This is a genomic window from Spiroplasma endosymbiont of Nephrotoma flavescens (assembly GCF_964030835.1).
Lineage (GTDB): Bacteria > Bacillota_I > Bacilli_A > Mycoplasmatales > Nriv7 > Nriv7.
In genome coordinates this window covers 865,071-980,413 of the sequence record NZ_OZ034982.1, presented here as the reverse complement: position 1 = coordinate 980,413, position 115,343 = coordinate 865,071, and the positions used below count along the sequence as shown (strand labels likewise).

The window sequence follows — 115,343 nt, the reverse complement described above, 5'->3', positions numbered from 1 at the left end:
CAGGAATTGCTCCGTGAATGGTTAATAATATATTAGCAATTAGTAAACCATATAATACTCGTGTTGGTAGTGGTGTATTAATTACGGAAATGAATGCTGAAATGGCCCATACAATTAGAGAAGTTGGTAAAGAATATGGTACGGTATCATTACGACCACGCCGGATTGGTTGATTAGATATTGTTGTTTTACAACATGCAAGTCGTGTTAATGGGTTTACATCATTAGCAATTATGCTTTTAGATGTTTTAAGCAATATTAAATTATTAAAATTATGTGTTGCTTATATTTATAAGGGTGAAAAAATTAATTATATTCCCGCTGATATTGAAGAGTATGAAAAATGTCAACCAGTTTATATGGAATTAGCTGGTTGAGAAGCGGATATTACAAAAGTAAAATCGTGAGCAGAGTTACCTGAAAATGCTAAAATTTATTTACAAACAATTAGTAAATTAGTTGATTTACCATTGGCATTATTTTCTGTTGGTCCAGATCGTGAACAAACAATTTTATTAACTGAAATATTTTAAGAAAAAAGAGGTTTTAATTAATGGCAACAGTAGCAATTTTTTTAGCAACTGGTTATGAAGAAATTGAAGCAATAACTGTTATTGATATTTTACGAAGAGCAAAAATTAATATTGATATTATTAGTAGTGAAAATAAAGATTTTATTGTGGGTGCTAATAATATTACTATTAAAAGTGATTATTATTTTAGTCAAATGCCTAATGATTATGCGATGCTAATTTTACCTGGTGGAGCGACGGGTGTTAATAATTTACAAAAAAATGAACATTTAATGAACTTATTAAAAACATTTAATGAACAAAATAAATTTATTGCTGCGATTTGTGCTGCCCCGCAAATTTTAGGATTGTTAGGCATTGCTAATAATAAGAATATTAGTGTTTATCCTGAGTGTTTCAATGGTTTAGAAACTGCTAAAATTATTAGCAATGAAGCGGTTGTTATTGATGGTCATATTATTACGGCATCATCACCTGGTGTTGCGATTAAGTTTGCTTTACAACTAGTCGCAATATTAACTAATGATAATATTAAAGAAATGATTACAAAGCAGTTAGTAATTTTATAAATCTATTTCCATAAAGGAGGAACAAAGATGATTAAGCGTTATCAAACAAAAGAAATGAAAGTGATTTGAAGTGAAGAAAAGAAATATGATACTTGATTAAAAGTAGAATTATTAGTGTGTGAGGCATGAGGCAATTTAGGATTAATTGATAAATCTGATTTAAAAAAATTGAAAAAAGTTAAAGTTGATTTAAAATTAATGAATAGTTTAGAAAAGCAAACACAACATGATATGGTTGCTTTTACAAGAATGTTATCACATAGTTTAGAAAATGAAAAACGCTGAATTCATTTAGGATTAACTTCAACTGATGTTGTTGATACCGTCCAAAATTATTTAATTAAGCAAGCAAACGATGTTATTGCTAAAGAACTGCAAAAATTATTAGATATTTTAAAACTAAAAGCTTTAAAATATCGGAATTTAATTTGTATTGGCAGAACACATGGCATATTTGCCGAACCGACTTCTTTTGGTTTAAAATTTGTTTTATGGTATGAAGAAATTAATCGGCAAGTGGAAAGATTTTTGTTAGCTCGTAAGCAAATTGAAGTTATTAAAATTTCTGGTGCGGTTGGTAATTATGCGAATGTTGAACCAGTTGTGGAGGATTTTGTCAGACAAGAGTTAGAATTAGGTGTTGATAATATTTCAACACAAGTAACCCAAAGAGATCGGCATGCCTTTCTTTTTAGTGTTTTTGCAAATATTGCTTCCACATTAGAAAAAATTGCTCTTGAAATTCGTCATAGTCAGCGAAGTGAAGTTGATGAAATTCGCGAAGGATTTTCATTAAATCAAAAAGGTTCTAGTGCGATGCCTCATAAACAAAATCCAATTGGGAGTGAAAATATTTGTGGGTTAGCGCGTCTGATTCGTGCTAATAGTGTTGTTGCTTATGAAAATAATTTGTTATGAAATGAAAGAGATATTTCGCATAGTTCTAATGAAAGAATAATTATTAGTGGAACATTTTCATTATTACATTTTATTTTAAAGCGGATGAATGCGATTCTTAATCTTTTAGAAGTTAATGAAAAAAATATTGCTTTAAATATTGAAAAAACATTTAATACTTTTTTTAGTCAAAGATTATTATTAGAAATTATTAAGAAAACCCAATTTTCTCGTGAAGAAATTTATGATTTTTTACAAGAGTGTACTTTTGCTAGTTTAAAAGAAAAACGAGATTTTAAGGAAGTTGTTAAAGAATATAAAATTTCTAAATATTTAGATGATGAGCAATTAGAAAAATGTTTTGATATTAATTATTTTGTTCGTAATGTTAATATTATTTATGAACGGGTTTTTCCTAAAAGAGAATAGGATAAGATAATAATGATTCAGAAAAGTTTTCGTAATGAGCAGCCATCGCTATATTTAGTAGCAACACCAATTGGCAATTTAAAAGAGTTAAATAGTCGGATTGCAGAAACTTTACAACTGGTTGTTGTAATTTTTTGTGAAGATACAAGAGTAAGTAAGAAAATATTACAACATTTTAATATTAAGAAAAAACTTATTTCGTTACATCAACATAATGAAAAAGAACGAATTGATTTAGTATTACAATTTTTAAATAATAATCAATCAGTTGCTTTGCTAAGTGATGCTGGCTATCCATTAATATCGGATCCCGGATATCAATTAGTCCAAGCAGTAATTGCTAAGGAATATAATGTTGTTAGTATTAGTGGGTCTAGTGCGTTATTAAATGCTTTAGTTTGTTCGGGATTACCACCATATCCGTTTTCTTTTTGAGGTTTTTTAGACCACAAAGTAGGAAAACTTAAACAACAAGTTGAACAATTAAAATATCGTTCTGAATCGTTAATTTTTTATGTTGGTGTGCATCATTTAGAAAAAACATTAAGGGTGATGAAAGAAATTTTAGGTAATCGTGATGTTTGTTTAGCAAGAGAGTTAACGAAGATGTATGAAACTATTTATCGAATGCCATTAAATGATATTATTAACCTTGATTTAACTTCATTAAAGGGTGAATTTGTGTTAATTGTTAAAGGATATGAAGTGGTGGTTGATTATCGTTCTTTAACTATTAAAGACCACATTATCTTAGTAGCTAAAAAGCAAAATATTACTATTAAAGAAGCAATTAAGGAAGTAGCAAATATGCGAAATCTTCCTAAAAGTCTTGTATATCAAGTCTATCATCAAGAGTAACCCTAGGAGGAGAAATGTTGACATTTTCCTATTTTTCTGTATAATTAACGAGTTAAGGTATAAAATAGGAAAAGAAAGTTTCAGTTTATACTGAACAAATTATTAAAAAAAGAGGGAAAAATATGAATATGAATGGAACAAAGCGTTTATTAATGGCTTTAACTAGTATTACATTAGGTTTAGGAACAGCGACAATCGGTTTAGTTGCTTGTTCAACAGGGACAGTTACTTTTGATAAAATCACAAGTCAAGAAGCAATTGAACAACTTAGAACAAGTTTTGCTAATACTGTTAATACTTTAAAGACAAGAATTAAAACTTTGGAAACTCAATATGATGTACAAAAACAAGCATTTATAGCAGTAAATGATAAGGTTAAAAACCTAATTAAGAGTGTAAAAACTATTGGAGAAAATAATGATGCATTATTACTAGAACTTAAAACACAATATGATGCTATTAAATCAAATGATACAGTTGTTGTAATTAAAGAGTTAACTGAATTTAATAGTGAAAAAACTACTGCTTTAAAGTATGTTAAGGCTCTTGAAGACTACCGATTTCAAAAAGAAAAAGCTTTAAATGAGAAATTAGCTGAGAAGGATACTCAAATTACTAAATTAAATGACCAAATTAAAATATATGCTGAATTATACTTGTAAGTGCAAGTAAATAAAATTGCAAAAGATTTCATATAAAAATTTCATGATGCTAAGTTTATTTTAGAAAAAGTAAATTTAAGGAGTTTTTATATGGGATACAAACATCTTGGCATAGATGAAAGAATTTATATTGAGAATCAATTGAAATTTAAAGTAAAAATTAGTGAAATAGCTAAAAATCTTAATCGAAGTATTAGTACTATTAATCGAGAAGTTAATAGAAATAAAGATAATAATCATTATTTTTCATTAATTGCACAAAATAAAGCAGAAAATAGAAAACAATTACATGTTTATTTTCATAAATTTAAAAATAGAGAATTAGTAAAATATGTACAACAAAAATTATTATTAGGTTGATCGCCTGAACAAATTTATGGCAGAATTAAAAATTTTCATCAAGAATGAATTATTAGTTTTAAAACAATTTACAATTGAATTTATTCTGGATTACTTGAAAAGGTTACTAGTAAAAATTTAAGAAGAAAAGGTAAGAAACGAAAATCTCAAGAAAATCGGGGTAAATTTAATGGTAAATCCATTAAAGAACGAAATGTTAATAATCGCATAACTCTTGGCCGTTGAGAAGGTGATACTGTAGTATCATCACGAGGTAAAAGTAAATCATGTTTAATAACTTTAGTTGAAAGAACATCAAGATTTACTTTAGCAATATTAGTTGAAAATAGAACTACTAAAGTTATTAACAAAAATATTAGTCATTATTTATCAATTCTTCCAAATAATCTTGTTAAGACTATAACATTTGATAGGGGTAAAGAATTTGCTAATTGACAACAACTTGAAAAAAATTTAAATGTGAAAATTTATTTTGCTGATGCATATTCACCTTGACAAAGAGGTACTAATGAAAATACTAATGGTTTAATTAGAGAAAAATTTCCTAAAAAATTTAATTTTTCAAACACTACTAAAAATGCAGTTCATAAATTTATATTGTCTTTAAACCAAAGACCAAGAAAAATACTAAATTATCTTTCGCCAATCGAATATTTGGTTAGAAAAATAATTTAGTTGCACTTAACTTTACAATTTGGCATATACAAAACAAGTTAACTTAATTACTGATTTAGTTGCTACTTTTGGTAAAGAAGGTAGTTTAAAAGAACTTAAAAAAGTAAAAGAAGAAGCGAAATTTGAAGACCAAGTTGATCATATTAAAGCTGAGTTTGAAAGAATAATTAAAGAAAAAACTAAGCTTAATACTGAAAATGAAGCAAATAAGCAAGAAATTAAGGATGCTAATGAGGCTTTAGATGCTTTACAAATAGCGATTGATACTGGTAAAACCGTTAAAACTGAATTAGAAACTGCTGTTGACAACTTAGAAAATTTAATTAACGACTTCAAACAATAAGAGGCAATATTATGATGTTTAAAAATCTTTTAAACCTTTTAATTGTAGCTAGTTTGACAGTTGGGGTAGGGGTTACTTTAACAGCTTGTGCTGATAAAGCACCAATTCCTACGGAACAAAACTTAATTGTTAAAGATAGTATTTTTGATGAAATTGTTAATAACACTTTATTTCGCGTTGAAAAACAAAGTTTAGTGAATAAAATTAATGATTTGACTAATCAAATAAAAAATCTTGATAAAAATATTGATTTAACTATTGCACAACTAGAAAATATTAAGGTCAAATTAGAAATTAAGATTAAAAAATACCAAGATGAATTAGCACTTTTAAATGCTGATTTACAAAAATTGGATGAGTTAGTTAATAGTTTTGGTAAAGATAAATTAAAGGATATTAAACCTTTTACGGGTTCTAAAACTGATTGAAAGGGTAAAATTGCTCATATTAAAGCTGAATTTTTACGAATAATTGGTGAACGAAAAGATTTAATTAAGGAAAATCATAGTTTAATAATACAACTTATTAAATTGTATTTTGAAACTGAGTTTGATTTTAATGTCCACAAATTAAATACTGGTAATACCAGATTAGATGCGTATAATAAGGCAAAAGAATTAATTAAAACTTTATTAGGTGATGATTATCAACTTTTAAAAATTTCATTTAAAGGTTCAGAAACTGATAATTTAACTGGTAATTCAGAATGATACGATATGGATATTACTTTTGGTAAAGAAACGGCAACGATTCGTTTTAAAGTAAAAAATGTTGGTTTTATTAGAAAATCAAATGAAGAAATTTTAACTTTAGTTAAAAATTTTTTAAAAATTCGCTATAACTGAGGTTTGAAAGAACTTACAAACTCAAGGAGCGAAGCTATTGCTCTGCCAAATTGTAAAGTTAAGTGCAACTAAATTATTTTTCTAACCAAATATTCGATTGGCGAAAGATAATTTAGTATTTTTCTTGGTCTTTGGTTTAAAGACAATATAAATTTATGAACTGCATTTTTATTAGTGTTTGAAAAATTAAATTTTTTAGGAAATTTTTCTCTAATTAAACCATTAGTATTTTCATTAGTACCTCTTTGTCAAGGTGAATATGCATCAGCAAAATAAATTTTCACATTTAAATTTTTTTCAAGTTGTTGTCAATTAGCAAATTCTTTACCCCTATCAAATGTTATAGTCTTAACAAGATTATTTGGAAGAATTGATAAATAATGACTAATATTTTTGTTAATAACTTTAGTAGTTCTATTTTCAACTAATATTGCTAAAGTAAATCTTGATGTTCTTTCAACTAAAGTTATTAAACATGATTTACTTTTACCTCTTGATGATACTACAGTATCACCTTCTCAATGGCCAAGAGTTATGCGATTATTAATATTTCGTTCTTTAATGGATTTACCATTAAATTTACCCCGATTTTCTTGAGATTTTCGTTTCTTACCTTTTCTTCTTAAATTTTTACTAGTAACCTTTTCAAGTAATCCAGAATAAATTCAATTGTAAATTGTTTTAAAACTAATAATTCATTCTTGATGAAAATTTTTAATTCTGCCATAAATTTGTTCAGGCGATCAACCTAATAATAATTTTTGTTGTACATATTTTACTAATTCTCTATTTTTAAATTTATGAAAATAAACATGTAATTGTTTTCTATTTTCTGCTTTATTTTGTGCAATTAATGAAAAATAATGATTATTATCTTTATTTCTATTAACTTCTCGATTAATAGTACTAATATTTCGATTAAGATTTTTAGCTATTTCACTAATTTTTACTTTAAATTTCAATTGATTCTCAATATAAATTCTTTCATCTATGCCAAGATGTTTGTATCCCATATAAAAACTCCTTAAATTTACTTTTTCTAAAATAAACTTAGCATCATGAAATTTTTATATGAAATCTTTTGCAATTTTATTTACTTGCACTTACAAGTATAATTCAGCTCTTTTAAAAGAACAATTACAAAAATATTTGGGAAAAATAAACTATGATCAAGTAAGTATTGAGGATGGAACACCAATTTCAAAAAATAATAAATTAACTTCTTTTTTTGGTGAAACAGATCTTGATTTAACTGTTAAAGTTGGTAGTTTAGATGAAGTTTCATTAAGTTTATATTTAAAAGGCCTTTCACATATATAAAACTTATATAAATTAATAATAAAATAAATAAAACACACTTTGTATAAAGTGTGTTTTTAACATATGTGATTATTTGTTTAAAAAGTCTCATAGTTTAGTGTAATTCGGTTCCACTGATGTTTCTTCGTTAATATCAATATAGATAACGATGTTGTTTTCATCTAATACTATTAAGGTTCTTGCTAGAAGTTCTAGTTTTTGGATTACTAAACCAGTTTTAATGCCGAAATCACGGTATTTGTAATCAGATATAAGGATGTGATTATTGTCTTTAAAACTTTCACAAGCTTTATTTTGGGCGAAGGGTAGGTCTCTTGAAATTGTAATTAGTTGCATATTTTCTAGTTTACTAATATTTTCGTTCATATGTTTAGTTTGGGTTAAACAAGTGCTAGTATCAACACTGGGGACAACTGAGATTACTTTCTTTTTATTGACGATATCAGTTATTTTAAAGTCTGACATATTAAGATTAGTGGCGATAAAATCAAGAGTTTCACCAATTTTAATTGGTTCTTTAATTAATTGTAAAGGTTTTCCTTTCATTTTTACTTCCATATTAGTCCTCCTTAGGGTATGTATAATTTAATTATATAAAGAAATGATGTAATATAATATATAATATAAATAATTTGATAAAGGATGAAGTTATGCAACCAAAATATTTTTATGTTTCAACGCCAATATATTATCCGAATAATGAATTGCACTTAGGACATGCGTATACAACAGTTTTAAGTGATGTTTTAGCGCGTTATAAGAAACAACAAGGTTATGAAGTATTTTTTACTACTGGTAGTGATGAACACGGACAAAAAATTGCTAAGGCGGCACAATTAGCAAATATTACCCCCCAAGAATTTGTTGATGGCATCGTTAATAAGTTTAAAGATTTATGAACAGCCTTACACATTGATTATTCTAAATTTATTAGAACTAGTAGTCAAGAACATACTATTGTTGTTGAAAAAATCTTTAATCAGTTATTAGCCCAAGAAGATATTTACTTAGATCAATATGAAGGTTGATATTGTATTGCTTGTGAAGAATTTGTTACTAAATCACAAATTTCTCGTGATAAGTTGCATTTATTATGTAATCAACAATTAAAGTTTTTACAAGAAGAAAGTTATTTTTTTAAAGTTTCAAAGTATCAAAAACAATTGTTAGCTTATTATCATCAACATCCTGACTTTATTTATCCCGAATCACGAATGAATGAAATGATTAATAATTTTTTAAGTCCGGGACTTCAAGATTTAAGTGTTACAAGAACAAGTTTTAATTGAGGGATTCCGGTTAAAGAAAATTCCAAACATATAATTTATGTTTGAATTGATGCTTTAAGTAATTATTTAAGTTCATTAGGTTATCTTTCATCAGATAATAGTGAATTTAATAAATATTGAGGCGAAAATAGTGAAATTGTGCAATTTTTAGGTAAAGAAATTACTAGATTTCATGCTATTTATTGACCAATCCTATTAATGGCATTAAATATTCGTTTACCTAATAAATTAATTAGTCATTCGTGAATCACAATGAATAATGATAAAATGTCAAAATCAAAAGATAATAGTATTAATCCATTACAATTAATTAATGAGTATGGTAGTGATGCTTTACGATTTTTTCTTGTTAATGATTTACATATTACCAGAGATAGTAATTATAGCTTACAATTATTAATTGATTCTTATAATAGTAATTTAGTTAATAATTTAGGTAATTTATTATCAAGAACAATGACAATGACCGAAAAATATTTTAATAATGTTATTCCGCAGTATGTTCCTAGTACTAATGATTTAGATAAGGCATTAGAACAACACATTCATTTAACAATTGAAAGTTATGAAGCAAAAATGGATCAATATTTAATTAATGATGCTGTTAAAGCAGTAATTGAATTATTACATTATGCTAATAAGCATATTGAAGAAAGAACTCCTTGAATATTATTTACTAATCATGATGTTAATTTAAATAAAGTTATTAATAATTTATTACAAGTTTTAAAAGTAAGTGCGTATTTATTACAACCTGTTTTAGTAACGAAAAGTATTGTTATTTTTCAACAATTAAATATTAATTACGAACAGTTAAATTTTACAAATTTAACTAATTTTCAAGACTTAGATAATGTTAAAATTAATTTGAAACAAATATTATTTCCGCGAATAAATAATAGTTAATTATTTTTAATTGCTGAATTATACTTGTAAGTGCAAGTAAATAAAATTGCAAAAGATTTCATATAAAAATTTCATGATGCTAAGTTTATTTTAGAAAAAGTAAATTTAAGGAGTTTTTATATGGGATACAAACATCTTGGCATAGATGAAAGAATTTATATTGAGAATCAATTGAAATTTAAAGTAAAAATTAGTGAAATAGCTAAAAATCTTAATCGAAGTATTAGTAGTATTAATCGAGAAGTTAATAGAAATAAAGATAATAATCATTATTTTTCATTAATTGTACAAAATAAAGCAGAAAATAGAAAACAATTACATGTTTATTTTCATAAATTTAAAAATAGAGAATTAGTAAAATATGTACAACAAAAATTATTATTAGGTTGATCGCCTGAACAAATTTATGACAGAATTAAAAATTTTCATCAAGAATGAATTATTAGTTTTAAAACAATTTACAATTGAATTTATTCTGGATTACTTGAAAAGGTTACTAGTAAAAATTTAAGAAGAAAAGGTAAGAAACGAAAATTTCAAGAAAATCGGGGTAAATTTAATGGTAAATCCATTAAAGAACGAAATGTTAATAATCGCATAACTCTTGGCCATTGAGAAGGTGATACTGTAGTATCATCACGAGGTAAAAGTAAATCATGTTTAATAACTTTAGTTGAAAGAACATCAAGATTTACTTTAGCAATATTAGTTGAAAATAGAACTACTAAAGTTATTAACAAAAATATTAGTCATTATTTATCAATTCTTCCAAATAATCTTGTTAAGACTATAACATTTGATAGGGGTAAAGAATTTGCTAATTGACAACAACTTGAAAAAAATTTAAATGTGAAAATTTATTTTGCTGATGCATATTCACCTTGACAAAGAGGTACTAATGAAAATACTAATGGTTTAATTAGAGAAAAATTTCCTAAAAAATTTAATTTTTCAAACACTACTAAAAATGCAGTTCATAAATTTATATTGTCTTTAAACCAAAGACCAAGAAAAATACTAAATTATCTTTCGCCAATCGAATATTTGGTTAGAAAAATAATTTAGTTGCACTTAACTTTACAATTTGGCAATTAAAGGAGGATATTTTATGAAAATTACTAAAGATTCTAATAAATGATGGTTCATTTATGAAATCGTAATTGCTGTCTTTACATTATCAGTTTTAATTTTTGGCTATGTTGAACATTTAATAACTAAAACTTGAATGCGAAGTATTGATGAGCCTTTTTCTTATACGGGTTTTCAAGGTCAATATTTTAGTTATTTTACAATTCAAAGTAATATTATTGTTTTTGTGTGATTTTTATTAGCAGCAATTTATCACTTTAAAAGTGATAAACCACTAGTTTTAAGACAAGGTGGTTTAATTGTCATCTCATTATATATTTCTATTACTTTTATAACATATATGACAATGATGCTCCCTTTTGCGGCGACAACAATGGCACCGATTACTTGATTTGAAAATATGAGTCAGCATTTAATTATTCCATTATTAGTAATTTGTTATATGTGTTTTCATATTGGTGAAAAACCAATTGTTATTAAAGAATATTTAAAGAAAAAATTATGAATTAATTTTCTTTATCCATTGTTTTACTTTTTATATATTATTCTTCGCTTGTATATGGGAGTATTAGATGATAAACCAACTTTATTGTATTTCCCTTATTTACCTAAATTAGATGTTGCGAATTGATTGTTAGTTGTTTTAGTTATTATCGCTAGTATCATTATTTTGATTTTATTTGTTGTTGTTAATATCTTTTATTGTTATATAAATAATAAAATATATGAACGAAAAGAAAAATAATCAAAAACCGCTAGAGTAGGGGGATATTTGACTTTTTAAGGTATTTTTTATATAATTAATAGGATAAGGTATAAATTAGAAATGAAGAGTTACTACTTTTTTTATGTAGTTTTGGTTTATATTGAGTAAAAATGAGGTATTAAAAGCTATGAATAAAATAGAAATAACAGGTCAAAAAATTACAAATTTAAACTATAAAAAAGTTTTAAATAAATGACAAATAGAAGTAGATTAAAATGGTTAAACGATGATTAAATATTTTAATTGTGACTGTTTTTTCGTTAGGAATTGGTACTAATTTAATTGCTTGTTCTTCGCAAACAAGGGCAAAAAATTTCATTAAGGAAGAAATTACGAATAATCAGTTATTAAATGAGGAAATAAACGCGTTAAAAAGAAAAATTGCGATTTTAACAAATGATTTTCAGGAGTTAATTAAGAAAAACAATGTTACTAAAAAAAGAATTGGACAATTAGAACAAAAATTGCGAGAAAAAATTACCCAACAAGAAAGTGAAATCGCGCAATTAATTGAATATACCAGTGAATTAACTAAGTTAATAAATAGTTTTGGTAGTGGTGAATTAGCAGATATTGCTAAGTTGCTTAAAGATAATGCCACTTTGGAAGATAAACTGCATCATATTAGAACGGAAATGGCAAGATTGTTAAATAAAGAGGAATTAATTGCTAAAAATGATGCTTTAAAAGTAAAAATTGTTTCTACATATTTAGAACGATTTAATGCCAATAATCGTTTTGATTTAAGTGGATTAAATATAAATCAGCAACGAAGTTATGCTTTGGATAAAGTAAAAATAAAATTACAGGAAAAATTTCCTAATATCTTTAAACATATTAGTAATCTTGAAATTTATAATGAAACTTGAACATTAGGAAAAAATGCTATTGAAGTTTTTAAAGATGGTAATACCGCACTGGAAATTAGGTTTAAAATTGGTGTTAAAACTTCGCAATGAATTCCAATGTATTTTAAAAATATTAAAAATAATGATGAACAGTTATTAATAAAGTGAAAACATATTTAGAGAATTTTGATTTTTCTCATCCTTTTGACTTAGAAGGAATGACTGCTGATAAAAAAATTAGTGATGTTTTAGAAAAACTTCGAAAAAATTTAAAAAATCAATTTAGTCAGGAATATAATCGGATTAAGATTGATATGTCGGGTTTATTAATAAGACAATAGAAGAAGATGGTTTATTACGACCTAAAAGTGGTGATTATGATAATAATTATAAGCAAGTTACTCTTACAGTGGGTTCATTTAATGATACAATAGAACTTTTCTTTAAAAATATTAAAAATAATGATGAACAGTTATTTAATAAAGTAAAAGAGTATTTAGCGAAATTTACTAAAAATAATCCTTTTGACTTAGAAGGAATGACTGCTACTGAACAAATTCGCGATATTTTATCAAAAATGAGAAAAGATTTAAAAAGTCAATTTGGTGATGAATCTAGTCGGATGGCAATTACTATGAAGAATGTTAATAACACCATAGAAGAAGATGGTCTTTTTGACCTTAATGAAAATTATAAGAGAGTTAGTTTGACAATTGGTTCATTTACAGGCGAAATAAATGTTTATTTTAATAATTTTAAAAGAACTGATGAACAGTTATTTAATAAAGTAAAAGAGTATTTAGCGAAATTTACTAAAGATAATCCTTTTGACTTAGAAGGAATGACTATTGATAAAAAGATTAGTGATGTTTTAGAAAAACTTCGAAAAAATTTAAAAAATTAATTTGGTAAAGAATCTAGTCGGATTACGATTAGTATGTATAATGTTAATAATACCATACAATCTGATGGTCTTTTAAAGCTTGATGAAAATTATAAAGCAGTTATTTTTAAAGTTGGAACATTTAGTAAAGAAATAAGAGTTTATTTTAATAATTTTCAAAATATTAGTGATTTGCTGAATTATACTTGTAAGTGCAAGTAAATAAAATTGCAAAAGATTTCATATAAAAATTTCATGATGCTAAGTTTATTTTAGAAAAAGTAAATTTAAGGAGTTTTTATATGGGATACAAACATCTTGGCATAGATGAAAGAATTTATATTGAGAATCAATTGAAATTTAAAGTAAAAATTAGTGAAATAGCTAAAAATCTTAATCGAAGTATTAGTACTATTAATCGAGAAGTTAATAGAAATAAAGATAATAATCATTATTTTTCATTAATTGCACAAAATAAAGCAGAAAATAGAAAACAATTACATGTTTATTTTCATAAATTTAAAAATAGAGAATTAGTAAAATATGTACAACAAAAATTATTATTAGGTTGATCGCCTGAACAAATTTATGGCAGAATTAAAAATTTTCATCAAGAATGAATTATTAGTTTTAAAACAATTTACAATTGAATTTATTCTGGATTACTTGAAAAGGTTACTAGTAAAAATTTAAGAAGAAAAGGTAAGAAACGAAAATCTCAAGAAAATTGGGGTAAATTTAATGGTAAATCCATTAAAGAACGAAATGTTAATAATCGCATAACTCTTGGCCATTGAGAAGGTGATACTGTAGTATCATCACGAGGTAAAAGTAAATCATGTTTAATAACTTTAGTTGAAAGAACATCAAGATTTACTTTAGCAATATTAGTTGAAAATAGAACTACTAAAGTTATTAACAAAAATATTAGTCATTATTTATCAATTCTTCCAAATAATCTTGTTAAGACTATAACATTTGATAGGGGTAAAGAATTTGCTAATTGACAACAACTTGAAAAAAATTTAAATGTGAAAATTTATTTTGCTGATGCATATTCACCTTGACAAAGAGGTACTAATGAAAATACTAATGGTTTAATTAGAGAAAAATTTCCTAAAAAATTTAATTTTTCAAACACTACTAAAAATGCAGTTCATAAATTTATATTGTCTTTAAACCAAAGACCAAGAAAAATACTAAATTATCTTTCGCCAATCGAATATTTGGTTAGAAAAATAATTTAGTTGCACTTAACTTTACAATTTGGCGATTTTTTAAATAAAATAATTGAAAAAGATGTTAATTTCTTTGATGAGATAGTAGATATTGACTATTCTAATAACAAAGAAGATGATTTAATTAATGCTAAAAAAATTGCTAATTTTTATAAAAACAAATTTGGTTGAAAAGTTAAAGTAGGTTTCACATATAGATTAAAAAATTTTGTTATTTCGTTAGATGATTATCATTTTAAATTTACTAAGTTTCTTGATGACACATTTGTTGTCCCTATTATATAAAAGTGTTATTGAAGATCAAGATTTTATTAAGGTTTTTGGTTAATAAAAATATAAATTTAAAACAAGACTTGTAAAAAAAGTCTTGTTTTTATTTGGGAGACAAATAAGATATAATTTAAGGGAAATAAATTAAAAGGTATTAAAGTAGGTGATTTAAATGGTATATGATGTAATTGTTATTGGCGGGGGACACGCTGGGGTGGAAGCAGCTTTAGCTTGTGCACGGTTGAAACATAAGACACTGATGGTCACTCTTGATCCAACAAAGATTGCGAGTATGCCTTGTAATCCATCAATTGGTGGTCCTGCTAAGGGAATTGTTGTTAGAGAAATTGATGCTTTGGGTGGTGAGATGGCTAAAGCTGCGGATAAAACAGCATTACAAATGAAGCTATTAAATAGTTCACGCGGACCAGCAGTGTGAGCAATAAGAACGCAATCCGATAAGATTGCATATAGTAAATATATGTATGATGTTATTAGGCAACAAGATAATTTAACGGTACTATCAGCAATGGTAAATGAGTTATTAATAGAAAATCATACTGTTAAGGGTATCATTTTAAATGACGGTACAATAATTAAAGCTAAAAAAGTTATTTTAACAACAGGTACTTATATGGAAGCTAAAGTTTTACAAGGGTCTAGTGTTAAACAGGAAGGTCCTGATGGACAAAAAGGTTCTTATGGAATATCAAAACAATTAGCACAATTAGAATTTAAAGTTATTCGCTTAAAAACTGGAACACCACCACGAGTTCATAAAGATAGTATTGATTACAGTAAAATGCAATTAGAATTAGGAACTGATTTACCATTAGCATTTTCTTTTTCTACAAAAGAGTTTGTGCCTTTAAAAAAACAAGTTCCTTGTTGACTTATTTATACTAATGAAAATACCCATCAAATTATTAATGAAAATTTAAAGGCATCAGCAATGTATCGTGCTATCCCCACTAGTGTTGGACCAAGATATTGTCCAAGTATTGAAGATAAGGTTGTTAGATTTGCTGATAAATCACGACATCAAATTTTTTTAGAACCAGAATCAGTTGCTTTAGAAACAATTTATGTTCAAGGATTTTCTACATCAATGCCGATTGATATTCAAGATCGGATGTTAAGAACTTTGCCGGGATTAGAAAATGTTCAAGTTCTTAAATGAGCATATGCCATTGAATATGATGCTATTGATCCTTTACAACTAAAACCAACCTTAGAAACCAAAATAATTAAAAATTTATTTAGTGCTGGACAAATTAATGGTACTAGTGGTTATGAAGAAGCTGCTTGTCAAGGATTAATGGCAGCGATTAATGTTCATTGTCAATTAGTGAATAAAGCACCATTTATTTTAAGAAGAGATGAAGCGTATATTGGCGTTTTAATTGATGACTTAGTTACTAAAGGAGTATCGGAACCTTATCGGTTATTAACTTCACGAGCTGAACATCGGATTTTTTTAAGAAATGATAATGCTGAAGATCGTTTAAAACAATATGCTTATGATATTGGTTTAGTAAGTAGGGTAGAGTGAGATGAATATCAAAAGCAATGTCAATTACAAAATATTGTTGAAAATGAATTAAGAGTAACACGATTTACACCTAATTCAACAATTCAAAAGGCATTACAAGAGAGTAATTTTTCATTGTTAACTGCTGGTATTAGTGCGTGAGATTTACTAAAACGACCAGAAATATCATTGAATTTTTTAGTACCTTATGTTACTAGTATTAATTTATTAAATCAAAATCAAAAAACTAATTATGAAATTAGAAATAAATTTAGTGGTTATTTAGATCGGCATCAAAAGCAAATTACGCGAAAAATTAAATTAGAAAAAAAACAAATTCCGCGAGATATTAACTATGATTTTGTTGCTAATATTGCTATTGAAGCCAAAGAAAAATTAAAGTTAGTTCAACCGCTAACAGTCGCTCAAGCTTCACGAATTTCGGGAGTTAATCCCGCCGATATTGTATCATTGTTATTTCATTTACAAAAAAAATATCCACAAACTAGTTAATAATTAGTTTGTTAAGGTGGGAATAAAGTGGATAAAATCTTTAAATTAATAAATAGTATTAATATTGCTAGTATCTTTGCTCTTCCCATTTTTGGTTGTAGTCTTTCTGTTACTGATCAAGCAGTTATTTTTGCTAATCATCCATTAAGTATTTATGATAATGCAACAACAAAAAACTTTTATAATTCATCAATTGATATTTTAGATAATTATTGAATTATTGATAATATTGCTGATAAGAGTACGCAATTGTTATTTTGACAAAATATGTTGAATACGCATACTAAAAATAAAACAAAATATTTTATTGCTTTAAATCATAATTTTGCTAATAATATTCCTAATTTAACAAAAGAGTTAGAAAAGTCGGTTGCTACGGGTAATAAAATTATTACCTTAGATTATGATTATGTTCATAATTCTGTTAGTAATAAAATTGTTAATTTAGTTGAAATTAAATTTGATGTTTTGACAATGGGTTATAATTTAGGATATCAATCAGGTATTTATATGTTAAAAAATCATCAAGATTTTACAATGATTGATAATAAAATTCAAGTTAGTGCTGTTGAATATTTAAATGATCAATTAGCACAACGATTAACTTTTGGGTTTCAACAAGGACTATATCAAGCGCAAATTGATAGTAAACAAGATGGTGGTTATGAGTTTAATTTTGTTGATTGACAAACATCAATTGATAATCGTGATCCTTTAATTATCTCTGATTGGAATCGTAATAATATGTATAATACTGCAAAAGCATTATTAGAAAATCATCAAGTTAGTTTGATTTTTGATCCGTTGTTATTATATAGTAATAATTTAGTAAAAGCTTTTATTGATAATAATGATAATTTAAAAAAACATTATTTTGTTAGTGTTGATATTATGAATAAAGAAAAATATCATATTAAACCCAAAAATTATTTACTTGCTAGTATTAATCGTAATTTTACGGGTATATTATCTAAAATTTATCATTCTGAGGAAATAAAACCACAGTTATTAACTGATTGAAATTTCGTTAGTGATATTATTGTTGATATCCAAGATATTAAATTTTCTCATCAACAATTTGATAATAATAAATTTGTGTGAAAGCCTTTGCAATGTAATGTTATTAATGCTCCATTATCACAACATTTTTGTAAAGAAGGAACTAGCTAATGTCATCACCTTTAATTGAATTTAATAATGTTTATAAACAATATCAAGATAATTTAGTTTTAAATAATATTACTTTAAAGGTAAATTCTGGTGAAATTCATGCCTTAGTTGGTGATAATGGGGCTGGTAAAACAACTTGTGTGCGCTTATTAGCTGGTTTGGAAAATCCCACCAATGGTGTGATTAAAGTTGCTAATAAACGCATCGGACAGTTTTTGACTCCTAACTATCAAATTAGTTATGCTGGACAAGATACTTACTTTATTCCTGATTTTAGTGTTCGACAAAATATAGTTTTGGGAAATGAACCACAATTTTTGAAAATATTTATTAATTGAGGAAAAACTGAAGCTAAAATTGAAAAATTAATACGGAAGTATAAAATTTATGTTGATTTAAATAAACAGTTTGGGATTCTTTCATTATCAGAACAAAGAAAGGTGGCATTACTAAGAGCCTTGTACCAAAAACCACGAATTTTAGTTTTAGATGAGCCAACAGTCGGTTTACCGTTGGAACAAGAAGAGGAGTTTTTACCAATTTTTAAATCTTTTATTAAAGATAAAATTACAGTAATTTTTTCAACACGAAGTAAAGAATTTGCTAAAGCAGTGTCAAATCATTATTCGTTATTAAATAAAGGTCGGATTGTGTGGACAAAGCATAATAAAAATGTTTTAAAAGTAAAGAAAATTCAACATAAATATTGAACAACAATGATTGACCATAAAAAAGAATCTTTTAAAAAAAGGGAATTAGTATTATATGCTGAAGATATTAGTTTTAATAAACGCAATTATCCAAAATTAGAAGGCATTGATTTAATTTTACAAGTTGGTGAAATTTTAGGAGTTTATGATCGCACAAATATTAGTAGTTCCTTAATTGGGGATATAATTTCAGGAAAAACTAAATCACCAACAGTAAGAATATTTTTTAAAAATGATAGTATTAATAAAAAGAATCAGGCGTATCGTTATAAATTAGGCATTGATTTAGTACCAGAAAATTTTTTACAAGATGCAACTATTGATAGTTATTCTTTAATTGATAATTTTATTTTATGACATCATAATAATCCTAAATATTTAAATGCTGGGGTTTTAAGGCGTGATGATATTTGATTTAAATTAAAAAAGATTTTACAAAATTATCAAATGCCTGATTTTATTAATGGTAATAGTATTGCCAATACTTTATCTAATGGTGAATTACAAAAATTTGTTTTAGCAAGGACATTAGAAACAAACCCGAAAGTTGTTATTTTAGTTAATCCGTTAATGCATTTAGATAATGATTCAGCAAAATTGATTATTAATCGTATTATTGCCTTGCAAAAAAAAGGCGTAGCATTTCTTTTAATTGATTGTGATTCGCATCTTTTAGAATTATTAGCTAATCGGGTGACAGTTATTCAAAATGGGAGAATGGTTGCTACCTTAGAAGGGGATGATGTTAAAAGTAATATTTTAAACAATCCACTGATTCTTTCTAAAAAACGCGAAGATTTGATTGATAAACATATTCAAATTACTAAAAGTGAATTAAAATATAAAAGTATTTCTCGAAAAGTTTTATTGTGGCAAAAAATTATTAATAAAATTACAATAGTTAAAGATAAAATTGTGCAAGTAATAGCGACAATTAAAATAAGGATTACTGGTGGTTAGAAATGAATATTATAAGAAATTTTTGAACTAACAAAAAATTAAAAGCAGCAACGGTGGTTTCATTAACAGTAGTTTTGCTTTTTGTCTTATCGGCAATAATCTTTACGCTTTTTAAAGTTAGTTCTTTGAAAGCATATGATACATTATTTTTAATGCCTTTTAATGATATTAATCATTTTCATAATTTTGTAAATTCATTTTCATATTTGCTATTAGCATCATTAGCTTCGTTAGTAGCATTTCGGTTTCGAATTTATAATCTTGGAGTTATTGGGCAAATGATTATTGGGGCAACAATCACATTTATTACTTCACGATTATTAAGTGCTGTTGGTATTACTACTAAATTTACAACAATGTTATTAATTTTAGTATCAATTATTGCAGGGGCATTGTATGCTCTCATTGCTGGTTTTTTTAAAACTTATTTTAAGATTAATGAAATGGCATCAACTTTGTTGCTTAATATTATTGCTTTTAATATTTATTATCATTTACCAGAATGAAGTCAATATAATGATGGTATTATTAATAATAATGCTTCTTTAATAATTAAATTAAGTATGACGGTTTATTTTTCTATTACAATTTTTATTGCTTTGTTTATTTATGGTTTTGTAACGATTTTATTAGATCGTCGCGTGTTTGGTTTTCGTTTAGAATTAACCGTTGCTAATGCTGAGGCGGCGCAATATGCAAGATTAAATCCTAATGCTAAGCAATTAATTATTATGACAATTTCAGGAGCAATTGCCGGAATCGCAGGCTATACTTATTTTGTTGCTAATCTAAATAAATTAGGAACATTAAGTTCAACAATGTTACAAGAATTTGATAATTTGTTGATTCCCTTATGAGCATTTAATTCGCGTATTGGGGTTTTGTTGCTTAGTATTTTAGTTGGTTTAATTCGTTCGCAAACTCAATTTCTTTCGTTGACATCATTTGATTATGAAATCATTGATATTATTTTTTCATTTTGTATTACCATTTCTGTTTTAGTAAGTTATATTATTTTATGAAAACAAGAACCAAAGTTTTTAATTAATTTTAGAATGCGGGAGGCGTTAGTAAACCAACGACCTGATGTTAATGATGCAACTAATATAATTAATAAGGGGCGACGATAATTATGAATATTGTTAATATTTTTATTAGTAGTTTATCATTATCAGCACCATTACTATTCGCAGCTATGGGATGTTTAATAATGCAAAAAGCGGGGATTTTAAATTTTGGTGTTGATGGCGTAATGATTTTAGGGGGGTTATCGTATGCAATTGTGATTAAACAATATTTATTTCTTGGTGATAATATTTGTTTTTTAGGTTTTTTTTTAGCATTTGTTATTGGTATGGGATTAGGTTTAATTCATGCGGTATTAACGGTTTCTTTAAAAACTAATCAGTTTCTTGTTTCATTTATTTGAAATTATTTGGCTTTAGGTTTGAGTTCGTTAATTTTAATATTTAATTATGGACAAAGAACATTAGATGCTAATGAAATTTTTATTGCTCCAATATTTATCGGATATCCGTTATCTTTAGTTTTTATTTTTAATGTTATTTTAATATTAGTTGTTTCTTCTTTTTTCTTTTTAACGCGAATGGGGTTATATTTTAAAGCAGCTGGAAAGAATGCTGTTGTTTTAACTTTAAGTCAAATAAATGTTGTTAAAATTCGTTATTTAGCAGTTATTGTTGGCTTTGGTTTAATAGCATTAGGTGGTGCATTTTTTACAAACCAAAAAGGCACTTTTGATGTTAGTGTTAATAATATCGGATTAATTGCTTTTGCGATTGTGGCATTAAGTCAATGAGCAGTATTTCGCAGCGTATTTTTTACTTATTTAGTAACAGTTTTACTTGAATTTAGTGGATTTTTACGACAAGATAGTAATAAGTGATGATGGACAATATTACCTTATGTTTTACCATTATTAATTGCGCCACTATTTGCATTATATGAAAAAAATGATCGGATGCCAAAAATGTTAAATACGCCGTATACGAAGGAAAAAAGTTAAGATGTTAGTTAGTTTATTAAAGAAAATAAATATTGTTTGTTCTAATGAACAAATAAAACAATTAGAAAAATATTTTGAATTATTGCAACAATGAAATGAGAAAATGAATCTTACAACAATAATTAGTAAAGAAGAGGTTTATCAAAAACATTTTTTTGATTCATTGTTATTAACAAAAAATGTTGTTTTAGAACAACAACTCATATGTGATGTTGGTACGGGAGCTGGATTTCCAGGAATCGTTATTAAGATTTTATTTCCGAAGGTTAAATTATTTCTTGTTGAAGCAATTACTAAAAAGTGTTTATTTTTACAAGCAGTAGTTGAAAACTTATTTTTAAAAGATGTAACGATTATTAATAATCGTGTTGAAAATATTGCGATTCAATATCGTGATTTTTTTGATATTGTTACTGTCAGAGCGGTTGCTCAGTTGAATATGTTATTAGAATTATGTATACCAATTGTAAAAGTTAAAGGAATGTTTATTGCTTTAAAATCAGAAACTAATCAAGAATTATTTAATAGTCAAAATGCTTTAAAAGTTTTAAATACAGAGTTAATATCTACTTATAGTAGTAATTGAAATTTTTTAGGTAAAAGAACAATTTTATATTTTATTAAGCAAAAAGCGATTGATAAATTATATCCGCGAGATTTTGCTAAAATAAAACGGTGACCATTATAATTTTTAATAAACTCTTGTTATAATGTTAATATAATTAGGTAAAATATTTGGGAATCTTAAAAAAGGAAGTTAAAATTTATGGCTAAAGTAATTGCAATTGCTAATCAAAAAGGTGGTGTTGGCAAAACGACAACATCAATAAATCTTGCTGCTGGTTTGGGCAGATATGGACAAAAAGTTTTGCTGATTGATTTAGATCCACAAGGAAATAGTACAACAGGAATTGGTGCTGATAAAAGTAAAATTGAAAGGTGTATGTTTGATGTTTTAGTTAATGATATTGCTCTTAGTGAAATTATTCAAAAAAATGTTTGTCAAAATGTTGATTTAGCAGCAGCAACATTATCATTAGCAAGTGCTGATTTACATTTATTAGAACAATCTAAGGATAAGCAAAATATTTTGTTGGATAAGTTAAAAGGTATTCTTAATAATTATCATTATATTATTATTGATTGTCCACCATCATTAGGATTATTAAATCGTAATGCGTTAAGTGCATCTAATACGGTAATTATTCCGATTCAAGCTGAATATTATGCTTTAGAAGGATTAACGCAATTGTTAACTTCAATTAGATTTGTTCAACAAAGAAGTAATAAAAATTTAACTATTGAAGGTATTTTATTAACAATGTTTGATGCTAGAACAAAGTTATCGTATGAAGTAATGCAAGAAGCACAAAAGTATTTTAAAGAGAAAGTATATAAAACTTATATTCCGCGAAATATTAAAATATCGGAAGCGCCATCAAATGGGGATGATATTTTTAGTTATGCCGAAAATTCATCGGGGGGGGGCAATTGCTTATATGGAACTAGTTAAGGAGGTATTGCTAAATAATGGCACAGAACAACAAATTAATAACTAAAAAAAGATTATCGGTTAAAGGATTAGATAAGATTTTTGGTGAAGAAATTAATGATTTAATTAGTGAAATTGAAGCCAATGATGAAATTAAGCAAAATGCGGTTAAAATTTCATTAGATGAAATTCGTAGTAATCCTTATCAACCACGAATTGTTTTTGCTGATGCTGAGATTACACAATTAGGACAATCAATTGTTAAGCATGGGGTTATTCAACCAATTATTGTTAAGAAATCAATTAATGGTTATGAAGTTGTTGCGGGAGAAAGAAGAATGTGGGCTTGTAAAAAGGTCGGATTAACTCATATTCCAGCAATTATTATTAATTTATCTGATAAACAAATGATGGAAATTGCTTTAATTGAGAATATTCAAAGAGTTGATTTAAATACCATTGAAGAGGCACAAGCATATCGTGATTTAATGAATAAATTAAACTTAACGCAAGGTGAAGTGGCAATGCAAGTCGGAAAGTCACGGTCACATATTGCTAATATTATGCAAATTTTAAATTTACCGCAAAAAATCCAAGATTATGTTTTAAATGGTCAATTAACGATGGGGCAGGTGAAGCCATTATTAGCTTTACAAGATGATATGGAATTAGTTTCTCGTTTAAGTGAACGCATTTTTAAAGAAAATTTAACATCTAGAAAGGTTGAAGATATTGTTCGGGCCTATCAATTACAAATTGGTAAGAAAGATAAAAATGAACAAAAAGTTGGTGTTTTGCCAAAGTGAGAATATGCACCTGTCGCTGAAAAAAATGATTAGAATTTTAGGAACTAAGGTTGTCATTGATGATAATCGTATTATCATTAAGTTTTCTAATGATAAAGATTTGAATCGCATTTTGGAAGTTCTTAAAATTATTTAAATTATTAAATAATTTTCTGTAAAATAAATCAGATTTTAAATTTTTAATGCCAAATTGTAAAGTTAAGTGCAACTAAATTATTTTTCTAACCAAATATTCGATTGGCGAAAGATAATTTAGTATTTTTCTTGGTCTTTGGTTTAAAGACAATATAAATTTATGAACTGCATTTTTAGTAGTGTTTGAAAAATTAAATTTTTTAGGAAATTTTTCTCTAATTAAACCATTAGTATTTTCATTAGTACCTCTTTGTCAAGGTGAATATGCATCAGCAAAATAAATTTTCACATTTAAATTTTTTTCAAGTTGTTGTCAATTAGCAAATTCTTTACCCCTATCAAATGTTATAGTCTTAACAAGATTATTTGGAAGAATTGATAAATAATGACTAATATTTTTGTTAATAACTTTAGTAGTTCTATTTTCAACTAATATTGCTAAAGTAAATCTTGATGTTCTTTCAACTAAAGTTATTAAACATGATTTACTTTTACCTCGTGATGATACTACAGTATCACCTTCTCAATGGCCAAGAGTTATGCGATTATTAACATTTCGTTCTTTAATGGATTTACCATTAAATTTACCCCGATTTTCTTGAGATTTTGGTTTCTTACCTTTTCTTCTTAAATTTTTACTAGTAACCTTTTCAAGTAATCCAGAATAAATTCAATTGTAAATTGTTTTAAAACTAATAATTCATTCTTGATGAAAATTTTTAATTCTGCCATAAATTTGTTCAGGCGATCAACCTAATAATAATTTTTGTTGTACATATTTTACTAATTCTCTATTTTTAAATTTATGAAAATAAACATGTAATTGTTTTCTATTTTCTGCTTTATTTTGTGCAATTAATGAAAAATAATGATTATTATCTTTATTTCTATTAACTTCTCGATTAATAGTACTAATACTTCGATTAAGATTTTTAGCTATTTCACTAATTTTTACTTTAAATTTCAATTGATTCTCAATATAAATTCTTTCATCTATGCCAAGATGTTTGTATCCCATATAAAAACTCCTTAAATTTACTTTTTCTAAAATAAACTTAGCATCATGAAATTTTTATATGAAATCTTTTGCAATTTTATTTACTTGCACTTACAAGTATAATTCAGCAAATAATAGAAAAATTGCGATTTTATTAAGATTATTGGTATAATTAATAGATAAATATTTGTTTTAGGAAATTAATATTTTATGCTATTAGCATTTTATTTATTTTTATTAATTAAATATTAAATATGAAAGAGGAATAAAGAAATTATGTCTTTAAAAGCAGGAATTGTTGGATTACCTAATGTTGGAAAATCAACATTATTTAATGCCATTACCAATTCTAAAGTTGAAGCTGCAAATTATCCTTTCACAACGATTAATCCTAATGTTGGTATTGTTAAAGTACCCGATAGTAGACTTAATAAGTTGGAAGAAATTTTTCAACCTGAGAAAGTTATTGCTAATAATTTTGAGTTTACAGATATTGCGGGACTTGTTAAAGGGGCATCATTAGGCCATGGTTTAGGTAATAAGTTTTTAGGTCATATTCGTGAAGTTGATGCGATTTGTGAAGTTGTGCGTTGTTTTGATGATAGTAATGTTAATCATGTTGAAACTACGATTGATCCGATTAGAGATATTGAAATTATTAATTTAGAATTAATTTTAGCAGATTATGATATCGTTATTAAAATATTACAAAAATTAGAAAAACTTGTTAAAAATGATAAAAATCCAGTTTTACTGAAAGAAATTAATTTATTAAAGAAAATTAAAGAAGCGTTATTTGATGGTAAACCGATTCGGCGTTTAGAATTAACAGTTGAAGAAGTTAATTTGATTAAACATTATAGTTTTTTAACTAGTAAACCAATTTTGTATATTGCAAATATTAGTGAAAAAGATTTAGTGGATAAAACTAATAAGTGAGTTGAAAAAGTTAAGGATTATGCTATTGCTGAGAAATCACAAATTATTGTTATTTGTGCAAAAACAGAATTAGAAATTTCATCGTTAGAAGATAATGATAAAGAAGAGTTTTTAAAATCATTAAATTTAGAAACATCAGGCTTAGATCAGATGATTTCAAAAACATATCGCACATTAGGTTTATCAACATTTTTTACAGCTGGTAAGAAAGAAGTTCGTGCTTGAACATTTAAAAGTGGTATGGAAGCTGTTGAATGTGCTAGTATTATTCATACTGATATTTCTCGTGGTTTTATTAAATTAGAAGTTTATAGTTATGATGATTTAGTTAAATATGGTAGTGAGAATGCCGTTAAATTGTCAGGAAAGTTACGATTTGAAGGGAAAAATTATTTAGTTTCTGATGGTGATATTTGTTATTTCCGTTTTAATGTTTAAAGTCTTTAAGTTATTGAGCATTGGGCGCATAAAGTTTTGTTAGGTGGGTAAAGATTTGAATAATTTTGAAAGAAAAGCAACTAAAAATTTATTACCTTTTTACTTGAAAAATAATTAATAAGCTGAATTATACTTGTAAGTGCAAGTAAATAAAATTGCAAAAGATTTCATATAAAAATTTCATGATGCTAAGTTTATTTTAGAAAAAGTAAATTTAAGGAGTTTTTATATGGGATACAAACATCTTGGCATAGATGAAAGAATTTATATTGAGAATCAATTGAAATTTAAAGTAAAAATTAGTGAAATAGCTAAAAATCTTAATCGAAATATTAGTACTATTAATCGAGAAGTTAATAGAAATAAAGATAATAATCATTATTTTTCATTAATTGCACAAAATAAAGCAGAAAATAGAAAACAATTACATGTTTATTTTCATAAATTTGCCAAATTGTAAAGTTAAGTGCAACTAAAAAAGTTACATTAATTTTGATTCATTATTTCATAAAGACTAATAGTTAAAGCATTAGCAACATTCAAAGATTCTACTCCATTTGATGTTGGAATATAAAAATTATCATCAATCAATGGTCATAAATGAGGATTTATTCCTTTACCCTCATTACCAAATAATAATGCTACTTGACTATTAAATTTTACATCTCGCAAACGATTATTAGCTTCTTTAAATACTGTACCATAAACTTTAAAACCTTTATCTTTTACACTAGCAATAATAAGTTCCAAATTAGTTTTAATAATATTTAAATGAAATATCGCCCCCATTGAAGTCCGAATTACTTTATCATTATAAATATCAACACTATCATTACTAATATATAATGTTTGAACATTAAAGGCAACACAACTACGAATGATGTTTCCTAAATTAGTCGGATCTTGAATCTTATCTAACATGACAACTAAATTTTTATCAACTTCATAGTTATCTAAAAAACTACAAACACCAATAATTGGTTGTGGGTTAACAGTTGTAGATATTTTTTTAATAATTTGCTCATTAACAACAATTATATTACTAAAATCTTCTATTTTATTAGCAATATCTTGTGTTGTTAAAATCATTAATAACTTATTTTGTTTCTTAGCCTCTTCAATTAAGTGAAACCCTTCAATAAGAAACTGTTCCTTTTCTTTACGATACTTGCTCTCTTTTAACTTGACTAAATCCTTAATTAATGAATTATCTATTGAATTAATTATTATCATAACAAAAATTCTTTCTAAAATTAATGGTGCCCAAGATCGGACTCGAACCGATACGGATTAACCGATGGTTTTTGAGACCATTGTGTCTACCATTCCACCACTTGGACCTTATTTTTTTAATTATATAGTATTTTACTAAAAAATCAATATTTTCCGCAAGAAAATCGCCTATTACTTAATAATAACAGGCAATCAATTAACTATTCTCAATTTTCAGTTTTATTATTTGTTAATACTTCAATTTCAAACGAAGCATAAGAATTTCTTACTTTAATAATTCGGAAAATATAGTTATTATATTGAAATTCTGGACTTTTCTTAGTAATTTTTGCTTCACCGCTAATTTCACGATATCATTCATTTAATGACTTAGCATTTGTTACCGGTACTGATTCATTTAAAGTTTGAAATAACTTTTTTAACTTAATTGTTCCTACTACTTGAAATTTATGATGTCCAATTTCATAAATTTTTCCTGTTGCATCATGCTCATCATAAATTTCGCCAACTAATTCTTCAATTAAATCCTCCATTGTAATAATACCAATAAAATCTTTTTTAGTTTTACTACTTGTTACAATTGCTAAATGCATCTTACTCTTTTGCATTTTTTCTAAGGCAACACTTAATTTGGTATTTTTAGACAAAAATAACGGTTTTTGCAAAAGCGCTGGTATCGTTAATGATTCATCATCAAGAGTATTAATAATAATATCTTTAACATTAAGAATTCCCTTAACAACTTTAGTATTAGAATTTATTACAGGTACTCTAGTAAACCTCTTTTGCCGATATAAAGTCTTAATATCACTAATAGAACTATTGTAATTAATTGTTATTACTTTATCTCTTGGCTGCATTGCCACTTTAACAGTTTTTTCATCAAACATAATTGCTGAAGTAATTAAATGACGCTCTTGTTTTTCCAAAACACCTTCATTTTCAATAGTTTTTACAAGCTCTAATAACTCTCTTTCTGTTGTTGAAGGATGCTCTGATTTTAATTTAATTTTTGAAAACATATAAGCTAATGGGTAAAAAATTAACCGCACCACAACAATCACTCATGAACAACTAATAGCTAACCTTTCAGGAATTCATCGCGCAATATTTTTAGGAATAATTTCTCCAAATAGCAATACAATCACTAAAGAAAACATTGTTGATATTATTAATGATCAATATGTTGGTAAACTCAATTGATTATCAAAAAAGAAAGTAACAAATGTCGCTAAAGCAATGTTAACTAAATTATTAGCGATTAACAGCGTTGTAATCGTAATACTATAATCTTTAACTAAAAGATATACTCTTTTAGCTTTTTTTGCCTGTCTTTTATTAGTTTTTGCTAAATTTTTAATCCTAATAATATTAATTGAGGTTAATGCTGTTTCCATTGCTGAAAAAAAAGCACTTAAAAATAATAAAATAAATATTGTTGGTGCTAACCAAGATAATGTAATTTGTCAACTCATATTAAAAACAAGCCAATCATCAATTTCCACTAATTATTAATTCCTCCTAAAAGATAGTTTCTTTAAATATTAAATATGGATTATAATTATAACATAAAAAATCCATTGATATTAACTAATTCTTAATATAAGTCGCGTTTAGTTTTCTTAGGTATTTTTTAAAAAAGAAAAAATAGTCATTGCCAAATTGTAAAGTTAAGTGCAACTAAATTATTTTTCGCCAATCGAATATTTGGTTAGAAAAATAATTTAGTTGCACTTAACTTTACAATTTGGCATTCATTAATTAATTCCTCTTTTTTCTAAAAGATTAGATCTTAAATATTTTTTATTCACTACTTTTACTCCTAGTTTTAATTTCTAAATCCGCAATAATATCATTTTTAGTAAAAGGATTTTGCGGGTCATATATTCAATTATTATCAAAAAATCTTGTTATTTGTTCATTTCCATTATTACCAATAGTTATTGAATGAAAACGATTATGATTATTATGAAGTTCTTGAATTTGATTAACTAGTTTTGATGATAAATCAATTGTTAAAAAATCACTAATAATTAATACATCAGCATTTTGATATTTTTTATGATTCATCACATTAATAGTTTGAACAATAGCAAGAGTTATATTCGTACTACTATGAAATGAATGTGATAAAAATTTAACTAAAGTTTTTAATGATGATTTAACTGTCGTTAAATCAAATACTTCTAACGAATCAGAAAAATTAATCATATAACAATCTCGCCTTTGTTTTAAAGCAAGTTTAACAATTGCTAAACTTAATGCCTTAGCAATATATTCCGGTTCACCACGCATTGAAGCTGAAGTATCAATACACAAAATAAATGGTCCATCAGTTTCTGGAAGTGGATGATTACTTTTTACTTTTGTTATTGTTTCAATAGTAACTACATCATTAGAAATAAATTCAAATGTTGATAATTTTTTTTCAACCAATTTTTTATAAAAAATTGGTTGTAAATTAGGAATATTTAAGTGAACTAGTTCCATTGGTAATAAATGTTCTAAATCAGCACTTTCGGTAACCCCAATAATTTCTTCTGGTCATTTACTAGCAGGACGAATTTCATATTCAATATTAATCTTTTCAGTAATTACCGCTTCTAATTTATCAGATTGCTCTTTTAATCGTCCTAATAATTTAGCAATTGTCATAATTGCCGGATCAGACTGCAAAAAATTTGCCAATTTTTGTAATTGTGTTAAATCTAACTTTTCAAGTTCTTTAACATTACCATCTCAAAAACGACCAAAAAAATTTCAAATAAATCCATATAAACGACGAAATTTTTTAACAACTTCAATGCGGTCATATACTTCGCGTAAATATTTTTTTCTTAATTCATTAATTGATGCTAATTTAAAATCAATAACTCGCTTTATTAATAATTGTTCTCAATTATTAATAAAATTTTGAAAAATAAGTTGTAAATCTTTTGTTTTATCATTCAAAAGATAATGATAGTAATTCATTTTCATTACAAATGGTGATAACACTTTTTCTAAAGTAAAATATACTTTTTTATAATTATCTTTTAAACCTTTAATGCCATTTTCACGAATTCAATAATATAAATAAATTTCTTGTTTAATGTTAACCGATAATGATTGAGAAATAATTTTTGATTCAATTTGACTCGCATAAAAATGATTAATCTCATCATCAAATGCTGTTGCCAATCATTTAAAATTAGTTTTAAAAGTTTGAAATGATGTTATATTTTTATCAACTTCTTTTAATCGTAAAATTTGCTTTTTTAATTCTAAATCAATAGCATTTTCTAAAAACTTTATCATTTGTAACAACTCTTTTTCTTATGAATCAATTTGTAAAATATCAAATTTTTCTTCATCAATAGTTTCTAAATCATTAAAAGCAACATCTAGAATCATTTTATACTGTTCATCAAAAAATATTGCTGATAAAGAACATAAACGGTCTTTTTCATTTTTAAAATCTTTTGTTAAATTTTTAATTTCTTTTTCCGTTTTATCAACCTCTTTTGTTATTTTTGTAACTTGATTTAAAATTGATTCTAAATCTTCAATTTCAATCGGATAAACATTTTTTTTGCTATCAATTAACTTATTATCGGTATGATAAGATAAATTAACTTTAATATGACGATTTAATTGATTTAAGGTTTTCCCAAAAGATAATTTAACAATTTCAAAACCATCAAAATTTTTTCTAATTTTTTGATAATCAGTTAATGAAAGAAAACAAATCGGCAAATCTTTATTTGTTACTAATAAGCGATGATAATTACCAACTAATTGACCTTTAAAAGGATTAGTATATACTGAAAACTTAATATTTTCTAATTGAACTTTATTTAATTGTTCATTTAATTTATCTAATCGATTTTCTAGTTGTTCTTGTTTTTCTTTTAACTCATATGTTAATGCATTAGTATAAACCTCATAAAATAAACTAGCATATTCTTTTTGTTGTTCTACTGTATCTCAAATACAATGAACAATAATAATTCAATCTGGTTTATCAGTTTCAAGACGAGCATTAAAAAAAGCTGATGCTTTCATCAAAAAAGCAATCTTATTTCAACGACGATCAGAAATATATACTTTACCTGCAGTTACTAAATATAATTTTTTCCGGAACCGAGAAATAAACTTTAATGATAAATCTGATAATTTTACTTTAGCAATTTCTTGTAACCAAGTATTATACTCACTATTAGTAATTTGTAATTGTTCATCAACAATAACATCTAATTTAGTTGCTGATTCAATCATAGCATTAAAATTTTCTTCATTAGCAATACCGTGAACCACATAACGAATAATAAAGCGATCAAATAATGCTTCTAATCCTTGATTAACTTCTGGCAATTCATTTGATGCTGATATTAATAATTTTAATGGTACCTTATAGTCCTTCCCCGCATTACGAAATATTTTTTCATTAATAATCGTTAACAATGTATTTTGAATTGAAGGGCCAGCTTTTCAAATTTCATCCAAAAATACAATATCCGCACTTGGCAAATAATTTGTTGTTAACCGCCGATAAATACCATTTTGTAAATCAGTTATTGAAATTGGTCCAAAAATTTCTTCTGGCGTTGAAAAACGATTCATTAAATTCTCAAAAACATTGGCTTGGCAAAATAAATATTTCATTCGTCGTGAAACTAACGACTTAGCTACGCCTGGTTTTCCCAAAAGAAAAATTGATTCACCAGTTAACATTGCCAATGTTGCCAATTTAAAAACATTTTCTTTCTCAAAAATACCAACTGATGCTTGTTGCATTAACTTTAAAATTCGTTGCCTAAGTTCTGTATTTGCCATTATTTTTCTTCTCCTTTTTATTCAACACTTATTTGTTGTTTAATATCATCAGCTTTGACAATTAACACCGCAGCACCAACAATTCATATTACTACTAAAATAAAAATCATTGTTAAATAAATTGCTAAATTAATCGCGACAAATTTAAAACTAGAAAAAACTACTAAAGCCATCACAATAAAAACCATCATTATTAAAAAATAAAAAACAGCAAAAATAATATATGCCACCGCTCAACCAAAAATAGTGCCCGCACGCCGACAAACGGCCATAGGAATAAAATATAATAATGAATATAATGCCGATAAAGTTAAAAAAATTATTCCAATTGTTTTATCAAATGATACTTCTAAATCTGTAATAAATTGAAAATTTAATTGATCAGCTAATAATAAAATTGATTGCCCAAGAATATCACGACCAAAAAAATACGAAATAACTACTAAACAAATTTGTGCGAAAATAATTAAAATCCGAGCACCTCTTTCCGATTTCGAATCTCAATACATTTTTCGTTGCGACAAACTATTTTGTAGCGGATTAACATATTGAAATCGTTGTTTATCTAATTCATTTAATTTCTCAGATGGCGCTGAAGCATTATATTCTTGTTCTAGTTTATCAAATTCTGGGAATTGTTCACTAAAACTAAATATTTTTTTTTCTTTTGACACCATTATTTAACTTCTCCTTTATTCATTTTTAAATTCGCAACATTGTCAGTCTCAGATTCAAAAATAATAATTTCTTGTGGTTGAAACTTCAATTTTACTTCTAATTGCTGATCATTAACAGTTAATAGGATTGTTCCTAAAAAACTTGGTGGTAAACTAGGGTTATTATCAATTTGTTTTCTTCCTTCATATTTAGGTAATTCCTTAATATTAAAATTAATATTTGTTTTTGATAAATTAATTTGTAAGTTTCTTAGTTTAATATACAATAAATTTTGTTTATTAAAGCTAAAATTATCTAACTGCTTTAAACTACTAATATATTGTGTATTATAGTATACCTTAAATTCAAGTTGATTTTGAAAATCTTGATAAATATAATTAACATCATAATTACAAATTTCAAGAAAATGATTATTTATAAAATTATTTAAATTAAAAAAACTAGGGAAATTTTTAACATATTTTTGGATTAATGTTTTTACATCAATATTATTTATCTCATAAGTAAATAAAGATCTTTTATTTAAAATTATCGGTTTTGGATGTTCATCAGTATATATAACTATTTGATATAAATAATTAATTTTTAAATTATACCAATAGTTATTATGACTAAGATTAACAACACCATAACTATTCATATTATGTCTAACTGGCAAAAATTTCAGATACTTAATTTCCTTTGCCTCATAAAAAAACTTTAAACCATCTTTTTTAATATTTAATTTATCTAAGAATTCCTTTCTTAAACTATAATTAAATGAAGATAAACTATTAACTAGTGATCGTTCATTAAATTCTTTAACAATTGAATTTGCTAAATCTTTTGTTAAAAAATTTTGTTCATTAGATTTTTCAGCAACAAAAAATTTATGTTCTTTACCAAATAAGAAAATATTGTCAATTTCTTTTGAAAAATTAATACAATCTTTATTATAGGGATTATATTCAAATACCCAATCATAAGCTTTAAAAATAGTAAAACCAATACTACTAATAATAATTAAAATTGAAAAAGAAATTGATAATTTTAAATAAAAATTATTACTAATCGTTATTTTTTTCTTTTGTGATTTTTTAACTTTTTTTGTCATTATTTTACTCCAATTTTATTTTATTATCATTTTTATATTCAAAAGATAACTTTAAAATTTTTTGATATTTTATTTCCTTAAATAAACAAATGGTACTAACTTCTAAAATAAGAAAATTTAAATTAAAAATAATAAAACTAGTTAATAATCATTGTGGTCAATAATTATTTAATAAACTAATCGTAAAAACTATTAAAAAATAAATTATTCATAAAACAGCAATTATGATGACTCATATTTTCAAAAAATTTTCTTCTTTAACTTTTAACATTACAATAAGCGTAATTAATGTTAAAACTGCTGTCAAACCACAACTACTTAGTCCTAAATAATATGAATTTTTAAAAAAATTTCTATCCGCTATTAAACCAATAATAAATTTATCAATTTGCAAATTTTGTCCTCAACCAAAACCAATGAAATAACTTAAGCATAAAAATAAAACAACATTAATAATTATTAATAACCGCAATGTTATTTCTCTTTTAGTATTTCATCAAACTTTTAATGTTGGTTTTTTTATTAATTTAAAACTCACTTATATCACCACTTTTCATCATCTTTTATAACATTTTAAATTTAATGTTCAAAATAATATTTAAAGAAAATAACTTTCAATAATTGCTTTTTCTAAATCACGCGACAGATTTTTCACTTTCCTTAATAACAATAGCGCTCCGCTTATTAATAAAATAAACCCCACAATACTTAAAATAATACTATTATTTAGTCCGATATTATAAATTCTTAAATAAATACTAAATGCAAAAATAAGACAAAAAATAATAATACCAGTTAAAATAAACACAATTGACCAACTTTTAATACTAGCAATAGTTTTGCACACTAATAATGGAATAATAAAAAATAATGACGATAATAACGCCATAATCGTTGAAAAAATAAATATTATGGAAATAATAATCATTCTAACTGTTATTGTGACTTCACTATTAAAATCTAAAAATCATTTCGCATAATTAATAGCATTTAAAAAAATAGTAACAATAAATAAAACCTGACTTAAAATTAATATTAATCGTGCCATTATTTCTAAAAATGAACCATAGTAAATTCTTGTGGCATTAATATCTTGCTTTAAAGTAATAATGCGATTATTACTTTGATCTAATCGTTTTTTACCTAATTCATAAATATCATTACTTTCATTTAAATCATTTCTATTTAACATTTTTAACCATTCTTTCATTATTTAATAACACAATATTTTTAGCAACAACACTAACAATAATTTCTCTAAGCAAAAAAACTAATTCCCATTAAAATAATTTCTTCATCATTAAACCCAATAATATTCACAGTATATTTGTAGGCATTAAAATTAATCTGCTTAATTTCAATAATGTTTAACTTCCTTTTTAAATTTAATAAATTAAGATAATGATTTTCCGATAATATTGGTAAACTAACATCATCAATAATATTAAATTTTTTATTAGTTACAAGATAATTATAAAGATAATTATAAATTCCTTTTTTTACTCTATCTTTTCAATTATCATTTAAAAATTCTCAATCTTGAATTTTCTCTAAAACAAGTTTTGGAAATGAAATAGCAAAAGCAATATATTCAGCAATAGTTTTGTTGCGCTTCTGTTTCAATCGATTCGTTGAACTAATTAATAATTTCTGACTAGCAACTTTATTAGTATAATGATTAGTTATAATAAAAGGCTGAATTGGCAATTGCTCATAGGATTCATATAACTTATCAAGTTTAATATTAGTACTAATAAAATAAATATAAATTACTAAATCAGAATAATAAATTTTATTTTCTTCAATAAGAACTTGTGATGCATCATATAACTTTTCTCTAAAAGTATCTCAATCATTAATACTAGCACACTCATTAAGACATTGTGTAGTAATTATTGGTTTAATCTTAATATCATTATCAAACTCAATTGGATTTGCAAAAATAAAATCTCTTAATGAATCATTTACTTCGCGATAAATTTCTTTTCCTAATACTTTATCAGTAAACAATACCCGTTCACTAGTTAAATAACCAGTAGTAGCATTAGTTATATTATTTTGAGAAATTTGCTCTCTAGACCCTTGAAATGAATAAAAGTCAAAATAATTTTTATAAAACACATTTGTATTAATAATTTTTAAATTAAACGATAGTGAAAAAATATTAGCATTAACAACTTCATAAATATCAGGCCGATTAATCTCATATCTTTCAATATCTTTAACTAACACTTTTTTTATTTTCACATCATCTTGAATAAAACTATTATCAATTTCTTTACTATTTTCAGCAGTAAGATATTTATAACGATAATCAAATTTTTTATAAGTTTTATTATTTGTCTGTAAAAATTTATTATTTTGAACATAATTTTTAAAATATTCTAATACTAAATTCTCTAATTCAATAAGCCGTAAACTTTTAAACTTATCATAGTTTTTAACATTAATTTTAGCACCATCTAAAAGTAACCTATCATTAACAATCCCCGGTGCTGAACCATCATCAGGAATTGGTTTAACAGTTAACCCTTCACCATCATCAGGATTAAGAATTTTAGGACTAATATCGGGAATTTTTTTATTATTAGTATCTTCTAAACTAATAGCATTGGTAAAAACACTAACCATATCTAATGTTAATAAATATACACCTGGAATAATTATCGCAATAACTGTAAAAGTTAAAATTAATCCTAATCATAATTTATTTTTACTAGCAATAGTTACTTTTTTAGTAATCTTATTAATATTTTTTCAATGGTTAGAATTTTTTTTAATCAATATCATTTTCTCCTTTCAAAAATTATTAATAGTTTTTAATTTTATTCAACATTTACTTTTTAATTTTATATTTTTTATCAATTTAATGCAAATAATAACAAAATAAAATTATCCATTTTTATTTATTTAATAAATAAGAAATTGGAAAGTAAAAACATTCTAAATAATTTTAATTATTTAAAATTACTAAATAATCTATTTAATTAATTAAAATATGCTCTTAATTTTATTATGACATAAAAAAATAATATTTTTTTAAAAGCCAAATTGTAAAGTTAAGTGCAACTAAATTATTTTTCTAACCAAATATTCGATTGGCGAAAGATAATTTAGTATTTTTCTTGGTCTTTGGTTTAAAGACAATATAAATTTATGAACTGCATTTTTAGTAGTGTTTGAAAAATTAAATTTTTTAGGAAATTTTTCTCTAATTAAACCATTAGTATTTTCATTAGTACCTCTTTGTCAAGGTGAATATGCATCAGCAAAATAAATTTTCACATTTAAATTTTTTTCAAGTTGTTGTCAATTAGCAAATTCTTTACCCCTATCAAATGTTATAGTCTTAACAAGATTATTTGGAAGAATTGATAAATAATGACTAATATTTTTGTTAATAACTTTAGTAGTTCTATTTTCAACTAATATTGCTAAAGTAAATCTTGATGTTCTTTCAACTAAAGTTATTAAACATGATTTACTTTTACCTCGTGATGATACTACAGTATCACCTTCTCAATGGCCAAGAGTTATACGATTATTAACATTTCGTTCTTTAATGGATTTACCATTAAATTTACCCCGATTTTCTTGAGATTTTCGTTTCTTACCTTTTCTTCTTAAATTTTTACTAGTAACTTTTTCAAGTAATCCAGAATAAATTCAATTGTAAATTGTTTTAAAACTAATAATTCATTCTTGATGAAAATTTTTAATTCTGCCATAAATTTGTTCAGGCGATCAACCTAATAATAATTTTTGTTGTACATATTTTACTAATTCTCTATTTTTAAATTTATGAAAATAAACATGTAATTGTTTTCTATTTTCTGCTTTATTTTGTGCAATTAATGAAAAATAATGATTATTATCTTTATTTCTATTAACTTCTCGATTAATAGTACTAATATTTCGATTAAGATTTTTAGCTATTTCACTAATTTTTACTTTAAATTTCAATTGATTCTCAATATAAATTCTTTCATCTATGCCAAGATGTTTGTATCCCATATAAAAACTCCTTAAATTTACTTTTTCTAAAATAAACTTAGCATCATGAAATTTTTATATGAAATCTTTTGCAATTTTATTTACTTGCACTTACAAGTATAATTCAGCAAAAATATTATTTTTCATTTTTATTATGTTGAAAAATTTCCTTTAAAATAGTTGCTGTTGAAGCAATAGTTGCTAATTCTGATGGTACCACAATTTTAACAGCATTACCATCAGCAACTTTTTCAAATGATTTAAAAGCTTCCAAAGCAATATATTCCTTTGCTGGTTGAGCATCATTAATTAACTTAATCGCTTCTGCTTTAGCATTAGCATCTAATTCTACAGCTCTTGCTTTACCTTCTGCTTTCATAATTTCTGATTGTTTAATTCCTTCAGCTTCTAAAATTTTTGATTGCCGAAAACCTTCTGCTTTTAAAATTGATTCGCGTTTTTCTCGTTCAGCTCGCATTTGCTTTTCCATTGCTTCAATAATACTATGTGGTGGAATAATATTTTTAACTTCAACACGAATAACTTTAACGCCCCATGCATCACTAGCTTCATCTAAAATAATTCTTAATTTATTATTAATTTTTTCTCGTGATGTTAAGGTTTCATCTAACTCTAATTCACCAATAACATTTCTTAAAGTCGTTGCCGATAAATTTTCAATCGCACGATAAGGGTCTTCAGCCCCATAAGCAAATAATTTAGCATCAGTTACTTGAAAGAAAATTACCGTATCAATTTTCATGATTACATTATCCTTAGTAATAGAATCTTGTGGTGGAAAATCCATAACTTGTTCTTTTAAATTAACATCGCGAACAACACGATCAATAAACGGAATTTTAAAATGTAAACCAGATGTTCATGTTTTAAAATATTTTCCTAACCTTTCAATAACATATTGATGAGATTGCGGAACAATGCGAATTGAAAGTCCTAATGTAACTAAGGTAATAATCATTATTAATGCTAAAACAATTATTACTGCGATACCAATGATATTCATTTATTTTTTCTCCGTTTCATTTGTAACTAATAATTTAATACCTTTAATAGCAATAACTTTAACATATTGTTCTACTTTTAAAGGTTCATTATCATTAGAAGTTATTGTCCATAATTTACCCTCTGCTTTTGCTTCACCATTAAGGCCTTCCTCATCAAATGTTTTAATAACCTTTATTGTCTGACCAATTAATAAATCAACATTAGTTTTTGTTATTTGAATTTTTTTCATTGTTTTACTAATTAATGGTTTTAAACTAAGCAAACAAATAACACTAATAACAGCAAAAACAAAAATTTGTCAATAAAATGGAATTTGAAAGGCAGCACTAAATAAACTTGCCATCGCACCAATAGAAAATCAAATTGATGTTAAGTCCAATGATACTAGTTCAAAAACCAAAAATAAAATTGCAATTATTAATCATCCCACCATAAAGATAATATTTATAATTTCCATATTTAGTTTCCTCCATTTGCTTTTCTATAATTTGAATTATATCATTATTTTTAAAAATCTATAATTATAAGGTACCTAATTATTACTAATAAATATTTTTACTATTAAATACCAGTATTTTAGTTATCATATGCTGAATTATACTTGTAAGTGCAAGTAAATAAAATTGCAAAAGATTTCATATAAAAATTTCATGATGCTAAGTTTATTTTAGAAAAAGTAAATTTAAGGAGTTTTTATATGGGATACAAACATCTTGGCATAGATGAAAGAATTTATATTGAGAATCAATTGAAATTTAAAGTAAAAATTAGTGAAATAGCTAAAAATCTTAATCGAAGTATTAGTACTATTAATCGAGAAGTTAATAGAAATAAAGATAATAATCATTATTTTTCATTAATTGCACAAAATAAAGCAGAAAATAGAAAACAATTACATGTTTATTTTCATAAATTTAAAAATAGAGAATTAGTAAAATATGTACAACAAAAATTATTATTAGGTTGATCGCCTGAACAAATTTATGGCAGAATTAAAAATTTTCATCAAGAATGAATTATTAGTTTTAAAACAATTTACAATTGAATTTATTCTGGATTACTTGAAAAGGTTACTAGTAAAAATTTAAGAAGAAAAGGTAAGAAACGAAAATCTCAAGAAAATCGGGGTAAATTTAATGGTAAATCCATTAAAGAACGAAATGTTAATAATCGCATAACTCTTGACCATTGAGAAGGTGATACTGTAGTATCATCACAAGGTAAAAGTAAATCATGTTTAATAACTTTAGTTGAAAGAACATCAAGATTTACTTTAGCAATATTAGTTGAAAATAGAACTACTAAAGTTATTAACAAAAATATTAGTCATTATTTATCAATTCTTCCAAATAATCTTGTTAAGACTATAACATTTGATAGGGGTAAAGAATTTGCTAATTGACAACAACTTGAAAAAAATTTAAATGTGAAAATTTATTTTGCTGATGCATATTCACCTTGACAAAGAGGTACTAATGAAAATACTAATGGTTTAATTAGAGAAAAATTTCCTAAAAAATTTAATTTTTCAAACACTAATAAAAATGCAGTTCATAAATTTATATTGTCTTTAAACCAAAGACCAAGAAAAATACTAAATTATCTTTCGCCAATCGAATATTTGGTTAGAAAAATAATTTAGTTGCACTTAACTTTACAATTTGGCATATATATATATATATATATAACAAGAAAATAATAACTTTATGTTATAATGGTTTTGATTTTATTTTTATAGAGGTGAATTAAATGCAATTTAAAAAAATATTGAGTATTAAAAGCAGTTTTATTTTAACAATATTACCTATAATATCTGTTACTGCGTGTAATAGCAATTATGATGAAATAATATTAAAAATTAAAAATAAAGAAACATTTATTGGTTATATTGGATCAGAAAATTGTCCAGGATGTCAAACATTATCAAAACAATGAGATCTTTGAATGCAAGAAAAAGATTGAGACAAAGATATTTTGGATTTAAAAAATAAAAATTTAAAAATTAATCGCTATGCTTTTGTTAGTGATTATGACTTTAAAGGTGCTAATGATAATACTTGAAATAAAACTTTTTTTGAAACTAAGTGAGTTAAGAATACTTTTGAATGATTAAAAAAATCACAAAAAAACTTATGAGCAACCAACGAAAACATTAAGAACGGCTTTGACCCAGATTATCTCCCTGGAAATGGTATTCCCACAATATTTTTTGTTAAAAATGGTGAATATCGCTGATTTATTAATAAATGAGGTGACGCTGTTGATGGTATTGATGATATGTTAACTAGCAACAGCGACTTTAAGCAAAAACCAGCATATAATCGTAGTACTTTAACACGACTAGTTCGTGACTTTATAATTAATGATTTTAAAGATTTTTATACATTAAATTAAACAAAAAGCTGGTAATTCAATTACCAGCTTTTTAATTTTGTAAATAATCTTTACCTTTCTGAATTTCATTTAAAGATAAATCTAAATAATCTAATTGCCGTAAAACCTCATAACTTACAGTACAAACAACATTAGCGACATTAAGACTGCGAGTATTAATATACTCATTGGTAAATGAAAACATTGATTCAAATGCTCTTGTAATATCGTTTTTGGAATAACCGACGATTCTTTACCAAATACTAAATATATTGGTGTTTCACTTTCTGTAAAATCAATGGCACTAGGTGGTTTTTGACCATATCGTGTAGAAAAAAATAAGTTAGCATGAGGATTTTTACTAAGAAAACTATTTCAATCTTCATCACTTTCATATTGTAAAAATTCAAAATAGTTAGCAGATGAGCCAATAATAAAACGATCATTTAAAAAGAACCCTAATGGTTCACATTAATAGCAACACAAGTTCGCATAATCGAACCAACATTACCAGCAATTTCTGGTTCATATAAAACAATGTTAATTTTAGTATTCATTATTATCTTCCTTATTTATTCAATTAACCATCTTTTGGATTGCTATAGCACGATGTGATATTTGATTTTTTTCTTGTGCTGTTATTTCACCTAGCGTTTTTTTATATTCTGGTAAATAAAATATAGCATCATAACCAAAACCATAATTACCTTGGCGTTCACTATGAATTAAACCATTTAACGAACCGACAAACACTTTTTCAATATTTTTAGTAACATCAACAAAAGCAAGAGCACAAACATACCGACAATCTCGGAATTTAATATTCATCATCTTTTCTAAAATAACATTAGATGCTTGCATAAAACCATCAGTAGTATCCATCCAACGCGCCGAATAAATTCCCGGAAAATTATCTAATGCTAATATTTCTAATCCAGAATCATCACCTAAGACTGGTTTTTGTAATAATTTGCTTAAAGTTCTTGCCTTAATTAAAGCATTTTCAATAAATGTCGCTCCTGTTTCTTCAATATCTTCAATTTCTCAGTACCCAGAAACTGCTTAATGTCTAAAAGTGTCTTTAAATCGTATTTTTGCCCTAATATGTTTTGAAATTCTTCTAACTTATTAGCATTAGGTAGTTGCTAAAAATAATTGTTTTATCATTAATACTCAATACCCTTCCGAGCCCAAATATTCTTTTCTGAATAATGTCTTGTTGGCGTTACCTCACTAATTAAATCAGCAATTGATTGTAATTTTTCTGGACAATATCTTCCTGAAAGGGCAACTTCAATATTCTTAGCTTTATTTTCTAATGCTAACACTAATTCATCTTCATAAATTAATTGATTTTGTAAACAACCTAAAATCTCATCAACAACAATTAAATCAATATTAGAATTTTTTAAACTTGCTACTAAAACTTCAAAACCTTTTCTTGTTTCAGCTTTTAACTCTTGTTTTTCTTCAACATTCATTTCTCAAAAAAATTTTTTTGATGAATGATAAAAATCAAGAATTGTTAAATTAGTATGCTTTTCAAAAAATATTAATTCACCTGTAGGACGATTTTTTAAAAAACGAAAATATACTACATTTCAATTATTTCCTAAGGCTCTAATTGTCATTCCATTTAAAATACTAGTTTTACCTTTACCTTCACCACAGTAAATATGAAGATATCCTTGTTCTTGATTCATTACTTAACCTCCAGATAATATAATATATTTATTCATTGTCATTATATAATAAAATTAATTACTTGGGAGGTATGATATGAAAATAAATTGAACTAAAGCAAAATTAACAAAATATGGTTTAACAAATATTAATTATTCTTATTTAGATTATATTATTCGTAAATCACAACCATTTTGTGATATTTTCTTAGACCATAAAACTGAACAACTAGTTTTACCATTAGTTAAAAATGTTAATGTTCCGGTTATTGATTATTTTCAAAATGATAAATATTTCTTTTATTAGCCAAATTGTAAAGTTAAGTGCAACTAAATTATTTTTCTAACCAAATATTCGATTGGCGAAAGATAATTTAGTATTTTTCTTGGTCTTTGGTTTAAAGACAATATAAATTTATGAACTGCATTTTTAGTAGTGTTTGAAAAATTAAATTTTTTAGGAAATTTTTCTCTAATTAAACCATTAGTATTTTCATTAGTACCTCTTTGTCAAGGTGAATATGCATCAGCAAAATAAATTTTCACATTTAAATTTTTTTCAAGTTGTTGTCAATTAGCAAATTCTTTACCCCTATCAAATGTTATAGTCTTAACAAGATTATTTGGAAGAATTGATAAATAATGACTAATATTTTTGTTAATAACTTTAGTAGTTCTATTTTCAACTAATATTGCTAAAGTAAATCTTGATGTTCTTTCAACTAAAGTTATTAAACATGATTTACTTTTACCTCGTGATGATACTACAGTATCACCTTCTCAATGGCCAAGAGTTATGCGATTATTAACATTTCGTTCTTTAATGGATTTACCATTAAATTTACCCCGATTTTCTTGAGATTTTCGTTTCTTACCTTTTCTTCTTAAATTTTTACTAGTAACCTTTTCAAGTAATCCAGAATAAATTCAATTGTAAATTGTTTTAAAACTAATAATTCATTCTTGATGAAAATTTTTAATTCTGCCATAAATTTGTTCAGGCGATCAACCTAATAATAATTTTTGTTGTACATATTTTACTAATTCTCTATTTTTAAATTTATGAAAATAAACATGTAATTGTTTTCTATTTTCTGCTTTATTTTGTGCAATTAATGAAAAATAATGATTATTATCTTTATTTCTATTAACTTCTCGATTAATAGTACTAATACTTCGATTAAGATTTTTAGCTATTTCACTAATTTTTACTTTAAATTTCAATTGATTCTCAATATAAATTCTTTCATTTATGCCAAGATGTTTGTATCCCATATAAAAATTCCTTAAATTTACTTTTTCTAAAATAAACTTAGCATCATGAAATTTTTATATGAAATCTTTTGCAATTTTATTTACTTGCACTTACAAGTATAATTCAGCATTACTAAACATATTAAAGATGCTTTAAATTTAACGCAAATTAAAATAACTCCTTCATTAGTTAAGAAAATTGCTCATCTTATTAAAGATTTACATCAAATAGAAATTCCTACAACTATTAAAACTTGAAACTGAAAATCACAATTAGAACTATTTAAAGGACTTGTAAATACTTCCCAACAAAATTTAACTAGTGATGAACAAAAAATAATTAATTTTTTTACTAACTATGAACCCCAAGAATTAAAACTTTGCCATAATGACTTAGTTCCTGGCAATATTTTAATTACTAAGCAACAAATTTATATTATTGACTATGAATATGCAATGAAAAACGACCCCTTATTTGATATTGCTTCTTTTATTAGCGAAACTATTTATCGTAATAACAATTTAATTAATCATTTTTTACACGAATTTAGTTTAACAATAACTGATGTTAAAATAAATACGAAGAGTTACAAAAAGGTTGAACAAATGACTTAATTATTTATTTAGTTATTATTCTTTATAAAAATAATTTGTAATTGTCATCACAATAATTGTCATCACTAAAGTTCCTAAAATAGCTAATGAGATGGCAATAATAAAGCGTCAAAAAACTGATAATAATCATAAACTAGTTAAATATAACACAACAAATTCTAACATCACAATAATACTATAAATAAACTGTTCTTGTTGATGATAACCACATAAAAAAAAAACTAATGTTGTAATAAAAGCATATAGTAGCATTCCCATTCCAATTAAAAACATATATCCAAAAGCAATACTATCTTTAAAATTCAATTTTAATAAATTTAATTGCGGATCTAAAAGTAATCAAATCATCAACCCAGGGATTAGTGCTTGCCACAAAACAAAAAAAATACTTCTTAACTTATTATCACTTCGCATCTTTTCACTACTTAACATCACTATTTCCTCACTCTCATGAATTATACAACAAAAAACTAGACTTTTAGAAGTCTAGTTTTATTTATCTAATGGAGCGAGTGATGGGAATCGAACCCACACAATCAGCTTGGAAGGCTGAAGTTCTGCCATTAAACTACACTCGCATAATGTAAGTTCATTACAAAATATATCACATTTAAAAATAAGAAGCAATAAGTTTTACTAAAAAATCTGTAGAAACCATATACATATGACAAGATTTTGGTTTCTACAAACTTGCTGTTAATTAATAAATAAATACGAGCTCATTTATTTATTACAAGAAATATAAGGTTAAATTAATATTTATTATTTTTAATTATGCTTTGTATTTTTTTGTGTCTTGTTGTTGATAAACTAAGTTTTTTAGTAAACGAAGTTTACTAACAAGTTATGTTAATTTAGTTTAAAGAAAGAGTTTAAAGAGAAATATATTGAACTAAGTTAAAAGACTAAGTTAAATATAACTAAGTTAATATAACTAAATATTGTAAGGGTGGTATGTATATGAGAAATATTGAAAATATTTTTTTAAATACTGAAAAATATCTTTTGAAAGAAACGCAAAATGCAGTACTTATTAAAGCACCAGCAATTCCCTGATTGTATGAACCTACTGGTATTTGGTTTTCAAAACGATTTGTTTATAAAGGAAAATATGAGAATTCTATTTGTATCGGAATAATTAAAGATTGTGAGTATCAGTTGGTTTTAGTTAATAATAAGAAAGGTCAAGAATCTAGTTTGATTTTAGGTCATGAGTTGTTAGGTTTTTTTTGTTGCGGAGAAAGAGATTGCTAAAAAGGATGTAAGTTTTAATTATTTTAAAAATTCATTTTAAAGGTGTTTTAAGGCATTTTAAGAATAGAGGTAAAGAAAAAAAAATAGTTTAAAAAAATTTAGGTTGGTTTTTAAGGTGTTTAAACGGTGCGGAAAGCGTATGCTCCGCCTGTTAATTATCAATGTTAGTTTGAGTTATTTAACTAAGTTATTGCATTTTTTGATTTAATGTAGTAAAAAAATAATTTTGGAGTTTAAAAAATGAAAATGTGAGTTAATGTGGATGAGCCCGGTAAAGATTATTGTCAAGAGTTTATATATTTTATTAATAAAAAAACCGGATTAGAAGAAAAATTTTGAGCGTCTAAATCTGCAGCTGAATCTGTTAGAACTGATTTAGTTGGTGATAATTGACTTTGTGTTGATTTTGTTGAACATAATTATTTAAAAAAATAAATTAATTAAAAAATTAAGGAGAAAAGAAAAATGAGTATTTTCGGATTAGTGTTTTTTACGATTTTAACATTATTACTAGCATACTATATTGCGGTTAATATTTATCGGTTTTTTAAAGATAAAAAGAAATATGGTAGCGAGGCAAAACAGTTGCCAAAAGATTTTACTTATTCACAACGAATATTTATTGCAAAGTTTAAACGAAATTTGTTAGAACAAGATGAAAAAGAAATTAAAAAGTAGGTTTAGAAAATGTTTAAAAAAATAATTATTGAATTAATTGAATTAATTTATCCAACTGTTGATTTACCACCCCAAGTTGTATTTTTGTTTTCAATTTTAATAATTGTAATGCTCTTCTCAGCAATTATTTTTCTACTCTTTTGACCTTTTAAGCGGTAATTATTATGTTTTTAGTTGCTTGAAAAGATTTAGATTGAGAAATGACAAAATTGTATTTTTGGGATTTATTTATTCAAATTAAAGTTATTCCGGCATGAGTTTCTGGTAACGAGATTGATTTAACTCAAAAAATACTTTGACTTTTAATAGCAAATATTGCCTTTTGAATGGTGTTAGTATTCATTGTCTTATTTATGGTTATTTTATTTTATAAGGTTAAATCATATTTTGTTTAGAAAGGGGGTGATTATATGTTTGAAACTTTCTTAGCCGATATACCAGTAAAAATTACTGGTGAACAAGCGGTTACTAACTTATGAAAAGCATTAATTACAGCGTTCGGTAATATTTGAACTGATATTATTGGTGGTAATATGCCAAATGTTGTTAATTTCTTTGCTACATATTGAGTTTTCTTGCTTGGCGTGATTATTGGTTTATTTTTAATTGCTTTCAAAATGTTTGAAAAATTAATGCCCGGCAGATAGTAATAAAAATAAAGAAAGTGTGATTTAAGTGATGCTATTGTTTAAAAAAATAAATTTAAGATTATATGATTTTGTGGCTTTAAATCGCACTTTATTTATTATTGCGTGATTCTATGGTGCGATTTTGCATTATTATAATCCTCAAAGTTGAAGAATGTTATTTGATGTTATTTACTTATTAATTGCTTTGTATATTCTATATACTAAAATTTCTCATTTTTTTGCTCGTCGTAGTTTTATTAATTTCTTATTAAATTCACCCTTAAATTTAGTAATTGGTGCCTTAGGAACTGGAAAAACTGCTTTAATGGTTTTAGCTTCTTACTTATTAAGTGGTTGAAAAACGATTTCTACTTTTCCGATTACGGATAAACAAATGCTTTCATTAGGGCATATGTCTTTATTAGATTATAATTATCCGATATTAGAAGAAAAGCATTTACTGTTATGAGATGAAACCAACTTATTTTTAGAAGGAACTGACTATAAAGAAAATGATAGAGTAACTCAAGGTTTACAAGAATATTTCGCTTCGGCTCGACAATTTACCCATATTGTATTAGCAAGCGGACAACGAGCCGAACATATATGAGTTAAAGTTCGTGATATTGCGAATTCAATAATTGTTGGCATTAGAAAAAAACCAGTTAGTATCTCTCGTCCTTATTTACAAGTTATTTACGGCACTTTTAAATCGGTAAGCGAATACGAACAATGACGATTAACGCTAATTAATGCTAAAAATGATAAAAAAGGTCGCAAAATCAAGTATCGTAGCATTCCGGAATTAGACATTTATTTCTTTAAATTGAAAATTCCGATGTCAATTTTAAACCTTTATGATAATAAATATTTATCATTCTTGCGTGAATTAAGTAATCGTGCTTTGAATGATAATTATCAGCATAAATTTTGAAATGATAATGTGATGGATATTGAAGCGTTAGAATATTTAAAAATGGAAAAATTTAGTAAGATACTTACTAAGTTAAAAAATAATCTGAAGAAGAAAAATAAGTAAAGGAGTTTAAAAAATGGAAAACTTAGAAAAAATGGCTAGTTTGATTGGTGATATGTTTTATAAAGTTTTTGATTCAATTTGAACTTTAACCATTCCTGGAACAGATATTCGCATTATTATTTTTTCCGCTAATTATGCTTGTGATAAATCTTGTAATTGGTGGCATTTTAGGTATTCATATTGAACGACCAAAAGTTGGTTTTCGTAAAAAATATCAAAAATCAGTTGCTAATTGAGGAGCTAAGAAAAAATCATCTAGTGGTTCAATTAAGAAGTTTAGTGGTAATAGCCCTAAAAATAGACCATGAGTTAACCAGCACGGACGGCGAATAAAAAGGTAGGTTTAGAAAATGTTTAAATTAATAATATTATTTATTCTTGTTGCTGTTTTTTCTATTTTTGCTTTAAACGACTTTTTAGGTTTATGAGCCTATGTGCGTGAGGGTTTAGAATATTTTAATAAAGTTCTATCAAATAATATTAAAATTTTAGATTTGTTTAAACCAATGATTAGGTTATTTTCTCAACATCCGATTTTCCAAATTTTAGGAACGATTTGCATTTTATCAACAATATATTTAATTTTAAGGAGTTAAAAAATGAAAAAGTTAAAGAAAATATTAGGTATTAAATGATTTAAAAGTGTTTTAGGTTTTATACATTTTTTTATTATACTTCATAGCTTTATCGTTATAATTTGAGTGTTTTTAACAAGAATTAGAACTAACACAGATGAGTTTTTTAAAGATTTTATATTGTTTGATTTTCAAAATGTATTTCTTAAAGTGTATTTTTGATTATTAATCGTTTATTTGTTAATAACTGCTATTAAGTTATTTATTAGGGGTTATTACTTTAATAAAGTTTTTAGAAAGCATCAAATGCAAGTTGCTAATTGTGAATGTCCGCAACATCAACATTATAAATTTTCTGATGCTGTTAAAGCAATAAAAAAGAGTTTTAAGGCGTGATGAGATGGATAAGATTATTTCTTGATTTATTTATAATGTTTATTGGTTTGGTACCGCTAGGGGCGTTCTTTGATACAAAACAATCACCAAAACCTAATATGGAACAATTCTTTATGAAACGAGAAAAACGAGCTACAAACCCTAGTCAATGTGGTGAAAGTTGCGAATTAGAGTTTGCTAATGTTAAGAATAGTGGTTTAATTTTAATCCCTAAAAATTATGATATGCTTGATTTTACGAAAAGTAATATTTTATTACCTAATTTTCCGGTACCACAAAAACAATTTTATGTCTATAATTCAGAATTTACTAATCTTTATAACAAAAATGGTGTTTATAAAAAAATAAATGGTTATCAGATTGATGGTTCTACTTACGATGTCCGTAGTTATTGGCTTGACGAAATTGTTAATGTTAAAATTTTATTTAAAAAAGTTTCAGGTGTTTATCGTATAATTTCCTTTTTTGCTGAAATGCCTCCTTTACCCGAAAAAGATAACGAGCAACCATTACCAACAGCAATAACTAAACATGATGGTGAATATCAGTATAACCAGTTTCAAGATAAACTTGATTATTTAATGATACAACGCCGAGATTTTGATAAATTTAATTATAGTTATTTATATTGAGTACCCATTTTTAATTTCTTTGACGATAATTTTAAATATATGAGTGAAATTTCAATTAAATTAAATGGTTTTAAACAAAATAGTAAATTTAGTTTAAGTCGCGAAAATTCATATCCCCCCGGTTTTATTGAAAAAGTTATTTTTAGAGAACTTTCCTTTTCAAGTTTTGGTGATGTTATTACTATAAAAACTGAGCATGGTAGCATTGTGGGTAATAATGAGTTTTTAGAAAATGGTAAATCGCTTTGAAAATCTGGTTCGCGAACAAGTTTTGGAAAAGACTTTATCAACACTTTTTTTGGACAAGTTAATTATTATGGTAATACTTTCCATTTTTTACGCTATGATGACAAATTAAAATTAGATTTTAAAGATTTTATGCTTCATTATCAAAAAGATTTAACTATTGATTTTATTAATGGCTTATTTGATAAAATTTATAAAGTTTTAGGTGAGTTTTTTGTACAATTCTTTTATGCCAGTTTTGATATGGATGCCTCTACTTATGTAGAATTAGATTACAAAGGGATGCAACAAATCCCTAAAAATGTTTTACAAATGGGATTTTTCTATCGTTCCTTAATTACTTTTTATCCCAAACAGTATTTAATTAATTTTGGTTCGACACTAGAAAATAGTAAGAATATGATTTTTCGTTCCTATTTTTTTGTTAAAGATAAACAAATTGCTAATGGTTTTAACACCGGTAAAAGTTCTTATCAAATAGATTTTAATGTTTTAAAAGCGTATGATAACCAATTATGAAACGTTACTAGTAATAAACTTCATTTTTACAATGCCAAAGTTGATGTGATGTATGGAATTAATATTTTTACGCTAACTTTTCCGCTATATAAAAAGAAAAATGAAAGCACTAAATATCATTATTCTTTATATGATTTTAATATTTTGAATTCAACGGCTTTTATTGGCGGCGGAATAAGTGGTAATATGGATGATTTAATTCCTACGCCCAACTGTTCTTATTGAGGTTTATTTAGTGCAATATCCTGTGGGATTCAGCACGCTTCTGTTAGCCTGTTAAATTGATTACTTGGTTTTTCGGGGATTAATCTTTTAATTCGCCCCATTGCGGATATTGCCAAAACAACGATTAATTTTACCAAAACCGCCTTTCCGGTGTTTGAGGTTATTCCGGCGTTTCAGATGTTATTTGAATTTGTAGTGCCCTTAGCAATCTTACTAATGATATTAAAAAAGTTTTCTTAAGTATTTAAAGTATTTTTATATAAAATATAATTCCTTTGAAAGGAGGATTTTTTGTTATGTGAAAATTTTTATCAACTTTAAATTTAGTTGGGCTAATATTTATATCTGCGTGTAGTAATAGTAATAATTTTAAAGAATATAATTTGCAGTTTGCTAGTGTTAAAAATAGTGGTTTAATTTTAATCCCTAAAAATTATGATATGCTTGATTTTACAAAAAGTAATATTTTATTACCTAATTTTCTAGCACTACAAAAACAATTTTATGTCTATAATTCAGAATTTACTAATCTTTATAACAAAAATGGTGTTTATAAAAAAATAAATGGTTATCAGATTGATGGTTCTACTTACGATGTCCGTAGTTATTGGCTTGACGAAATTGTTAATGTTAAAATTTTATTTAAAAAAGTTTCAGGTATTTATCGTATAGTTTTATTCTCTGCCGAAATGCCTAATAAAAATTAGTAATTTAATAATCATTCTTGAAAATCGTATTAAAAAATACGATTTTCTTAATTTAAGGAGTTTAAAAAATGAAATATATTATTTCTCAAGATGATTTAGCAGATTTAAAAGCAAAAGTACAAAGTTGACTAAGTGCTAATTGCCGTAATCCTTATTACTATAAAATTAAAAAACGCATTACTGCCTATTTAAATTTATGTACTTATTTCTATATTGAAGAAATTACTTTAACAAAACTTATTAAAAAATATTTTAAAAATGCAACGAAAACCTTTTATCGTTGGGCAGAAAAAATTATGACCGCTTATTATTCTGACAATTTAGATTTGTTATTGTTTAAAACTACAAAACCACAAAATCTTAATTATCAATATAGTTTAAATTCTCGTGAAAAAGTATGTGATTTATATTTTGATTACAAAAATCTTCAAACCGGTGGAATGTGGTCTTTATTTAACAATTTAAAAATCGGTTTTCACGATATTAAAAATTCAGAAGTTCCTAAAAACATCAAAACTTTTTATCGTTGAATTAAATCTGACCCTCGTTGAAAAGAATTAAAACAACAAATTAAACAAACAAAACGCCATTTTAAGCGTTATGAAGTTTCCGAGATTGGTCTTTTACAAATGGATGCCAAAATCATTACTACATCAAATTTTCCGGTTGATAAAAAATATTACATTTATGATTTCATTGATGAAATGACACGGCTAGTGTTTGGTTATGTTTATGATAGTTTAGGAACTAATAACGCCATTAATGCTATGCAAAGAGCAATGAAAGATTTTAGCGAGCTTGGCATAACAATTAAACGCCTTCGTACTGATAATGCTCCGGAATTCACCACTACTAATTGAAGCAATAAAAAAGCATATAAAGTAAAAGAAAGGCCTTTTACAACCTTTCTTTCGAGGAACGGAATTGTCCACGAAACCACACCGATTCGTTCGCCACAGAGTAACGGTAAAATTGAGCGGTTTCATCAACATTATACCAAATTATTTTATGCTAAGGATAAAAAATTAAATCAAAATGAACTCCAACATTATTTAAACAAATATTATTACTTTTATAACTTTGAACGCTGTCATTCGACATTACAAAATAAATCACCATTTCAAACATTACAAAAATTTTTAACAAAGTAATTTCTAGAAGTTTGAATAATTATTTTTTACAAAATATTTAACTTGTTGTTCCAGTTTTGATTAAACTGATTACCCCTAAAATACTTAATATTTTTTTTCATTATTGTTGTTTTCCTTTTTTGAGTTGTTTTATTATTTTTTAAATATTATTCTCAATTAAGCGACTTTATTGAAATAGTATAATTAACACCTATATTTCCAGTATAAACAATTGTATCATAAGAATTAATAGTTGCACTGTTATTAGTAATATTTTCAACTTTAATTTTTGTTATATCTACTGACTGATTTTTTTCTTTTACTCTATTTTTGATTTGTTGTTCTGTGGGATTAGATAAATTAGTAGTTTCAAATTCGCCTAAAGTGGTATTTGTAATAATTTTATTTAAATTAACATTAGATAAAAAATTAACTTTTACACTACCACTATAAAAGTCTTTTTTTTTACTATAAGTTATTTTTGCATCTCTAAGTGTTATATCTTTAATTTCAAAATCATTTATTATATTATTTTTTAAGTTGTTATTTAATTCTTTTAATTTATCTTTAATTTGCTGTTCCGATGGTTTATCAGTTCCATTAGTTCTAATTGGGCCTAATTCAATTTTTTTAATAAGCAATCTTAATGGTCTAGTATAATTAATATTTGTTTCACCAATATAAATACTTGTATCAATTGAGGTAATCTTAGCCGTGTTTAGGGTAATATTTTCAACTTTAATTTTAGTATTATCTAACTGCGGATTTAAATTTTTTAAAAAGTGTTTCAATAAATTTTCATCATAATTACCACCAAAGATATCTATATCAATTTCTCCTAAATTAGTATTTTTAATAATTCTATTTATTGGTACAGACTTATCAACTGTAAAATTAATTGTTATTTTACCACTAAAACCAGCTATACTAACTACTGCACTATTTACAGTAATATTTTCAACTTTAATTTTTGTTATATCTACTGACTGATTTTTTTCTTTTACTCTATTTTTGATTTGTTGTTCTGTTGGTTTATCAGCTCCATCAGTTTTAAATACAGGTTTAGTTTTACCATTTTCTGTGTTTCTTTTATTTCTTATTGTAGTTAAGTACATTCAATTTAATTCATCTAAATCACCAACTTTTTTAATTTCTTTTTGTAATGAACTAGTAGCAATTACAGTTGGCATTGTACTACTAGCAATCGTAATTGTTCCTAATAATCTTAAAAGTTTTTTCATATTAATTAAATTCCTTTCGTGAATTTTTACTAATTAATAAAATTTACCAAATAATTAACAACCTTTCTCCAAATTTTAATCTGTAATTCCTTTGCTTTGGAATTTAATTATAAATTATTTTTAAAAATTTTCTGCATTATTTGATAATTTATCATCCCTTTTTAAAAAAACTTCTTGTACTTGTCATAAGTCTGTGGTATATTACATTTTACTAAAAAATCTGTAGAAACCATATACATATGACAAGATTTTGGTTTCTACAAACTTGCTGTTAATTAATAAATAAATACGAGCTCATTTATTTATTACAAGAAATATAAGGTTAAATTAATATTTATTATTTTTAATTATGCTTTGTATTTTTTTGTGTCTTGTTGTTGATAAACTAAGTTTTTTAGTAAACGAAGTTTACTAACAAGTTATGTTAATTTAGTTTAAAGAAAGAGTTTAAAGAGAAATATATTGAACTAAGTTAAAAGACTAAGTTAAATATAACTAAGTTAATATAACTAAATATTGTAAGGGTGGTATGTATATGAGAAATATTGAAAATATTTTTTTAAATACTGAAAAATATCTTTTGAAAGAAACGCAAAATGCAGTACTTATTAAAGCACCAGCAATTCCCTGATTGTATGAACCTACTGGTATTTGGTTTTCAAAACGATTTGTTTATAAAGGAAAATATGAGAATTCTATTTGTATCGGAATAATTAAAGATTGTGAGTATCAGTTGGTTTTAGTTAATAATAAGAAAGGTCAAGAATCTAGTTTGATTTTAGGTCATGAGTTGTTAGGTTTTTTTGTTGCGGAGAAAGAGATTGCTAAAAAGGATGTAAGTTTTAATTATTTTAAAAATTCATTTTAAAGGTGTTTTAAGGCATTTTAAGAATAGAGGTAAAGAAAAAAAATAGTTTAAAAAAATTTAGGTTGGTTTTTAAGGTGTTTAAACGGTGCGGAAAGCGTATGCTCCGCCCGTTAATTATCAATGTTAGTTTGAGTTATTTAACTAAGTTATTGCATTTTTTGATTTAATGTAGTAAAAAAATAATTTTGGAGTTTAAAAAATGAAAATGTGAGTTAATGTGGATGAGCCTGGTAAAGATTATTATCAAGAGTTTATATATTTTATTAATAAAAAAACCGGATTAGAAGAAAAATTTTGAGCGTCTAAATCTGCAGCTGAATCTGTTAGAACTGATTTAGTTGGTGATAATTGACTTTGTGTTGATTTTGTTGAACATAATTATTTAAAAAAATAAATTAATTAGAAAATTAAGGAGAAAAGAAAAATGAGTATTTTCGGATTAGTGTTTTTTACGATTTTAACATTATTACTAGCATACTATATTGCGGTTAATATTTATCGGTTTTTTAAAGATAAAAAGAAATATGGTAGCGAGGCAAAACAGTTGCCAAAAGATTTTACTTATTCACAACGAATATTTATTGCAAAGTTTAAACGAAATTTGTTAGAACAAGATGAAAAAGAAATTAAAAAGTAGGTTTAGAAAATGTTTAAAAAAATAATTATTGAATTAATTGAATTAATTTATCCAACTGCTGATTTTACCACCTCAAGTTGTATTTTTGTTTTCAATTTTAATAATTGTAATGCTCTTCTCAGCAATTATTTTTCTACTCTTTTGACCTTTTAAGCGGTAATTATTATGTTTTTAGTTGCTTGAAAAGATTTAGATTGAGAAATGACAAAATTGTATTTTTGGGATTTATTTATTCAAATTAAAGTTATTCCGGCATGAGTTTCTGGTAACGAGATTGATTTAACTCAAAAAATACTTTGACTTTTAATAGCAAATATTGCCTTTTGAATGGTGTTAGTATTCATTGTCTTATTTATGGTTATTTTATTTTATAAGGTTAAATCATATTTTGTTTAGAAAGGGGGTGATTATATGTTTGAAACTTTCTTAGCCGATGTACCAGTAAAAATTACTGGTGAACAAGCGGTTACTAACTTATGAAAAGCATTAATTACAGCGTTCGGTAATATTTGAACTGATATTATTGGTGGTAATATGCCAAATGTTGTTAATTTCTTTGCTACATATTGAGTTTTCTTGCTTGGCGTGATTATTGGTTTATTTTTAATTGCTTTCAAAATGTTTGAAAAATTAATGCCCGGCAGATAGTAATAAAAATAAAGAAAGTGTGATTTAAGTGATGCTATTGTTTAAAAAAATAAATTTAAGATTATATGATTTTGTGGTTTTAAATCGCACTTTATTTATTATTGCGTGATTCTATGGTGCGATTTTGCATTATTATAATCCTCAAAGTTGAAGAATGTTATTTGATGTTATTTACTTATTAATTGCTTTGTATATTCTATATACTAAAATTTCTCATTTTTTTGCTCGTCGTAGTTTTATTAATTTCTTATTAAATTCACCCTTAAATTTAGTAATTGGTGCCTTAGGAACTGGAAAAACTGCTTTAATGGTTTTAGCTTCTTACTTATTAAGTGGTTGAAAAACGATTTCTACTTTTCCGATTACGGATAAACAAATGCTTTCATTAGGGCATATGTCTTTATTAGATTATAATTATCCGATATTAGAAGAAAAGCATTTACTGTTATGAGATGAAACCAACTTATTTTTAGAAGGAACTGACTATAAAGAAAATGATAGAGTAACTCAAGGTTTACAAGACTTTGGGGCGCATAAAGTTTTGTTAGGTGGGTAAAGATTTGAATAATTTTGAAAGAAAAGCAACTAAAAATTTATTACCTTTTTACTTGAAAAATAATTAATAAAACAAAATATTTAATATTAACAAACATATTCTTAATAAAAGGTTATAAAAACTAAGTAAAATGCTTATAAAAACAACATTAAAATAATTTTTTACAACAAAAATCATACATAAGAAATATATACTTAATTTGCATATTGAAATAATTTATAGTAAATGACTATTTTTTCTTTTTTAAAAAATACCTAAGAAAACTAAACGCGACCATTCCTTTGAAAGGAGGATTTTTTGTTATGTGAAAATTTTTATCAACTTTAAATTTAGTTGGGCTAATATTTATATCTGCGTGTAGTAATAGTAATAATTTTAAAGAATATAATTTGCAGTTTGCTAGTGTTAAAAATAGTGGTTTAATTTTAATCCCTAAAAATTATGATATGCTTGATTTTACAAAAAGTAATATTTTATTACCTAATTTTCTAGCACTACAAAAACAATTTTATGTCTATAATTCAGAATTTACTAATCTTTATAACAAAAATGGTGTTTATAAAAAAATAAATGGTTATCAGATTGATGGTTCTACTTACGATGTCCGTAGTTATTGGCTTGACGAAATTGTTAATGTTAAAATTTTATTTAAAAAAGTTTCAGGTGTTTATCGTATAGTTTTATTCTCTGCCGAAATGCCTAATAAAAATTAGTAATTTAATAATCATTCTTGAAAATCGTATTAAAAAATACGATTTTCTTAATTTAAGGAGTTTAAAAAATGAAATATATTATTTCTCAAGATGATTTAGCAGATTTAAAAGCAAAAGTACAAAGTTGACTAAGTGCTAATTGCCGTAATCCTTATTACTATAAAATTAAAAAACGCATTACTGCCTATTTAAATTTATGTACTTATTTCTATATTGAAGAAATTACTTTAACAAAACTTATTAAAAAATATTTTAAAAATGCAACGAAAACCTTTTATCGTTGGGCAGAAAAAATTATGACCGCTTATTATTCTGACAATTTAGATTTGTTATTGTTTAAAACTACAAAACCACAAAATCTTAATTATCAATATAGTTTAAATTCTCGTGAAAAAGTATGTGATTTATATTTTGATTACAAAAATCTTCAAACCGGTGGAATGTGGTCTTTATTTAACAATTTAAAAATCGGTTTTCACGATATTAAAAATTCAGAAGTTCCTAAAAACATCAAAACTTTTTATCGTTGAATTAAATCTGACCCTCGTTGAAAAGAATTAAAACAACAAATTAAACAAACAAAACGTCATTTTAAGCGTTATGAAGTTTCCGAGATTGGTCTTTTACAAATGGATGCCAAAATCATTACTACATCAAATTTTCCGGTTGATAAAAAATATTATATTTATGATTTCATTGACGAAATGACACGCATAGTATTTGGTTATATTTATGATAGTTTAGGAACCAATAATGCCATTAACGCCGCGCAAAGAGCAATAAAAGATTTTAGTGAGCTTGGCATAACAATTAAACGCCTTCGTACTGATAATGCTCCGGAATTTACTACCACTAACTGAAGTAATAAAAAATCATACAAAGTAAAAGAAAGGCCTTTTACAACCTTTCTTTCAAGAAACGGAATTGTTCACGAAACCACGCCGATTCGCTCACCACAATCAAATGGTAAAATTGAAAGATTCCACCAACATTATACCAAATTATTTTATGCTAAGGATAAAAAATTAAACCAAAATGAACTTCAACATTATTTAAATAAATATTATTATTTTTATAATTTTGAACGGCGTCATTCGTCACTACAAAATAAATCTCCATTTCAAACACTACAAAAATTTTTAACAAAGTAATTTTTATAAGTTTGAATAATTATTTTTTACAAAATATTTAATTTGTTGCTCTGGTTATAAAACGATTGTTCCTAAAAAAATTTAATATTTTCTCATTTTTATTTTACTTCATGAAACTCAATATTAGCATCAAGTCCTTGTTTTAACGATCTATTAGCACTGCCATTAAAAGTTATACTATCATCAATATTTATAGTAACTTCTTGTGGTAAGAGATTGTATTGTTGTAATTTTTGCATAATCTCTTTAATTGAAATTTTAAATGATTTTTCTTCATTACTTGTATTTGTTATTTGTGAAGTAATTTCACCATAAATATTTTGTGTTAATTTTAATGTTACTTGTGCTAAAACTTCATCTAATGACGCAGTAACCTTAATTTTTTGATTTGGATTAACTTTAATTTCTTGTGACGGTAACTCCACTTCTAAAATGTCTTTATATTCATCTGTTTTACTACCTGAAAAATCAAATGTATTACTTAAGGTTTTTGTATTAGAATTGGTATTTGTTTGTGAAGAACTTTGTTCTGTTGTAGAAGATTTAGTATTTGAAAAACTTGTTTCACTTGTAGAAGATGCTCCACCACCTCCGCCACCAGAAACACCTATACTAAAACCAAATAAACCAAAACCAGCATTGCCTGATGCTTCTCATGACTTTGAAGATGAAAAAGAATTACTATTTATTGTTTCTGAATCAAAATTTGAAGAATGAGAATTTAGTAAAACGGACCCTGTTTCTGTGCTCGTTTCTGTTTCACTTTTTTTACTTAAACCTGTAGTAATTTGAGAATTTATGGTTGTTTCTTTTGTATATTTACAACTTGGCGTTTTCATATTCTGTTCTGCAGGTAAATTATTAAATAATGTGGTTGTCCCAAAACAAATACTTTTACTATTTTTATTATATGTTGGTTCAATATTTTTGGTTGCTGTTACATTTGAATACACCAAATTATCTAAATTAATATTTTTAATATCTTTTACAATATTTTCTTTATTTTTATCTCTAAAACTTAAAAATATTGCTTTTTTAATTAATTCTTTTAAATTAATAATTTTATTTTGTGAATTATTGATTTGATAATATATTTTCTTTTCGCCAAAGTATTTATCACTATTGATTTTTGCTCTAATTGTTGCAGAAACATTACTTTTTTCTTTAATTTCTAATTGTGAAATATCTAAATTAAAATTTAAATAATTTAATTCATTTAAAATTGCAATATAATTATTATTACCATTATTTATTAAAACTAAATTTATGTTATTAATAATTTTTGATAAATCTGTTCTAACTTTAAAATTATCACAATGAAAAGCATTATTGGTATTATATTTATTTGAAGTACTTTTAACACCAAGTTCTAATCGACCATTTACTATTTTTTGCTTAATATAAACTTGTGAAATATCCAAATTAGGATTGTTAGCTTTTACTGCTTTTAAAATTGTTTCATCACTAGTATCATTAACTGGATTCAAACATGTTTTAAAATCAGTAATCAAATCAGGTTTAACTGTAAAATAAACTCTTTTATATCCCCGATATTTATCTGAATTATAACTATCGCTATATGCAGTAAAACCGTTTATATCAGCTGAGGTAACTGTAATGTTACTGACTCGAACTTCATTAATATCTAAATTATAATTAAATTTTTTAACTGCAGATTTGATAGTTGAAGCATCATTATTATCTAGAGCTTCTAATTGCGTTTTTTTAATGGTTTCTTCTATATCATCAAGTTTATAAATTCGATTATTTTTAATTTTAAAATATAAAGTATTTTCTGCAAAAGATTTTCATATATCATTTCCATTATTAAACTTTGTTCGTCATGGTTCATTTGACCATATTTCAATTGTATAATTATCCTGATATGTAATTCCATTCAACAGATTTTCTTCTTCTAGTTTTGTTTGAATACTTTTATCTTTTCAATAAAGAATTTCTTTAATTAAATTACCATTATTATCTTTTATTGTAATTTTATTATAAACTTCATTAACTGTATTAGAATGAACTACTCTATAATCATTAAAACCGCCAAATATTATTTTTTTGTTAGTAGTATTTAATCCAAAATTACCTTTCAATATATCAGATATACCATAAAAATTTATATAATATCAACCATATCAGTCTGCTCTTTTACTTCTATTTAATTTTTCTGAATTATTTATTTTTAAATAATTTATTTCACTTTTTTCTGAAGTTGGAGCGTTCCCAACTATTCCGGCCATTCCACTACTTGCTATTGTTATAGTTCCTAATATTCCTAGTAATTTTTTCATATTAATTAATTTCCTTTTCGTGAATTTTTACTAATTAATAAAATTTACCAAATAATAATTTTTGTTGTACATATTTTACTAATTCTCTATTTTTAAATTTATGAAAATAAACATGTAATTGTTTTCTATTTTCTGCTTTATTTTGTGCAATTAATGAAAAATAATGATTATTATCTTTATTTCTATTAACTTCTCGATTAATAGTACTAATACTTCGATTAAGATTTTTAGCTATTTCACTAATTTTTACTTTAAATTTCAATTGATTCTCAATATAAATTCTTTCATCTATGCCAAGATGTTTGTATCTCATATAAAAACTCCTTAAATTTACTTTTTCTAAAATAAACTTAGCATCATGAAATTTTTATATGAAATCTTTTGCAATTTTATTTACTTGCACTTACAAGTATAATTCAGCGTTTGAAAAATTAAATTTTTTAGGAAATTTTTCTCTAATTAAACCATTAGTATTTTCATTAGTACCTCTTTGTCAAGGTGAATATGCATCAGCAAAATAAATTTTCACATTTAAATTTTTTTCAAGTTGTTGTCAATTAGCAAATTCTTTACCCCTATCAAATGTTATAGTCTTAACAAGATTATTTGGAAGAATTGATAAATAATGACTAATATTTTTGTTAATAACTTTAGTAGTTCTATTTTCAACTAATATTGCTAAAGTAAATCTTGATGTTCTTTCAACTAAAGTTATTAAACATGATTTACTTTTACCTCGTGATGATACTACAGTATCACCTTCTCAATGGCCAAGAGTTATGCGATTATTAACATTTCGTTCTTTAATGGATTTACCATTAAATTTACCCCGATTTTCTTGAGATTTTCGTTTCTTACCTTTTCTTCTTAAATTTTTACTAGTAACCTTTTCAAGTAATCCAGAATAAATTCAATTGTAAATTGCTGAATTATACTTGTAAGTGCAAGTAAATAAAATTGCAAAAGATTTCATATAAAAATTTCATGATGCTAAGTTTATTTTAGAAAAAGTAAATTTAAGGAGTTTTTATATGGGATACAAACATCTTGGCATAGATGAAAGAATTTATATTGAGAATCAATTGAAATTTAAAGTAAAAATTAGTGAAATAGCTAAAAATCTTAATCGAAATATTAGTACTATTAATCGAGAAGTTAATAGAAATAAAGATAATAATCATTATTTTTCATTAATTGCACAAAATAAAGCAGAAAATAGAAAACAATTACATGTTTATTTTCATAAATTTAAAAATAGAGAATTAGTAAAATATGTACAACAAAAATTATTATTAGGTTGATCGCCTGAACAAATTTATGGCAGAATTAAAAATTTTCATCAAGAATGAATTATTAGTTTTAAAACAATTTACAATTGAATTTATTCTGGATTACTTGAAAAGGTTACTAGTAAAAATTTAAGAAGAAAAGGTAAGAAACGAAAATCTCAAGAAAATCGGGGTAAATTTAATGGTAAATCCATTAAAGAACGAAATGTTAATAATCGCATAACTCTTGGCCATTGAGAAGGTGATACTGTAGTATCATCACGAGGTAAAAGTAAATCATGTTTAATAACTTTAGTTGAAAGAACATCAAGATTTACTTTAGCAATATTAGTTGAAAATAGAACTACTAAAGTTATTAACAAAAATATTAGTCATTATTTATCAATTCTTCCAAATAATCTTGTTAAGACTATAACATTTGATAGGGGTAAAGAATTTGCTAATTGACAACAACTTGAAAAAAATTTAAATGTGAAAATTTATTTTGCTGATGCATATTCACCTTGACAAAGAGGTACTAATGAAAATACTAATGGTTTAATTAGAGAAAAATTTCCTAAAAAATTTAATTTTTCAAACACTACTAAAAATGCAGTTCATAAATTTATATTGTCTTTAAACCAAAGACCAAGAAAAATACTAAATTATCTTTCGTCAATCGAATATTTGGTTAGAAAAATAATTTAGTTGCACTTAACTTTACAATTTGGCAAATTGTTTTAAAACTAATAATTCATTCTTGATGAAAATTTTTAATTTTGCCATAAATTTGTTCAGGCGATCAACCTAATAATAATTTTTGTTGTACATATTTTACTAATTCTCTATTTTTAAATTTATGAAAATAAACATGTAATTGTTTTCTATTTTCTGCTTTATTTTGTGCAATTAATGAAAAATAATGATTATTATCTTTATTTCTATTAACTTCTCGATTAATAGTACTAATACTTCGATTAAGATTTTTAGCTATTTCACTAATTTTTACTTTAAATTTCAATTGATTCTCAATATAAATTCTTTCATCTATGCCAAGATGTTTGTATCCCATATAAAAACTCCTTAAATTTACTTTTTCTAAAATAAACTTAGCATCATGAAATTTTTATATGAAATCTTTTGCAATTTTATTTACTTGCACTTACAAGTATAATTCAGCAAAATAATATTATATAATTCTAAAAGGTGAATAAAATGTTTCTAATTTACGGTAGTGATAAATTTCTTATTAATAAACAAATTCAAAAAGTAATTAATGTTATTAATAAAGATCAACAAATGAATATTTTAAAGTATAGTATGATAAATACTAATATTGATGAAATACTACAAGTTATTTCAATGCCACCATTATTTAACAATAAACAAATTGTTATTATTGAAGATTGTTGGTTTTTAACTTCTTCTCGTGAGCATCAATTAAGTAGTTTACAATTTAAAAATTTACTTAAATATTGTGAAAATCCCGCACCATTTACTGAGATATTTTTTGTTGTTAACAGCTCTAATATTGATCAACGAAAAAAAATTATTAAAGTTATTGAAAAAACAGGTAAAGTTTTAGTTGTTAAAGAATTAAATGATAGTCAGTTAAAAATGTTTGTTCAAAATTATTTTGTTAAGCATAATACTGAAATTACTAATGAGGGTTTAAATTTATTATTAGAAAGATTACCTAATAGTTTGCAAATTATTGCTAATGAATTAAATAAACTGGTTAATTATAGTAATTCATTAATATTGGAAGATGTTGATGTTTTGGTTAGTCGTTATTTAGATAGTAATATTTTTGATTTAGCTAATGCTTTTATTATTCGTGATATTTCACAAATATGGCAACGATACTATGATTTTAAAAATAGTAATCAAGATGTTTTGGCAATTATTGGTTTGTTAGCTAATCAACTGAGGACGATTCGTGATATTAAAATTTATCAACAAAGGAATTATGATTTTAATACTATTTGTCAAAAAATGACTATTAATCCTTTTCGGTTAAAAATTCTTTGAAAGTATCTTTTAAAAATTGATGATCAACAAATTCATTATTTATTAGGTAGTTTAAGTAATTTAGATTATAATATAAAAAGAAGTCATGTTAATAAAAATATTGGCTTTGAGATGTTTTTATTGCAATTGTAAGAGGGTGAGTTTATTAATGAATAATAGCAAAAATACTTATGAAAATATTGTTAATTTATTAGTTAATATTTTACAAAGTTCTAAATTGAAACTTAAAGTGATTAAGGATGATGAATTTTATACTTATTTTTTACGATTAGTTAATAGTCTTTTATTTTTAGAACAAGAGCATCCCGCTAATTATGAAGGGCAACGCTATGCGAGAAGTTTTGTGCAAGTATTAGCTGATTTAAGAGATGAAGAAATAAAAATTGTTAAAGATGATAATTTAACCTTAGAAACTATTGAGAATGATTATAATTTTTTACAAACTTATATTCTTAATATTTTTCAAATATCAAAACAAGAATTGGTTACACCAACAGTGATTTCTCTTGATATTGTTAAAGAATTATCAAATATTGATTCAAATTTACAAAAGCAATTATTAAAAAACGATAATGTTTTAGTAACTAGTCAGAATAATAATTCTGAACAAATTTCTAATAATAATTCTCAAATTTTAAAAGATAGTGGCGAAAAAGCAACTGAGGCTGATTCGCAAAAAAAAGTTAATGAACAGTTAATTAATTTGCAAGGTTTAAAATTGCCAACTCATCCGGCAAATAATCAAGGTTTTTATCCATATACTGGTAAACCTAAAGCAATGCCGTTTTTTAAAAGGGTTTTAAGTTATGTTTTTATGTTTTTGTTGGCTATTGTTATTGGTATTAATGTTTATGGTTTTGTTGCTGAAATTAAGTTAACTGATGTTATTTTAAAAGATAATTTAGTTGAGCTAAAAAGTTTTAATTTTCGGCCAGCGTCTATTGCTTGAAATTTGTCAATGTGAAGTATAATTTTAGAAATTTTAACTTATGCAATGTTAACTTATTCTTTCTTTAAAAAACCACAATTTTTAAGAGATAAATATCGAATGCAACCAATGATGTTAATATTTGCCATTAGTGCTATTCTTTTTAATTCTATTTATGGTGTGTTTGGATTTTTATCTTATAATTCGTTTGTTCAGTTTTTTAAAAATGCTTTTGATCAAGTTCATAATGTTGATAGTGTCTTAGAGGAAATTTGAAGTAGTTCTAGTTTTCAAGTTTATCGGGTTTTAAAAATTGTGGGTGCTGGTAGTGCTATTATTCCGATATTACTAATTTTTATTGTATTTTCCATTAATCCTCGTTTGGATCGTGATAAGTTAATGCAAGCGGATTTGGAATATCAAAAAGCATTGCAGGCAACATTAAAAGGTGAATCGTATGTTATTGATGCATCATTATTTGACCAAGATTTAATTTTAGAAGCTGAAAAGCAGGATGAAAATAATAAAAAGCATGATTTATAGTTTTTATTGCTAGTCAAAAAAACAAGTAAGACAACAAAAAAGAGTGCTAGTTAGCACTCTTTTTTGTTAATTAGTTAATTAGTTTCTTTAATATTATTAGCTTTAATAGTTAGTTTAGATTTTATTCGGGCAACTTTATTTTTGTGAAAAATATTTTTACTTTCTGCACGGTCAAGCATTAAAATAGCGTGATTTAATGTTTGTTGCATATTAGTTTCATTACTGGTAATTGCGATTTTAGCTTTTTTAATTGCTGTTCTTGTTGTTGATTTGATATGAACATTTCTTTGTCTTGCTTTTTCATTTGTTATTGCGCGTTTAATTTGTGATTTGATATTTGCCATCATTGTCTCCTTAGTTTATTTTATTATTATAAAACCAAAAGTAATTATAGCAAATAATTGTTTTTTAGTAAACTAGTTACTTAAAAAAGGTCGCGTTTAGTTTTCTTAGGTATTGCTTTGAAGAAGTAAAACAATCAGCTAATTATATTATTTAATTACTAAACTAACCCTGCCTTTCTTGCTATTGTCATTTTTATTCGTTACCATTTTATCATATTATTGAATTTTTACACAATGAAAAATTATTAATTTTATTAAATTTTAACTAATATTTTTGCTTACTTAAATCTATTATATTTATTTGTTATAGCATTACCTTTATAATTAATTCAACTATCATCATTTTTATTATTATATTTATTTCATAATGACTTTTTATAATTTCTTTTCTGATTTCTATTTCTGAATTAATATTTTCATTAATATAATGTAATACATTTAATTTGTTTAAATTTGCCATTTTTAAATGTAATAAGTTATTTAAATTCTTATGATTATATGCTGAATTATACTTGTAAGTGCAAGTAAATAAAATTGCAAGGTCGCGTTTAGTTTTCTTAGGTATTGCTTTGAAGAAGTAAAACAATCAGCTAATTATATTATTTAATTACTAAATTAACCTCGCCTTTCTTGTTATTGTCATTTTTATTCGTTTTTATTTTATCATATTATTGAATTTTTACACAATAAAAATTATTAATATTATTAAATTTTCACTAATATATATTAATTTATATTTTTACTTACTTAAATCTATTATATTTATTTGTTACAGCATTACCTTTATAATTAATTCAACTATCATCATTTTTATTATTATATTTATTTCATAATGAATTTTTATATATTTCTTTTCTGATTTCTATTTCTGAATTAATATTTTCATTAATGTAATGTAATACATTTAATTTGTTTAAATTTGCCATTCTTAAATGTAATAAGTTATTTAAATTCTTATGGTTATATATTTTTGCTCCATATCTTAATTGTTGTTTTACTAAATGCGATACATCACTTTCAATGCTACAACCGATATTTCATTCTAAATTTTGATTATGAATGCCGTGCTTATTATTACTGAAATAATTACTCGCCCTCCTTAAATTTGTTTTAATATCTTTATTTAATTCATTTTTAGCAACATTACGAATGTTTTTTACTAATTCTTGATGATTTCCATCCTTATATAATTTAATTCAACTATTTAGTGTTACTTTGCGATTTTCAAAAATAATATTAAATGCAGTTTGTTTTAATTTTTTAATAGCATGATAACCATCTAAAATATATCTAACATTACCAAAGCTATTGGCAATTTCTCTAATTCAAGTAGCACCGTCGCCACAAACAATTATTTTGTCATAATTAATATTCACATAATGTTTTTTTAATTCTCTAATTAATAAATCACGATAATCCATCGTATTTATTCGCTTACCAATTTTTAACATTAGAAAATGACCTCGTTTGTTTTCTAATTCTCTACGAGCATTTTTGTAATTTTTTTCTTTATGTCCCGTATGAAAAGTAACTAAACGAATTCTTTGGTCTTGTTTAACTTTATGGTCTAATGTTGCTAAAAATGTCTCATCTAGTTGAATATATAAATCTTTATTTTTGACATCAATTCTAGTTTTAGTTTCTTTTTCTGCTAGTTGAAAATATTCAGCAATATCGTATTTATTTAAAATATTTGAAATACTAGCTTTTGAAATATAACAATGATTTAGAGCGTCTAAAACATCGCGATAGCGTTTACCATCGCCCAAAAGATTTAAAACCTTAAATTGGACATCAAAATAAATGCGTTGTTTGGGCAATAAACCAATTTCTTTATCTAACAAACATACATATTCAAATTTGCCTGATTTTTGATTTCAATATTTATATCGGCGTCGTTTAAAAGTAACATCACCAAAAATTGTAATAATTGTTCTTGGTGCAAAATGAACTACTTTATAACCTTGTTTTAACCGATAATGATATTTATATAAGTATTCATCTAATTTTTCATATTGCTGAATTATACTTGTAAGTGCAAGTAAATAAAATTGCAAAAAATCTCATATAAAAATTTCATGATGCTAAGTTTATTTTAGAAAAAGCAAAGCAAGGAGTTTTTATATGGGATATAAACATCTTGGCATAGATGAAAGAATTTATATTGAGAATCAATTGAAGTTTAAAGTAAAAATTAGTGAAATAGCTAAAAATCTTAATCGAAGTATTAGTACTATTAATCGAGAAGTTAATAGAAATAAAGATAATAATCATTATTTTTCATTAATTGCACAAAATAAAGCAGAAAATAGAAAACAATCACATGTTTATTTTCATAAGTTTAAAAATAGAGAATTAGTAAAATATGTACAACAAAAATTACTATTAGGTTGATCGCCTGAACAAATTTATGGCAGAATTAAAAATTTTCATAAAGAATGAATTATTAGTTTTAAAACAATTTACAATTGAATTTATTCTGGATTACTTGAAAAAATAGCCAAATTGTAAAGTTAAGTGCAACTAAATTATTTTTCTAACCAAATATTCGATTGGTGAAAGATAATTTAGTATTTTTCTTGGTCTTTGGTTTAAAGACAATATAAATTTATGAACTGCATTTTTAGTAGTATTTGAAAAATTAAATTTTTTAGGAAATTTTTCTCTAATTAAACCATTAGTATTTTCATTAGTACCTCTTTGTCAAGGCGAATATGCATTAGCAAAATAAATTTTCACATTTAAATTTTTTTCAAGTTGTTGTCAATTAGAAAATTCTTTACCCCTATCAAATGTTATAGTCTTAACAAGATTATTTGGAAGAATTGATAAATAATGGCTAATGTTTTCGTTAATAACTTTAGTAGTTCTATTTTCAACTAACATTGCTAAAATAAATCTTGATGTTCTTTCAACTAAAGTTATTAAACATGATTTACTTTTACCTCGTGATGATACTACAGTATCACCTTCTCAATGGCCAACAGTTATACGATTATTAACATTAACATTTCGTTGTTTAATTGATTTACCATTAAATTTACCGCGATTTTCTTGAGATTTTCGTTTCTTACCTTTTCTTCTTAAATTTTTATTAGTAATTTTTTCAAGTAATCCAGAATAAATTCAATTGTAAATTGTTTTAAAACTAATAATTCATTCTTTATGAAAATTTTTAATTCTGCCATAAATTTGTTCAGGCGATCAACCTAATAGTAATTTTTGTTGTACATATTTTACTAATTCTCTATTTTTAAACTTATGAAAATAAACATGTGATTGTTTTCTATTTTCTGCTTTATTTTGTGCAATTAATGAAAAATAATGATTATTATCTTTATTTCTATTAACTTCTCGAATAATAGTACTAATACTTCGATTAAGATTTTTAGCTATTTCACTAATTTTTACTTTAAACTTCAATTGATTCTCAATATAAATTCTTTCATATATGCCAAGATGTTTATATCCCATATAAAAACTCCTTGCTTTGCTTTTTCTAAAATAAACTTAGCATCATGAAATTTTTATATGAGATTTTTTGCAATTTTATTTACTTGCACTTACAAGTATAATTCAGCATTAAAATAAGAAAAATATCAAACCAGTAATTAACTAAAATTACTGGTTTTTTAAATCGTTTTTTTTCATTAGACTTGGTACATAACTATAACATTTTGCATCTACCCGACTATAAAATTCATTTTTATCTTTGTATTTATCTAATATTTCTACCTCACCTAGAAGATAATATTATCAAAATAGTAGATAAAATTGAGGGTTATGTACCAAGTCTATTATAAATTAATAGTAATTTTAACAGTGTGTATTAAATTTAGTTATTAAATATTTGACCTTCAATTTTTGTTATTAGTTGTGTCCAAGTGGGATTTTTTAATATTGTTATTTTTAGATTAACGATTTCCTTTTTTTGAATATTACCGTTTTCAATTTCATCATACTTGATATTAAAGTTGAGTTTTGTAAGTTCATCAAGAATATCTTCGTTTTTTGCGTGGTAATTATCTATTATGCTATGTATTGTTTTTTCGTTAATTGGCGGTATTGCATCAATTTTTATTCAGTTTGGCATATTTATTGGTCATTGTTGTGTATGTATATATAAATTCCATTTTATATCAGTATTAGGTTTTTTTTCATCTATTTTTTACTAAGTAAACAAATCCTTTTTTTAAGTTTAATTCATAAGTTTCCTTGCTTTCTCTTTTATTTCTAACTAGTTGCACTGTCGTTTTCTCGTTGTTAATGTTTTGGGGAATAGTAAAAATGTTATTGAAACTAATAATTAAAACGGTAAATATTTTCATAAACATTTTTATCACTCCTTTTTAAAATTTTTATTTTTCATTATTCTTTTAGTTTTAATCTTTTTTAATATAAAACGAATTAAAAAGTTTAATATTTCTGTTATGGTGACTCATACTAAGGAATAACCTATAATCATTAACTTATCAATTGCTCCAATATCTTTTTAAAAAATTAATGAGCTTGTGTGATTTTATTTTTTAAGGCTCTTTTTGCTTTAATTTTTTGAATAATCAAGCGGATTAATTTTTCAAATTTAATTGCAAAATATATTGCTCCGCCTCATCAAAAAACAAATATTCCCGCTAGCATAATACCGCTATTGAACTTGCCAAAGAAATCAACCATCTGTTTATTCATAAAATCATTAAATTCGTTACTTGTTCCAGTTATTCATTTAGTATCGATTGCTGTTAATGCACAAATCAATAAACTTATAAAAATGAAAATGATATTTAATACTATTTTTAACTACTGCTTTTTAAAATAATTTTTAATTCTTAATTTTAATGGCATTTTTTCTTTTGAATTATCTTTTTTTAAATAATTTTACTAAAAGTTTTTTCATTTTAATTCTCCTTTCATATTTTTATCGTCCTTTAATCACAATAAATAAAGCAATAAGTACACAAGTGACACCAAGAATGGTAAAAATTGGGTGTTGCGAAAATGTCCGAGCCATTGGTTTAAATAGTTCTAAAATTGTTAAATTGCTAGTAATAAACTTTTTAAAATTGGCAAGGCCTTCGCTAATATAGTTTGTTAAAGTTTCAAAATGGCTACCAGCTAATAGTCCAAGAACAGTTATTAAGATAAAAATAATAATTAGTTTAAACATTGTTAGTTCCCTTGCTTTGTTTTTATTGGTTTTATTTGTTTTTTAGCTTTTCCTCACGCACTTAAACGACCTTTGTTTTTAACCGCATATTGGCGTTGTTTTTCTAAATTAACTTGTTGACTACCAAAACCTAGAATAATTGCCATAAGAAATTCTACAGCCAGCGTTAAGAATAAAGGAAATATTAGTTGAATATTCGTTCCTGGCACCTCTAAACTTCAAATTAAGTCAAAAACTTTATAAAGCATTTGAGCTAGAAAGTCGGCCATTTTTGCGAGATTTTCCATTTTTTATTATTCCTTTTCTTTCATTTTTCTTAAAAATTTGCTAAATTTATCCATTTTTAAATATTCTAAGTCTTCTAAATCAATTGCTGTGTCATTATAGTATTTATCTTCATAGTCAGGATTTACTTTTGCATTTAAGTAATCTCTTAAAAATGCTAGGTAAAAAGAATTGTAAGTGTTTAATATTGGTAAAGGAATTTTTAGTTTAAAAAAATAAATATCAAGTTCAGGAATATCACGATATTTAATGCGACGCCCCCTTTTACTATTTTTAGCATCAATTAAGGTGTTTCGTCAGCGTTCATATTCTTCAATGCTCGTAAAGGTGCCATAGATAACTTTTAAGTAGGGGCGAAAAATATTAACGGGTTTTTTACGAATTCCCACAATCACATTATTGGCAATATCCCGAACTTTAACTCATATATGTTTATCTCTTTGACCGCTAGCGAGAACAATATGGCCGAAATGGCGTGCCAGAGCGAAATATTCTTGGATACCGGTTTCTTCGTTTTTGGTATTATTTTTTTCTCAATCAGTTCCTTCTAAAAATAAATTGGTTTCATCTCATAACAGTAAGGTTTTATCTGGTAATACCGGATAATCAAAGTCTAATAATCCCATATGTCCTAAACTTAATTTTTGGGTTTCTAGTAATGGAAAGGTTGCGGCGATGTGATATTTTTTCTTTTTTAATAATTTTGATGCATATACTAGAAAGGCGGTTTTTCCAGTTCCTAATGAACCAATCACAATATTTAACGGTGAATTTTTTAAGAAATTAATAACTTTGTTAATTTGTGTTAAATTAACGATTTTGAAAAGGAAAATTAAAATACAACCGGCTAAAAATAAATAACTCATAATGTTTTTAAAATAACCGTTGTAAATATATCAAATTGCTCCTCAGTGTCATAAAATTAAAAATGAGGTGCGATTCAATTCAATAAAATGGTTATTTTTTTCTACTATTCATTTGCAAAATTTCATCTTGCACCTCACTTTATTTTTTGTTAGCGGACTGCGCCAAGTAATTTTTCAAACATTTTAAAGCAAATAAAGAAGATTGCCAAAATAAATGGAAAAATGAATATTCAGTAGTCGGCAAAGAAGTTACCGACTTGCGGCATATTAACGGCAATAATTTCTCACATTTTAGTAAACGCTGTTATAATTGCATTTCACAATTTAGTCATCGCATCGCTAGCTGTTATTTTTACTGGTGCATCGGCCAAAAAAGTTCCAATCATATAATCACCCCCTTTCTTCTTAAGGCATTCGTCATTTGTCTTTATCTAAATACTGATATGGTTTTTCAAAGTAACATGAGAATAAATCACACCATAATTGCTGTCAAGAATTAAAAAGCAATATTTGCTATTAAAAGTAAAAGTGGTGCTTCGGTTAATTTAATTTCTTTGCCTCCACTAATATGAGCCGGGATAGTTGTAATTTGAATAAATAAATCTCAGAAAGTTTGTTTAATTTGTTCTCAATTAAATTCTTTTAAATTTACTGTCATTTTTTATCTCCCAAAAATCATTTTTATTGATAAATACATAATTGAAATTAACGCGAAAAGAAAAGTAATGATAATAATTAATCCGGCAATAAAAGCAACTTGTGCAGGCATTTTTTCTATCGGAACAAACAGTTTTAAGAACTCCATAATAATTTCTCAAAACATTATTTTTTATGCTCGTTATTTTCTTTTGAATTAGGGGCTTTAACTCATTCTTCAAAGCGAGCAATAAATACTTTCTCGTTTTTTGTGAAATTACCAGTATTATTTTTAATGGCATTTTTATATTTAATTCTAATTTTTATTTTGGCATAAATTTTATAAGCAAAATATGCCGACAGCATTATGCTGATAATAATAAATATGAGTCCAATTGCAATATTCATTTTTAAACTCCTTTAAAATAGTTATAATTCATATCTTTTTTGTTGTTTTCTTTTTCAGCAATGAAGAAACTTAATAATTCTTGACCTTTAATTAACTTGGTTTCTTGTTCTTGTTGATTAATTGAAATTACTTGATATTTACTATCTTTTATTATTCCAATGCAAATTGAATTTTCGTATTTTCCGTTATAAACAAATCGCTTTGGAAACCAAATGCCGATTTGTTCATTAAATCACGGAATTTTTGGCGCTTTAATAAGCATTGCGTTTTGTGTTTCTTTTAAGAGATATTTTTTAGTATTTAAGAAAATGTTTTCAATGTTTTTCATAGTAAATTACCTTTCTTATGAATAAACTAAGTTATATTAACTAAGTTGTTAGTTAACTTAGTTTTTTAAACACTTATATATCGCAGATTTAAGTGTTTAACAAGCTTTGTTAGTAAATTTTGTTTTTTATTAGATAAAGATTTTAATAATTTTAAACTTAGCATACCCCTATATAGAAATTTCTACACTTTAATATCCGCATCCTACCCTTGGAACTAATTTAATAGCGTGTATATTTTTAGGAAATCCACCCATTCATTTTTTTATTGCAAAACGAAACAAATTGCTATAGCTAATAGGGTGTTATCTATTAACTGGTAAACTTCTTTTGGTTATGGCGACCACCCACAATTTATCGTGCTTTAATACGTACCAACATTATTAATTCACTTGTATTTAATTTTCAAAGAACAAATTTTTAACACCTTATAAAATAAAAAGACAATCATTGCTGAATGTCTTAATACTTATTCAAATCTTTTCCTACCTAACAAAACTTTATGCGTCCAAATTGCAAAAGATTTCATATAAAAATTTCATGATGCTAAGTTTATTTTAGAAAAAGTAAATTTAAGGAGTTTTTATATGGGATACAAACATCTTGGCATAGATGAAAGAATTTATATTGAGAATCAATTGAAATTTAAAGTAAAAATTAGTGAAATAGCTAAAAATCTTAATCGAAGTATTAGTACTATTAATCGAGAAGTTAATAGAAATAAAGATAATAATCATTATTTTTCATTAATTGCACAAAATAAAGCAGAAAATAGAAAACAATTACATGTTTATTTTCATAAATTTAAAAATAGAGAATTAGTAAAATATGTACAACAAAAATTATTATTAGGTTGATCGCCTGAACAAATTTATGGCAGAATTAAAAATTTTCATCAAGAATGAATTATTAGTTTTAAAACAATTTACAATTGAATTTATTCTGGATTACTTGAAAAGGTTACTAGTAAAAATTTAAGAAGAAAAGGTAAGAAACGAAAATCTCAAGAAAATCGGGGTAAATTTAATGGTAAATCCATTAAAGAACGAAATGTTAATAATCGCATAACTCTTGGCCATTGAGAAGGTGATACTGTAGTATCATCACGAGGTAAAAGTAAATCATGTTTAATAACTTTAGTTGAAAGAACATCAAGATTTATTTTAGCAATATTAGTTGAAAATAGAACTACTAAAGTTATTAACAAAAATATTAGTCATTATTTATCAATTCTTCCAAATAATCTTGTTAAGACTATAACATTTGATAGGGGTAAAGAATTTGCTAATTGACAACAACTTGAAAAAAATTTAAATGTGAAAATTTATTTTGCTGATGCATATTCACCTTGACAAAGAGGTACTAATGAAAATACTAATGGTTTAATTAGAGAAAAATTTCCTAAAAAATTTAATTTTTCAAACACTACTAAAAATGCAGTTCATAAATTTATATTGTCTTTAAACCAAAGACCAAGAAAAATACTAAATTATCTTTCGCCAATCGAATATTTGGTTAGAAAAATAATTTAGTTGCACTTAACTTTACAATTTGACATGTTCAATTTAAAGTTTTAAGTCTTTTGGGCGATGGTAAACGATACCGCGATGTCTTAGATGCTCTAAATCATTGTTATATTTCAAAAGCTAGTATTTCAAGCATTTTAAATAAATATGATATTGCTGAATATTTTCAATTAGCAGAAAAAGAAACTAAAACTAGAATTAATGTCAAAAATAAGGATTTATATATTCAACTAGATGAGACGTTTTTAGCAACATTAGATAATAAAGTTAAACAAGACCAAAGAATTCGTTTAGTTACTTTTCATACCGGACATAAAGAAAAAAAGTACAAAAATTCTCGTAGAGAATTAGAAAATAAACGGGGTCATTTTCTAATGTTAAAAGTTAATAAACGAATAAATACGATGGATTATCGTGATTTATTAATTAAAGAATTGCAAAAACATTATGTGAATATTAATTATAACAAAATAATTGTTTGTGGCGATGGTGCTACTTGAATTAGAGAAATTGCCAATAGTTTTGGTAATGTTAGATATATTTTGGATGGTTATCATGCTGTTAAAAAATTAAAACAAACTGCATTTAATATTATTTTTGAAAATCGTAAAGTAACACTAAATAGTTGAATTGAATTATATAAAAATGGAAATCATCAAGAATTGGTAAAAAACATTCGTAATGTTGCTAAAAATGAATTAAATAAAGATATTAAAACAAATTTAAGAAAGGCGAGTAATTATTTCAAAAACAATAAGCACGGTATTCATAACCAAAATTTAGAATGAAATATCGGTTGTAGCATTGAAAGTGATGTATCGCATTTGGTAAAACAACAATTAGGCTATGGAGCAAAAATATATAATCATAAGAATTTAAATAACTTATTACATTTAAGAATGGCAAATTTAAACAAATTAAATGTATTACATTACATTAATGAAAATATTAATTCAGAAATAGAAATCAGAAAAGAAATATATAAAAATTCATTATGAAATAAATATAATAAGAAAAATGATGATAGTTGAATTAATTATAAAGGTAATGCTGTAACAAATAAATACAATAGATTTAAGTAAGTAAAAATATTAGTTAAAATTAAAAATATTAGTTAAAATTAAAAAAAATTTAATAAAATTAATAATTTTTTATTGTGTAAAAATTTAATAATATGATAAAATAATGATGAATAAAAATGACAATAGCAAGAAAGGCAGGGTTAGTTTAGTAATTAAATAATATAATTAGCTGATTGTTTTACTTCTTCAAAGCAATACCTAAGAAAACTAAACGACCTTATCAAAAGTATGTATTGATTTAAGAGTATAATTAGTATAAAATTATATAGTTTTAGTTATGAAAAACAAGGGGGATTTGTTAATGGCATTTAAGATGAAACATTTTGGAGATTATGTTCAAAGAAGAGATTATTCCAAAGTTTCAGGGAAATTAGAATTACCCAATTTGATTGAAGTACAAACTGATAATTATCAATGATTTATGAAAGATGGCATTCAGGAGGTTTTTGATGAAATATTTCCAATAACTGACCCTGAAGGTAAGACAATATTATCATTGTTAAGTTGAGAAGTAAAAAAACCACGACGCAACTTAAAACAAGCACAAGAAGAATCAAAGATTTATGAAGTACCAATTTATGCTAAATTGCAATTAACTGTTATTAAAGATGATGAAAGAATTAATAGTCAAATTGCTAAAACGCCAGATCAAGCAATGTTATTATGAGTAAGAGAAGAATTTGGTTTTAAAAATCCAGTATTATCAAAACAAGATGATAATGTTTTTTATTTTGAAGATATTAATGCTGATGATAAAATTGCTATTGAAATTATTATTAAAAAGCAAGATGAAGAAGAAATGTTAGTTGATTATACCCTTTGAAGAGTCGGTGAAGTTTTTTTAGGTGATTTTCCGTTGATGACCGATAAAGGAACTTTTATTATTAATGGTAGTGAAAAGGTTGTTGTTTCGCAATTAGTAAGATCGCCAGGAAGTTATTACAAAAAGAATATTGATCTGAAAACAGGAAAAATTATTTATTTTAATGATATTATCCCTTCACGGGGAACATGATTAGAGTTTGAAAGTCATATTAAAAAGGTTAAAAATAAACAAAATAATTTATATAAACATATTTTTCAAGTAAAAATTGATAAGTCACGAAAAACTAATGCTACTGTTTTGTTTACAGCATTAGGTTTAAAAAAAGATGATTTATTAGCATTGTATAATGATGATCAGTTATTAATTGACACTTATGAAAGTGATTATATTAGTGGTTTAGAAAAAGATAGTTGAGAATTTGCGGTTCAAGAAATTTATAAAAAAATTCGATCAGGGGAAACAGCAACTGTTGATGGTGCTAGTAAGTTTCTTTTTGGATTATTATTTGATAAAAGAAAATATGATTTAACTAAAGCCGGCCGATTTAAATTGATTCAAAAGTTATCAATTGTTGATCGGTTATTAAATCGGATTTTGGCTGAAGATATTAAAGATGTTAAAGGTAATGTTGTTTTTAAAAAGGGATATTTAATTACTAAAAAAGATTTAGAATTGTTGCATACGATTTTAAATGCTGGGGCAATGTTGCAAGAAATTAATTTTCATCCAGATATTAAAAGTCATAATAAAATTCAAAGAGTTTTAGTTTATGCTAATAATGAAATGATTAATCCTGATGATAGTATTGCAATTTTAGGTGTTGATCCAAGTAATAAAATGGAACATATTACGATTCAAGATATTATTGCTTCTTTTTCATATTTATTAAATATAACTAAAGATTTGGGAAATATTGATGATATTGATCATTTAGGTAATCGTCGTGTGCGAACAGTTGGTGAGTTATTACAAAATCAATTTCGGATTGGAATGGCAAGAATTGAAAAAAATGTTAAAGAAAAGATGTCAACTGCTGATAGTTCTGTTATTAAGCCATCAAATATTATTAATAATAAACCGTTAACAGCTGTTATTGGTGAGTTTTTTAACTTATCACAGTTATCACAGTTTATGGATCAAACTAATCCGTTATCAGAGTTAACTAATAAAAGAAGAATTACTGCGTTAGGTCCGGGGGGATTATCTCGTGAACGAGCTGGTATAGAAGTTCGTGATGTGCACTACTCGCATTATGGCAGAATTTGTCCGATTGAAACTCCTGAAGGACCAAATATTGGTTTAATTAATAATTTATCAACTTACGCTCATATTAATAAATATGGTTTTATTGAAACGCCATATCGGAAAGTAAATAATGGTATTGTATTTGAAGTTAATCATTATTTAACGGCAGATCAAGAAAAAAATTATGTTATTAGTCAAGCAAATATTGCAATTGATGATCAAGGAAAGATTATTGAAAAGCAAGTTGCTGCTCGTTTTAGTGGTGAAAATATTATTGCGCCTAACAATGAAGTTGATTATATTGATGTTTCACCACGACAAATTGTTTCCATTGCGACATCTTGTATTCCTTTTTTAGAAAATGATGATGCTAACCGTGCTTTAATGGGCGCTAATATGCAACGTCAAGCAATCCCTTTAATTAAACCACAATCACCGTTAGTAGGTACGGGTGTGGAGCATGCTGCTGCTAGAGATTCAGGATTAGCAATTATTTCTTTAGATGATGGAATTGTTGATTATGTTGATAGTAAAAAAATTACTATTAAGCATAAGGAACGAGTTAAAGTTTATGAATTAAATAGTTTTGATCGTAGTAATAGTGGTACGGCTTTAATTCATTCACCATTGGTAAAACCAGGTGATACTGTTAGCAAAGGTCAAATTTTAGCTGATGGTGCTTCAATGGAAAAAGGTGAATTAGCGTTAGGTCAAAATGTTATGGTGGCATTTACAACTTGAAATGGTTATAACTATGAAGATGCGATTATTATTAGTGAACGCTTAGTATATGATGATGTCTTTACATCAATTCATATTGAAGAATATACTATTGAACGTCGCCAAACAAAACAAGGTGAAGAAGAAATAACTCGTGAAATTCCTAATATTCCAGATAGTATGCGTCGTTATTTAGATGCTGATGGGATTGTAATGGTTGGTGCGGAAGTTAAAGAAGGCGATATTCTTGTTGGGAAAGTAACACCTAAAGGACAAACCCAACTGTCAGCAGAAGATAAATTATTACAAGCTATTTTTGGTGAAAAGTCTCGTAATGTTAAAGATAATTCTTTAATTGTTCCAAATGGTGGTGCGGGAATTATTCAAGCTGTGAAAAGATTTTCTCGTAAAGATGGACATGATTTACCAGTTTCGGTATTAGAAATTGTTAAAATCTATGTTGTTCAAAAACGAAAAATTCAAGAAGGTGATAAAATGGCGGGAAGACACGGTAATAAGGGTGTTATTTCTAAAGTTTTACCGATTGAAGATATGCCCCATCTTATTGATGGTACACCTGTAGATATTATGTTAAATCCTTTAGGAGTTCCTTCGCGAATGAATATTGGTCAAGTACTAGAATTACATTTGGGAATGGCTGCTAAAAAGTTAGGGTTAAAAGTAGCTACCCCAGTTTTTGAAGGCGTAAGTAATGAAGAATTAATTGCCATTATGACAGAAGCCAAGATGGATAATTTTGGAAAAGAAACTTTAATTGATGGTCAAACAGGTGAAACATTTGGTAATAAAATATCTGTTGGTGTAATGTATATGTTAAAACTATCACATATGGTGGAAGATAAAATTCATGCTCGTAATGTTGGGCCATATTCTTTAATCACTCAACAACCATTAGGTGGAAAAGCACAAAATGGTGGCCAAAGATTTGGAGAAATGGAAGTATGAGCTTTGGAAGCTTATGGGGCGGCTCATACTTTAAGAGAAATATTAACAATTAAATCTGATGATATTATTGGAAGAACGAAGTTATATACTAAAATTGCTAAGGGTGAAAAATTGCCATTGTCAGGAATTCCTGAGTCATTTAATGTTTTAATTAAAGAATTACAAGGTTTATCAATCAATGTTGTTTTAAAAACTAAAGATGGTAAAGAACATAAGATGTTAAATTATGAAGAAGATGAAGAAAGTAAATTCTAGAGAGGAAGAAATGATAAATGTTTAATGATCACAAAAACTTTAAAGAAATTAAAATTAGTTTAGCTTCTCCAGAAGATATTCGTTCTTGATCGTATGGTGAAGTAACAAAACCAGAAACTATTAATTATAAATCATTAAAACCAGAAAAAGATGGTCTTTTTGATCAACGAATTTTTGGGCCGATTAAAAATTATGAATGTGAATGTGGAAAATATAAAAAAGAAAATAATCGTGGTAAAATCTGTGAACGATGTGGGGTGCAATTAACAGAATCAATTGTTAGAAGAAAAAGAATGGGACATATTGAATTAGAAGATCCCGTATCACACATTTGAATGTTAAAAGCATCACCTTCCCAAATTGCTTTGGCATTAAATATGCGTACTAAGGATTTAGAGGAAGTGATTTATTTTGTTTCTTATATTGTTTTAGATGCTGGTGATGCTAAAAATTTAAGAGATAAAATGGTTTTAGATTTAGGTAATGCTAAAACTTCACAAGAAACTCGTGAACGATTAATTAAAACTTTAGAAAATATTAAAAAAGATTTAACTGTGGAATCAATTGCTTTTGAAAGAGCACAAGGAATGATTGAAGATTTAAAAACTACTAATATTCCTTTTTCAATGGATGAATGTGCTCAATTTATTAATAAATATACTAATGCTAAATTTGGTATTGGTGCTGAAGCAATTGAACATTTACTTAAAAATTTAGATTTGAAAGAAGAAATTAAGAAAATTAAAAGAAAAATTCAAGGTAAAAAATCGCAAACGGATAAATTAAAATTAATGCGTTCTTTAAAAACCTTAAATGATTTTTTGCGTTCAGGAAATAAACCTGAGTGAATGATTTTACATGCTATTCCGGTGTTACCACCAGATATTAGACCAATTATTCAATTAGATGGAGGTAGATTTACAGCATCAGAATTAAATGATTTATATCGTAAGATTATTATAAGAAATGAACGATTAAAACGCGTTAAACAAATGGGAGCCCCTTCAATTATCATTAATAATGAAAAAAGGATGTTACAAGAAGCAGTTGATGCTTTAATTGATAATGATCGCAAAGCGCGTCCTGTAACCGGAAGAGATAAGCGACCTTTAAAATCATTAACAGCAATTTTAAAAGGAAAACAAGGCCGTTTTCGTCAAAACTTGTTAGGAAAACGAGTTGATTATTCTGGAAGAAGTGTTATTGCTGTTGGTCCAGAATTAAAAATGTATCAGTGTGGTTTACCACGCGATATGGCAATTGTTCTTTTTAAACCATTTATTATTGCTGAATTATTAAGAGATGCTAAAGAAAATAATAGTAATTTAACTTATAAGATGGCAGAAAAGATGATTGATCAACGCGATGAACGCGTGTGAGATTTTTTAGAAGTAGTTATTAAAGAGCGTCCAGTATTATTAAATCGGGCACCAACACTGCATCGTTTAGGAATTCAAGCTTTTGAACCGAAATTAGTAAAAGGGAAAGCAATTCGCTTGCATCCATTAGTAACACCAGCATTTAATGCTGATTTTGATGGTGACCAAATGGCAGTTCATGTGCCGATAACAGCAGAAGCTGTTGCTGAAGCGCGATATTTAATGTTAGGTTCAAAAAATATTTTAGGACCGAAAGATGGAAAACCAATTGTAACGCCAACTCAGGATATGGTTTTAGGAAATTACTATTTAACTTTTGAAAGTAAAGGTAAAATTGGTGAAGGAAATATTTATCGGAATTTTGATGATGCTGTTTTAGCTTATGATAATAAACAATTACATTTACATGCGATAATTGCTATTCCTGTTGATGCTATGGATGGTAAGATTAAAGTTAATGATAGTAAAAATAAGGTATTAATAACAACGGTTGGAAAATTAATTTTTAATAAAATTTTTCCTGTTGATTTCCCTTATTTTAATGAACCAACAGCAGAAAATCTTGATTATTTAGATGACCGTCATATTATTTTAATTACTGAGGATATCCGAAAATTTATTGCATCACGAGAAACAATTTCTCCATTTAAGAAAAGTAGTTTATCAAATATTATTACTAAGTTTTTTAAGCAATATGGAACGCAAAAAACTGCTGAAATGTTAGATAATATGAAAAATTTAGGATTTAAATTTTCAACAATTTCTGGTATTACGATTTCGTCACAAGATATGCAAGCATATGATGATAAAAAAGAAAACTTTATTGAAGCTGATAAATATATTGCTGAAGTTCAAGAATTTTATCGTTTAGGAATGATAACTGAACGCGAAAAACATAAATTAATTATTAAAAAATGATCGGATGTTAAAGATTTAATTCAAAAGAAATTAGAAGTAGTGTTAAAGCAAGATATTAATAATCCGATTACGATTATGACTGATTCCGGTGCGCGGAGTAATCTTTCTAACTTTACACAGTTAGTAGGGATGCGAGGATTAATGAATAATCCTAAGGGAGAAGTTATTGAATTACCGATTCTTTCTTCTTTTATACAAGGATTAACGGTTCTTGAATTCTATATTTCTACGCATGGGGCGAGAAAAGGAATGGTTGATATGGCTTTAAAAACAGCTGATTCTGGTTATTTTACAAGAAGATTAGTAGATGTTGCCCAAGAAATTATTATTGTGATGGAAGATTGCCAATCAGAAAAAGGATTTTTAATTAAAGATATTGTTGATACTAAAAATTATATTATTATTGTGCCCTTACAAGATCGTGCTTTTGGACGATTTACAAAGTCAGCGATAATTAACAAAAATGGTAAGGAAATTGTTCCTGCTAATACTTTAATTATTGAAGATATTAATAATAAAATTGCCAAAAATAATATTACGGAATTTGAAATTCGTTCTGTTTTAACTTGTGATGCTTCTAAAGGGGTATGTAAAAAATGTTATGGACTTAATTTAGCAACGGGTGCAATTGTTGATATTGGTGAAACTGTTGGGATTATAGCAGCCCAATCAATTGGTGAACCAGGGACACAATTAACAATGCGTACTTTCCATACAGGTGGGGTTGCTGGTGGTTTAGATATTACTCAGGGGTTACCAAGAATTAAAGAATTATTAGATAATACAATTCCTAAGGGAACAGTTGCCATTATTTCTGAAATTGATGGTACCGTTCAAGAAATAAGTGAAGAAAATGGTATTAATGTTATTACTGTTGTTTCTGAACATAATGAAAGAAAATATAAAACTCCTTATAACTCTAATATTCGTGTTAAAGTTGGTTCGCTAGTTAAAGCTGGTCAAAAATTAACTGAAGGAGCAATTAATGTTAAACATTTATTAGAAATTGCTGGGATTAAAGAAGTTCAAGAATATCTTTTAAAAGAAGTTCAAAAAGTGTATCGTTTGCAAGGAATTCAAATTTCTGATAAATATATTGAAATTATTATTAAACAAATGTTAAATAAAATTCAAATTATTGATAATGGTGATAGTGACTTATTAGTTGGGGAAACAGTTACGATTAAAGAATTTAAAGATATTGTTGGTAAGTTATTATCAGAGGATCGTCGTCCGCCTTATGGATTTCCAATTATGTTTGGTATTAAAAAAGCACCATTGGAATCTAATTCTTTCTTATCGGCAGCATCATTTCAAGATACTACACGAGTATTAACAAAAGCAATTATTAAAGGTAAAGTTGATAATTTAGAAGGATTAAAAGAAAATGTTATTTTGGGTAATTTAATTCCTGCGGGGACAGGATTATTAGATTCCGAAGATATCATTGCTAGAGGAAAAATTGCTTATGAAGAGGAATATTAAAATTTAAATTATTAGATATTTTTTAAACGCTGAATTATACTTGTAAGTGCAAGTAAATAAAATTGCTGAATTATACTTGTAAGTGCAAGTAAATAAAATTGCAAAAGATTTCATATAAAAATTTCATGATGCTAAGTTTATTTTAGAAAAAGTAAATTTAAGGAGTTTTTATATGGGATACAAACATCTTGGCATAGATGAAAGAATTTATATTGAGAATCAATTGAAATTTAAAGTAAAAATTAGTGAAATAGCTAAAAATCTTAATCGAAGTATTAGTACTATTAATCGAGAAGTTAATAGAAATAAAGATAATAATCATTATTTTTCATTAATTGCACAAAATAAAGCAGAAAATAGAAAACAATTACATGTTTATTTTCATAAATTTAAAAATAGAGAATTAGTAAAATATGTACAACAAAAATTATTATTAGGTTGATCGCCTGAACAAATTTATGGCAGAATTAAAAATTTTCATCAAGAATGAATTATTAGTTTTAAAACAATTTACAATTGAATTTATTCTGGATTACTTGAAAAGGTTACTAGTAAAAATTTAAGAAGAAAAGGTAAGAAACGAAAATCTCAAGAAAATCGGGGTAAATTTAATGGTAAATCCATTAAAGAACGAAATGTTAATAATCGCATAACTCTTGGCCATTGAGAAGGTGATACTGTAGTATCATCACGAGGTAAAAGTAAATCATGTTTAATAACTTTAGTTGAAAGAACATCAAGATTTACTTTAGCAATATTAGTTGAAAATAGAACTACTAAAGTTATTAACAAAAATATTAGTCATTATTTATCAATTCTTCCAAATAATCTTGTTAAGACTATAACATTTGATAGGGGTAAAGAATTTGCTAATTGACAACAACTTGAAAAAAATTTAAATGTGAAAATTTATTTTGCTGATGCATATTCACCTTGACAAAGAGGTACTAATGAAAATACTAATGGTTTAATTAGAGAAAAATTTCCTAAAAAATTTAATTTTTCAAACACTACTAAAAATGCAGTTCATAAATTTATATTGTCTTTAAACCAAAGACCAAGAAAAATACTAAATTATCTTTCGCCAATCGAATATTTGGTTAGAAAAATAATTTAGTTGCACTTAACTTTACAATTTGGCAAATTTTGTTTTATTCAATTTTAGTAACTAATTGTTCATAAGTTAAGGATTGTGGTTTTCTTGGTAATTCTTTATTTTTAGGTAAATATCCGGCAGCAAGAACAACGGCAACATTGTATTCATTAGGAGCGATATGGTTATTTGTTTCTAAATAATTAATGATGTCAGCACCATCAAACCCTTCCATTGGACTTAGTACCAATGCCTTTAGCAAAAGCACAAAGAATAATGTTTTCTAATAAAATATATGCTTGTCGTTTAGCTCATTCTTCTGGGTTATTAATATATTTTTTTAAATAATTTATTAAGTTATTTTGTAATTGTTCAAATTTTTCATCAGAATTCTGATAACGCGTTTGATATCTTAAACGAAGAAAGACACTATTTTTTGTAAAGGCATTTTTTTTATTAGTTAAAATTAAAAATAGATGTGAAGCGTTAAGGACTTGTTTTTGTTTTCATATTAAAGGATGTAATTCTTGTTTTACTTTGTTATTACTAACAACAATAAGATGTCATGGTTCTGATCCAAATGCTGATGGTGAATGACGGGCTACTTCTAAGATTTCATTAATATCTTGTTCATTAATTTTTTGGGAATCATATTCTCGTCAAGAATGACGCGCTAAGAGGATTTCTTTTAGAATATCAAATTTATTCATAAGTTTACTTACTTTCTTGTAGTTATAATTATAAAACATTTTTTTACGAAGAGATAAATAAAGTTAAAAATTTAACTAATAATAAAATTAATGAAGGGGTTGTTACTTTTAAAATAAATTAATATTTGTTCAAAATAATTAATTTTTTTCTTTCATACTATATAATTAAATAAAAGGATATTGGAAGGAGGGAATTATAAATATGAAAGATAAAATTGCTATTGGATGTGATCACGCTGGATATGTATTAAAAACTGCTCTTATTGAATATTTAAAAAATAATGAATATGAGGTTATTGATTTAGGAACTAATAGTGAAGAAGAACAAGTGGATTATCCTGATTATGCCAAATTGGTTGGTAAAGAAGTAGGAAATGGTAATGCTAAGTATGGAATTTTAATTTGTGGCACAGGTATTGGAATAAGTATTAGTGCTAATCGCATGCCGAAAATTAGAGCGGCATTATGTTATGAAACAAAGTTAGCGGCCTTAGCTCGCGAACATAATGATGCTAATATTTTAGTTTTAGGAGGAAGAATTATTGCGCCTCAAAAAGCGATTTGAATTTTAGAAGAATTTTTAAATACTAAATTTTCAAACCGTCATCAACAACGAGTTGAAAAAATTAAATTAGGAGATATTAAAGATGTTTAAAGATGATACGCAAATAAATGATATTAGTTTAGAAGGAAAGGATATTGATTCATTAATAACTGATATTGATTCAGAAATACAAAATATTAATCGCAAAACAAATGATATTGATCCCGAACTAAAAGCAGTTGTTAAAGAAGAACTTATTAGACAACAACGCCATGTGGAATTAATTGCTTCGGAAAATTATGTTTCGCTTCCTGTATTAAGATTAGCAGGTTCAATATTAACTAATAAATATGCTGAAGGATATCCAGGAAGAAGATATTATGGTGGTTGTGAATTTGTTGATAAAAGTGAAAATTTAGCGATTGAAAGATTAAAGACTTTATTTAATGCTGAGCATGCTAATGTGCAACCGCATTCTGGTAGTCAAGCTAATGCTGCTGTATATCAAGCGATTTTAAAGCCGAATGATATTGTTTTGGCAATGAGTTTAGATGCAGGGGGTCATTTAACCCATGGACATAAATTGAATTTCTCAGGAATTGTTTATCAATTTCATGGTTATGGTGTTGATGAAAAGACTCAACAATTAGATTATGAAGCAATTAGACAACAAGCATTAGAACTTAAACCAAAATTAATTGTTGCGGGAGCCAGTGCATATTCAAGAATAATTGATTTTACTAAGTTTCGTGAAATTGCTGATGAAGTTGGAGCATTATTAATGGTTGATATGGCTCATATTGCTGGTTTAATTGCTGCTGGATTACATCCAAATCCTGTATTAGTAGCAGATATTGTAACAACAACAACACATAAAACATTACGCGGTCCAAGAAGCGGTGCAATTTTATGTAAAAAAGAATTAGCAAAAGCGATTGATCGGGCAGTATTCCCAGGTCAACAAGGAGGTCCTTTAGAACATATTATTGCTGCTAAAGCACAAGCATTTTATGAAGCGGCAACACCAGAATTTAAAGCATATCAACAGCAAATTATGGCTAATTGTAAAGTTTTAGAAAATATTTTTAGAAAACATGATGTTAAATTGATTAGTGGTGGTACTGATAATCATTTAATGATTATTGATGTTAAAACATCATTTAATCGTACGGGGCAGGAATGTGAAAATATTTTGCATCAAGTTGATGTTATTTGTAATAAAAATATGATTCCATTTGATAAAGAAAAACCAATGACTACTAGTGGCATTCGAATTGGAACAGCAGCGATGACCACTAGAGGTTGAAAAGAAAAGGAATTTGAACAATTAGCAAATATAATTATTAGTGTTCTTAAAGAAAATGGTAATACTGAAGAGAATATTGCTAAGCATAAACACCAAATTGGTATTTTATTAAAAGATTTTCCAATATATGAAAATTACCAATTATAAGTTTAATTTATAATATTTAGTAATTTAAGAGGTGGTATGTATTTTTAGGGAATTTTTACTATTGTATTCAACAACTCTGTTAAGTGTTTCTAGTGTTGCTAGCATTACGATGTTAAACCAATCTTTGTAAGCAATTAATACTGATTTTAGTTGACGAGTTACTAATCGGAGTAAAAGTAATAATGGCTATTTACAAATTGAAGAAAGTTTTGTATTGCAAAATTGGCATAATTATGCACAATCACTACTTGAATTTAGTAATGATTACCCGCTAATTTCGTTTGGTAAAAGTTCATATATTAAGTTATGAACTTTTAATAATCAAAAAACTGTTCCGGCAATAGATTTACAGTGGCCAACTTCATTATGAGTTAAAACAACAAAAAATGAACCTAATAAAGTACATAATGAATATATTGGTTCTTAGGATGACATTAATAAATCAAAACAGTCCGTTGATTTATCATTTTGAGCGTGAGAAGAAGATTATATTTTAGGAATGAGTGTTAAAATTACTTGTGCTTCTTTTCATAATACGAGTTTTTTAGGATATTCAATATTTTTAAATGGATTAAGATTTTCGGTTTAATTTGAAGATTTTTTTGTTATTGGAAAAAAATGATTGAGTACTAAAATAAGTTTATATATTGCTGAATTATACTTGTAAGTGCAAGTAAATAAAATTGCAAAAGATTTCATATAAAAATTTCATGATGCTAAGTTTATTTTAGAAAAAGTAAATTTAAGGAGTTTTTATATGGGATACAAACATCTTGGCATAGATGAAAGAATTTATATTGAGAATCAATTGAAATTTAAAGTAAAAATTAGTGAAATAGCTAAAAATCTTAATCGAAGTATTAGTACTATTAATCGAGAAGTTAATAGAAATAAAGATAATAATCATTATTTTTCATTAATTGCACAAAATAAAGCAGAAAATAGAAAACAATTACATGTTTATTTTCATAAATTTAAAAATAGAGAATTAGTAAAATATGTACAACAAAAATTATTATTAGGTTGATCGCCTGAACAAATTTATGGCAGAATTAAAAATTTTCATCAAGAATGAATTATTAGTTTTAAAACAATTTACAATTGAATTTATTCTGGATTACTTGAAAAGGTTACTAGTAAAAATTTAAGAAGAAAAGGTAAGAAACGAAAATCTCAAGAAAATTGGGGTAAATTTAATGGTAAATCCATTAAAGAACGAAATGTTAATAATCGCATAACTCTTGGCCATTGAAAAGGTGATACTGTAGTATCATCACGAGGTAAAAGTAAATCATGTTTAATAACTTTAGTTGAAAGAACATCAAGATTTACTTTAGCAATATTAGTTGAAAATAGAACTACTAAAGTTATTAACAAAAATATTAGTCATTATTTATCAATTCTTCCAAATAATCTTGTTAAAACTATAACATTTGATAGGGGTAAAGAATTTGCTAATTGACAACAACTTGAAAAAAATTTAAATGTGAAAATTTATTTTGCTGATGCATATTCACCTTGACAAAGAGGTACTAATGAAAATACTAATGGTTTAATTAGAGAAAAATTTCCTAAAAAATTTAATTTTTCAAACACTACTAAAAATGCAGTTCATAAATTTATATTGTCTTTAAACCAAAGACCAAGAAAAATACTAAATTATCTTTCGCCAATCGAATATTTGGTTAGAAAAATAATTTAGTTGCACTTAACTTTACAATTTGGCATAACTTAATTTGCATATTGAAATAATTTATAGTAAATGACTATTTTTTCTTTTTTAAAAAATACCTAAGAAAACTAAACGCGACCTAGTTGCACTTAACTTTACAATTTGGCAATTTTTTATTAATGATATAATATATTGAAAAATTGACTTAGGAGTAGAAAAGTAATGAAACAAAATAAATATGATAATCCAATTTTTTTTGATAAATATAAACAAATGGCAAGAAGTGTTGATGGTTTGAAAGCAGCTGGGGAGTGACATATATTTCAAAAGTTGTTACCGAGTTTAAATAATAAAAGGGTTTTAGATTTAGGATGTGGATTTGGTTGGCATTGTCAATATGCTGTTGAGCAAGGGGCATCATCAGTAGTAGGAATTGATATCTCAGAAAAAATGCTAAATGTAGCAAGAGAAATGACGCCAATTGAAATTCAATATTTGCAAATGCCAATTGAAGATATTAATTTTCTTGCAAATTCATTTGATGTTGTTATTAGTTCGTTAACATTTCATTATATTGCGTCTTTTAGTAATATTTGTGCTAAAGTTTATGAATGTTTAGCAATTGGTGCTGCTTTTGTTTTTTCAGTTGAGCATCCGATATTTACTGCTAATTCCAATCAACAATGATGTGTTGATAATAACGATAAGCGGTTACATTGACCAATTGATAATTATTTTGATGAGGATATCCGAAAAACCAATTTCTTGGAAGTGGAAGTTTTGAAATATCATCGGACACTTACTACTTATATTAATACTTTAATTGAATGTGGTTTTAAAATAATAAGTGTTATTGAACCACAACCTGATAATGAGTTATTAAAAACAGATCCTTTAATGCAAGATGAATTGCGAAGACCTATGATGTTAATAATCTCTGTTAGCAAGTAATTTTTTTGCAATCATTATTATTTTTTATTACTAAAAATATAAGAAAGTAGTATAATTCTTAATAGGAGTGAAACAATATGGCACTATTTATTATTAAACATCCTTTAATTGATGATAAGTTAACAAGGTTACGAAAAAAAGATACGAATAGTAAGATTTTTAAAGAAAATGTTAATGAAATTACTAGGTTAATGGCGTATGAAGTTTTTCAGGATTTAAAGTTACAAGAAATTTCAATTGAAACGCCAATAGTTGCGACTACTGGTAAAAAAATTGCCCAAGATATTATTCTTGTTCCAGTTTTAAGAGCGGGTTTAGGAATGGTTGATGGAATGTTGGGATTGGTTCCTAATGCTAAAATTGGTCATATTGGTATTTATCGTGATGAAAAATCTTTGCAACCTAAGAAGTATTTAGAAAAAAAACCTAATAATGTGGAAAATAGTTATACAGTAATTTTGGATCCAATGTTAGCAACGGGTGGCACGGCAATAGCTGCAATTGATATTATTAAACAATGAAAAGTATCACATAATATTAAGTTTATTTGTTTATTAGCTGCCCCAGAAGGAATTGCAAAACTGGAAAAAGCGCATCCTGCTATTAACATTTATACAGCTGCAGTTGATGAAAAGCTTAATGAAAACGGTTATATTGTTCCGGGTCTTGGTGATGCGGGAGATCGTTATTTTGATACACAGTAGATAGTTATAATGAAAAATATTAATTGGAAATATGAAAAACAAATAATGATTGTTTTTGGGTTGTTAATTTTTATTGGACTATTAGTAATAACAATTTTTACTATAATTAATTATTTATCTTGAAATTTGATTACTGGTTTTGTTACAACAAGTATTTTTAGTTTGTTGAATTATTTGTTGTTAATTTTTTTAACTTCGTATGTTATCCAAACAGGTCAATCAATTAATAAATTAGGAATAGGACTACTTTTTTTATTGCGAGTATTATTATATTTAATTCCTGTTCTGATTATTATGCTATTTAATGAATATTTTAATATTTTTAGTAGTATTTTTGGTTTAATACTTGCTTTTATTGCAACTTTAATTGTTAATATGTATAATGCTTTGATAGAAAAGAGGAACTTGAAGGATGAATCTTAAAATGTATGCAAGTTTTGAATTGTGAGATCCGTGAAAACTTGTTCCGCAAATAACAACGATTATTTTAACAACTTTAATTATTATTATTATCACTTTAATATACTTTTTTAAAGTAAAAAAACTTGATCCTAAAGCTGAACCGCGAGGGTTAGTATTAATTGTGGAACTTTGTGTTAAAGGTGTTGAAAATTTAGTTATTAGTATTTTAGGACCGAGTTTTAAATGATTAACATTATATTTCTTATATTTGTTGTCATACATTATTGTTGGTAATTTGTTAGCAATTGTTGGGTTTGAATCGCAGATGACATCGTATACAACAACATTTGCGATGGGATTAGTAACATTTATCGGGATTTATATTTTTGGCATTAAATTTCAAAGATTAGCTTTTTTTAAACGATATTTAAATCCATTAGAATTGTTAACGCAATTTGTGCCATTGGTTTCCATTTCATTTCGACTTTTTGGAAATATTTTAGGTGGCAGTATTATTATGGCGTTATTGTATCAATTTAGTGATTTAATTTCCCGACAAGTTCCAATTATTGGTCAAGTGAATTTTTTAGCAGGATTTTTAGCACCATTTTTTCATTTTTACTTTGATATCTTTTTTGGTGTTATTCAAGCGGTTATTTTTTCAATTTTAACATTAGTTTATTGAAAATTAGAAATTGGTGATGAAAAATCCGGTAGTAAAGAAGGTGCTATTAATAGGCGTGAAGCTGATGGATAATTGTTGCATTTAGTTCACAAAATATTTAATATAATGTCTAAAAGGAGGATAAATAGATGATGAGTGTGGAAATAATAAATAGTATTAATACTGTAGGAGCGATTTTGGCTAGTGGTGATGTTTCATGAGGCAAATTTATTGGAGCAGGGATTGCTGTTTTAGGTTGTTTTGGTGCGGGGATTGGTCAAGGTTATGCTGCTGGTAAAGCTGCTGAGGCGGTAGGAAGAAATCCAGAAGCTAATGGTAAGATTAGAACAATGTTAATTATTGGTTGTGCCATTGCAGAAACTGGCGCTATTTATAGTCTTGTTATTGCTTTAATTTTGATATTTGTTGCGTAAGGAATAAGATTAGATGTTGTTAAGTTATTTAGCAATTTTTTATAAAATTGAACAAGAAAATATTATTAATCAATTATTTCCTAATGTGTGGGTATTCATTGCTCATATTTTAGCAACTGTTGTTTTATTAGTTGTTTTAGGTTTTTTTCTTTATAAACCTTTTAAACAATTAATGCGAAAGCGAAGAAGTATTATTAAAGATTTAATTGATGATGCGATTAGGAAACAAACACAAGCAACAAAGTATGAAACAGAAGCTAATTCGTTATTAAAGGATTCTAAAATGCAATCACAACAAATTATTGATGATGCTAAAGTGGAAGCTTTAACGCAAAGACAAGAAATTATTAATCAAGCGAGCATTGAGGCGAAGTTAATTGATGAACAGTCGCAAAGAGATATTTTAAAAGAGCGGATTAAAGCGGAAGAAAACATTCGTCAAGAGATTATTGATGTTGCTTTTAATATGGCACAAAATATTTTGGAAAAAGAGATTGATCGTGAACAAAATGAAGTTTTGATTGATGATTTTATTAAACAATTAGATTAGGAGTTAGTTTAATGATTCAAAATTGAGCATGAGCACTACTAAAGCTAGGCGAAGAAGAAAAACAACTTGACATTATGTTAAGGCAATCAATTCATTTAATTAAATTATTTTTTGAATATCCACGAATTATTGATATTTTGTCAACACATAATTTAGAAAAACAAAAACAAAAAAAGATTATTGATAAAATTTTTCAAGATAAAGCTAATGATATTTTTGTTAATTTTTTTAAATTATTAATTGATCGCAATAATTTTCGGCAAGTAAGATTAATTCTTAAAGTGTTTCGTAATCTCTGCAATGAAAGAGCAAATGTTTTTTATGGGATTGTTTTTTCAACGATAAAATTGCAAGAAGAAGTTATTGATAAAATTGAGAAGAAAATTGGAAAAATTTTACAACAAAAAGTGGAATTAATTAATAAAATTGATCTTAGTTTAATTGCGGGTATAAAAGTAAAAGTTCAAGATCAAATTTTTGATGGTTCAATAAAAGGACGATTATTAGCAATGAAACGAAATATTGAAAATAAGTAAGGCAGGTGATATTGATGTCATTTAAGGTAAATGAAATTGCTGATGTAATTAAAAGTCAAATTAAACATTATGGTAAAAAGATGGAATTAAGTGAAGAAGGGAGTGTTATTAGCGTCGGTGATGGAATTGCTGTGCTTCATGGTTTAGATAAAGCGATGCTGGGTGAATTATTACTTTTTGATAATGATGTTTATGGAATGGTTTTAAACTTAGAAGAAGATGCTGTCGGTGTTGTTTTAATGGGTGATGATACTTATATTAAGGAAGGCGATGCTGTTAAACGCACGAAACAAGTTGTTGAAACTGTTGTTGGTGATGAGTTACTAGGAAGAGTTGTTAATGCCTTAGGACAACCGATTGATGGTAAAGGTGCGATTAAAAGTAAAAAGAAACGCCCTGTTGAAAGAATTGCTCCGGGGGTTATGACGCGACAATCAGTTGATGAATCATTACAAATAGGTATTTTAGCAATTGATGCGATGATTCCTATTGGTAAAGGACAACGAGAATTAATTATTGGTGATCGCCAAACTGGTAAAACCGCCATTGCGATTGATACGATTTTGAATCAAAAAGGGAAAGATGTTAATTGTGTTTATGTTGCCATTGGTCAAAAATCTTCTACTGTTGCCCAAATTGTGGAACGATTAAAACAAACGGGAGCAATGAGTTATACGACGATTGTTGCTGCTGGAGCCAGTGAATTAGCACCATTACAATATTTAGCACCATATACGGGTATTACTATTGCTGAGGAATGAATGGAACAAGGGAAAGATGTTTTAATTGTTTATGATGATTTAAGTAAGCATGCGGTTGCATATCGGACAATGGCCTTGTTGTTACGAAGACCACCAGGGCGAGAAGCATATCCCGGTGATGTTTTTTACTTGCATTCACGATTGTTAGAACGAGCAGCAAGATTAAATAAAGATAATGGTAATGGTTCAATTACAGCGTTACCAATTATTGAAACGCAAGCTGGTGATATTTCAGCTTATATTCCGACAAATGTTATTTCTATTACGGATGGTCAAATTTTTTTAACTAGTCAATTATTTAATGCGGGGATTCGTCCCGCTGTTGATCTTGGACTTTCAGTTTCGCGAGTTGGTAGTGCTGCGCAAATTAAGGCCATTAAGCAGGTTGCGGGAACATTAAAGTTAGAATTAGCACAATATAATGAATTGCAAGCTTTTGCCCAATTTGGTTCGGACTTAGATGAGATGACAAAAAGAGTTTTAGAACATGGACAACGAGCGATTGATATTTTAAAACAAACGCAATATAATCCATTATCACAAACTAATCAAGCAATTTTATTATTAGCAATTAATTTACGAAGAATTCAATGAATTCCTTTAGATAAGATTTTATTGTTTAAAGAAAATATTATTACTTATTTTAAAAATAATAAAGAAGCTCATAAGATATATCAGGAATTAAAAAAAGTTAAAACCTTTTCTAAAGAGTTAAAAAGTAAAGTTGATACGGAAATTATTAAAGTAGTTTATCATTTAGTTAGTAAAATTGATAAATATGAAATTACGAGTTATGGAACAAAAGAACAATGAGAATTGTTATTGATTCAAGGTAAAATTAAAGTTAAAAAAGGTCGTCATTAATAGTTATGCCACAAGATTTTCGGATTAAAAATCGTATTCAAACAATTAATACGATTGGTAAAATTTCTCGTGCTTTACAATTAGTATCAACAGCAAAATTGAAAAAAGCTAGTAAAAGAATTCAAGAGATTAGACCTTATAGTGAAGAAATGTATGATGTTTTTCATCATATTATTAGCAATACTAATGATTCTATATATTTACAAAAAGATGCTGGTTCCCATTTTCGAACAGTATGAATTATTATTAATTCTAATATTGGTCTTTGTGCTGGTTATAACTATAATATTCATAAATTAGTCATCCCAGAAATTAAAAAAAGTGATTTATTAATTGTAATTGGTGCGAAAGGGATTAGTTATTATCAAAATCGTGATTATAATGTCATTAGTAGTTATTCTAATTTAGATTTAAATTTTGAATATCATCAAGCACAAGAAATTGGCTTTCAAGTTTTAAGTATGTTTAATAATAAAGAAATTGAACGGATTAAATTAGTTTATACAAAATTTATTAATAGTATTTTGTTTCAACCAACAGTATTACAGTTGTTACCAATTGCTAAAATTAATACTCAGCAAAATTCATTGTTTGAGTTTGAACCGGATGCGCAAACGGTATTAGAAACAACAATTTTATTATATTTAAATACTATTATTTATAGTGCCATTAGTGAATCGCAAGTATCGGAACAAGCATCAAGAAGGTTAGCAATGGAAAATGCTACTAATAATGCTAATGAGTTGAAAGATAATTTAACATTGCAATATAATCGTTCTCGTCAAGCTAAAATAACGCAAGAGATTGCGGAAATTATTGCAGCGGCTGATAGTACAAATTAGGAAAGGAGATAATTATGAAAAAAGTTGAAAAACAAAAGCATAATGAAGGTAAAGTTATTCAAATTTTAGGACCAGTTATTGATATTCGTTTTTCGCATAACAATTTACCTAATTTGTATAATGCTGTGGAAATTGATAATAATGGTGAAAAGTTAGTTGTTGAAGTAATGCAAGCATTAGGCGATGATATTGTGAGAACAATTTCAATGGGACCAACAGAAGGATTAACTAGAGGTTTAAAAGCGATTGATACTGGAAAAGCAATTATGGTTCCCGTAGGAAAAGAAACTTTAGGAAAAATTTTTAATGTTTTAGGTGAACCGTTAGATGGTTCAATAATTCCCAAAGGAACCCGAAGAATGCCAATTCATCGTGTTGCTCCGAGTTATGAAGAACAAAGCACAACAGCGGAAATTTTAGAGACGGGAATAAAAGTAATTGATTTGTTAGTTCCATATGCTCGTGGTGGTAAGATTGGTCTTTTTGGTGGAGCTGGTGTTGGTAAAACGGTTTTGGTGCAAGAATTAATTAATAACATTGCTAAAGAACATGGTGGAATTTCTGTTTTTGCTGGTGTTGGTGAACGAACTCGTGAAGGGAATGATTTATATTATGAAATGATTGAAGCTAATGTTATTAATAAAACGGCATTAGTTTTTGGACAAATGAATGAACCTCCGGGTGCTAGAATGCGCGTGGCATTAACAGGATTAACAATGGCTGAGTATTTTCGTGATGAGCAAAATCAAGATGTGTTATTGTTTATTGATAATATTTTTCGTTTTACGCAAGCTGGAAGTGAAGTTTCGGCTTTATTAGGAAGAATGCCTTCAGCAGTAGGTTATCAGCCAACTTTAGCAACAGAAATGGGAGCTTTACAAGAAAGAATTACTTCAACAAAGAAAGGTTCAATTACATCGGTACAAGCAATTTATGTTCCCGCTGATGATTTAACCGATCCGGCGCCAGCAACTACTTTTAGTCATTTAGATGCTAGAACGGTATTAGATCGTAGTATTGCGGCTTTAGGGATTTATCCAGCGATTGACCCTTTAAGTTCTTCTTCGCGATTATTAGATCCAGAAGTTGTTGGTCAAGAACATTATCAAGTTGCTAGAAAAGTGCAACAAATTTTACAAAGATTTAAAGAATTACAAGATATTATTGCAATTTTGGGAATGGAAGAATTATCAGATGAAGATAAATTGCTTGTTAATCGTGCTAGAAAGATTCGAAATTTTTTATCCCAGTCATTTTCGGTTGCTGAAAAATTTACGGGAATGAAAGGTAGTTATGTTCCGATAGCAAAAACGATTCAAGGTTTTAAAGAAATATTAGCTGGTAAACATGATAAATTACCAGAACAAGCGTTTTTGTTTGTTGGTAGCATTGAAGAAGCGATTGCTAAGGCTAAAGAATTAGCAGAGGGTTAAAGTAATGACGATAAAACTAAAAATTATAACACCATTAGGAATTTTCTTTGATGATGTTGTTGAAATTGTAACTGTTAAAACTACTGAAGGTTATATCGGAATTTTAGAACAACATATTCCTATTGTTGCTAATTTAGAAATAGCACAAATGTTTGTTAAACAACATAAAAAAACTTATAAGTTACTTATTTCTTCGGGAATATTATATTCAACAAAGAAAGAAGTTAAAATTTTAACTGATTATATTGAATATGATGATAAAGCGAAAGATCATTTATTACAGTTAGCAAAAGATCGGCATACTAAGATGACTAATTTTTAGTAGAAGGGAGTTTATTTGTGGATACGGCGTTATCAATTCATTTAATTAAAATTGCGATTTATTTAATTGCTTTTTTGTTTTCTAGTTTGGGAACTAGTGCTGTATTATGAAATAGCATTTTGAATCCTAAAAAACCTCGTGAGGCGTTGCTATTTTATTTTCTTGTTACCTTGGCGTTAACATATTTGGTGGGTAGTTTGTTTATTGCTTTTCTAGGGATTGAATTGTGAATAAAGTAATAATTTAATTAAAATACCTAACATTGTATAATGTTAGGTATTTTTGTTTAGAGAAATTATTGTTTTTCTAGGAGGGCTATTTTTTCCATATCAGCAATGGCAACATAAGGTAAGTTACGGAGTTTTTCTTGATAATCAAGACCATAACCAATAAGAAATTCTTGGGGGGCTTTAAAACCGGTTCAATCAGCGTTAAGTTCTACCTTTCTTCCTTTAGTTTTGTCTAATAATGTTACCATTTTTACGGTTTTAGCTCCTTTTAGAAATAAATATTCTTTGATGGTTAGTAAACTGGCACCACTTTCAATGATATCTTCAATAATTAAAATATCACGATTAGTAATATCTTGGTTAATGTCCATAATAATTTGCGGTGTGCTACTAGCTTCGGTTCCACCGTGGAAAGAAGCAATCGCCATAAAGTCAATTTCACATTCAATTGTTAAGTGACTAATAAATTCAGCTAAAAACGGAATACATCCTTTAAGAATTCCTAAAATAATAATTGTTGAGTCGTTAGCTTGATAGTATTTACTAATTTCTAATGCTAACGCTTTAGTTCGTTCAATTATTTGTTGATGGGTAAATAAAATTTCTTTAACCGCAGGATGTTTTTCCATTAATAAGCTCCTTATTTTTTAGATATGTTAATATTTTACCGTTTTTTTGTTTATTTTAGTAGTTTTTTTAATCATTTTTTAATTTTCTTTTTTGAATAATTGTTTGCTTAGCAAATTTTGTATTATTAGGTAATAGGTGCTGTCAAGTATTTTTATTACTAGTAAAAGTAATCATAATTACTTCACTATATAATTGTTTAATAATATTGCCTTGATGTTCTTTAATAATTTTATTAATTAGTTTTTGATGTTCGTATGGGAAAGAAATTGTATATTCATAAATTATTTCTAGTGGATATAGTTTAAGGTTTAAAAATAATTTTTGTAATCCAAATTTATAGGCGTGAATTAATCGTGATTTTCCTAAAAGGATTTTTCCAAAATAGCGAATGTTTAAAACAACGATATTAGTAATATTTTGTTTTTGTAAATAAGTAAGCATTGCAAATCCTGCGGTTCTGATTGGTTCTTTATTGTCATCATATTTTTGGATTTCATTATTATTGGTAATATAGCAATAACAATTATGTGTCGCTTTGGGGTCTAAATATTGATTAATGAATTGTCGGGCGTCTTTTTCGGTGGTAACATATTTAATAAGACAAATAAAACGCGAATTTTTAATTGTATATTCAATTTTGTGAAGAGCATCATCAATAACTTTCATTGTTTTTTACCGTTATTTCGTTTTAATTTTTATTTTGTTTAGTGTTATGATAGCATTAATAGTGGAAAATACATATAGAGGAGACTAGAGATGTTACAAGAATTATTAGAAAAAGCGAAAATCGAATTACAATCATTGGATAATAAACGCCGGTTAATTTTTCCTGAGGGTACTAATTCAAAAATTCAAGAAGTAGCACTCAAATTAAAAAGTGATAATTATATTGAACCAATTTTATGTTTTGAAAATAAGATAGATATTCCTAAAAGTTTGTTAGGGGCAGGTATTAAAACGATTGCGATTGATGATAGTTTAACTGATGAATTAGCCCAACAGTTGTTTACAATGCGTAAAAATAAAATTACTTTAGAAAAAGCTCAAGAATTAGTTCAAGAAACTAACTATTTTGCAACAATGCAATTAAAGAATAATAATGCTGATTGTTTGTTAGGGGGGATTGAGTATGCAACAAAAAATATTTTAGTCCCAGCATTACAAATTATTAAAACGACAAAAGATGTAGGAATTGCATCAAGTGCTAATTTACTAGTTAAAGATAATCAACGGTATGTATTTACTGATATTTCTTTAAATATTGACCCAACTACTGAACAATTAGTAAGTATTACAAAATCAGCAATTAATTTAGCTCATAAATTGGGCATAACATCGCCACAAGTAGCAATGTTATCTTTTTCTACTGCTAATAGTGCTAGTAGTGATTCGGTTATTAAAGTTCAAGAAGCAACAAAGATATTACAAAAAGAAAATTTAGATGCTTTAATTGAGGGTGAGATGCAGTTTGATAGTGCTTTGTTAGAAGAAGTACGAATGAAAAAAATGCCTTATTCAAAGATGAAAGGTAGTGCGGATATTTTTGTATTTCCTAATTTAGATGCTGGTAATATTGGTTATAAAATTGCTGAACGATTAGGGCAATATCATGCTGTTGGACCAATGATTTTAGGTTTAAATCAAGTTGTTAGTGATTTATCACGCGGGTCAACAGTGGAAGATATTTATTTGACAGCGATTTTAACAGCTTGAAGATCAATTTAAAATATTAATGAAAGGAAATAAAATGATGCTATCTAATTTAAAGAAAAAAATTTTAGTTATTAATGCTGGTTCAAGTTCAATTAAGTTTCAGTTATATGAAATAACAACAAATAAAGAATTTAATCCAATTTGTAAGGGATTAGCAGAAAGAATTTTTGTTGATGGTAAAACGACGATTAAATATAATAATAATGAATTTGTTAGTGATACCCCGTTATCAAATCATAATGTGGCCGCAGAAGTTATTTTAGAACTTTTAAAATCACAAAATGTGATTCAAAATTTTAATGAAATTATTGCTGTGGGGCATCGCATTGTTCATGGCGGTGAAAAAATCAAAGAAAGTGTCTTTGTTAATGATGACATTACAAAGATAATTGCCGAAAATATTAAGTTGGCACCGTTACATAATCCTGCGGGGTTAAGTGCTTTAAAAGCATTTCAAGCGGTTGCTAACTGTTCGCATATTGCTGTTTTTGATACAACATTTCATACCACAATGCCAAAAATAAATTATATTTATCCCGTACCATATAATTGATATACTGATTATAATGTTCGAAGGTATGGATTTCATGGTATTAGTTATCATTATATTATTAATAAACTAAGTTTGATTATTAATAAACCGGTTAGTAATATTAATGCGATTGTTTGTCATTTAGGAAATGGTGCTAGTATTTGTGCAATTAAAAATGGGAAATCATATAATACATCAATGGGATTTACACCCTTAGCAGGATTAATGATGGGTTCTCGTAGTGGTGATATTGATCCAGCGATTCATCAATATATTGCTGAACAATTAAATTTAGATATTGTTGGTGTTGTTAATAAACTAAATAATGAATCTGGTTTATTGGGAGTTAGTCAAATTTCTTCTGATACGAGAGAAGTTAGTCAGGCTGCTAAGGATGGTAATAGTCAAGTACAATTTACCTTGGAATTATATGCTAAAAGAGTTGTTGATTATATTACTCAGTATCAAAATGATTTGGATAATAAGGTTGATGCGATTGTTTTTACGGCTGGTGTTGGTGAAAATAGTGCTTTAATTCGCGAAATGATTATTAAAAATATTAAAACTATGCCATTAGATTATAATCGTGGTAAGAATAACCAATCATATGATGATTATTTACAAATATCTAATGATTTGAGTTCGGTGGCGATTTATGCGATTCGAACTAATGAGGAATTAATGATTTGTGAAGAGACATATCGGTTATTAAATAATATTAATTAAATTAACATATTTTATAAAAAAACTGAAATTAATCAGTTTTTTGTTTATTAAAGATTTTATTAGTATTTTAAAGTATGATAAAATGAATAATGTTATAGACGAGAAATTAGAAACTGGAGCGATATATATGAAGTTTTTTAATAAATATAAAAGTGTTTTAAAAAGCATTAGAGCTGATGTTCAAGAAATTTTAAATCTAGATTTACAAATGCAAGAATTATCTGCTGATAGTTTAAAAAATAAAACTAATGAATTTAAAAAGCGATTGGAAGCGGGTGCCACTATAGATGATATTTTAATTGAAGCTTTTGCTGTGGCGCGTGAAGCAACGAGAAGAGTTTCGGGATTACATGCTTTTGCTGTTCAGTTAGAAGGCGGTATTGTTTTACATAATGGTGATGTTGCGGAAATGCGAACTGGGGAAGGAAAAACTTTAACAGCGATTATGCCAATGTATTTGAATGCTTTACTTGGTAAGGGCGTTCATATTGTTACTGTTAATGAATATTTAGCACAGCGTGATGCTGAAATTAATGGAGCGGTGTTAGAATTTTTAGATTTAACAGTTGGTGTTAATTTAAGAGATTTAAGTAATGACCAAAAGCGAAAAGCTTATTTGTGTGATGTTACATATACTACTAACTCGGAATTAGGATTTGATTATTTAAGAGATAATATGGTACATACTTATGATGAAAAAGTCCAACGCGGGTTGAATTTTGCAATTGTTGATGAGGCGGATTCAGTTTTAATTGATGAATCAAGAACACCGTTAATTATTTCTGGTGGTTCTAAAAGTCGTGAACCTTTATATGAAAATGCTGACCGGTTTGCTAAAAGTTTGGATAAAAAGGCAGATATTAAAATTGATTTAGAAACTAAGCAGGCAGCTTTAACAATATCTGGTGTTAAAAAGGCAGAAAAACATTTTGGTGTTAAAAACTTGTTTAGTTTGGAGCAATCAGAATTATTTCATCATATTTTAAATGCTTTAAAAGCTGTTCATGTTTTTACGAATGGGATTGAATATGTTGCTCAAAATGATGAAATAATTTTAGTTGATCAATTTACGGGGCGATTAATGCCAGGAAGAGCTTATAGTGATGGTTTACAACAAGCTTTACAAGCTAAAGAAGCAGTTACTATTGAACATGAAACAACAACGCTGGCAACAATTACTTATCAAAATTTCTTTCGCTTATATAATAAATTGAGTGGGATGACAGGAACAGCAAAAACGGAAGAAGAAGAGTTTATTAAGATTTATAATATGCGAGTAATGGAAATTCCTACTAATCTTCCAATCGTGAGAAAAGATGATACGGATTTAGTTTTTGCATCACAAAGTTCTAAATATAAGGCTTTACTTAAAGAAGTTAAAGAACGACATACCAAAGGGCAACCAATATTAATTGGAACAGCATCAATTACAACATCTGAGGAAGTATCAAATATTTTAAAAGAAGCTAAAATAGCTCATAATGTTTTGAATGCACGAAATCATGTTCAAGAAGCAGAAATTATTGCTGGTGCGGGACAAATTGGTGCTGTTACAATTGCTACGAATATGGCAGGAAGAGGTACTGATATTAAGTTAGGTGCTGGTGTTATTGCTTTAGGTGGTTTGGCTGTTTTAGGTACGGAACGAAATGAAGCGAGAAGAATTGATAATCAGTTACGGGGTAGATCGGGGCGTCAAGGAGATCCGGGTTATTCACGATTTTATCTTTCAGTAGAGGATGAATTAATGCTTCGTTTTGGTAGTAAAAAATTACAAGGATTATTTAGTCGTTTAGGCGATGACCATATTCAATCAAAATTGTTATCACGAAGTATTACTAATGCTCAGAAAAAAGTTGAAGGATTAAACTTTGATACTAGAAAGAATTTGTTGGATTATGATAATATTTTAGCTCAGCAAAGAGAAGTAATGTATGAACAACGGGATGCAATTTTACAAACTAAGGTTTATGCTCCATTAGTTGAAAGAATGATTTTTACTGTTAGTGGTGATTTATTGGATATTTTTACAAAAGAGATTAATAAAGAAATTATGATTGATTTTGTTAGTTTAGTAAAAAGTTTAGAAACAAAGTTAATTAATAGTAATCATGAATTAGATGCTAAAGAATTACGATCAATGACACGGCATGATGCTGTTTTAGCAATTAGTCGGGTAATTTTTAATCACTATGAGAAAACTATTGAAAATATTCCAGAAGTGATGTTATGAAAAATTGAAAATCAAATTATTTTACAAGCTTTTGATCATCATTGGACAGAACATATTGATGGTGCTAGTAAATTAAGAACGGGAATTTATTTACGAAGCTATGGACAGTCAAATCCATTACATGCATATATTGATGAATCAGCTCAATTATTTAATCGGATGCGAATTAATATTGCTCATCAAGTAGTTATTAGTTTATGTAGTTTAGAAATTGGTTCTGATATTGATGATGGTATATCCGATGAGGTAATGGAGGCTATTGAGAGGACAAAGGCAAAGCAAGGTGGTTAGGAAAAATTTTTATGTTTAAATTAGTTGCTGATTTTAAGCCAGCAGGTGATCAACCAAAAGCAATTGCGAGTTTAATCCAAGGAATAAAAGAAAATCAACAATTTCAAGTATTATTAGGAGCAACGGGTACGGGAAAAACTTATACGATTGCTAATGTTATTGCTAAAATTAATAAACCAACTTTAATTTTGTCACATAATAAAACCTTGGCAATGCAATTATATGGTGAATTAAAAGGCATGTTTCCTGAAAATCGGGTAGAATATTTTGTTTCTAACTTTGATTTTTATCAACCAGAAGCATATATGCCAAAAACGGATACATATATTGATAAGACAGCAAAATCTAATAGTGATATTGAAATGATGCGGTTAAGTGCGATGAATGCTTTAGTTACTAGAAAGGATGTTATTGTTGTAGCATCAGTTGCTGCGATTTATGGTGCACAAGACCCTGACGAATATAAAAAATCTTTTTTTGAAATTCGTAATGGTCAAAAAGTTGAAAGAAAAGCATTATTATATTTTCTTGTTAATTCTGGTTACACTCGTAATGATTTAGAAATTCGTCCGGGAATGTTTACGGCAAAAGGTGATGTTATTAAGTTAGCACCGGGTTGAACGGATGAATTTTATTTACGCATTGATTTATTTGATGATGATATTAATGAAATTGCTAAGATTGATGTTTTAACTGGTAAAGTAATTGAAAGATATCAATCTTTTACAATTTTTCCTGCTCAGGACTATATTACTTCTAAAGAAAGATTAGCAAAGGCAATTACTAGAATTGAAGCAGAATTAATAAAATATTTAGAAGTTTTAAAGGCTAATAATCAATTATTGGAGTATCAAAGGATTGAACAAAGAACTAATCATGATTTAGAAGCATTGCAAGAGTTTGGTATTTGTAGTGGTATTGAAAACTATTCACGACATTTAGATTTAAGAGATAAAGATGTGCCACCATATACTTTAATTGATTATTTTGGTGATGATTTTGTAACTATTATTGATGAATCCCATATTTCTTTACCACAAGTTAGAGGAATGTTTAATACTGATCGGAGTAGAAAACAAACATTAGTTAATTATGGTTTTCGCTTACCGAGTGCCTTAGATAATCGGCCATTAAATTTTACAGAATTTATGAATAAATTAAAAACGGTGATATATACATCAGCAACTCCTGGTGATTTTGAATTAAATCAAGTTAATTATCAAGTGACGGAACAAATTATTCGTCCGACAGGTTTAGTGGATCCAACGATTGTTGTTAAACCAACAATGAATCAGATTGATGATATTATTGAAAATATTTTAGTGCGAAAAGAAAATTGTGAAAGAGTATTAATTACCACTTTAACAATTCGACAAGCCGAAGATTTAACTACTTATTTGCAAGAGCGAAATATTAAAGTAGCATATTTGCATAGTGAATTAAAAACTCTGGATCGTTCAAAGATTTTATTAGAACTAAGAAAAGGGGTTTATGATGCTGTGATAGGGATTAATTTATTACGCGAAGGCTTAGATATTCCTGAAGTTTCGTTAATTTGTATTTTAGAAGCTAATAAGCAAGGATTTTTACGCGATGCGCGGTCATTAATTCAAACTATTGGTCGGGCAGCAAGAAATGTTAATGGTAATGTTATTATGTATGCTGATACAATATCGGATGCAATGCAAAAGGCGATGGCTGAAACGCTACGCCGAAGAAATGTGCAAATTGCTTATAATAAAGAACATAATATTATTCCTCAAACAATAAAGAAAAAGATTGATGATTCGTTATTTGCTAATAAATTATTACAAGAATTTAATATTGTTAATAAAAGAAAGTCTAAAGATTATGTTGCAACAAAAACGCAAATCATTAATGATTTGCGAAAGGAAATGTTAGTTGCAGCAAAAGATTTACAGTTTGAACGAGCGGCACAGTTACGAGATTTAATTTTGGAATTGGAAACCGAATAAGATTAAATATTTCATTGTTCTTTTTCAAAGATTTCATCAACTTGCCGATAAAGTTCTTTTGTGGAGTCATTATTGATGATTTGATAATCAATAACATCTTTATAAGTTTCGTAATCATCTTGTTGTTGACTAATCTTCATAATTTCTTCAACAGTAAGGTTATCGCGTTCAATAATTCGTTTAACACGGGTTTCTCAATCGCTATTAACAAAAATAATTTTATTAACGAGTTTGTTTCATTTGGCTTGTAAGATGACTGCGGCTTCAACAATAATTAATGTCTTATCACTGTGATTTTTAATTTGTTGTTGGAGACTTTTTTTTAGTAGTGGTCACATAATGTTATTAAGTTTTAGGCGTTCTTTGGAGTCATTAAAAATGATTGCTCGGAGTTTTTTAGTGTCTAATTCATTATCAGTAAACGCAACACTTCCAAAGCGTTTTTTGATGGTTTTTATTACTTTGGGAAGGGTTCTTACTTCTTGACTTAGAATGTCCATATCAATACAATAGGCACCTTTTTTTTGCAAATATTTACTAACAATACTTTTTCCGCTACCGATTTTTCCTGTGATGGCAATAATTAGCATTTTGTTCTCCTTAGTTTAATTTTTAACTTTACAATTTACATTATAATTGATTTTATGGAAATATAATAGTACTTTATATTTTATCGTAAATTCACTATAATATATATGGATATATCAATTGATATAAGACAGAGGTGGCATTTTGCCTGAGAGATACTCTTGGAACTTGAACTAGGTAATACTAGCGGAAGAAGTCTTGTATATTTTAAAGTATATTAGATTTCTTGCTATCATTAAGGAGGTTAAAAAATGATGCAAGAAGTAAATAAGACTAATCAAATTTATCGTTGAATTTTAATGTTAATTAATGGAATTTTTTGTTTCTTAATTGTCGGAGTAATAATTTTGATAACGATAAGTTCGGAAGAAAAATTTTTAAGCATTTTTTCTTCTAATGTTAGGAATACACAATTAATTAATAATAAAATTGTCTTATTTATTAAAATTGCAGTTATTGTGATTTTATTATTATTTTTAGTTGCTAGTTTAATATTAATTTGGTTATTAAGTTGGCAAAAAATAATAAAATCTAATGTTGATTTTAAAGTGATTAAAAAACAATGCTTTAAAATTTACCATTGAAAAACATTTGATTTAGTATTAATCGCTTTTTTTGTTAGTTTATCATTAATTTTTGATTATCTGATGATATTTTTTCCTAAATTACCAATGGGGGGCAGTATTGGTTTAAAATATTGACCCGTATTTTTAATTGCTTTCGTTACTAGTTTTTGACACGGAATTGTAACCGGTGGTATTAGTGCTTTAATTTCGTTAATTATTATTCCCCAAGGAGCAATTATTAATCCTTGACAATATTTACTAGATTATTTTATTCCTATGATTATGCCTTCTTTAATAGGAATAGTGGATATTAATTTTAAAAAGCGGTTTAATGCTAACATTAAAATTTCCTTTATAATAACAGTTATTTGTATTATTATATATATATGCAATGTATTATCGGGAGTATTATATTTTGGTAATTATGCGTGAGATGGTTTTAGTATTTGAGGTTATGCATTAATATATAATTTAATTTATGTTTTTATTTTTGTGTATCCTTTAATGATATTATCATTGCCGTTATTATTTAGAGTATTAATGCCGTGAAAAGAAAAATATAATGATCAAATTAATTAGCATTTGCTAATTAAATATTGGAGGTGATTTGATGGATGATGCAACAAAATATATTATTGTTAAAGGAGCTAGAGAACATAATTTAAAAAATGTTGATTTAACAATTCCTAAAAATAAATTAATTGTTTTTACTGGCGTTTCTGGTAGTGGAAAGTCATCATTAGCCTTTAATACGATTTATGCTGAAGGACAAAGAAGATATATGGAGTCACTGTCGGCTTATGCCCGACAATTTTTAGGTAATAGTGAAAAACCTGATGTTGATTCTATTGAAGGATTATCACCAGCAATTTCTATTGATCAAAAAACCACTAGTAATAATCCTCGTAGTACTGTGGGCACGGTGACGGAAATATATGATTATTTACGATTATTATATGCTCGTGTGGGGCTACCATACTGTATTAATGGTCATGGTTTAATTAAAGCAATGACAATTAAGGAAATGATTAAACGATTAAAACAAATAACAACGGAAGAACGCATTGAAATTTTGTCGCCAGTAGTTATTGATAAAAAGGGGACGCATTATGAGTTGTTTTTAACTTTACGACATGAAGGATTTTTACGGGTTAAAGTTAATAACCACGCTTATTCGTTAGATGATGATATTCAATTAGATAAAAATAAACGGCATAATATTGATATTGTTGTTGATCGCATTAAATTAAGTGATGATGATAATGTTTGATCTAATATTCATGATAGTTTAGAAAAATCATTAAAATATAGTAAAGGATTAGCAAAAGTTGTTCTTGTTAATAGTAAAGAACAATTATTATTTTCGCAAAATCATGCGTGTAATCAGTGTAATTTTACCATTCCGGAGTTAGAACCCCGTTTATTTTCTTTTAATGCGCCAATGGGGGCTTGTTCTGAATGTAAAGGTATTGGGATTCGCTTGGAAGTTGATGAAGATTTATTATTTCCTAATCGTAATCTTTCAATTAATCAAGGTGGGATTGAATTTTATAAAAATTTTATTGGTGGTGATACTTTAGAATGACAGAAATTAAAAATTATTTGTAAAGAATATGGTATTGATTTAGATCAACCAATTAAAAATCTTAGTGATGAACAAATTAATTATTTAATGTATGGTAGTGATGAACAATTAAATTATACTTTAGTATCTAGTAATAATAATACTTATAAAAGTTATGACTATATTGAAGGTGTTGCTAGTATTATTGAACGACGCTTTGTTGAAACTGTTAATGAAATGCGTCGTGAATATTATCGGAAATTTATGAGTGATAAAACTTGTTGGTCTTGTAAAGGGGCACGACTAAATCCTAAAGCATTATGTGTTAAAGTAGGAACGATAAATATTAATGAATTTACTAATTTAGATATTGATGAAAGTTTGGATTATATTCTTAGTTTGAAATTATCAGAACAACAACAAGAAATTGCTAAGTTAGTTATTAATGAATTAGTAAATCGTTTAAGTTTTTTAAATGATGTTGGTTTACAATATTTAAATTTATCAAGACCAGCCCAATCATTATCTGGTGGCGAAGCGCAACGAATTCGTTTAGCAACGCAAATTGGTTCAAAATTGACAGGAGTATTATATGTATTAGATGAACCTTCAATTGGTTTACATCAGAAAGATAATGACCGCTTAATTAAAACTTTAAAATCGTTACGAGATTTAGGAAATACCGTTGTTGTTGTTGAACATGATGAAGATATGATGCATCAAGCTGATTGGCTTGTTGACATTGGTCCTAAAGCTGGTAAATTTGGTGGCGAAATTATTGCTGTGGGAACAATGGCAGATATTATCGCTAATGAAAAGTCAATTACAGGGAGATATTTATCACATCAAGAAACGATTACAATTCCAAAAAAGCGCCGAAGTGGCAATGGCAAGAAAATTATTATTATTGGAGCAAGAGAAAATAATTTAAAAAATATTGATGTTACTATTCCTTTAGGAAAACTTATTGTTGTTACAGGGGTTTCTGGCAGTGGAAAATCAACTTTAGTAAATGAAGTGTTATATAAAAATCTGTTACGAAATTTAGGACAAAAGGTTAATCGTCCGGGTAAACATCAAAATATTAAGGGAATGGATAATATTGATAAAGTTGTTAATATTTCGCAAGAACCGATTGGAAGGACACCGCATAGTAATCCAGCAACTTATACTTCAGTTTTTGATGATATTCGTGATTTATTTGCTGCGGCGCCATTAGCTAAAACTCAAGGTTATCTTAAAGGAAGGTTTTCTTTTAATGTTCGTGGTGGCAGATGTGAACGCTGTCAGGGAGCAGGAATTATTAAAATTGCGATGCATTTTTTACCAGATGTTTTTGTTACTTGTGAAATATGTGAAGGAATGCGCTATAATGATGAAACTTTACAAGTTAAATATAAAGGGAAAAATATTTATGATGTTTTAAATATGTCAGTTATTGAAGCGCAAGTGTTTTTTGCAAATATTCCAAAAATTAATGTTAAATTGCAAACCTTACTTGATGTTGGTATGGGATATATTAAGTTAGGACAACCAACAACTCAATTATCTGGTGGGGAAGCGCAAAGAGTTAAATTAGCGACTTACTTACAAAAAAGAGCAACTGGAAAAACACTATTTATTTTAGATGAACCAACAACAGGATTACATATTGATGATGTTAAAAGATTATTGTCAGTTCTTAGCCGTATTGTTAATAATGGTGATACTGTTCTTGTTATTGAACATAATTTAGATGTTATTAAGTTAGGTGATTACATTATTGACTTAGGACCTAATGGTGGGAAGTATGGTGGGGAAGTAATTGTTACAGGAACACCAGAGCAAGTAATTAATAGTAATAAAAATTCATATACGGCTGAATATTTAAGAAAAGTTTATCAAATTAATGATAATATTAAATTAAATATAAAGTAGGTGACTATTAATGAAAATTCGTTTGAAAATAGCAATAATCATTTGTTTAACAATATCACCAGTTGTAGTTATTGTGGCTTGTAATAGTGCTAGTGATGAAACTGGTGATATTGCTGAAGCAACTAAAGCATTGGAAAATGTTGTTTTAAATGGTCGCGTTTAGTTTTCTTAGGTATTTTTTAAAAAAGAAAAAATAGTCATTTACTATAAATTATTTCAATATGCAAATTAAGTATATATTTCTTATGTATGATTTTTGTTGTAAAAAATTATTTTAATGTTGTTTTTATAAGCATTTTACTTAGTTTTTATAACCTTTTATTAAGAATATGTTTGTTAATATTAAATATTTTGTTTTATTAATTATTTTTCAAGTAAAAAGGTAATAAATTTTTAGTTGCTTTTCTTTCAAAATTATTCAAATCTTTACCCACCTAACAAAACTTTATGCGCTCGTTTTAAATGAGATTGATTTGGGGTTAGTTAAAGAAAATCAAGATATTAAAGAACAAGTCATTGATAATTTATTAATTGATAATGTCATTGAAGCTCCGCTTGATAAAGTAACTGATTTACGAATTATTTTAGATACTGATAAAATAATTAGTGATGATGTTTTTGTTGTTGAGAAAGATATTGAATTTAAAGAATTTTTTGTGCTTTTAATTGGTAAAACTATTGGAACAAAGCCACAACAAATTACTGTTAGTCGGAAAGTAAAATTTGTGTTTGAAATTGAAAATCCAGAGTTATTAGCAGCGCAAAAAGCACTTAATGAGGTTTCATTAAAGGAGATTACGATTTCGGAGTTAGTTATTCGTGGAAGTAATATTACGACTTTAATTGCATCAAAAGTTCAAGAATTAATTGCTTCAATTCAAAGTCCTGATTTTACAGATTTATCATTTGCTTTAAAAGATAAAGTCATTCCGGCGCCTAATGCTGGTTTACTTATTAATATTGGTGTTAGGTTAATTGCCAAAGCAAAAGATTCTGAACAAAGCCGAGTTAGAAGTGAAAAAACGGTAATGGTTAATTTTACTAATATTAAAACCCAAGCTGAGGATGATGCTGAGAAAATAATGGCAGCAAGAACGGCATTAGATAGTATTGTGTTAAAAGAAATCGTTTTTAGTGAAAGTTTTATTATTGGGAAAAATATTACGGTGACATTAGCTAGGTTACAAGAAACAATTGCTGGTATAGTAAGCAGTGATTTTGCTAATTTAAAAATTGCTTTTAAAAGCGGGGGTTCAAGTTTTATTTATCAAGTTGCTGATTTGACGACGACCTCATTTATGATGGATGTTATTATTAGTGCTAATGCTAAAGATAGTAAGAAAACATTAGTAAGTAATCCTACTAAGAAAGTAAAAGTTAAATTTACACTGATACAACATCCTGCGCAAGTTGAAATTGATAATTTAGTTTTAGAAGCAATTACTGTTGATGATTTAGTAATTCGTGGTGATGATATTAAGGCAGTCATTAATGCTAAGTTGTTAGCGATGAGTACGACAATTAAAGGGAAAGAATTTAAACAATTACAAATAATATTAAAAGATAGTACACTTATTGCTCCTAGTAGTGGTAATAGTTTAAGTGTTAAAGTTATTCTGACAGCCAAAGCAAATTTAGATAATACAACAATTACTAATGATAAAAAAACAGTAACCGTTAATTTTGCTGATATTAAAACAAGAGATGAAGATAATAAAGAAAAGATTAAACAAGCCCAAAATGCTTTAGATAGTCTAATATTAAAAGATATTAATGTTTCGGGTACTTTCTATATTGGTCAAGAAATAAAAATTAGTGCTACTAAATTGCAAGAAGCAATTGCGGGATTGACAAATATTAATTTTACTAATTTGACAATTGCTTTTAAAAATACTGATAGTTATCAAGTAGTAGATTTAACAACTAAGTTTTTCAATTTGGATGTTGTTCTTACTGCTAAGGCAAAAGATACTAATGTAACGGTTGTTAGCAATACAACACAAAAAGTGAAGGTTAATTTTATAGCGATTGTTAATCCTGAACAAGCAAAAATTGATGCCGCGCAAAAGGCGTTAGATAAATTATTATTAAAAGACTTTTCATTGCAAACAAAAATTTTGACAGATGCTAATGTGATGAAGTTGATTAGTTTAGAGTTAAAAAGTGCTATTAGTGGTTTAGAAAGTAATGATTTTACTAATTTAACTATTGAATTGAAAGATAAGACAAAAATATTATCATATGCAGAAGCAAAAGAAAAATATGAAGCAGAGGGAACGAGTGTTCCTGTTGATGTAATTGTTAAGGCTCATGCTAAGGATAAAAATAAAATGGAAGTAACAAATGATAAATATACTGTTAAAGTTGATTTGGCGATTTTTATTGCACAAGAGGAACTTAATATTTCGTATCTTAAATTGGCTTTACAATTTTTAAATTTAAAAGCAATTACTTTAGCAGGTAATGTTGTTCGTGGTGAAGATGTTACTTTAAAAATTAAAGAAATTTTAAATGATGCGATTAAAGATGTTTATGATCCAGCGACTTCAAAAGTTATTGCTAATTTACAAATTGCTTTGAAAGATGCGACGATTGTTTTAAAAATTCCTTTGACTGGTAATAGTATGGAAATTGATGTAATTATTAGTGCTACTAATAAAAATGGTTCGGTTAATCGCGTGCCGATTGATGATAAAGTTATTGTTAATTTTACTGTTAAATAACTCAAAATTTTTATTTAACTTGTAATAAATGGCGTTAATGAATTTAATTTATAAAATATAAAATATGAATGCATCTTAAAGAGATGCATTTTTTAATTTAGGAGAATTTGATGTCGTAGTTATTTGGGTGTGTTCTTTATCAATTTTGTGATATTATATTTAATAGAAAACATTAAATTATATGAAATGATAGGTGATGTTATTATGAATAAAAAAGTATTAACTTTACGAGAAGTTGTGGAAAAATTTAATTTATCATTATTGTCTGGTGATGAACAAGTGCTGGAACGAGAAATTGAAATTGGGGGCATTAATCGTGCAGGATTAGAATTAGCAGGTTTTATTTCTGATGAAACTAGTCGTAAGCATCGGATTGTTTTATTAGGTGGTAAAGAGAATGAATACATTAATAAGTTACCAGCAACAGAGCGCAAGGCTCGTTATGAGAAACTTATTAATCAAGATGTTCCAGCGATTTTTACTAGTATTCGTTTTAATGAACCGGTATTAGTAGAATATGCTAAAGAGATAAATTTTCCTGTTATTGAGGCTAATTATTCTTCTAATGATTTTTATAATATTATTGTTAGTTACATTGATAATCGTTTAGCACCAATGGAAATGGTTCATGCATCGTTAATTAATATTTATGGTTTGGGAGTTTTAATTAAAGGTGATAGTGGAATTGGAAAATCAGAAAATACTTTAGAATTAGTTAAAAAAGGACATTTGTTTGTTGGTGATGATGGGATTGTTTTGCAAAGATATGTTAATAAAGTTATTGGTCGTAGTGATGAAAAGTTAAAGCATCATATTGAAATTAGAGGCATTGGGATTTTAAATTTAACGAAGATGTATGGTTCAAGAACAACTTTGGAAGTTACTGATATTGATATTATTGTTAATTTAAAATTGGCTGATAGTGAGTATTTTGCTAATTTAAATCGTGTGCAAACAGAAATTGATAGAGAAGAAATTTTTGGTATTAAAATTTCAGCGATTACGATTCCTGTAACTTTAGGAAGAAATATTTCGGAATTAATTGAAGCAGCTGTTATTAATATTAAGTTGCATAATGAAGGTATAAATAGTTCTGAGTTATTTATTAACCGAA

128 protein-coding genes, 2 tRNA genes, 3 pseudogenes and 1 riboswitch (2 of these 134 cut by a window edge) are annotated in these 115,343 nt (G+C 26.4%); of the genes and pseudogenes, 86 read left to right on the top strand and 47 right to left on the bottom strand.

Features of this window, described 5'->3' with window-relative positions:
• The 8 genes from AAHN02_RS05720 to AAHN02_RS05685 all read left to right on the top strand — a co-directional run.
• Positions 1-533: the final stretch of an adenylosuccinate synthase gene (locus AAHN02_RS05720; RefSeq protein ID WP_342277631.1), read on the top strand. It extends 754 nt beyond the left edge of the window; the window shows 533 of its 1,287 coding nt (coding positions 755-1,287); the start codon falls outside the window, past its left edge; its stop codon occupies positions 531-533.
• A gap of 20 nt (positions 534-553) precedes the next feature.
• The gene (locus AAHN02_RS05715; RefSeq protein WP_338967786.1) at positions 554-1,102 is read left to right on the top strand and encodes a DJ-1 family glyoxalase III; all 549 of its coding nucleotides are present in this window, start codon (positions 554-556) and stop codon (positions 1,100-1,102) included.
• A gap of 27 nt (positions 1,103-1,129) precedes the next feature.
• Entirely contained in the window at positions 1,130-2,428 is a 1,299-nt protein-coding gene (gene purB, locus AAHN02_RS05710) for an adenylosuccinate lyase (RefSeq protein ID WP_342277630.1), read from the top strand.
• Positions 2,429-2,440: 12 nt separating this feature from the next.
• On the top strand, positions 2,441-3,286 hold the full coding sequence (gene rsmI, locus AAHN02_RS05705; protein WP_342189760.1) for a 16S rRNA (cytidine(1402)-2'-O)-methyltransferase: 846 nt from the start codon (positions 2,441-2,443) through the stop codon (positions 3,284-3,286).
• A gap of 128 nt (positions 3,287-3,414) precedes the next feature.
• Positions 3,415-3,948, top strand: a complete 534-nt coding sequence (locus AAHN02_RS05700; RefSeq protein ID WP_342277629.1) for a hypothetical protein — start codon at positions 3,415-3,417, stop codon at positions 3,946-3,948.
• A gap of 90 nt (positions 3,949-4,038) precedes the next feature.
• Positions 4,039-4,983 (top strand): IS30 family transposase, encoded by a 945-nt coding sequence (locus AAHN02_RS05695; protein WP_338966816.1) that lies wholly within the window; start codon positions 4,039-4,041, stop codon positions 4,981-4,983.
• A 19-nt stretch (positions 4,984-5,002) separates the two neighbouring features.
• Complete coding sequence (locus tag AAHN02_RS05690; RefSeq protein WP_342277628.1) at positions 5,003-5,326, top strand: hypothetical protein; 324 nt, start codon at positions 5,003-5,005, stop codon at positions 5,324-5,326.
• 11 nt (positions 5,327-5,337) lie between these two features.
• Positions 5,338-6,243: a hypothetical protein gene (locus AAHN02_RS05685; RefSeq protein ID WP_342277627.1), complete on the top strand. Its 906-nt coding sequence runs from the start codon at positions 5,338-5,340 to the stop codon at positions 6,241-6,243.
• Here the strand turns inward: AAHN02_RS05685 and AAHN02_RS05680 are convergent.
• Entirely contained in the window at positions 6,240-7,184 is a 945-nt protein-coding gene (locus AAHN02_RS05680) for an IS30 family transposase (RefSeq protein WP_342277626.1), read from the bottom strand. The two genes, AAHN02_RS05685 and AAHN02_RS05680, sit on opposite strands and share 4 nt — an antisense overlap.
• A gap of 58 nt (positions 7,185-7,242) precedes the next feature.
• Here AAHN02_RS05680 and AAHN02_RS05675 point away from each other — a divergent pair, with 58 nt between their 5' ends.
• Positions 7,243-7,491 (top strand): hypothetical protein, encoded by a 249-nt coding sequence (locus tag AAHN02_RS05675; protein WP_342277625.1) that lies wholly within the window; start codon positions 7,243-7,245, stop codon positions 7,489-7,491.
• A 69-nt stretch (positions 7,492-7,560) separates the two neighbouring features.
• Here AAHN02_RS05675 and tpx read toward each other — a convergent pair whose 3' ends face one another.
• Positions 7,561-8,049, bottom strand: a complete 489-nt coding sequence (gene tpx / locus AAHN02_RS05670) for a thiol peroxidase (protein ID WP_342277624.1) — start codon at positions 8,047-8,049, stop codon at positions 7,561-7,563.
• Between the two features lie 92 nt (positions 8,050-8,141).
• Between tpx and metG the strand changes: the two genes are divergently transcribed.
• The 17 genes and pseudogenes from metG (at position 8,142) to AAHN02_RS05585 (ending at position 24,021) form a co-directional block, all read left to right on the top strand.
• Positions 8,142-9,686 (top strand): methionine--tRNA ligase, encoded by a 1,545-nt coding sequence (gene metG / locus AAHN02_RS05665; RefSeq protein ID WP_342277623.1) that lies wholly within the window; start codon positions 8,142-8,144, stop codon positions 9,684-9,686.
• Positions 9,687-9,806: 120 nt separating this feature from the next.
• On the top strand, positions 9,807-10,751 hold the full coding sequence (locus tag AAHN02_RS05660) for an IS30 family transposase (protein WP_342277622.1): 945 nt from the start codon (positions 9,807-9,809) through the stop codon (positions 10,749-10,751).
• A 43-nt stretch (positions 10,752-10,794) separates the two neighbouring features.
• Positions 10,795-11,520, top strand: a complete 726-nt coding sequence (locus AAHN02_RS05655; RefSeq protein WP_342189745.1) for a hypothetical protein — start codon at positions 10,795-10,797, stop codon at positions 11,518-11,520.
• Positions 11,521-11,756: 236 nt separating this feature from the next.
• The gene (locus AAHN02_RS05650; RefSeq protein ID WP_342277621.1) at positions 11,757-12,569 is read left to right on the top strand and encodes a hypothetical protein; all 813 of its coding nucleotides are present in this window, start codon (positions 11,757-11,759) and stop codon (positions 12,567-12,569) included.
• Complete coding sequence (locus AAHN02_RS05645; RefSeq protein ID WP_342277620.1) at positions 12,554-12,730, top strand: hypothetical protein; 177 nt, start codon at positions 12,554-12,556, stop codon at positions 12,728-12,730. The genes AAHN02_RS05650 and AAHN02_RS05645 overlap by 16 nt, the downstream gene beginning before the upstream one ends.
• A gap of 68 nt (positions 12,731-12,798) precedes the next feature.
• Positions 12,799-13,293: a hypothetical protein gene (locus AAHN02_RS05640; RefSeq protein WP_342277619.1), complete on the top strand. Its 495-nt coding sequence runs from the start codon at positions 12,799-12,801 to the stop codon at positions 13,291-13,293.
• A 33-nt stretch (positions 13,294-13,326) separates the two neighbouring features.
• On the top strand, positions 13,327-13,494 hold the full coding sequence (locus AAHN02_RS05635; protein ID WP_342277618.1) for a hypothetical protein: 168 nt from the start codon (positions 13,327-13,329) through the stop codon (positions 13,492-13,494).
• 80 nt (positions 13,495-13,574) lie between these two features.
• Positions 13,575-14,519 (top strand): IS30 family transposase, encoded by a 945-nt coding sequence (locus AAHN02_RS05630; protein ID WP_342277617.1) that lies wholly within the window; start codon positions 13,575-13,577, stop codon positions 14,517-14,519.
• Positions 14,520-14,795 (top strand): hypothetical protein, encoded by a 276-nt coding sequence (locus AAHN02_RS05625; protein ID WP_342277616.1) that lies wholly within the window; start codon positions 14,520-14,522, stop codon positions 14,793-14,795.
• A gap of 157 nt (positions 14,796-14,952) precedes the next feature.
• Complete coding sequence (gene mnmG, locus AAHN02_RS05620; protein ID WP_342277615.1) at positions 14,953-16,824, top strand: tRNA uridine-5-carboxymethylaminomethyl(34) synthesis enzyme MnmG; 1,872 nt, start codon at positions 14,953-14,955, stop codon at positions 16,822-16,824.
• 27 nt (positions 16,825-16,851) lie between these two features.
• Positions 16,852-17,994: a hypothetical protein gene (locus AAHN02_RS05615; protein WP_342277614.1), complete on the top strand. Its 1,143-nt coding sequence runs from the start codon at positions 16,852-16,854 to the stop codon at positions 17,992-17,994.
• Positions 17,994-19,664, top strand: coding sequence for an ATP-binding cassette domain-containing protein (locus AAHN02_RS05610; protein ID WP_342277613.1), 1,671 nt, complete (start codon positions 17,994-17,996; stop codon positions 19,662-19,664). The genes AAHN02_RS05615 and AAHN02_RS05610 overlap by 1 nt, the downstream gene beginning before the upstream one ends.
• Before the next feature lie 2 nt (positions 19,665-19,666).
• Complete coding sequence (locus AAHN02_RS05605; RefSeq protein WP_342189698.1) at positions 19,667-20,794, top strand: ABC transporter permease subunit; 1,128 nt, start codon at positions 19,667-19,669, stop codon at positions 20,792-20,794.
• A gap of 2 nt (positions 20,795-20,796) precedes the next feature.
• Positions 20,797-21,690, top strand: coding sequence for an ABC transporter permease subunit (locus AAHN02_RS05600; protein ID WP_342277612.1), 894 nt, complete (start codon positions 20,797-20,799; stop codon positions 21,688-21,690).
• 1 nt (position 21,691) lies between these two features.
• Complete coding sequence (rsmG, locus tag AAHN02_RS05595; RefSeq protein WP_342189696.1) at positions 21,692-22,378, top strand: 16S rRNA (guanine(527)-N(7))-methyltransferase RsmG; 687 nt, start codon at positions 21,692-21,694, stop codon at positions 22,376-22,378.
• 78 nt (positions 22,379-22,456) lie between these two features.
• Positions 22,457-23,249: pseudogene (locus tag AAHN02_RS05590) on the top strand (ParA family protein).
• On the top strand, positions 23,221-24,021 hold the full coding sequence (locus tag AAHN02_RS05585; protein WP_342277610.1) for a ParB/RepB/Spo0J family partition protein: 801 nt from the start codon (positions 23,221-23,223) through the stop codon (positions 24,019-24,021). The pseudogene AAHN02_RS05590 and the gene AAHN02_RS05585 overlap by 29 nt, the downstream one beginning before the upstream one ends.
• 175 nt (positions 24,022-24,196) lie before the next feature.
• On the opposite strand, the gene AAHN02_RS05580 is transcribed toward AAHN02_RS05585, so the two are convergent.
• On the bottom strand, positions 24,197-25,141 hold the full coding sequence (locus tag AAHN02_RS05580) for an IS30 family transposase (RefSeq protein ID WP_338967892.1): 945 nt from the start codon (positions 25,139-25,141) through the stop codon (positions 24,197-24,199).
• A gap of 255 nt (positions 25,142-25,396) precedes the next feature.
• Between AAHN02_RS05580 and ychF the strand changes: the two genes are divergently transcribed.
• Both ychF and AAHN02_RS05570 read left to right on the top strand, forming a co-directional pair.
• The gene (ychF, locus tag AAHN02_RS05575; protein ID WP_342277609.1) at positions 25,397-26,497 is read left to right on the top strand and encodes a redox-regulated ATPase YchF; all 1,101 of its coding nucleotides are present in this window, start codon (positions 25,397-25,399) and stop codon (positions 26,495-26,497) included.
• 229 nt (positions 26,498-26,726) lie between these two features.
• The gene (locus AAHN02_RS05570; RefSeq protein ID WP_342277608.1) at positions 26,727-26,957 is read left to right on the top strand and encodes a helix-turn-helix domain-containing protein; all 231 of its coding nucleotides are present in this window, start codon (positions 26,727-26,729) and stop codon (positions 26,955-26,957) included.
• 26 nt (positions 26,958-26,983) lie between these two features.
• Here the strand turns inward: AAHN02_RS05570 and AAHN02_RS05565 are convergent, their stop codons facing one another.
• The 13 genes from AAHN02_RS05565 to AAHN02_RS05505 all read right to left on the bottom strand — a co-directional run bounded on the left by AAHN02_RS05565 (position 26,984) and on the right by AAHN02_RS05505 (position 39,792).
• Complete coding sequence (locus tag AAHN02_RS05565) at positions 26,984-27,730, bottom strand: RNA methyltransferase (protein WP_342277607.1); 747 nt, start codon at positions 27,728-27,730, stop codon at positions 26,984-26,986.
• A 24-nt stretch (positions 27,731-27,754) separates the two neighbouring features.
• Positions 27,755-27,837 (bottom strand) — tRNA-Leu (locus tag AAHN02_RS05560).
• Between the two features lie 93 nt (positions 27,838-27,930).
• The gene (locus AAHN02_RS05555) at positions 27,931-29,235 is read right to left on the bottom strand and encodes a hemolysin family protein (RefSeq protein ID WP_342277606.1); all 1,305 of its coding nucleotides are present in this window, start codon (positions 29,233-29,235) and stop codon (positions 27,931-27,933) included.
• Positions 29,236-29,533: 298 nt separating this feature from the next.
• A complete protein-coding gene (locus AAHN02_RS05550; protein ID WP_342277605.1) occupies positions 29,534-31,027 on the bottom strand; it encodes a VWA domain-containing protein in 1,494 nt (497 codons plus the stop codon).
• Positions 31,028-31,045: 18 nt separating this feature from the next.
• Positions 31,046-32,545 (bottom strand): AAA family ATPase, encoded by a 1,500-nt coding sequence (locus tag AAHN02_RS05545; RefSeq protein WP_342277604.1) that lies wholly within the window; start codon positions 32,543-32,545, stop codon positions 31,046-31,048.
• A gap of 17 nt (positions 32,546-32,562) precedes the next feature.
• Entirely contained in the window at positions 32,563-33,222 is a 660-nt protein-coding gene (locus AAHN02_RS05540; protein WP_342277603.1) for a hypothetical protein, read from the bottom strand.
• A complete protein-coding gene (locus tag AAHN02_RS05535) occupies positions 33,222-34,316 on the bottom strand; it encodes a hypothetical protein (RefSeq protein WP_342277602.1) in 1,095 nt (364 codons plus the stop codon). The genes AAHN02_RS05540 and AAHN02_RS05535 overlap by 1 nt, the downstream gene beginning before the upstream one ends.
• 4 nt (positions 34,317-34,320) lie before the next feature.
• Positions 34,321-34,854, bottom strand: a complete 534-nt coding sequence (locus tag AAHN02_RS05530; protein ID WP_338967184.1) for a hypothetical protein — start codon at positions 34,852-34,854, stop codon at positions 34,321-34,323.
• A 60-nt stretch (positions 34,855-34,914) separates the two neighbouring features.
• Positions 34,915-35,526 carry a hypothetical protein gene (locus AAHN02_RS05525; protein WP_342277601.1) on the bottom strand — a complete coding sequence of 204 codons (612 nt, stop codon included), beginning with the start codon at positions 35,524-35,526 and terminating at the stop codon, positions 34,915-34,917.
• A 47-nt stretch (positions 35,527-35,573) separates the two neighbouring features.
• Positions 35,574-37,100: a hypothetical protein gene (locus AAHN02_RS05520; RefSeq protein ID WP_342277600.1), complete on the bottom strand. Its 1,527-nt coding sequence runs from the start codon at positions 37,098-37,100 to the stop codon at positions 35,574-35,576.
• Positions 37,101-37,385: 285 nt separating this feature from the next.
• Entirely contained in the window at positions 37,386-38,330 is a 945-nt protein-coding gene (locus AAHN02_RS05515) for an IS30 family transposase (RefSeq protein WP_342277599.1), read from the bottom strand.
• A gap of 115 nt (positions 38,331-38,445) precedes the next feature.
• A complete protein-coding gene (locus AAHN02_RS05510; protein WP_342277598.1) occupies positions 38,446-39,333 on the bottom strand; it encodes an SPFH domain-containing protein in 888 nt (295 codons plus the stop codon).
• Positions 39,334-39,792: an NfeD family protein gene (locus tag AAHN02_RS05505; protein ID WP_342277597.1), complete on the bottom strand. Its 459-nt coding sequence runs from the start codon at positions 39,790-39,792 to the stop codon at positions 39,334-39,336.
• 240 nt (positions 39,793-40,032) lie between these two features.
• Between AAHN02_RS05505 and AAHN02_RS05500 the strand changes: the two genes are divergently transcribed.
• On the top strand, positions 40,033-40,977 hold the full coding sequence (locus tag AAHN02_RS05500; protein WP_342277596.1) for an IS30 family transposase: 945 nt from the start codon (positions 40,033-40,035) through the stop codon (positions 40,975-40,977).
• A gap of 107 nt (positions 40,978-41,084) precedes the next feature.
• Positions 41,085-41,729, top strand: a complete 645-nt coding sequence (locus AAHN02_RS05495) for a hypothetical protein (protein WP_342277595.1) — start codon at positions 41,085-41,087, stop codon at positions 41,727-41,729.
• 31 nt (positions 41,730-41,760) lie between these two features.
• Here the strand turns inward: AAHN02_RS05495 and AAHN02_RS06445 are convergent.
• The 3 genes and pseudogenes from AAHN02_RS06445 to AAHN02_RS05480 form a co-directional block, all read right to left on the bottom strand.
• Positions 41,761-42,265: pseudogene (locus tag AAHN02_RS06445) on the bottom strand (TrmH family RNA methyltransferase).
• A complete protein-coding gene (locus AAHN02_RS05485; RefSeq protein ID WP_342190169.1) occupies positions 42,255-42,701 on the bottom strand; it encodes a non-canonical purine NTP pyrophosphatase in 447 nt (148 codons plus the stop codon). The pseudogene AAHN02_RS06445 and the gene AAHN02_RS05485 overlap by 11 nt, the downstream one beginning before the upstream one ends.
• 173 nt (positions 42,702-42,874) lie before the next feature.
• On the bottom strand, positions 42,875-43,411 hold the full coding sequence (locus AAHN02_RS05480; protein WP_342189477.1) for a cob(I)yrinic acid a,c-diamide adenosyltransferase: 537 nt from the start codon (positions 43,409-43,411) through the stop codon (positions 42,875-42,877).
• A 76-nt stretch (positions 43,412-43,487) separates the two neighbouring features.
• Between AAHN02_RS05480 and AAHN02_RS05475 the strand changes: the two genes are divergently transcribed.
• On the top strand, positions 43,488-43,697 hold the full coding sequence (locus tag AAHN02_RS05475) for a hypothetical protein (RefSeq protein ID WP_342277594.1): 210 nt from the start codon (positions 43,488-43,490) through the stop codon (positions 43,695-43,697).
• Positions 43,698-43,720: 23 nt separating this feature from the next.
• Here the strand turns inward: AAHN02_RS05475 and AAHN02_RS05470 are convergent, their stop codons facing one another.
• A complete protein-coding gene (locus AAHN02_RS05470) occupies positions 43,721-44,665 on the bottom strand; it encodes an IS30 family transposase (protein WP_342277593.1) in 945 nt (314 codons plus the stop codon).
• A gap of 108 nt (positions 44,666-44,773) precedes the next feature.
• Between AAHN02_RS05470 and AAHN02_RS06440 the strand changes: the two genes are divergently transcribed.
• Entirely contained in the window at positions 44,774-45,259 is a 486-nt protein-coding gene (locus tag AAHN02_RS06440) for a phosphotransferase (protein ID WP_425289514.1), read from the top strand.
• A 15-nt stretch (positions 45,260-45,274) separates the two neighbouring features.
• On the opposite strand, the gene AAHN02_RS05465 is transcribed toward AAHN02_RS06440, so the two are convergent.
• Both AAHN02_RS05465 and AAHN02_RS05460 read right to left on the bottom strand, forming a co-directional pair.
• Positions 45,275-45,691 (bottom strand): DxFTY motif-containing membrane protein, encoded by a 417-nt coding sequence (locus AAHN02_RS05465; RefSeq protein ID WP_342277592.1) that lies wholly within the window; start codon positions 45,689-45,691, stop codon positions 45,275-45,277.
• A 72-nt stretch (positions 45,692-45,763) separates the two neighbouring features.
• Positions 45,764-45,837 (bottom strand) — tRNA-Gly (locus tag AAHN02_RS05460).
• Positions 45,838-46,219: 382 nt separating this feature from the next.
• On the opposite strand from AAHN02_RS05460, the gene AAHN02_RS05455 reads away from it, so the two are divergent.
• From AAHN02_RS05455 to AAHN02_RS05400, 12 genes are all read left to right on the top strand, one after another.
• Complete coding sequence (locus AAHN02_RS05455) at positions 46,220-46,513, top strand: hypothetical protein (protein WP_342277591.1); 294 nt, start codon at positions 46,220-46,222, stop codon at positions 46,511-46,513.
• 240 nt (positions 46,514-46,753) lie between these two features.
• On the top strand, positions 46,754-46,948 hold the full coding sequence (locus AAHN02_RS05450) for a hypothetical protein (RefSeq protein WP_342277311.1): 195 nt from the start codon (positions 46,754-46,756) through the stop codon (positions 46,946-46,948).
• A 30-nt stretch (positions 46,949-46,978) separates the two neighbouring features.
• Positions 46,979-47,191, top strand: coding sequence for a hypothetical protein (locus tag AAHN02_RS05445; RefSeq protein ID WP_215825617.1), 213 nt, complete (start codon positions 46,979-46,981; stop codon positions 47,189-47,191).
• Positions 47,192-47,355: 164 nt separating this feature from the next.
• Positions 47,356-47,586 carry a hypothetical protein gene (locus AAHN02_RS05440; protein ID WP_342277582.1) on the top strand — a complete coding sequence of 77 codons (231 nt, stop codon included), beginning with the start codon at positions 47,356-47,358 and terminating at the stop codon, positions 47,584-47,586.
• A gap of 15 nt (positions 47,587-47,601) precedes the next feature.
• A complete protein-coding gene (locus tag AAHN02_RS05435; protein ID WP_342277590.1) occupies positions 47,602-47,838 on the top strand; it encodes a hypothetical protein in 237 nt (78 codons plus the stop codon).
• Between the two features lie 31 nt (positions 47,839-47,869).
• Entirely contained in the window at positions 47,870-48,859 is a 990-nt protein-coding gene (locus tag AAHN02_RS05430) for a hypothetical protein (protein WP_342277589.1), read from the top strand.
• A gap of 140 nt (positions 48,860-48,999) precedes the next feature.
• On the top strand, positions 49,000-49,200 hold the full coding sequence (locus tag AAHN02_RS05425) for a hypothetical protein (RefSeq protein ID WP_342277588.1): 201 nt from the start codon (positions 49,000-49,002) through the stop codon (positions 49,198-49,200).
• Positions 49,201-49,209: 9 nt separating this feature from the next.
• A complete protein-coding gene (locus AAHN02_RS05420) occupies positions 49,210-49,455 on the top strand; it encodes a hypothetical protein (protein ID WP_338967003.1) in 246 nt (81 codons plus the stop codon).
• Positions 49,456-49,560: 105 nt separating this feature from the next.
• The gene (locus tag AAHN02_RS05415; RefSeq protein ID WP_342277587.1) at positions 49,561-49,842 is read left to right on the top strand and encodes a hypothetical protein; all 282 of its coding nucleotides are present in this window, start codon (positions 49,561-49,563) and stop codon (positions 49,840-49,842) included.
• 23 nt (positions 49,843-49,865) lie between these two features.
• A complete protein-coding gene (locus tag AAHN02_RS05410; RefSeq protein WP_342277586.1) occupies positions 49,866-51,692 on the top strand; it encodes a hypothetical protein in 1,827 nt (608 codons plus the stop codon).
• Between the two features lie 56 nt (positions 51,693-51,748).
• On the top strand, positions 51,749-52,159 hold the full coding sequence (locus tag AAHN02_RS05405) for a hypothetical protein (protein ID WP_342277585.1): 411 nt from the start codon (positions 51,749-51,751) through the stop codon (positions 52,157-52,159).
• A gap of 68 nt (positions 52,160-52,227) precedes the next feature.
• Positions 52,228-53,310 (top strand): DDE-type integrase/transposase/recombinase, encoded by a 1,083-nt coding sequence (locus AAHN02_RS05400; protein WP_342277584.1) that lies wholly within the window; start codon positions 52,228-52,230, stop codon positions 53,308-53,310.
• Between the two features lie 146 nt (positions 53,311-53,456).
• On the opposite strand, the gene AAHN02_RS05395 is transcribed toward AAHN02_RS05400, so the two are convergent.
• Positions 53,457-54,530, bottom strand: a complete 1,074-nt coding sequence (locus AAHN02_RS05395) for a hypothetical protein (RefSeq protein WP_342277291.1) — start codon at positions 54,528-54,530, stop codon at positions 53,457-53,459.
• 535 nt (positions 54,531-55,065) lie between these two features.
• Here AAHN02_RS05395 and AAHN02_RS05390 point away from each other — a divergent pair.
• The 8 genes from AAHN02_RS05390 to AAHN02_RS05355 all read left to right on the top strand — a co-directional run bounded on the left by AAHN02_RS05390 (position 55,066) and on the right by AAHN02_RS05355 (position 59,103).
• Positions 55,066-55,398: a hypothetical protein gene (locus AAHN02_RS05390; protein ID WP_342277312.1), complete on the top strand. Its 333-nt coding sequence runs from the start codon at positions 55,066-55,068 to the stop codon at positions 55,396-55,398.
• A 199-nt stretch (positions 55,399-55,597) separates the two neighbouring features.
• Positions 55,598-55,792 carry a hypothetical protein gene (locus AAHN02_RS05385; RefSeq protein WP_342277583.1) on the top strand — a complete coding sequence of 65 codons (195 nt, stop codon included), beginning with the start codon at positions 55,598-55,600 and terminating at the stop codon, positions 55,790-55,792.
• Positions 55,793-55,822: 30 nt separating this feature from the next.
• Entirely contained in the window at positions 55,823-56,035 is a 213-nt protein-coding gene (locus AAHN02_RS05380) for a hypothetical protein (protein WP_215825617.1), read from the top strand.
• A gap of 165 nt (positions 56,036-56,200) precedes the next feature.
• A complete protein-coding gene (locus AAHN02_RS05375; protein ID WP_342277582.1) occupies positions 56,201-56,431 on the top strand; it encodes a hypothetical protein in 231 nt (76 codons plus the stop codon).
• 15 nt (positions 56,432-56,446) lie between these two features.
• Positions 56,447-56,683: a hypothetical protein gene (locus tag AAHN02_RS05370; RefSeq protein WP_342277581.1), complete on the top strand. Its 237-nt coding sequence runs from the start codon at positions 56,447-56,449 to the stop codon at positions 56,681-56,683.
• A gap of 31 nt (positions 56,684-56,714) precedes the next feature.
• Positions 56,715-57,239 carry a hypothetical protein gene (locus AAHN02_RS05365; protein WP_342277580.1) on the top strand — a complete coding sequence of 175 codons (525 nt, stop codon included), beginning with the start codon at positions 56,715-56,717 and terminating at the stop codon, positions 57,237-57,239.
• Positions 57,240-57,541: 302 nt separating this feature from the next.
• Positions 57,542-57,952 carry a hypothetical protein gene (locus AAHN02_RS05360; protein ID WP_342277579.1) on the top strand — a complete coding sequence of 137 codons (411 nt, stop codon included), beginning with the start codon at positions 57,542-57,544 and terminating at the stop codon, positions 57,950-57,952.
• A gap of 68 nt (positions 57,953-58,020) precedes the next feature.
• Positions 58,021-59,103 (top strand): integrase core domain-containing protein, encoded by a 1,083-nt coding sequence (locus AAHN02_RS05355; protein WP_342277578.1) that lies wholly within the window; start codon positions 58,021-58,023, stop codon positions 59,101-59,103.
• Positions 59,104-59,201: 98 nt separating this feature from the next.
• On the opposite strand, the gene AAHN02_RS05350 is transcribed toward AAHN02_RS05355, so the two are convergent.
• From AAHN02_RS05350 to AAHN02_RS05340, 3 genes are all read right to left on the bottom strand, one after another.
• Entirely contained in the window at positions 59,202-61,403 is a 2,202-nt protein-coding gene (locus tag AAHN02_RS05350; protein ID WP_342277577.1) for an ETX/MTX2 family pore-forming toxin, read from the bottom strand.
• 34 nt (positions 61,404-61,437) lie between these two features.
• Positions 61,438-61,716, bottom strand: a complete 279-nt coding sequence (locus AAHN02_RS05345) for a helix-turn-helix domain-containing protein (protein WP_342277576.1) — start codon at positions 61,714-61,716, stop codon at positions 61,438-61,440.
• Positions 61,717-61,806: 90 nt separating this feature from the next.
• On the bottom strand, positions 61,807-62,376 hold the full coding sequence (locus tag AAHN02_RS05340; RefSeq protein ID WP_342277575.1) for an IS30 family transposase: 570 nt from the start codon (positions 62,374-62,376) through the stop codon (positions 61,807-61,809).
• A 58-nt stretch (positions 62,377-62,434) separates the two neighbouring features.
• On the opposite strand from AAHN02_RS05340, the gene AAHN02_RS05335 reads away from it, so the two are divergent.
• Positions 62,435-63,379, top strand: a complete 945-nt coding sequence (locus tag AAHN02_RS05335; protein WP_342277574.1) for an IS30 family transposase — start codon at positions 62,435-62,437, stop codon at positions 63,377-63,379.
• Here the strand turns inward: AAHN02_RS05335 and AAHN02_RS05330 are convergent.
• Positions 63,363-63,743 carry a helix-turn-helix domain-containing protein gene (locus AAHN02_RS05330; RefSeq protein WP_342277573.1) on the bottom strand — a complete coding sequence of 127 codons (381 nt, stop codon included), beginning with the start codon at positions 63,741-63,743 and terminating at the stop codon, positions 63,363-63,365. The two genes, AAHN02_RS05335 and AAHN02_RS05330, sit on opposite strands and share 17 nt — an antisense overlap.
• 143 nt (positions 63,744-63,886) lie before the next feature.
• On the opposite strand from AAHN02_RS05330, the gene holA reads away from it, so the two are divergent.
• Both holA and AAHN02_RS05320 read left to right on the top strand, forming a co-directional pair.
• Positions 63,887-64,834, top strand: coding sequence for a DNA polymerase III subunit delta (gene holA / locus AAHN02_RS05325; protein ID WP_342277572.1), 948 nt, complete (start codon positions 63,887-63,889; stop codon positions 64,832-64,834).
• A gap of 16 nt (positions 64,835-64,850) precedes the next feature.
• The gene (locus tag AAHN02_RS05320; protein WP_342277571.1) at positions 64,851-66,173 is read left to right on the top strand and encodes a hypothetical protein; all 1,323 of its coding nucleotides are present in this window, start codon (positions 64,851-64,853) and stop codon (positions 66,171-66,173) included.
• 74 nt (positions 66,174-66,247) lie between these two features.
• On the opposite strand, the gene rpsT is transcribed toward AAHN02_RS05320, so the two are convergent.
• From rpsT to AAHN02_RS05305, 3 genes are all read right to left on the bottom strand, one after another.
• Positions 66,248-66,517, bottom strand: coding sequence for a 30S ribosomal protein S20 (gene rpsT / locus AAHN02_RS05315; protein WP_342277570.1), 270 nt, complete (start codon positions 66,515-66,517; stop codon positions 66,248-66,250).
• A gap of 304 nt (positions 66,518-66,821) precedes the next feature.
• Positions 66,822-67,103, bottom strand: a complete 282-nt coding sequence (locus AAHN02_RS05310) for a hypothetical protein (RefSeq protein ID WP_342277569.1) — start codon at positions 67,101-67,103, stop codon at positions 66,822-66,824.
• A gap of 157 nt (positions 67,104-67,260) precedes the next feature.
• Positions 67,261-68,574, bottom strand: coding sequence for an Mbov_0401 family ICE element transposase-like protein (locus AAHN02_RS05305; RefSeq protein ID WP_342277568.1), 1,314 nt, complete (start codon positions 68,572-68,574; stop codon positions 67,261-67,263).
• 67 nt (positions 68,575-68,641) lie between these two features.
• Here AAHN02_RS05305 and AAHN02_RS05300 point away from each other — a divergent pair, with 67 nt between their 5' ends.
• A complete protein-coding gene (locus AAHN02_RS05300; RefSeq protein WP_342277567.1) occupies positions 68,642-69,028 on the top strand; it encodes a helix-turn-helix domain-containing protein in 387 nt (128 codons plus the stop codon).
• 12 nt (positions 69,029-69,040) lie between these two features.
• Here AAHN02_RS05300 and AAHN02_RS05295 read toward each other — a convergent pair whose 3' ends face one another.
• From AAHN02_RS05295 to AAHN02_RS05240, 12 genes are all read right to left on the bottom strand, one after another.
• On the bottom strand, positions 69,041-69,991 hold the full coding sequence (locus tag AAHN02_RS05295; protein WP_342277566.1) for an IS30 family transposase: 951 nt from the start codon (positions 69,989-69,991) through the stop codon (positions 69,041-69,043).
• 361 nt (positions 69,992-70,352) lie between these two features.
• Positions 70,353-70,610 carry a hypothetical protein gene (locus AAHN02_RS05290; protein WP_342277565.1) on the bottom strand — a complete coding sequence of 86 codons (258 nt, stop codon included), beginning with the start codon at positions 70,608-70,610 and terminating at the stop codon, positions 70,353-70,355.
• A gap of 52 nt (positions 70,611-70,662) precedes the next feature.
• Entirely contained in the window at positions 70,663-70,845 is a 183-nt protein-coding gene (locus tag AAHN02_RS05285) for a hypothetical protein (RefSeq protein WP_342277564.1), read from the bottom strand.
• Positions 70,846-71,017: 172 nt separating this feature from the next.
• Positions 71,018-71,272: a hypothetical protein gene (locus tag AAHN02_RS05280; protein WP_342277563.1), complete on the bottom strand. Its 255-nt coding sequence runs from the start codon at positions 71,270-71,272 to the stop codon at positions 71,018-71,020.
• A 160-nt stretch (positions 71,273-71,432) separates the two neighbouring features.
• Positions 71,433-71,681, bottom strand: a complete 249-nt coding sequence (locus AAHN02_RS05275) for a hypothetical protein (protein WP_338968164.1) — start codon at positions 71,679-71,681, stop codon at positions 71,433-71,435.
• Positions 71,682-71,683: 2 nt separating this feature from the next.
• The gene (locus AAHN02_RS05270; protein ID WP_338968736.1) at positions 71,684-71,968 is read right to left on the bottom strand and encodes a hypothetical protein; all 285 of its coding nucleotides are present in this window, start codon (positions 71,966-71,968) and stop codon (positions 71,684-71,686) included.
• Positions 71,969-71,974: 6 nt separating this feature from the next.
• Entirely contained in the window at positions 71,975-72,958 is a 984-nt protein-coding gene (locus AAHN02_RS05265) for a hypothetical protein (protein WP_342277562.1), read from the bottom strand.
• Between the two features lie 23 nt (positions 72,959-72,981).
• A complete protein-coding gene (locus AAHN02_RS05260) occupies positions 72,982-73,218 on the bottom strand; it encodes a hypothetical protein (RefSeq protein ID WP_342277561.1) in 237 nt (78 codons plus the stop codon).
• 110 nt (positions 73,219-73,328) lie between these two features.
• The gene (locus AAHN02_RS05255; protein WP_342277560.1) at positions 73,329-73,490 is read right to left on the bottom strand and encodes a hypothetical protein; all 162 of its coding nucleotides are present in this window, start codon (positions 73,488-73,490) and stop codon (positions 73,329-73,331) included.
• Positions 73,491-73,493: 3 nt separating this feature from the next.
• Entirely contained in the window at positions 73,494-73,655 is a 162-nt protein-coding gene (locus AAHN02_RS05250) for a hypothetical protein (RefSeq protein WP_342277559.1), read from the bottom strand.
• The gene (locus tag AAHN02_RS05245; protein WP_342277558.1) at positions 73,655-73,876 is read right to left on the bottom strand and encodes a hypothetical protein; all 222 of its coding nucleotides are present in this window, start codon (positions 73,874-73,876) and stop codon (positions 73,655-73,657) included. The genes AAHN02_RS05250 and AAHN02_RS05245 overlap by 1 nt, the downstream gene beginning before the upstream one ends.
• 2 nt (positions 73,877-73,878) lie before the next feature.
• On the bottom strand, positions 73,879-74,205 hold the full coding sequence (locus AAHN02_RS05240) for a hypothetical protein (RefSeq protein ID WP_342277557.1): 327 nt from the start codon (positions 74,203-74,205) through the stop codon (positions 73,879-73,881).
• 585 nt (positions 74,206-74,790) lie between these two features.
• On the opposite strand from AAHN02_RS05240, the gene AAHN02_RS05235 reads away from it, so the two are divergent.
• The 5 genes and pseudogenes from AAHN02_RS05235 (at position 74,791) to AAHN02_RS05215 (ending at position 85,722) form a co-directional block, all read left to right on the top strand.
• Positions 74,791-75,735, top strand: a complete 945-nt coding sequence (locus tag AAHN02_RS05235) for an IS30 family transposase (RefSeq protein ID WP_342277556.1) — start codon at positions 74,791-74,793, stop codon at positions 75,733-75,735.
• Between the two features lie 50 nt (positions 75,736-75,785).
• Positions 75,786-76,811, top strand: coding sequence for an Mbov_0401 family ICE element transposase-like protein (locus AAHN02_RS05230; protein WP_342277555.1), 1,026 nt, complete (start codon positions 75,786-75,788; stop codon positions 76,809-76,811).
• Positions 76,812-77,112: 301 nt separating this feature from the next.
• Positions 77,113-80,808 (top strand): annotated as a pseudogene (locus AAHN02_RS05225) (DNA-directed RNA polymerase subunit beta); the annotation flags it as partial.
• Between the two features lie 32 nt (positions 80,809-80,840).
• Positions 80,841-84,605: a DNA-directed RNA polymerase subunit beta' gene (gene rpoC / locus AAHN02_RS05220; RefSeq protein ID WP_342277553.1), complete on the top strand. Its 3,765-nt coding sequence runs from the start codon at positions 80,841-80,843 to the stop codon at positions 84,603-84,605.
• Positions 84,606-84,777: 172 nt separating this feature from the next.
• Positions 84,778-85,722 carry an IS30 family transposase gene (locus AAHN02_RS05215; protein ID WP_338966716.1) on the top strand — a complete coding sequence of 315 codons (945 nt, stop codon included), beginning with the start codon at positions 84,778-84,780 and terminating at the stop codon, positions 85,720-85,722.
• Positions 85,723-85,756: 34 nt separating this feature from the next.
• On the opposite strand, the gene AAHN02_RS05210 is transcribed toward AAHN02_RS05215, so the two are convergent.
• Together AAHN02_RS05210 and AAHN02_RS05205 are read right to left on the bottom strand one after the other, a co-directional pair.
• Positions 85,757-85,933, bottom strand: a complete 177-nt coding sequence (locus AAHN02_RS05210) for a hypothetical protein (RefSeq protein WP_338966908.1) — start codon at positions 85,931-85,933, stop codon at positions 85,757-85,759.
• The gene (locus AAHN02_RS05205) at positions 85,902-86,408 is read right to left on the bottom strand and encodes a nitroreductase family protein (protein ID WP_342277552.1); all 507 of its coding nucleotides are present in this window, start codon (positions 86,406-86,408) and stop codon (positions 85,902-85,904) included. The genes AAHN02_RS05210 and AAHN02_RS05205 overlap by 32 nt, the downstream gene beginning before the upstream one ends.
• A gap of 202 nt (positions 86,409-86,610) precedes the next feature.
• On the opposite strand from AAHN02_RS05205, the gene rpiB reads away from it, so the two are divergent.
• The 16 genes from rpiB to AAHN02_RS05125 all read left to right on the top strand — a co-directional run bounded on the left by rpiB (position 86,611) and on the right by AAHN02_RS05125 (position 98,779).
• Positions 86,611-87,063 (top strand): ribose 5-phosphate isomerase B, encoded by a 453-nt coding sequence (rpiB, locus tag AAHN02_RS05200; RefSeq protein ID WP_342277551.1) that lies wholly within the window; start codon positions 86,611-86,613, stop codon positions 87,061-87,063.
• Positions 87,056-88,405, top strand: a complete 1,350-nt coding sequence (gene glyA, locus AAHN02_RS05195) for a serine hydroxymethyltransferase (protein ID WP_342277550.1) — start codon at positions 87,056-87,058, stop codon at positions 88,403-88,405. The genes rpiB and glyA overlap by 8 nt, the downstream gene beginning before the upstream one ends.
• 214 nt (positions 88,406-88,619) lie before the next feature.
• Positions 88,620-88,832, top strand: coding sequence for a hypothetical protein (locus AAHN02_RS05190; protein ID WP_342277549.1), 213 nt, complete (start codon positions 88,620-88,622; stop codon positions 88,830-88,832).
• Positions 88,833-89,162: 330 nt separating this feature from the next.
• Positions 89,163-90,107: an IS30 family transposase gene (locus tag AAHN02_RS05185; RefSeq protein ID WP_342277548.1), complete on the top strand. Its 945-nt coding sequence runs from the start codon at positions 89,163-89,165 to the stop codon at positions 90,105-90,107.
• A 192-nt stretch (positions 90,108-90,299) separates the two neighbouring features.
• Positions 90,300-91,028 carry a class I SAM-dependent methyltransferase gene (locus AAHN02_RS05180; RefSeq protein ID WP_342277547.1) on the top strand — a complete coding sequence of 243 codons (729 nt, stop codon included), beginning with the start codon at positions 90,300-90,302 and terminating at the stop codon, positions 91,026-91,028.
• A 77-nt stretch (positions 91,029-91,105) separates the two neighbouring features.
• Positions 91,106-91,732, top strand: coding sequence for a uracil phosphoribosyltransferase (gene upp, locus AAHN02_RS05175; RefSeq protein WP_342277546.1), 627 nt, complete (start codon positions 91,106-91,108; stop codon positions 91,730-91,732).
• A 9-nt stretch (positions 91,733-91,741) separates the two neighbouring features.
• Positions 91,742-92,155 carry an MG406 family protein gene (locus AAHN02_RS05170; RefSeq protein WP_342277545.1) on the top strand — a complete coding sequence of 138 codons (414 nt, stop codon included), beginning with the start codon at positions 91,742-91,744 and terminating at the stop codon, positions 92,153-92,155.
• Between the two features lies 1 nt (position 92,156).
• Positions 92,157-92,891, top strand: a complete 735-nt coding sequence (locus AAHN02_RS05165) for a F0F1 ATP synthase subunit A (RefSeq protein ID WP_338966884.1) — start codon at positions 92,157-92,159, stop codon at positions 92,889-92,891.
• 59 nt (positions 92,892-92,950) lie between these two features.
• The gene (gene atpE / locus AAHN02_RS05160) at positions 92,951-93,232 is read left to right on the top strand and encodes an ATP synthase F0 subunit C (protein ID WP_342277544.1); all 282 of its coding nucleotides are present in this window, start codon (positions 92,951-92,953) and stop codon (positions 93,230-93,232) included.
• Between the two features lie 13 nt (positions 93,233-93,245).
• Complete coding sequence (atpF, locus tag AAHN02_RS05155; RefSeq protein ID WP_342189724.1) at positions 93,246-93,782, top strand: F0F1 ATP synthase subunit B; 537 nt, start codon at positions 93,246-93,248, stop codon at positions 93,780-93,782.
• A gap of 11 nt (positions 93,783-93,793) precedes the next feature.
• The gene (locus AAHN02_RS05150) at positions 93,794-94,318 is read left to right on the top strand and encodes a F0F1 ATP synthase subunit delta (protein WP_338966879.1); all 525 of its coding nucleotides are present in this window, start codon (positions 93,794-93,796) and stop codon (positions 94,316-94,318) included.
• Between the two features lie 14 nt (positions 94,319-94,332).
• Positions 94,333-95,943, top strand: a complete 1,611-nt coding sequence (atpA, locus tag AAHN02_RS05145; protein ID WP_342278190.1) for a F0F1 ATP synthase subunit alpha — start codon at positions 94,333-94,335, stop codon at positions 95,941-95,943.
• Positions 95,944-95,948: 5 nt separating this feature from the next.
• On the top strand, positions 95,949-96,785 hold the full coding sequence (atpG, locus tag AAHN02_RS05140; protein ID WP_342277543.1) for an ATP synthase F1 subunit gamma: 837 nt from the start codon (positions 95,949-95,951) through the stop codon (positions 96,783-96,785).
• A 14-nt stretch (positions 96,786-96,799) separates the two neighbouring features.
• The gene (atpD, locus tag AAHN02_RS05135) at positions 96,800-98,218 is read left to right on the top strand and encodes a F0F1 ATP synthase subunit beta (protein ID WP_338966871.1); all 1,419 of its coding nucleotides are present in this window, start codon (positions 96,800-96,802) and stop codon (positions 98,216-98,218) included.
• Positions 98,219-98,222: 4 nt separating this feature from the next.
• On the top strand, positions 98,223-98,540 hold the full coding sequence (gene atpC, locus AAHN02_RS05130) for an ATP synthase F1 subunit epsilon (RefSeq protein WP_342277542.1): 318 nt from the start codon (positions 98,223-98,225) through the stop codon (positions 98,538-98,540).
• A 17-nt stretch (positions 98,541-98,557) separates the two neighbouring features.
• A complete protein-coding gene (locus AAHN02_RS05125; RefSeq protein ID WP_342189723.1) occupies positions 98,558-98,779 on the top strand; it encodes a hypothetical protein in 222 nt (73 codons plus the stop codon).
• Positions 98,780-98,835: 56 nt separating this feature from the next.
• On the opposite strand, the gene hpt is transcribed toward AAHN02_RS05125, so the two are convergent.
• Positions 98,836-99,399 (bottom strand): hypoxanthine phosphoribosyltransferase, encoded by a 564-nt coding sequence (gene hpt / locus AAHN02_RS05120; RefSeq protein ID WP_342189722.1) that lies wholly within the window; start codon positions 99,397-99,399, stop codon positions 98,836-98,838.
• Positions 99,400-99,466: 67 nt separating this feature from the next.
• The gene (locus AAHN02_RS05115) at positions 99,467-100,066 is read right to left on the bottom strand and encodes a YigZ family protein (RefSeq protein ID WP_342277541.1); all 600 of its coding nucleotides are present in this window, start codon (positions 100,064-100,066) and stop codon (positions 99,467-99,469) included.
• 90 nt (positions 100,067-100,156) lie between these two features.
• Here AAHN02_RS05115 and AAHN02_RS05110 point away from each other — a divergent pair, with 90 nt between their 5' ends.
• The 4 genes from AAHN02_RS05110 to uvrB all read left to right on the top strand — a co-directional run bounded on the left by AAHN02_RS05110 (position 100,157) and on the right by uvrB (position 106,871).
• Positions 100,157-101,125, top strand: coding sequence for a phosphotransacetylase (locus tag AAHN02_RS05110; protein WP_338966858.1), 969 nt, complete (start codon positions 100,157-100,159; stop codon positions 101,123-101,125).
• Between the two features lie 25 nt (positions 101,126-101,150).
• On the top strand, positions 101,151-102,371 hold the full coding sequence (locus AAHN02_RS05105) for an acetate kinase (RefSeq protein ID WP_342277540.1): 1,221 nt from the start codon (positions 101,151-101,153) through the stop codon (positions 102,369-102,371).
• A 127-nt stretch (positions 102,372-102,498) separates the two neighbouring features.
• Positions 102,499-104,895, top strand: a complete 2,397-nt coding sequence (secA, locus tag AAHN02_RS05100) for a preprotein translocase subunit SecA (protein WP_425289513.1) — start codon at positions 102,499-102,501, stop codon at positions 104,893-104,895.
• Between the two features lie 11 nt (positions 104,896-104,906).
• Positions 104,907-106,871, top strand: coding sequence for an excinuclease ABC subunit UvrB (gene uvrB / locus AAHN02_RS05095; protein WP_342277538.1), 1,965 nt, complete (start codon positions 104,907-104,909; stop codon positions 106,869-106,871).
• A gap of 2 nt (positions 106,872-106,873) precedes the next feature.
• On the opposite strand, the gene coaE is transcribed toward uvrB, so the two are convergent.
• Entirely contained in the window at positions 106,874-107,461 is a 588-nt protein-coding gene (coaE, locus tag AAHN02_RS05090; RefSeq protein WP_342189717.1) for a dephospho-CoA kinase, read from the bottom strand.
• Between the two features lie 120 nt (positions 107,462-107,581).
• Positions 107,582-107,671, top strand: a riboswitch (TPP riboswitch).
• Between the two features lie 39 nt (positions 107,672-107,710).
• On the opposite strand from coaE, the gene AAHN02_RS05085 reads away from it, so the two are divergent.
• The 5 genes from AAHN02_RS05085 to hprK form a co-directional block, all read left to right on the top strand.
• Positions 107,711-108,604 carry an energy-coupled thiamine transporter ThiT gene (locus tag AAHN02_RS05085; RefSeq protein ID WP_342277537.1) on the top strand — a complete coding sequence of 298 codons (894 nt, stop codon included), beginning with the start codon at positions 107,711-107,713 and terminating at the stop codon, positions 108,602-108,604.
• Between the two features lie 31 nt (positions 108,605-108,635).
• Positions 108,636-111,506, top strand: a complete 2,871-nt coding sequence (gene uvrA, locus AAHN02_RS05080) for an excinuclease ABC subunit UvrA (RefSeq protein ID WP_342277536.1) — start codon at positions 108,636-108,638, stop codon at positions 111,504-111,506.
• Between the two features lie 10 nt (positions 111,507-111,516).
• Entirely contained in the window at positions 111,517-111,669 is a 153-nt protein-coding gene (locus AAHN02_RS05075) for a hypothetical protein (protein WP_342277535.1), read from the top strand.
• A 310-nt stretch (positions 111,670-111,979) separates the two neighbouring features.
• Positions 111,980-114,229, top strand: coding sequence for a hypothetical protein (locus AAHN02_RS05070; protein ID WP_342277534.1), 2,250 nt, complete (start codon positions 111,980-111,982; stop codon positions 114,227-114,229).
• A gap of 204 nt (positions 114,230-114,433) precedes the next feature.
• Positions 114,434-115,343 carry the 5' portion of an HPr(Ser) kinase/phosphatase gene (gene hprK / locus AAHN02_RS05065; RefSeq protein WP_342277533.1) on the top strand. 23 nt of this gene lie beyond the right edge of the window, so 910 of the gene's 933 nt are visible here — the first part of the coding sequence; the start codon lies at positions 114,434-114,436; its stop codon lies off the right edge, out of view.